116 protein-coding genes, 1 pseudogene and 1 CRISPR repeat array (2 of these 118 only partly in view) are annotated in these 110,907 nt (G+C 67.9%); of the genes and pseudogenes, 35 read left to right on the top strand and 82 right to left on the bottom strand.

What is annotated here, in order from left to right; genetic code table 11:
- Positions 1-346: the 3' portion of a tRNA (cytidine(34)-2'-O)-methyltransferase gene (locus tag CJEDD_RS02495; protein ID WP_042407167.1), read on the top strand. It extends 125 nt beyond the left edge of the window; only the last 346 of its 471 coding nucleotides appear in the window; its start codon lies off the left edge, out of view; its stop codon occupies positions 344-346.
- On the opposite strand, the gene CJEDD_RS02490 is transcribed toward CJEDD_RS02495, so the two are convergent.
- Positions 293-1,666, bottom strand: coding sequence for a PH domain-containing protein (locus tag CJEDD_RS02490; protein WP_042407169.1), 1,374 nt, complete (start codon positions 1,664-1,666; stop codon positions 293-295). The genes CJEDD_RS02495 and CJEDD_RS02490 overlap by 54 nt on opposite strands.
- Positions 1,666-2,166 (bottom strand): PH domain-containing protein, encoded by a 501-nt coding sequence (locus tag CJEDD_RS02485; protein WP_232297709.1) that lies wholly within the window; start codon positions 2,164-2,166, stop codon positions 1,666-1,668. The genes CJEDD_RS02490 and CJEDD_RS02485 overlap by 1 nt, the downstream gene beginning before the upstream one ends.
- A 595-nt stretch (positions 2,167-2,761) precedes the next feature.
- Here CJEDD_RS02485 and CJEDD_RS02480 point away from each other — a divergent pair.
- Positions 2,762-3,094, top strand: a complete 333-nt coding sequence (locus CJEDD_RS02480) for an NYN domain-containing protein (RefSeq protein ID WP_042410098.1) — start codon at positions 2,762-2,764, stop codon at positions 3,092-3,094.
- A 6-nt stretch (positions 3,095-3,100) separates the two neighbouring features.
- Here the strand turns inward: CJEDD_RS02480 and CJEDD_RS02475 are convergent, their stop codons facing one another.
- Entirely contained in the window at positions 3,101-6,352 is a 3,252-nt protein-coding gene (locus CJEDD_RS02475) for an error-prone DNA polymerase (protein ID WP_042410099.1), read from the bottom strand.
- A 638-nt stretch (positions 6,353-6,990) separates the two neighbouring features.
- On the opposite strand from CJEDD_RS02475, the gene CJEDD_RS02470 reads away from it, so the two are divergent.
- From CJEDD_RS02470 to CJEDD_RS02450, 5 genes are read left to right on the top strand one after another with little or no spacing between them, the layout of a single operon-like run.
- The gene (locus CJEDD_RS02470; protein ID WP_042409546.1) at positions 6,991-7,884 is read left to right on the top strand and encodes a MetQ/NlpA family ABC transporter substrate-binding protein; all 894 of its coding nucleotides are present in this window, start codon (positions 6,991-6,993) and stop codon (positions 7,882-7,884) included.
- A 21-nt stretch (positions 7,885-7,905) separates the two neighbouring features.
- Positions 7,906-8,799, top strand: coding sequence for a MetQ/NlpA family ABC transporter substrate-binding protein (locus CJEDD_RS02465; RefSeq protein ID WP_042409549.1), 894 nt, complete (start codon positions 7,906-7,908; stop codon positions 8,797-8,799).
- Positions 8,800-9,828, top strand: a complete 1,029-nt coding sequence (locus CJEDD_RS02460; protein WP_042409552.1) for a methionine ABC transporter ATP-binding protein — start codon at positions 8,800-8,802, stop codon at positions 9,826-9,828.
- Positions 9,829-9,836: 8 nt separating this feature from the next.
- A complete protein-coding gene (locus CJEDD_RS02455) occupies positions 9,837-10,517 on the top strand; it encodes a methionine ABC transporter permease (protein WP_042409566.1) in 681 nt (226 codons plus the stop codon).
- 11 nt (positions 10,518-10,528) lie between these two features.
- Positions 10,529-11,299 (top strand): HAD hydrolase family protein, encoded by a 771-nt coding sequence (locus CJEDD_RS02450; protein ID WP_052333859.1) that lies wholly within the window; start codon positions 10,529-10,531, stop codon positions 11,297-11,299.
- Positions 11,300-11,315: 16 nt separating this feature from the next.
- On the opposite strand, the gene CJEDD_RS02445 is transcribed toward CJEDD_RS02450, so the two are convergent.
- A complete protein-coding gene (locus tag CJEDD_RS02445; RefSeq protein ID WP_042409558.1) occupies positions 11,316-12,197 on the bottom strand; it encodes a sucrase ferredoxin in 882 nt (293 codons plus the stop codon).
- Between the two features lie 138 nt (positions 12,198-12,335).
- On the opposite strand from CJEDD_RS02445, the gene CJEDD_RS02440 reads away from it, so the two are divergent.
- On the top strand, positions 12,336-12,914 hold the full coding sequence (locus CJEDD_RS02440; RefSeq protein WP_232297766.1) for an AMIN-like domain-containing (lipo)protein: 579 nt from the start codon (positions 12,336-12,338) through the stop codon (positions 12,912-12,914).
- A 15-nt stretch (positions 12,915-12,929) separates the two neighbouring features.
- Here the strand turns inward: CJEDD_RS02440 and CJEDD_RS02435 are convergent, their stop codons facing one another.
- Positions 12,930-14,513, bottom strand: a complete 1,584-nt coding sequence (locus tag CJEDD_RS02435; protein ID WP_273657596.1) for a Y-family DNA polymerase — start codon at positions 14,511-14,513, stop codon at positions 12,930-12,932.
- The gene (locus CJEDD_RS02430) at positions 14,510-15,244 is read right to left on the bottom strand and encodes a hypothetical protein (protein ID WP_232297769.1); all 735 of its coding nucleotides are present in this window, start codon (positions 15,242-15,244) and stop codon (positions 14,510-14,512) included. Before CJEDD_RS02430 ends, CJEDD_RS02435 begins: the two co-directional genes overlap by 4 nt.
- A 122-nt stretch (positions 15,245-15,366) precedes the next feature.
- On the opposite strand from CJEDD_RS02430, the gene CJEDD_RS02425 reads away from it, so the two are divergent.
- Positions 15,367-15,783: a hypothetical protein gene (locus CJEDD_RS02425; protein WP_042409688.1), complete on the top strand. Its 417-nt coding sequence runs from the start codon at positions 15,367-15,369 to the stop codon at positions 15,781-15,783.
- Positions 15,784-15,894: 111 nt separating this feature from the next.
- Here CJEDD_RS02425 and CJEDD_RS02420 read toward each other — a convergent pair whose 3' ends face one another.
- The gene (locus CJEDD_RS02420) at positions 15,895-17,286 is read right to left on the bottom strand and encodes an RNA-binding domain-containing protein (RefSeq protein ID WP_042409683.1); all 1,392 of its coding nucleotides are present in this window, start codon (positions 17,284-17,286) and stop codon (positions 15,895-15,897) included.
- Positions 17,287-17,465: 179 nt separating this feature from the next.
- Here CJEDD_RS02420 and CJEDD_RS02415 point away from each other — a divergent pair, with 179 nt between their 5' ends.
- Positions 17,466-17,954, top strand: a complete 489-nt coding sequence (locus CJEDD_RS02415; RefSeq protein WP_198133022.1) for a PspC domain-containing protein — start codon at positions 17,466-17,468, stop codon at positions 17,952-17,954.
- 30 nt (positions 17,955-17,984) lie between these two features.
- Here CJEDD_RS02415 and CJEDD_RS02410 read toward each other — a convergent pair.
- Positions 17,985-18,371, bottom strand: a pseudogene (locus CJEDD_RS02410) (peroxidase-related enzyme); the annotation flags it as partial.
- A 155-nt stretch (positions 18,372-18,526) separates the two neighbouring features.
- Here CJEDD_RS02410 and CJEDD_RS12310 point away from each other — a divergent pair.
- Positions 18,527-18,679, top strand: coding sequence for a hypothetical protein (locus CJEDD_RS12310; protein WP_198133021.1), 153 nt, complete (start codon positions 18,527-18,529; stop codon positions 18,677-18,679).
- Positions 18,680-18,727: 48 nt separating this feature from the next.
- Here the strand turns inward: CJEDD_RS12310 and CJEDD_RS02405 are convergent, their stop codons facing one another.
- Together CJEDD_RS02405 and CJEDD_RS02400 are read right to left on the bottom strand one after the other, a co-directional pair.
- On the bottom strand, positions 18,728-19,363 hold the full coding sequence (locus CJEDD_RS02405; protein ID WP_042409680.1) for a LuxR C-terminal-related transcriptional regulator: 636 nt from the start codon (positions 19,361-19,363) through the stop codon (positions 18,728-18,730).
- The gene (locus CJEDD_RS02400) at positions 19,360-20,496 is read right to left on the bottom strand and encodes an ATP-binding protein (protein ID WP_273657595.1); all 1,137 of its coding nucleotides are present in this window, start codon (positions 20,494-20,496) and stop codon (positions 19,360-19,362) included. Before CJEDD_RS02400 ends, CJEDD_RS02405 begins: the two co-directional genes overlap by 4 nt.
- A gap of 112 nt (positions 20,497-20,608) precedes the next feature.
- Between CJEDD_RS02400 and CJEDD_RS02395 the strand changes: the two genes are divergently transcribed.
- Positions 20,609-21,694: a PspC domain-containing protein gene (locus CJEDD_RS02395; protein WP_042410250.1), complete on the top strand. Its 1,086-nt coding sequence runs from the start codon at positions 20,609-20,611 to the stop codon at positions 21,692-21,694.
- Between the two features lie 66 nt (positions 21,695-21,760).
- Here CJEDD_RS02395 and guaA read toward each other — a convergent pair whose 3' ends face one another.
- Positions 21,761-23,314: a glutamine-hydrolyzing GMP synthase gene (gene guaA, locus CJEDD_RS02390; RefSeq protein WP_042410248.1), complete on the bottom strand. Its 1,554-nt coding sequence runs from the start codon at positions 23,312-23,314 to the stop codon at positions 21,761-21,763.
- A gap of 77 nt (positions 23,315-23,391) precedes the next feature.
- On the opposite strand from guaA, the gene CJEDD_RS02385 reads away from it, so the two are divergent.
- Positions 23,392-24,291: an EamA family transporter gene (locus CJEDD_RS02385; protein WP_273657594.1), complete on the top strand. Its 900-nt coding sequence runs from the start codon at positions 23,392-23,394 to the stop codon at positions 24,289-24,291.
- 22 nt (positions 24,292-24,313) lie between these two features.
- Here the strand turns inward: CJEDD_RS02385 and CJEDD_RS02380 are convergent, their stop codons facing one another.
- Genes CJEDD_RS02380 through guaB form a run of 3 tightly spaced genes read right to left on the bottom strand, consistent with a single transcriptional unit; the run spans position 24,314 to position 28,324 of the window.
- Entirely contained in the window at positions 24,314-25,618 is a 1,305-nt protein-coding gene (locus tag CJEDD_RS02380) for a PAS domain S-box protein (RefSeq protein WP_081764505.1), read from the bottom strand.
- Between the two features lie 20 nt (positions 25,619-25,638).
- Positions 25,639-26,790, bottom strand: coding sequence for a GuaB3 family IMP dehydrogenase-related protein (locus CJEDD_RS02375; RefSeq protein WP_042406352.1), 1,152 nt, complete (start codon positions 26,788-26,790; stop codon positions 25,639-25,641).
- Positions 26,791-26,800: 10 nt separating this feature from the next.
- Positions 26,801-28,324, bottom strand: coding sequence for an IMP dehydrogenase (gene guaB, locus CJEDD_RS02370; protein WP_042406349.1), 1,524 nt, complete (start codon positions 28,322-28,324; stop codon positions 26,801-26,803).
- Positions 28,325-28,447: 123 nt separating this feature from the next.
- Between guaB and CJEDD_RS02365 the strand changes: the two genes are divergently transcribed.
- Positions 28,448-28,819 carry a DUF5319 domain-containing protein gene (locus CJEDD_RS02365; protein ID WP_042406346.1) on the top strand — a complete coding sequence of 124 codons (372 nt, stop codon included), beginning with the start codon at positions 28,448-28,450 and terminating at the stop codon, positions 28,817-28,819.
- Here the strand turns inward: CJEDD_RS02365 and CJEDD_RS02360 are convergent.
- Together CJEDD_RS02360 and CJEDD_RS02355 are read right to left on the bottom strand one after the other, a co-directional pair.
- Positions 28,816-29,790, bottom strand: coding sequence for a hypothetical protein (locus CJEDD_RS02360; RefSeq protein WP_157034442.1), 975 nt, complete (start codon positions 29,788-29,790; stop codon positions 28,816-28,818). The genes CJEDD_RS02365 and CJEDD_RS02360 overlap by 4 nt on opposite strands.
- Positions 29,787-30,362 (bottom strand): sigma-70 family RNA polymerase sigma factor, encoded by a 576-nt coding sequence (locus CJEDD_RS02355; RefSeq protein ID WP_232297692.1) that lies wholly within the window; start codon positions 30,360-30,362, stop codon positions 29,787-29,789. The genes CJEDD_RS02360 and CJEDD_RS02355 overlap by 4 nt, the downstream gene beginning before the upstream one ends.
- A 252-nt stretch (positions 30,363-30,614) precedes the next feature.
- On the opposite strand from CJEDD_RS02355, the gene CJEDD_RS02350 reads away from it, so the two are divergent.
- Positions 30,615-30,926: a WhiB family transcriptional regulator gene (locus CJEDD_RS02350; protein ID WP_042406339.1), complete on the top strand. Its 312-nt coding sequence runs from the start codon at positions 30,615-30,617 to the stop codon at positions 30,924-30,926.
- A 71-nt stretch (positions 30,927-30,997) separates the two neighbouring features.
- On the opposite strand, the gene groL is transcribed toward CJEDD_RS02350, so the two are convergent.
- From groL to CJEDD_RS02305, 9 genes are all read right to left on the bottom strand, one after another.
- Positions 30,998-32,605 carry a chaperonin GroEL gene (gene groL / locus CJEDD_RS02345; protein ID WP_042406336.1) on the bottom strand — a complete coding sequence of 536 codons (1,608 nt, stop codon included), beginning with the start codon at positions 32,603-32,605 and terminating at the stop codon, positions 30,998-31,000.
- An 8-nt stretch (positions 32,606-32,613) separates the two neighbouring features.
- On the bottom strand, positions 32,614-32,913 hold the full coding sequence (gene groES / locus CJEDD_RS02340) for a co-chaperone GroES (RefSeq protein ID WP_042406332.1): 300 nt from the start codon (positions 32,911-32,913) through the stop codon (positions 32,614-32,616).
- A gap of 355 nt (positions 32,914-33,268) precedes the next feature.
- The gene (gene tsaD, locus CJEDD_RS02335) at positions 33,269-34,318 is read right to left on the bottom strand and encodes a tRNA (adenosine(37)-N6)-threonylcarbamoyltransferase complex transferase subunit TsaD (protein ID WP_042406330.1); all 1,050 of its coding nucleotides are present in this window, start codon (positions 34,316-34,318) and stop codon (positions 33,269-33,271) included.
- Complete coding sequence (gene rimI, locus CJEDD_RS02330; RefSeq protein WP_042406327.1) at positions 34,315-34,803, bottom strand: ribosomal protein S18-alanine N-acetyltransferase; 489 nt, start codon at positions 34,801-34,803, stop codon at positions 34,315-34,317. Before rimI ends, tsaD begins: the two co-directional genes overlap by 4 nt.
- Complete coding sequence (tsaB, locus tag CJEDD_RS02325; protein ID WP_042406325.1) at positions 34,800-35,444, bottom strand: tRNA (adenosine(37)-N6)-threonylcarbamoyltransferase complex dimerization subunit type 1 TsaB; 645 nt, start codon at positions 35,442-35,444, stop codon at positions 34,800-34,802. The genes rimI and tsaB overlap by 4 nt, the downstream gene beginning before the upstream one ends.
- On the bottom strand, positions 35,444-35,947 hold the full coding sequence (locus tag CJEDD_RS02320; protein ID WP_042406310.1) for a hypothetical protein: 504 nt from the start codon (positions 35,945-35,947) through the stop codon (positions 35,444-35,446). Before CJEDD_RS02320 ends, tsaB begins: the two co-directional genes overlap by 1 nt.
- A 10-nt stretch (positions 35,948-35,957) precedes the next feature.
- The gene (gene tsaE / locus CJEDD_RS02315; protein ID WP_042406307.1) at positions 35,958-36,425 is read right to left on the bottom strand and encodes a tRNA (adenosine(37)-N6)-threonylcarbamoyltransferase complex ATPase subunit type 1 TsaE; all 468 of its coding nucleotides are present in this window, start codon (positions 36,423-36,425) and stop codon (positions 35,958-35,960) included.
- Positions 36,422-37,498, bottom strand: a complete 1,077-nt coding sequence (gene alr, locus CJEDD_RS02310) for an alanine racemase (protein WP_042406305.1) — start codon at positions 37,496-37,498, stop codon at positions 36,422-36,424. Before alr ends, tsaE begins: the two co-directional genes overlap by 4 nt.
- A complete protein-coding gene (locus tag CJEDD_RS02305) occupies positions 37,498-38,148 on the bottom strand; it encodes a GAP family protein (protein WP_042406303.1) in 651 nt (216 codons plus the stop codon). Before CJEDD_RS02305 ends, alr begins: the two co-directional genes overlap by 1 nt.
- Positions 38,149-38,223: 75 nt before the next feature.
- On the opposite strand from CJEDD_RS02305, the gene CJEDD_RS02300 reads away from it, so the two are divergent.
- The gene (locus CJEDD_RS02300) at positions 38,224-39,078 is read left to right on the top strand and encodes a poly(ethylene terephthalate) hydrolase family protein (protein ID WP_042406300.1); all 855 of its coding nucleotides are present in this window, start codon (positions 38,224-38,226) and stop codon (positions 39,076-39,078) included.
- On the opposite strand, the gene CJEDD_RS02295 is transcribed toward CJEDD_RS02300, so the two are convergent.
- From CJEDD_RS02295 to glmM, 4 genes are all read right to left on the bottom strand, one after another.
- The gene (locus tag CJEDD_RS02295; RefSeq protein WP_042406298.1) at positions 39,075-39,380 is read right to left on the bottom strand and encodes a hypothetical protein; all 306 of its coding nucleotides are present in this window, start codon (positions 39,378-39,380) and stop codon (positions 39,075-39,077) included. The genes CJEDD_RS02300 and CJEDD_RS02295 overlap by 4 nt on opposite strands.
- A 3-nt stretch (positions 39,381-39,383) precedes the next feature.
- Positions 39,384-40,436 carry a hypothetical protein gene (locus CJEDD_RS02290; RefSeq protein ID WP_042406295.1) on the bottom strand — a complete coding sequence of 351 codons (1,053 nt, stop codon included), beginning with the start codon at positions 40,434-40,436 and terminating at the stop codon, positions 39,384-39,386.
- On the bottom strand, positions 40,433-40,762 hold the full coding sequence (locus tag CJEDD_RS02285) for a hypothetical protein (RefSeq protein WP_042406292.1): 330 nt from the start codon (positions 40,760-40,762) through the stop codon (positions 40,433-40,435). The genes CJEDD_RS02290 and CJEDD_RS02285 overlap by 4 nt, the downstream gene beginning before the upstream one ends.
- A gap of 107 nt (positions 40,763-40,869) precedes the next feature.
- A complete protein-coding gene (glmM, locus tag CJEDD_RS02280) occupies positions 40,870-42,213 on the bottom strand; it encodes a phosphoglucosamine mutase (protein ID WP_042406290.1) in 1,344 nt (447 codons plus the stop codon).
- 136 nt (positions 42,214-42,349) lie between these two features.
- On the opposite strand from glmM, the gene CJEDD_RS02275 reads away from it, so the two are divergent.
- Positions 42,350-43,411 (top strand): HNH endonuclease signature motif containing protein, encoded by a 1,062-nt coding sequence (locus CJEDD_RS02275; RefSeq protein ID WP_273657593.1) that lies wholly within the window; start codon positions 42,350-42,352, stop codon positions 43,409-43,411.
- A 55-nt stretch (positions 43,412-43,466) separates the two neighbouring features.
- Here CJEDD_RS02275 and rpsI read toward each other — a convergent pair whose 3' ends face one another.
- The 6 genes from rpsI to eccCb all read right to left on the bottom strand — a co-directional run bounded on the left by rpsI (position 43,467) and on the right by eccCb (position 49,799).
- Positions 43,467-44,015, bottom strand: a complete 549-nt coding sequence (gene rpsI, locus CJEDD_RS02270; protein ID WP_042405236.1) for a 30S ribosomal protein S9 — start codon at positions 44,013-44,015, stop codon at positions 43,467-43,469.
- Positions 44,015-44,458 (bottom strand): 50S ribosomal protein L13, encoded by a 444-nt coding sequence (gene rplM / locus CJEDD_RS02265; RefSeq protein ID WP_042405237.1) that lies wholly within the window; start codon positions 44,456-44,458, stop codon positions 44,015-44,017. Before rplM ends, rpsI begins: the two co-directional genes overlap by 1 nt.
- A gap of 285 nt (positions 44,459-44,743) precedes the next feature.
- On the bottom strand, positions 44,744-45,028 hold the full coding sequence (locus tag CJEDD_RS02260; protein ID WP_042405239.1) for a WXG100 family type VII secretion target: 285 nt from the start codon (positions 45,026-45,028) through the stop codon (positions 44,744-44,746).
- 17 nt (positions 45,029-45,045) lie between these two features.
- Positions 45,046-45,357, bottom strand: a complete 312-nt coding sequence (locus CJEDD_RS02255; protein WP_042405241.1) for a WXG100 family type VII secretion target — start codon at positions 45,355-45,357, stop codon at positions 45,046-45,048.
- Between the two features lie 105 nt (positions 45,358-45,462).
- Positions 45,463-46,389: a type VII secretion-associated protein gene (locus CJEDD_RS02250; RefSeq protein ID WP_042405243.1), complete on the bottom strand. Its 927-nt coding sequence runs from the start codon at positions 46,387-46,389 to the stop codon at positions 45,463-45,465.
- The gene (gene eccCb, locus CJEDD_RS02245; protein WP_042405246.1) at positions 46,386-49,799 is read right to left on the bottom strand and encodes a type VII secretion protein EccCb; all 3,414 of its coding nucleotides are present in this window, start codon (positions 49,797-49,799) and stop codon (positions 46,386-46,388) included. The genes CJEDD_RS02250 and eccCb overlap by 4 nt, the downstream gene beginning before the upstream one ends.
- 130 nt (positions 49,800-49,929) lie before the next feature.
- Here eccCb and eccD point away from each other — a divergent pair, with 130 nt between their 5' ends.
- Together eccD and CJEDD_RS02235 are read left to right on the top strand one after the other, a co-directional pair.
- Complete coding sequence (eccD, locus tag CJEDD_RS02240; protein ID WP_042405248.1) at positions 49,930-51,216, top strand: type VII secretion integral membrane protein EccD; 1,287 nt, start codon at positions 49,930-49,932, stop codon at positions 51,214-51,216.
- A complete protein-coding gene (locus tag CJEDD_RS02235) occupies positions 51,216-52,358 on the top strand; it encodes a S8 family serine peptidase (protein WP_052333711.1) in 1,143 nt (380 codons plus the stop codon). The genes eccD and CJEDD_RS02235 overlap by 1 nt, the downstream gene beginning before the upstream one ends.
- On the opposite strand, the gene eccB is transcribed toward CJEDD_RS02235, so the two are convergent.
- From eccB to secY, 13 genes are all read right to left on the bottom strand, one after another.
- On the bottom strand, positions 52,324-53,538 hold the full coding sequence (gene eccB / locus CJEDD_RS02230) for a type VII secretion protein EccB (RefSeq protein ID WP_042405250.1): 1,215 nt from the start codon (positions 53,536-53,538) through the stop codon (positions 52,324-52,326). The two genes, CJEDD_RS02235 and eccB, sit on opposite strands and share 35 nt — an antisense overlap.
- Positions 53,539-53,573: 35 nt before the next feature.
- On the bottom strand, positions 53,574-55,691 hold the full coding sequence (locus tag CJEDD_RS02225; RefSeq protein ID WP_042405252.1) for a DUF6541 family protein: 2,118 nt from the start codon (positions 55,689-55,691) through the stop codon (positions 53,574-53,576).
- A 33-nt stretch (positions 55,692-55,724) separates the two neighbouring features.
- On the bottom strand, positions 55,725-56,555 hold the full coding sequence (truA, locus tag CJEDD_RS02220; RefSeq protein ID WP_042405254.1) for a tRNA pseudouridine(38-40) synthase TruA: 831 nt from the start codon (positions 56,553-56,555) through the stop codon (positions 55,725-55,727).
- A 109-nt stretch (positions 56,556-56,664) separates the two neighbouring features.
- Positions 56,665-57,219 carry a 50S ribosomal protein L17 gene (gene rplQ, locus CJEDD_RS02215; protein WP_042405256.1) on the bottom strand — a complete coding sequence of 185 codons (555 nt, stop codon included), beginning with the start codon at positions 57,217-57,219 and terminating at the stop codon, positions 56,665-56,667.
- A gap of 46 nt (positions 57,220-57,265) precedes the next feature.
- A complete protein-coding gene (locus CJEDD_RS02210; protein WP_042405258.1) occupies positions 57,266-58,279 on the bottom strand; it encodes a DNA-directed RNA polymerase subunit alpha in 1,014 nt (337 codons plus the stop codon).
- 112 nt (positions 58,280-58,391) lie between these two features.
- Positions 58,392-58,997 carry a 30S ribosomal protein S4 gene (gene rpsD, locus CJEDD_RS02205; protein ID WP_042405260.1) on the bottom strand — a complete coding sequence of 202 codons (606 nt, stop codon included), beginning with the start codon at positions 58,995-58,997 and terminating at the stop codon, positions 58,392-58,394.
- 27 nt (positions 58,998-59,024) lie between these two features.
- Positions 59,025-59,426, bottom strand: a complete 402-nt coding sequence (rpsK, locus tag CJEDD_RS02200) for a 30S ribosomal protein S11 (RefSeq protein ID WP_038609718.1) — start codon at positions 59,424-59,426, stop codon at positions 59,025-59,027.
- A gap of 3 nt (positions 59,427-59,429) precedes the next feature.
- A complete protein-coding gene (rpsM, locus tag CJEDD_RS02195; RefSeq protein WP_042405300.1) occupies positions 59,430-59,798 on the bottom strand; it encodes a 30S ribosomal protein S13 in 369 nt (122 codons plus the stop codon).
- A gap of 175 nt (positions 59,799-59,973) precedes the next feature.
- On the bottom strand, positions 59,974-60,192 hold the full coding sequence (infA, locus tag CJEDD_RS02190; RefSeq protein ID WP_042405263.1) for a translation initiation factor IF-1: 219 nt from the start codon (positions 60,190-60,192) through the stop codon (positions 59,974-59,976).
- Between the two features lie 172 nt (positions 60,193-60,364).
- Positions 60,365-61,135, bottom strand: a complete 771-nt coding sequence (locus CJEDD_RS02185; RefSeq protein ID WP_042405265.1) for a L,D-transpeptidase — start codon at positions 61,133-61,135, stop codon at positions 60,365-60,367.
- A gap of 51 nt (positions 61,136-61,186) precedes the next feature.
- The gene (map, locus tag CJEDD_RS02180; protein ID WP_042405268.1) at positions 61,187-61,978 is read right to left on the bottom strand and encodes a type I methionyl aminopeptidase; all 792 of its coding nucleotides are present in this window, start codon (positions 61,976-61,978) and stop codon (positions 61,187-61,189) included.
- Positions 61,979-62,055: 77 nt separating this feature from the next.
- Entirely contained in the window at positions 62,056-62,601 is a 546-nt protein-coding gene (locus tag CJEDD_RS02175) for an adenylate kinase (RefSeq protein WP_042405269.1), read from the bottom strand.
- Entirely contained in the window at positions 62,601-63,929 is a 1,329-nt protein-coding gene (gene secY, locus CJEDD_RS02170; protein ID WP_042405272.1) for a preprotein translocase subunit SecY, read from the bottom strand. Before secY ends, CJEDD_RS02175 begins: the two co-directional genes overlap by 1 nt.
- Before the next feature lie 666 nt (positions 63,930-64,595).
- On the opposite strand from secY, the gene CJEDD_RS02165 reads away from it, so the two are divergent.
- Positions 64,596-64,766, top strand: coding sequence for a hypothetical protein (locus tag CJEDD_RS02165; protein ID WP_273657591.1), 171 nt, complete (start codon positions 64,596-64,598; stop codon positions 64,764-64,766).
- Positions 64,767-65,249: 483 nt separating this feature from the next.
- Here CJEDD_RS02165 and CJEDD_RS02160 read toward each other — a convergent pair whose 3' ends face one another.
- From CJEDD_RS02160 to CJEDD_RS02145, 4 genes are all read right to left on the bottom strand, one after another.
- Positions 65,250-65,720: a hypothetical protein gene (locus CJEDD_RS02160; protein ID WP_157034388.1), complete on the bottom strand. Its 471-nt coding sequence runs from the start codon at positions 65,718-65,720 to the stop codon at positions 65,250-65,252.
- Between the two features lie 9 nt (positions 65,721-65,729).
- On the bottom strand, positions 65,730-66,818 hold the full coding sequence (locus CJEDD_RS02155; RefSeq protein WP_157034389.1) for a trypsin-like serine peptidase: 1,089 nt from the start codon (positions 66,816-66,818) through the stop codon (positions 65,730-65,732).
- A 75-nt stretch (positions 66,819-66,893) separates the two neighbouring features.
- A complete protein-coding gene (locus CJEDD_RS02150; RefSeq protein WP_157034390.1) occupies positions 66,894-67,886 on the bottom strand; it encodes an ATP-binding cassette domain-containing protein in 993 nt (330 codons plus the stop codon).
- A 332-nt stretch (positions 67,887-68,218) separates the two neighbouring features.
- Complete coding sequence (locus tag CJEDD_RS02145; RefSeq protein ID WP_157034391.1) at positions 68,219-68,431, bottom strand: hypothetical protein; 213 nt, start codon at positions 68,429-68,431, stop codon at positions 68,219-68,221.
- A 20-nt stretch (positions 68,432-68,451) separates the two neighbouring features.
- Between CJEDD_RS02145 and CJEDD_RS02140 the strand changes: the two genes are divergently transcribed.
- Positions 68,452-69,126 (top strand): hypothetical protein, encoded by a 675-nt coding sequence (locus CJEDD_RS02140; RefSeq protein WP_052333713.1) that lies wholly within the window; start codon positions 68,452-68,454, stop codon positions 69,124-69,126.
- Here CJEDD_RS02140 and rplO read toward each other — a convergent pair.
- From rplO to rpsH, 6 genes are read right to left on the bottom strand one after another with little or no spacing between them, the layout of a single operon-like run.
- Entirely contained in the window at positions 69,123-69,587 is a 465-nt protein-coding gene (gene rplO, locus CJEDD_RS02135; RefSeq protein WP_042405277.1) for a 50S ribosomal protein L15, read from the bottom strand. The two genes, CJEDD_RS02140 and rplO, sit on opposite strands and share 4 nt — an antisense overlap.
- Before the next feature lie 7 nt (positions 69,588-69,594).
- Positions 69,595-69,780 carry a 50S ribosomal protein L30 gene (gene rpmD, locus CJEDD_RS02130; protein WP_042405280.1) on the bottom strand — a complete coding sequence of 62 codons (186 nt, stop codon included), beginning with the start codon at positions 69,778-69,780 and terminating at the stop codon, positions 69,595-69,597.
- A 5-nt stretch (positions 69,781-69,785) separates the two neighbouring features.
- Complete coding sequence (gene rpsE / locus CJEDD_RS02125) at positions 69,786-70,463, bottom strand: 30S ribosomal protein S5 (RefSeq protein ID WP_042405282.1); 678 nt, start codon at positions 70,461-70,463, stop codon at positions 69,786-69,788.
- A gap of 40 nt (positions 70,464-70,503) precedes the next feature.
- On the bottom strand, positions 70,504-70,908 hold the full coding sequence (gene rplR, locus CJEDD_RS02120) for a 50S ribosomal protein L18 (RefSeq protein WP_042405284.1): 405 nt from the start codon (positions 70,906-70,908) through the stop codon (positions 70,504-70,506).
- Positions 70,909-70,910: 2 nt separating this feature from the next.
- A complete protein-coding gene (gene rplF, locus CJEDD_RS02115; protein WP_042405286.1) occupies positions 70,911-71,447 on the bottom strand; it encodes a 50S ribosomal protein L6 in 537 nt (178 codons plus the stop codon).
- Positions 71,448-71,464: 17 nt separating this feature from the next.
- On the bottom strand, positions 71,465-71,863 hold the full coding sequence (gene rpsH, locus CJEDD_RS02110; protein ID WP_042405288.1) for a 30S ribosomal protein S8: 399 nt from the start codon (positions 71,861-71,863) through the stop codon (positions 71,465-71,467).
- Between the two features lie 331 nt (positions 71,864-72,194).
- Here rpsH and CJEDD_RS02105 point away from each other — a divergent pair, with 331 nt between their 5' ends.
- Positions 72,195-73,430 (top strand): amidohydrolase, encoded by a 1,236-nt coding sequence (locus CJEDD_RS02105; RefSeq protein ID WP_042405289.1) that lies wholly within the window; start codon positions 72,195-72,197, stop codon positions 73,428-73,430.
- Here the strand turns inward: CJEDD_RS02105 and CJEDD_RS02100 are convergent.
- Positions 73,427-74,140, bottom strand: a complete 714-nt coding sequence (locus CJEDD_RS02100) for a DUF2786 domain-containing protein (RefSeq protein ID WP_042405292.1) — start codon at positions 74,138-74,140, stop codon at positions 73,427-73,429. The two genes, CJEDD_RS02105 and CJEDD_RS02100, sit on opposite strands and share 4 nt — an antisense overlap.
- Positions 74,141-74,395: 255 nt before the next feature.
- On the opposite strand from CJEDD_RS02100, the gene CJEDD_RS02095 reads away from it, so the two are divergent.
- Positions 74,396-75,151, top strand: a complete 756-nt coding sequence (locus CJEDD_RS02095) for a formate dehydrogenase accessory sulfurtransferase FdhD (RefSeq protein ID WP_042405294.1) — start codon at positions 74,396-74,398, stop codon at positions 75,149-75,151.
- Here CJEDD_RS02095 and CJEDD_RS12245 read toward each other — a convergent pair.
- The 5 genes from CJEDD_RS12245 to rplN all read right to left on the bottom strand — a co-directional run bounded on the left by CJEDD_RS12245 (position 75,148) and on the right by rplN (position 78,095).
- A complete protein-coding gene (locus CJEDD_RS12245; protein ID WP_332307880.1) occupies positions 75,148-75,957 on the bottom strand; it encodes an MFS transporter in 810 nt (269 codons plus the stop codon). The two genes, CJEDD_RS02095 and CJEDD_RS12245, sit on opposite strands and share 4 nt — an antisense overlap.
- Before the next feature lie 62 nt (positions 75,958-76,019).
- Positions 76,020-76,661: an MFS transporter gene (locus tag CJEDD_RS12240; RefSeq protein WP_332307881.1), complete on the bottom strand. Its 642-nt coding sequence runs from the start codon at positions 76,659-76,661 to the stop codon at positions 76,020-76,022.
- A 160-nt stretch (positions 76,662-76,821) separates the two neighbouring features.
- On the bottom strand, positions 76,822-77,409 hold the full coding sequence (gene rplE, locus CJEDD_RS02085) for a 50S ribosomal protein L5 (RefSeq protein WP_042405295.1): 588 nt from the start codon (positions 77,407-77,409) through the stop codon (positions 76,822-76,824).
- Positions 77,409-77,723, bottom strand: a complete 315-nt coding sequence (gene rplX, locus CJEDD_RS02080) for a 50S ribosomal protein L24 (protein ID WP_042405297.1) — start codon at positions 77,721-77,723, stop codon at positions 77,409-77,411. The genes rplE and rplX overlap by 1 nt, the downstream gene beginning before the upstream one ends.
- Before the next feature lie 3 nt (positions 77,724-77,726).
- A complete protein-coding gene (rplN, locus tag CJEDD_RS02075) occupies positions 77,727-78,095 on the bottom strand; it encodes a 50S ribosomal protein L14 (RefSeq protein WP_042405298.1) in 369 nt (122 codons plus the stop codon).
- A gap of 297 nt (positions 78,096-78,392) precedes the next feature.
- Here rplN and CJEDD_RS02070 point away from each other — a divergent pair, with 297 nt between their 5' ends.
- Genes CJEDD_RS02070 through thiD form a run of 4 tightly spaced genes read left to right on the top strand, consistent with a single transcriptional unit; the run spans position 78,393 to position 83,478 of the window.
- A complete protein-coding gene (locus CJEDD_RS02070) occupies positions 78,393-79,184 on the top strand; it encodes a formate/nitrite transporter family protein (protein WP_042410090.1) in 792 nt (263 codons plus the stop codon).
- 28 nt (positions 79,185-79,212) lie between these two features.
- On the top strand, positions 79,213-81,054 hold the full coding sequence (locus CJEDD_RS02065; protein WP_232297778.1) for a GTPase family protein: 1,842 nt from the start codon (positions 79,213-79,215) through the stop codon (positions 81,052-81,054).
- The gene (locus CJEDD_RS02060) at positions 81,041-82,639 is read left to right on the top strand and encodes a GTPase (RefSeq protein ID WP_332307895.1); all 1,599 of its coding nucleotides are present in this window, start codon (positions 81,041-81,043) and stop codon (positions 82,637-82,639) included. The genes CJEDD_RS02065 and CJEDD_RS02060 overlap by 14 nt, the downstream gene beginning before the upstream one ends.
- A 17-nt stretch (positions 82,640-82,656) precedes the next feature.
- Positions 82,657-83,478: a bifunctional hydroxymethylpyrimidine kinase/phosphomethylpyrimidine kinase gene (gene thiD, locus CJEDD_RS02055; protein WP_337956175.1), complete on the top strand. Its 822-nt coding sequence runs from the start codon at positions 82,657-82,659 to the stop codon at positions 83,476-83,478.
- Here thiD and CJEDD_RS02050 read toward each other — a convergent pair whose 3' ends face one another.
- Complete coding sequence (locus tag CJEDD_RS02050; protein ID WP_042408247.1) at positions 83,479-83,727, bottom strand: PTS glucose transporter subunit IIA; 249 nt, start codon at positions 83,725-83,727, stop codon at positions 83,479-83,481.
- A gap of 12 nt (positions 83,728-83,739) precedes the next feature.
- Here CJEDD_RS02050 and CJEDD_RS02045 point away from each other — a divergent pair, with 12 nt between their 5' ends.
- On the top strand, positions 83,740-83,904 hold the full coding sequence (locus CJEDD_RS02045) for a hypothetical protein (RefSeq protein ID WP_232297735.1): 165 nt from the start codon (positions 83,740-83,742) through the stop codon (positions 83,902-83,904).
- A gap of 189 nt (positions 83,905-84,093) precedes the next feature.
- Here CJEDD_RS02045 and glmS read toward each other — a convergent pair whose 3' ends face one another.
- The 12 genes from glmS to rpsJ form a co-directional block, all read right to left on the bottom strand.
- Positions 84,094-85,959 carry a glutamine--fructose-6-phosphate transaminase (isomerizing) gene (gene glmS / locus CJEDD_RS02040; RefSeq protein WP_042408250.1) on the bottom strand — a complete coding sequence of 622 codons (1,866 nt, stop codon included), beginning with the start codon at positions 85,957-85,959 and terminating at the stop codon, positions 84,094-84,096.
- 105 nt (positions 85,960-86,064) lie between these two features.
- On the bottom strand, positions 86,065-86,382 hold the full coding sequence (gene rpsQ, locus CJEDD_RS02035) for a 30S ribosomal protein S17 (RefSeq protein ID WP_042408253.1): 318 nt from the start codon (positions 86,380-86,382) through the stop codon (positions 86,065-86,067).
- 2 nt (positions 86,383-86,384) lie between these two features.
- A complete protein-coding gene (gene rpmC, locus CJEDD_RS02030) occupies positions 86,385-86,624 on the bottom strand; it encodes a 50S ribosomal protein L29 (protein ID WP_042408261.1) in 240 nt (79 codons plus the stop codon).
- Positions 86,624-87,040, bottom strand: coding sequence for a 50S ribosomal protein L16 (rplP, locus tag CJEDD_RS02025; protein WP_042408264.1), 417 nt, complete (start codon positions 87,038-87,040; stop codon positions 86,624-86,626). Before rplP ends, rpmC begins: the two co-directional genes overlap by 1 nt.
- 3 nt (positions 87,041-87,043) lie before the next feature.
- Positions 87,044-87,793 carry a 30S ribosomal protein S3 gene (gene rpsC / locus CJEDD_RS02020; protein ID WP_042408267.1) on the bottom strand — a complete coding sequence of 250 codons (750 nt, stop codon included), beginning with the start codon at positions 87,791-87,793 and terminating at the stop codon, positions 87,044-87,046.
- Positions 87,793-88,152 carry a 50S ribosomal protein L22 gene (gene rplV / locus CJEDD_RS02015; RefSeq protein ID WP_042408271.1) on the bottom strand — a complete coding sequence of 120 codons (360 nt, stop codon included), beginning with the start codon at positions 88,150-88,152 and terminating at the stop codon, positions 87,793-87,795. Before rplV ends, rpsC begins: the two co-directional genes overlap by 1 nt.
- Positions 88,153-88,155: 3 nt before the next feature.
- Positions 88,156-88,431, bottom strand: coding sequence for a 30S ribosomal protein S19 (rpsS, locus tag CJEDD_RS02010; protein WP_042408274.1), 276 nt, complete (start codon positions 88,429-88,431; stop codon positions 88,156-88,158).
- A gap of 16 nt (positions 88,432-88,447) precedes the next feature.
- A complete protein-coding gene (gene rplB / locus CJEDD_RS02005; protein ID WP_042408277.1) occupies positions 88,448-89,281 on the bottom strand; it encodes a 50S ribosomal protein L2 in 834 nt (277 codons plus the stop codon).
- 26 nt (positions 89,282-89,307) lie between these two features.
- Positions 89,308-89,613, bottom strand: a complete 306-nt coding sequence (gene rplW, locus CJEDD_RS02000) for a 50S ribosomal protein L23 (protein WP_042408280.1) — start codon at positions 89,611-89,613, stop codon at positions 89,308-89,310.
- Positions 89,614-90,279, bottom strand: coding sequence for a 50S ribosomal protein L4 (rplD, locus tag CJEDD_RS01995; RefSeq protein ID WP_042408282.1), 666 nt, complete (start codon positions 90,277-90,279; stop codon positions 89,614-89,616).
- On the bottom strand, positions 90,276-90,932 hold the full coding sequence (gene rplC / locus CJEDD_RS01990) for a 50S ribosomal protein L3 (protein ID WP_042408284.1): 657 nt from the start codon (positions 90,930-90,932) through the stop codon (positions 90,276-90,278). Before rplC ends, rplD begins: the two co-directional genes overlap by 4 nt.
- A gap of 34 nt (positions 90,933-90,966) precedes the next feature.
- A complete protein-coding gene (rpsJ, locus tag CJEDD_RS01985; protein ID WP_034997227.1) occupies positions 90,967-91,272 on the bottom strand; it encodes a 30S ribosomal protein S10 in 306 nt (101 codons plus the stop codon).
- Positions 91,273-91,857: 585 nt separating this feature from the next.
- On the opposite strand from rpsJ, the gene CJEDD_RS01980 reads away from it, so the two are divergent.
- The 6 genes from CJEDD_RS01980 to CJEDD_RS01955 all read left to right on the top strand — a co-directional run bounded on the left by CJEDD_RS01980 (position 91,858) and on the right by CJEDD_RS01955 (position 95,173).
- Positions 91,858-92,370: an Asp23/Gls24 family envelope stress response protein gene (locus CJEDD_RS01980; protein ID WP_042408286.1), complete on the top strand. Its 513-nt coding sequence runs from the start codon at positions 91,858-91,860 to the stop codon at positions 92,368-92,370.
- A gap of 2 nt (positions 92,371-92,372) precedes the next feature.
- Positions 92,373-92,675, top strand: coding sequence for a hypothetical protein (locus CJEDD_RS01975; protein ID WP_042408289.1), 303 nt, complete (start codon positions 92,373-92,375; stop codon positions 92,673-92,675).
- A gap of 66 nt (positions 92,676-92,741) precedes the next feature.
- Positions 92,742-92,939 carry a hypothetical protein gene (locus tag CJEDD_RS01970; RefSeq protein WP_042408292.1) on the top strand — a complete coding sequence of 66 codons (198 nt, stop codon included), beginning with the start codon at positions 92,742-92,744 and terminating at the stop codon, positions 92,937-92,939.
- Positions 92,939-93,967, top strand: a complete 1,029-nt coding sequence (locus CJEDD_RS01965) for an Asp23/Gls24 family envelope stress response protein (RefSeq protein ID WP_042408296.1) — start codon at positions 92,939-92,941, stop codon at positions 93,965-93,967. The genes CJEDD_RS01970 and CJEDD_RS01965 overlap by 1 nt, the downstream gene beginning before the upstream one ends.
- On the top strand, positions 93,957-94,616 hold the full coding sequence (locus CJEDD_RS01960) for a hypothetical protein (RefSeq protein ID WP_052333833.1): 660 nt from the start codon (positions 93,957-93,959) through the stop codon (positions 94,614-94,616). The genes CJEDD_RS01965 and CJEDD_RS01960 overlap by 11 nt, the downstream gene beginning before the upstream one ends.
- Positions 94,613-95,173 carry a hypothetical protein gene (locus CJEDD_RS01955; RefSeq protein ID WP_042408300.1) on the top strand — a complete coding sequence of 187 codons (561 nt, stop codon included), beginning with the start codon at positions 94,613-94,615 and terminating at the stop codon, positions 95,171-95,173. Before CJEDD_RS01960 ends, CJEDD_RS01955 begins: the two co-directional genes overlap by 4 nt.
- On the opposite strand, the gene CJEDD_RS01950 is transcribed toward CJEDD_RS01955, so the two are convergent.
- The 5 genes from CJEDD_RS01950 to rpsL form a co-directional block, all read right to left on the bottom strand.
- Positions 95,170-95,853, bottom strand: a complete 684-nt coding sequence (locus tag CJEDD_RS01950) for a hypothetical protein (RefSeq protein WP_273657590.1) — start codon at positions 95,851-95,853, stop codon at positions 95,170-95,172. The two genes, CJEDD_RS01955 and CJEDD_RS01950, sit on opposite strands and share 4 nt — an antisense overlap.
- Before the next feature lie 75 nt (positions 95,854-95,928).
- Complete coding sequence (gene tuf, locus CJEDD_RS01945; RefSeq protein WP_042406241.1) at positions 95,929-97,119, bottom strand: elongation factor Tu; 1,191 nt, start codon at positions 97,117-97,119, stop codon at positions 95,929-95,931.
- Positions 97,120-97,430: 311 nt separating this feature from the next.
- Positions 97,431-99,551, bottom strand: a complete 2,121-nt coding sequence (fusA, locus tag CJEDD_RS01940) for an elongation factor G (RefSeq protein ID WP_042406239.1) — start codon at positions 99,549-99,551, stop codon at positions 97,431-97,433.
- A 199-nt stretch (positions 99,552-99,750) separates the two neighbouring features.
- Positions 99,751-100,218: a 30S ribosomal protein S7 gene (gene rpsG / locus CJEDD_RS01935; protein WP_042406236.1), complete on the bottom strand. Its 468-nt coding sequence runs from the start codon at positions 100,216-100,218 to the stop codon at positions 99,751-99,753.
- Between the two features lie 3 nt (positions 100,219-100,221).
- Positions 100,222-100,593, bottom strand: a complete 372-nt coding sequence (gene rpsL, locus CJEDD_RS01930; protein ID WP_042406235.1) for a 30S ribosomal protein S12 — start codon at positions 100,591-100,593, stop codon at positions 100,222-100,224.
- A 694-nt stretch (positions 100,594-101,287) separates the two neighbouring features.
- A CRISPR array of direct repeats spans positions 101,288-109,743; the repeat unit is 28 nt; unit sequence GGCTCATCCCCGCTCACGCGGGGAGCAC.
- Positions 109,744-110,117: 374 nt separating this feature from the next.
- Here rpsL and CJEDD_RS01925 point away from each other — a divergent pair.
- A protein-coding gene (locus CJEDD_RS01925; RefSeq protein ID WP_042406228.1) for a CRISPR-associated helicase/endonuclease Cas3 crosses the window boundary here: on the top strand, positions 110,118-110,907 show its 5' end (the start). 1,928 nt of this gene lie beyond the right edge of the window; 790 of the gene's 2,718 nt are visible here — the first part of the coding sequence; it begins with the start codon at positions 110,118-110,120; its stop codon lies beyond the right edge, outside the window.

The raw sequence follows: 110,907 nt of genomic DNA, 5'->3' as shown, positions 1-110,907 counted from the left end.
CGACAAGCACCTCAAGCGCGCCGGCCTGGACTACCACGACCTCGCCGACGTGCTCGTCCACCCCAATATCGACGCCTGCCTCGACTCGCTCCCGGGCTCGCGCGTCTTCGCCTTCACGGCGCACACCGAGCACCACTACCACGAGGTGTCCTACCAGGACGGGGACGCGCTCATGTTCGGCAACGAGGCGAACGGCATCCCGCCGGAGCACCTCGCCCACCCGCGGGTCACCCAGCGCGTGCGCATCCCAATGCTGCCCGCCCGGCGCAGCATGAACCTCACGAACTCCGCGTCAGTCGCCGTCTACGAGGCGTGGCGCCAGCTCGGCTTCGTCGGCGGGGTCTGACAGCGGATCGACCGGCTGCAGCGGGGGCAGTTCGCGGGCTCGCAGCGTATCGACGAGCTCTCGCGCCTGCCCCGCATCCAAATCCCTGCACGAGACCTTGAACGCGCCCGGCACGATATCCAGGTCCACCGTGGCGAGGTCGAGCGGCCGCTGCGTCGGCCCCGTGGTGTAGCTGAGCTCCTGGATGTGCGGGATTTCCACCATCTGGTACCAGCGGCCGACGCGGCCCACCGTGGAGTGCACCACGCCCGCGTCCTTGCGCACCGTCACCGTCTGGCGCGACCAGTCGATCGGCGAGACCCAGCGGGCGCGCCGTGGCGAGCGGTACGTCGCGTGCTCGAGGTCCGTGAGCTCCTCGAGCGACAGGGGGCCGACGGCGCGCACCACCGCCTGCGCCTGCTCCCACGTCCCCACCGGCAGCAGCTTCGACGTGCCGGTCGCCCGGTTGCGCTCCGAGCCGTAGCCCGCGACGGTGACGGACACCGTCCACCACCCGAACATGCGCCAGAACATCGGCTGGCGCACCTGCAGCGCATGGATGCGCCCGCGCGGCACCGCCTGGCGCCGCCGGTTGGCCAGGCCGTAGGTGAGGTGGAACACGTCCCCGTCCTTCGTGCACGAGAAGCGCCAGGACTGGTCGATCGTGCGCCAGATGCGGGGGAAGAAGCCCACCACCACCGGGATAATCGCGGCGGCGGACAGGTCCGTCCAGAGCGGGACGAACGCCCAGAGCAGGGTGAAGACCGTGGACATCTGGAACGTCGTGGCCGCGAGGGACCGGTTGATGGGGATCGGGGGGACGAGTGGGCCGGCCGGAGGGGCGTCGTCAAGCAATGGCCCCTGCGGTCGCTCCTCGGCGATCTTGCGGAGGATCTCCTCGCGGACCTCGTCCGCCTCCGCGCGGGGCAGGTACGTGATCTCGAGGCTGGCGTTCGTGTTGCCGGCGACCTCGATGCGCACCGCCGCGAGGCCGAAGAGGCGCGGTGCGAACGGTTCGATGACGTCGACGGCCTGGATGCGGTCGTAGCGCGCCGAGCGGACCTGCTTCGTGAGCACGCCGCGCCGCGTCTCAATCTCCTCTTCGCCAATGCGGAACCCGGAGCTGCGCCACCACATCCGCGACAGCGCAAACAGGACGAGCAGCGCGGCGGCGAAACCCGCGACGGCCCAGCCGACCTGGACCACGCCCACGCCCTCGCGCTGCAGCCAGTGGTAGATGGGCATGGTGAAGTTGAACACGGCCAACGTGGCCAGCGCGAGGAGGAACGCCCAGACGCGCAGCACCGGGCTGAGCCGATGGACCTGGCGGTAGCCCTCCATCACAGCCCGCTCATCTGCTCGCGCGCCTTCGCGGCGAGCCGGTCGCGCAGCGCGTCGGCCTCGTCCGCCTCGAGGCCCGGCAGCTCCGTGTTCGACGTGTTGGACGCCGTGTGCACCTCAATCTCCTTGAGCCCCATCGCGCGGGCGACCGGGCCCGACTTCACGTCCACGAACTGGATGCGGCCGTACGGGATCACCGTGACCGTGTGGAACATCTTGCCGGTACTCAAGATCAGCTCGTTGTCCGTTTCCAGCCAGCCCATGTTGCGCACCTGGAACGGGATGAGGAACATCTGCCAGATGAAGTAGACGGCGAAGATCCCGAGCGGGATCAGCCAACCCCACCCCCACTGCCGGTAGCAGAGCCAGCAGATCGTCAGCAAAATGATTGCCCAGAACACATTGGCCACATACCGCGGCAGCATCAGCTTCGACGAAACCCTATTCATCGACTCGACGGATGTCGGAAGCGGGGTGACGGGCTCGAGCGCTTCAGTCATGGCGGTTACGGTACCAGCCAGCCGTTTTGAGGCAGCGTTGGTGGGGTTTGGTGGTTTGTTTCGGGTCGCGGCTTGTTTCGGGTCGCGGCTGACAGATTTCACAAAGCGCGCGGGTGTCGAATCTTTCAGTTTCCCCAGGCCGCAGAAAAGGTGCGTGCGAAATCTGTCCCAAAAGGTGGACTGGGCGCCACAGGCGCGGAGATCTTCAGGACCGGCAGTGGTTTGACAAAGCGGCAGTCTTCGATATTATCGCCCGTATTACTCCCGCCTTCCCCTAACGGGGATTGGCGGTTTTTTTGAAAGGGGGGTCATGGAACCAGAATCAGAGAAAACCGAACGGGTTCATGTACTCGTTGATTATGAGAACGTACGGTGAATCGCGCGGAGCCAATTTCTTCCGCTATCGGCGCCATTCCACGCCGGGATGGTTCAACCCGTTGAACTTGCAGAACTCCTTGTCAGCCGTCAGATCAGACCATCATCCCTCGAGGCCGTTTCCGTTTTCCGGGGTCGCCCGGTTCCTCAACACCAACCCACTGCGTCCCAGTTTTTCGACAGGTATACAGCAGACTGGGTTGCAGATAGCAGATGCACTGTGGTGCACCGGCCGTTGAAGTATCACTTCCCTAACCGCCATGACCCGGCGTATTTCGAGGCATCGGAAAAGGGAATCGATGTGGCCCTGGCGATGAAGGTGGTGGAGACGACGCTCGCCGGCGAAGTCGATGCGATTATAATTTTCTCGAACGATACCGATCTGTTCCCTGCGGTGGAGTTCGCATACGACAACGGGATGCATGTGGAAGTCGCCGCGTGGGACGGTTCGACTGGGCTTCGATTCCCGGCAGACTCCGGTAAACGCCTCTGGTGCCACTTCTTGAAGGAACGAGATTTTCTATCGGTGCGGCAAGACGATTTCTTTCAGTAGACCCACCTAACGAAAATCCCGCGACCCGCGGGAGAGCAACTCCCCCATCGCCAAAGGCTCCAGCTTGTCGGCGACGACGGACACCGCCCCCGAGGCATTCTGCACGATTCCGCGCACGACCAGGGCCTTCGCGGTGCGGGCCAACACCCGCTGCTTGTTCCACAGCCCGACGGAGATGACCACATTGACCAGCCCGGTCTCATCCTCCATGCCAAGGAACGTTACGCCGCCGGCAGTGGCCGGGTGTTGGCGGTGCGTGATCACGCCGGCGACGCGCACGCGGGTGCCGTCCTCCACGCCGCGCAAAAGCTCGGACGCCGGCACGACCCCCTGCGCCGTCAGCGCCGAACGCACCATCGCCACCGGCATCACCCCCGGCGTCACACCGGTGACGGCGACGTCGGCGGCCATGAGCTCGAAGGCGTTCATGCCGGGCAACGCCGGCGCCACCACCGACGACAGCCCCGGCAGCATCCCCTCGCGCTCGGTGGCGGCCACGCCCGCCTGCCACAGTGCCTGCCTGCGCGTGACGCCGAAGCAGTCCAGCGCCCCAGCCCGGGCGAGCGCCTCGACGTGGTCCACCGACAGATCCGCCCGGCGCGAAAGGTCGGCGATGTCCGAAAACGGGGCGGCCGCCTCGATCCTGTCGGCAGCCGCGTCGCCGAGGCCGCGCACGAGCCCGAGCCCCATCCGGATCGTCGAGGAATCCACGCACAGCGCCTCCCGCCCGGAGTTGTTCACACACACCGGCAGCACCTCCACCCCGTGGCGCCGCGCGTCCTGGATGAGCGACTGCGGCGAGTAGAACCCCATCGGCTGCGCGCGCAAGAGCCCCACGCAGAACTCGGCCGGGTAGTGGTACTTGAACCACGCGGAGAAGTACACCAGCGACGCAAACGACTGGGAGTGCGACTCCGGGAAGCCGTACGCGGCGAACGCCACGATCTTCTGCCAGAGCCGCTCCGCCACGTCCTCACCGATCTCGTTGGTGCGCCAGCAGCCTTCGAAGAAGCGAGCCCGCAACGCGGCCATCTTGGCGGGGGAGCGTTTGGAGCCCATGGCTCGTCGTAACGCATCTGCCTCGCGGCCGGAGAACCCGGCGGCGTCGATGCAGATCTGCATGAGCTGCTCCTGGAACAGGGGGATGCCCAGCGTCTTGCCCAAAGAGCGCTCGAGCACGGGGTGGTCGTAGGTCACCGGTTCGAGGCCGTCGCGGCGCCGCAGGTAAGGGTGCACGGAGCCACCCTGGATCGGGCCGGGGCGGATGAGCGCGACCTCCACGACGAGGTCGAAGAAGCAGCGCGGCTTCAACCGGGGCAGGGTGCCCATCTGCGCGCGGGACTCGACCTGGAAGACGCCGACGGAATCGGCGCGGCAGAGCATGTCGTACACGTGGGCGTCGTCAAGCGAAAGCTCCCAGAGGTGCACCGTGCGCCCCGTCGTCTCCTCCACGAGGTCCACCATGTGGTGCAGCGCCTCGAGCATGCCGAGGCCGAGCAGGTCGAACTTGACCAGGCCGGCGGAGGCGCAGTCGTCCTTGTCCCACTGCACCACCGAGCGGTTTTCCATGCGCGCCCACTCGACGGGCACGACGTCGGCGATCGGGCGGTCGCAGATGACCATGCCGCCGGAGTGGATGCCCAGGTGGCGCGGCTGCCCCTTGAACTGGGCCGCCAGCTTCTCGACGCCCTCCGGCACCTCCGTCATCCCCTTCGCCCAACTGTCCGCCGCGCCCTGCGGGAACCCGAGCGCGCGGGCGGCGTCGCGCACCGCCCCCTTCGTGCGGTACGTGATCACGTTGGCCACCTGCGCCGCGTTGTCGCGCCCGTACGTTTCGTAGACGTACTGGATGACCTCCTCGCGCCGGCCCGACTCGATGTCGAGGTCGATGTCCGGCGGGCCGTCGCGGTCGGGCGAAAGGAAGCGCTCGAACAGCAGCCCCGCCTCGATCGGCTCGACGTTGGTGATCCCGAGCGCGAAGCACACCGCCGAGTTCGCCGCGCTCCCGCGCCCCTGGCACATGATGTTCTGCCTGACGCAAAACTGCACGAGGTCGTAGACGATGAGGAAGTAGCCGGGGAAGTTCAGCTCGTCGATCACGCCCAGCTCGTAGCGGATCTGGGCCATTGCTTGACGACGCACCTCCGGCCCCCGCACCGCATACCTCACCTCCGCGCTCGCCATGGTGAGGTTGCGCAGGTGGTCCATCTCACTGCGCCCGTCCGGCGTGGAGTATTTCGGCAGCTCCGGGGCGACGAGGTCGAGCGTGAACGCGCAGCTCTTTGCCAGCTCCACGGTATAGGCGAGCTTCTCCTCGCAGCCGGGCAGCATCCGCGCGAGCTGCTCGCCAGAGCGCAGCCAGTTCGCCCCCATCGGGTGCAGATCCCCGTGCGCCTGGGCGAGCGACTCTCGTCTGGCCAGCGCCCGCTTCGCGGCGGCGAGCCGGGCCTGGTCGCGCGTCGCCGCGGCGGGCATCGCCGTCACGATGGCGGGGAGTTTTTCCGCGTGCTTTCCCGCGCGTGCGTCTCGCGCTGTGTCTCGTGCCCGGTCCAGCGCCGCGTGCCGGTCCGCGTCCTCCGGCGTCATGGACACCTCGTACTCGAGGACGACGTTGGGGGTGCCGAAGGCGTCGATAAGCTGATCGATTTCGCCCGCCCACCGCCACCCGGCGAGCGCGACGCAGGTGCCATTCAATTGGTCCCCGATGAGCTCGAGCGGCGGGTAGGCGACCTTGTCCTTTTCGCGCGTGGCCATGTGCGCGTCCGCCATGAGGTGGCTTAAGCGCTTGTACCCCTCGGGCCCGCGCGCGATGACGGGCAGGATCCGGTCGAGGAGCGTCAGCTCGGCCCCGAACACGGTGTCCAGGCCCGCCGCCGCGGCCGCCTCGGCGAACTTCACCGCGCCGTAGAACCCGTCTCGGTCGAGCACACCGAGCGCGGTTATACCCAGCTCAGCCGCCCTGGCGACGAGGTCCTCCGGCTCACTCGCCCCGCCGAGGAAGCTGTACGAACTTACCGCGTGCAGCTCCGCGAACGGGGCCGTCGGATGCTGTTGGCCGTGGGGCGTTGGCGGCGCAGCGCCCGGTTTCGTGCCCGGCTTCGCGGTCGGTGCGCCGGCGTGGGCGCCGGTGTGGGCGCCGGTGTGGGCGCCGGTGTGGGCGCCGGTGTGGGCGACCGGCACCGGCTCCGGACCGGGGCGACCGGAGAGGATGCGCTCGAGCCGCGACCACGACAGCGGCGCTCCCCCGTTGAACCTCATGGCGGGAACGCTACCATCGTTCGAAACTGTGTGCTACTTGTTCGGGGCGCCGCGGCCCTGGCCTGCCGGCTCGCGGCCCTGCCCCACCGACCTCTCGGCCCCTCCAGCCTGCCCCACCGGCCCCGCGAGCCTGTTTCCAGCTGGAAAGACCCAGCTTTTCGCCCTCCAGAGCCGAAAAGCTGGGCCTTTGTAGCCGGATTTAGCCGGTTGGGGGCGTCAGGCGGCGCGGGATGGCGGGCGAGGCGGGCGAGGCGGCGCGGCACCGGGGGCCAAGCCAGACACGGGCGCCGTAACCCTACCCCGCCGGCCCCTTGGGCCTGTTTCCAGCTGGAAAGACCCAGCTTTTCGCCCCCCAGGGCCGAAAAGCTGGACCTTTGTAGCTGGATTTAGCCGATTGGGGGCGCCGAGCAGGCGTGCGGCGGGCGCGGGGCGGGACGAGCGGGCGTGGGGCGGGACGAGGCGGCCCCGGCGGGCAGGCGGGCCACAGGCGGGGCGAACCGACACAGCCCCCAGGCGAGGGCGCGAGCAGACAGCTCAGTAGGCAATCGGCAACCAAGTCGGAGCGAAAATAGACTAAGCGGTACATAGGGTGCTAGATTCTCACCCGTCATACATTCCCCCTGAATAAGGAGACCCCCATGCGTATGAAGCGCACCCTTGCCACCGTCGCCGCGGCCGCCATCGCCGCCACCGGCCTGGTCGCCTGCTCCGACGACTCCAACGACAACAAGGACAACAACGCGAAGGACGGCGGCAACGTCACCGTCAAGATCGGCACGACCGAGTCCGACCAGGAAGCCTGGCGCGTGTTCAAGGACCTGGCCAAGGACAACGGCATCAACCTGGACATCGTCCAGTTCTCGGACTACTCGCCGGTCAACGAGGCGCTCGCCCAGGGCGAAATCGACGTGAACAAGTTCCAGCACATCAAGTACCTCGCCGCCTACAACCAGTCCTCCGGCAACGACCTGCGCATCGTCGGCTCCACCGAGATCGTGCCGCTCGCGCTGTTCTGGAAGGACCACACCTCCCTCGACGGCATTGAGGGCAAGGAGATCGCGATCCCGAACGACCCGTCCAACCAGGGCCGCGCGATCAACGTGCTCGTCCAGGCCGGGCTGCTCAAGCTCAAGGGCAACATTGCCGACGAGCTCGCGCCGACACCGACCGACATCGACAAGGACGCCTCCAAGGTCTCCGTGGTCCCGGTGGACGCGTCGCAGACCCCGTCCGCCTACAACGAGGGCCGCCCCGCGATCATCAACAACACCTGGCTGGACCGCGCCGGCATCGAGCCGAGCACCTCCATCTTCCAGGACGACCCGAACTCCAAGGAGGCCGAGCCGTACATCAACGTCTTCGCCGCCCGCAAGGACGACATTGACGACGAGACGCTGAACAAGCTCGTCGAGCTGTGGCAGACCCCCGAGGTCGAGGAAGCGGTGGCGAAGGACTCGAAGGGCACCTCCGTGCCGGTCTACCGCGACAAGCAGGAGCTCAACGACATCCTCGACCGCCTGCAGAACAAGTAGTAGAAGTAAGGGACCACCACTATGCGTACCAAGCGCTTTCTCGCCGCGGCGGCAGCGGCGCTCATCGCCTCCACGGGGCTTGTGGCCTGCTCGTCGGAGACGGAATCGTCGTCGTCAAGCAAGGGCGACGGCGACAACGTGACGGTGAAGATCGGCACGACCGACGCCGACCTCAAGGCCTGGAGCGTCTTCGCCGACGAAGCGGAGAAGAACGGCATCCACCTGGACATCGTGCGGTTCTCCGAGTACCCGCAGGTCAACCCGGCGCAGTCCGAGGGCCAGATCGAGATCTCGAAGTTCCAGACCATCAACTACCAGGCGCAGTACAACGCCACGTCCGGCAAGGACCTGCGCATCATCGGCTCCGGCGAGATCAACGTCCTCGGCCTGTTCTGGAAGGATCACACGTCGCTCGACGGCATCGACGGCCAAGAGGTCGCGATCCCGAACGACCCGTCCAACCAGGGCCGCGCGATCAACGTGCTCGTCCAGGCGGGCTTGCTCAAGCTCCGCGACGGCGCACCGAAGCTCACGCCGACGCCGGCGGACGTGGACAAGAACGCCTCGAAGGTGAAGGTCGTCGCCGTCGACGCCTCGCAGACGCCAAACGCGTACAACGAGGGCCGTCCCGCCATCATCAACAACAACTGGCTGCAGCGCGCGGGCATCGACCCGGCATCCTCCGTCGCGGCGGACGATCCGAACTCGGAGCTCGCGGAGCCGTACATCAACGTCTTCACTGTCTCGGGCGACGACCTGGACAACCCGACGTACGAGAAGCTCGTGGACATCTGGCAGTCGCCTGAGGTGACGGAGGCGCTCAACGAGGACTCCAACGGCACGGCCGTGCAGGTCCAGCGCTCGAAGGAGGACCTGAACAAGATCCTCGACAACCTCGTGGAGGAGTACAAGTAAATGGCTGCAACCGGCACCCGGATTGAGTTCCGGAACGTTTCCAAGGTCTTCAAAACCAAGGATCGCGAGGTCACCGCCGTCGACGACGTCACCCTGACCGTCGAACCCGGCGAGATCCTCGGCGTGATCGGCTACTCGGGTGCCGGCAAGTCCACGCTTGTCCGCCTCATCAACGGCCTCGACATGCCCACGAGCGGGCAGTTGCTTCTCGACGGCACCGACGTGGTCGGCATGCCCGAGCGCGAGCTGCGCGAGATCCGCCGCAACGTGGGCATGATCTTCCAGCAGTTCAACCTGTTTTCCTCTCGCACGGCCGCGGGCAATATCGAGTACCCGCTCAAGCTGGCCGGCGTGGGCAAGGAGGAGCGCAAGCGCCGCGTCGCCGAGCTGCTCGACTTCGTGGGCCTGTCCGAGCGCGGCGAGAACTACCCGGAGCAGCTCTCCGGCGGCCAGAAGCAGCGCGTCGGCATCGCCCGCGCGCTGGCGACCAACCCGTCGCTGCTCCTCGCCGACGAGGCCACCTCAGCCCTCGACCCGGAAACCACCCTGGAAGTGCTCGGCGTGCTGCGCCGCGTCAACGAGGAGCTCGGCATCACCATCGTGGTGATCACGCACGAGATGGACGTCATCCGCTCCATCGCCGACAAGGTCGCCGTGATGGAGAACGGCCGCGTGGTGGAGTACGGCAGCGTATACGACGTCTTCGCCAACCCGCAGACGGCCGTGGCGCAGCGCTTCGCCGCCACCAGCCTGCGCAACACGCCGGACGAGGTGGAGCGGCGCGAGCTGCTGGCCACGCCCGGGCGCCTGTTCACCGTGGACCTCACAGCGGACTCCGGCTTCTTCGGCGCCGCCGAGGCCGCCCGCGCGCGCGGCGTGGTCGTCGAGCCGGTGCACGCCGGCATCACCACCCTCCAGGAGCGTTCGTTCGGCAAGATGACGGTCCGCCTCAACGGCGACGACGCCGCCATCAACGACTTCCTGTCCACCCTGCAGCGCACGACCGAGATTGAGGAGATCACCCGATGAGCTCTGGCATCACCGAGTACGTACTGGCGGCCCCGAACTGGGACTCGCTGTGGCCCACGTTTGTCGACGCCGTCGGCGACACCCTCTGGATGGTCGCCATCACCATGGTGGTCGGCGGCTTCTTCGGCCTCGTGTTGGGCCTGCTGCTCTACACCACCCGCCCCGGCGGCATCCTGCAGAATAAGGTCGTCTACACGCTGATCAACGTGGCGGTGAACTTCTTCCGCCCCATCCCGTTCATCATCATGATCGCGATGCTCTACCCGGTGACGCACTTCGTCGTGGGCACAACCATCGGCCGCGGCGCGGCGACGTTCGTCATGTGCTTCTGCGCCACGTTCACCGTCGCCCGCATCGTGGAGCAGAACCTCGTGGCCATCGACCCGGGCGTCATCGAGGCGGCGCGCTCGATGGGCGCGAGCCCATGGAAGATCATCACCTCCGTCATCCTCCCCGAGGCGCTCGGCCCGCTCATCCTCGGCTACACCTTCATCTTCATCGCCGTGATCGACATGTCCGCCATGGCCGGCTACATCGGCGGCGGCGGCCTGGGCGACTTCGCCATCGTCTACGGCTACCGCGCCTTCGAACCCCAGGTCACCTGGGCTGCCGTGCTGGTCATCGTGGTCATCGTCCAGCTCGCCCAGTTCCTGGGCAACTGGCTGTCCAAGAAGGTCATGCGCCGATAGGTTTGGGTGCCATGAAGGTTGCGGCGTTCGACTTCGACGGCACTCTCCACCACCCCGGCCTCGGGTTCCGCCCCGAGGACATCGCCGCGATCGATGCCTGGCGCGCTGCCGGGCATCTTGCCATTTCCGCCACCGGCCGCTCCCGCTCGGCGCTCGCCCACGGCATGCGCGGCAGCGGGCTCACCTTCGACTACTGCGTGCTCTCCAACGGCGGGTCCGCCACCGACGGCGCGAACCGCGAGCTCCTCTTCGGCTACGAGGTCGACGGCGCCGTCGTGCGCCAGACTATCGACGCCTACGGCACCCACCCCGGCCTCGCCATCTTCGGCACCACGCTCGGCCACGTCGACGGCGTCTTCGCCAACAACACCGGCGCGGACCACGACTTCACCGCCCACTTCTCGCCGATGACCGTCGCCGACATCCCCCTCCACCGCTTCGCCGTCGTGCCCATCTGGGTGCCGGGCCGGGCGCGCCTGCGCGCGGAGATCGTCGACTGGGCCCGGGCCCTGGGCACCGTCGAGGTCGCCCAGAACCAGGACTACATCGACCTCATGGCCCCGGGCCGCTCGAAGGGCGCGGGCATCCTCCAGCTTCTCGACGTCCTCCGGCTCCCCCGCGACACCGTCGAGCTCTACACGTTCGGCGACTCCTGGAACGACCTGACCATGCACGCGCTCGCCGACTCCTCCCACAGCTTCCCCCACTCCCCCGCCGAGGTGCGGGCCGCCACGGACCGCGTCATCGGGTCGGTGTCCGAGGTGCTCCCGGAGTACATGTAGCGGGCTAGCGCGGGGGCTACTGCCGCGCGACGCCCACGGCCACCCAGGCGCGGCTGTCTTTCGGATCCTTCCCGCACGAGTCGACAACACCGGAAACCGGGCGCTGCTCCAGCTCGACGGCGTAGGTATCCCCGCTGGCGGTGTGGGTGACGGTGGTGGAGGCGGAGCTGCCGTCGATACGCGTGGGCTCGACCGCGAACTCGCCGTAGCGCGCGCCCGGGACCTCCGCTGCGACCGCGAGCTCCGCGACCTGCTCGACCGGGCCGAGCGTGCCGCGCCCGCGGTTGCCGGGCACGAAGTATGCGCCGTCGGCGGCCGCGGCGAGCATCGCGTCGGTGGCCTCGACGTTCATGCGCCCGAAGCTGTACGCCCACGGCATGAGCAGCATTGTCGGCGCGAAGCGGTGGCCCTTGATGTGGGAGGTCTCCCAGACCATGTCGTTGCCCGGGCCGAAGGGGTGACGCTCGTTGAGCTCGTTGACCAGCGGGCGGCCCTTCATGGCGCAGCAGCGGTCGCGCTTCGCGTGCGTGCAGATGAGCAGCAGGGGGCGGTCGCGTTCGCGCGCACCGTTCTTGCCCGGGCCGGAGAGGTCGAGGTCGAGTAGCGCCTCGGGCCCGTCGACGTGCATCACCTCGGTGACGGCCTGGTCGGCGAAGACGAGGTAAAGGTGGTGGTCCGCGATGTCGCGGCCCTCGCGCGTGGGGTGGCGGATGAGCAGCAGGGTCGCGTCGTGCTCGGCGAGCAGCGGTTTCAGCTGGGCGGTGAGCTCCTCGCCCAGCGCCGCGTCGCCCATCACGTCGCGCGGCCACGGGCCCGGCCACTCGAACAGCACGTACGTGGCGCCCGGCTTCGCGGTGCCGGGCAGCGGTTCGACCTCTACATCGGAGCACAACTGCATGCCGTCAGCTTAGCCTCGCCTTCCCCGCACAAGTCGCGGCAACTTGTACAACGATCCAAGTTATGACGTTTGCGTAACCATTTCCGTTTTCGCCCGAAATCTTTTTGCGCTCCACGGCGCAGTAGATACGGTGGCGGGGTGCTGAAAAAGATCCGACCCCGCGCCGTCCTCGCCGGCGTGTGCAGCGTGGCGCTGGCCACCTGCACCGCCTGCGGTGGCATGGTCGAGTCGGAGACCCTGGCGGGCAGCCTCGCCGCGCCCACCCAGCAGGCGGGTCCGCTCGGCTCCGCCAACCCCGCCCCGAAGACGCAGCGGCCGTCCGCGCCGTCCCAGCTCGCCGTCACGGGGGTGCGCGTCGGGGCGCACGACGGGTTCGACCGCGTGGTAGTAGACCTCGAGGGCGAGGGCGAGCCCGGCTGGTTCGTGGATTACACCTCCACGCCGATGCAGGAGACCGTCGGGCACCCGCTGGAGGTGGCGGGCAACGCCTTCCTCAACATCAACATCGACGGCACCGTCTACCCCTTCGAGCTGGGCCACGACAACGACGTCCCGGTGCAGATGGCGGGCGACACCGGCAACGTCATCGACGCGGTGAGCGCCGGCACCTACGAGGGGCGCAGCCAGGTCGTTGTGGGCCTGCGCTCCGAGCTGCCGTACTCCGTGCAGGTGCTGCACGATCCGACGCGCGTGGTCGTCGACATCGTGCAGAAGTAGCCAGCGCAGAAGTAGCTAGTACACCGCCTCGACCCGCCAGCTGCGCCTGCTCCACACCAGCAGCCACCCAGTCGTGGCGCCCTCGGGCCCGCCCTCGCGGCCCACGACCTGCATGCGCGCCACCCGGCCCGCGGGCGCCTCGGCCTGGGTCCACCACCCCTCGTCCACCGGCCACGGCCCCGCCCACCCGGTGACGAGGTAGCGCTTTTCGCCCCAGGCCAGCCCGTACGGCTCGGCGGACAGGAGCGCCTCGGCGGTGACGATGACGGGGGTACCGGAGGCGTCGATAAGCATGATGCGCGAGGCGGGGTGGTCGATGCCGCCTCCAAGGCGCGCGGGCAGCGGCGCGGGGATCGCCCCGGGCCACGCATGCTTCTCGACGCCTCCCGGTTCCTCCCCGAACGGCACCATCGCCACGCGCTCGGCCACCCCGCGCCCGCCGACGAGACGCGGCTGGAGCACGGCGTCGATGCCGAGCTGGGACTGCACGCGCTCCACCACCCGGCGCGCGGTGTCCGTGGACGCGCCGCCGGCCCACAGCTTCCCCACCGGCTCCGGGGCGGCGAGCTCGAGCGGCTCGAGCAGGAGCGAGGTGATGCCGCCGCCCTCCCCCTCCCCCTCGCCCCCGCCGAGCGCGCGGGAGGAGGTCAGCCATCCGTCGAGCTGCCAGCGCACTCGGTCCGCCGTCGCCGATTCGGTGAGGGCGTCGCGGGTGCGCCACACGCGCTCGAGCCGGGTGCCGTCGCCGAGCTCCGCGACCACCTTGAGGCGCAGGCAGTTGCGACCGGTCGCCGCGAGCCGCTCGTGCAGGCTGGCGGCCAGCGCGCGGGCGGCGAACGCCGCAGCGTCGACGCGCTCGATGGGGTCCTCGGGCGTGACCGCGACGGCGAGGTCCTCGACTGCGATCTCTGGGGCGACGCGGCGGTCCGGCGCGGCCGCGGCGATGCGGTGGACGCGCATCCCGTTCGCGCCGAAGCGCGTGGTCACCGCGGACGGGGGCAGCGCCGCCAGCTCCCCGAGCGTGGCGATGCCGAGCTGCCCGAGCGCCCGCACCGTGCCCGCGTCGGCGCCGAGGGCCTCCTCCGCCACGAGCACGCCGATGGGCTGGGCGGCGAGGAAGTCTTTCGACGCGCCGGGGGCCACCACCTCCGACGCGCGGGCGGCGATGACGGCGGTGGCGATCTCGTCGGCGGCGCCCACGAAGGCGTCGATGCCGCGGCGCGAGGCGGCGTCGAGAAGCATCTCCAGCGCCGTGTCCTCCCCGCCGTGGAACGCGCCGGCCGCGGCGAGGTCCGCGACGACGAGCCCGGGGCGCAGCACCTCGACGCTCGCGGCGACGTCGTCGAAACTCGCCGCGAGCGAGGCGAACATCCGCCCGTCGCGGTCCGGGTTGTCCTCCACCACCGTCAACTCCGGCGCGACGGCCTGCGCGTTGCGCACCTTCATCCCGCGCCGGATGCCCACCTTGCGCGCCGCGTGGGAGCACGCCTTCACCCGGTGGTGCGCCGCGACGGCGATCGGCTCGGCGAGCGCGTCGCCCGCATCCAGCCGCGCCGCCTGCACCGGCCAGTCCGGAAACCACAGCGCCACCGTCCTCATGTGACGAGCCGGAGCCTTTGCTTCTCGACGCCACCGGTGGCCCCCTCCGCGGCCCCCAACGTCACCCGCGCGCTCGCCGGGCGGGTGCCCTTCGCCTCCGCGCGGACGTCGAAATCGATGCCGGTGATGCGCCCGGTGCCGCGCCCGATGCCGTGGAACTGCGCGAGCGTGCCGGTGAGCGTGAGCGCCGGCGACGGCACCGCGACGTTGACGCACACGAGCGCCGCCTGCCCCTTGCGGATCCGGGCCAGCAGGGGCCGGGCCCGCACCGGGCTGAGTGCGAGCGGGCTGCGGGTGCGCAGGACGACCAGGTCGAGGCCCTCGGCGAGGACACCGGCGACCGAGAGGTCGTCGATACCCGGCTCCGGCACCGCGACGACGCGCTCGAGGGCATCCTCCTCGATGCCGGCGTACGAGAGCTCCGGCCACCCCACCATGCCCGCGCGCCCGCCGGCCTGCACCACCTGGCCGATGAGCTCCACGATGAGCGCCGGGGTGTCACTGACGTGCGCGACCGCCCGGCGCGGCAGTCCGCCGTTCGGCAGCACGAGCGAAAGGCCGCCCGCCACGGCAAGCGTCTCCGCGTCCTCGACAACCTGTTCCGGCACCTCCCCGCCGATGGCGGCCATGCGGGCGCGCAGCTCGGCGATCTGGTCGGCGCGCGAGGGCTGAGCTGGCGGTTCCTCCGCGACCGCCAGGTTCGATACCGCTCGAATAGGTGTTCCACTCACGCCAGATAGTATGCACCCCGGGGCCGACACAGGCAACGCTCCTGGTCGAACATGTTTGCGCATACATTGTCCCGGGCAAGCATGTCGCCGCGCCGCGAAGCTGACCGGATAAGCTGCCCGGCATGATCCCGATCAGCGCAGCAGAGGCCCGTAACCGCGTCACCCCGATCCCCACCCCGACCGTTGTGCGGTCGGTTGGTTCGCTCGGCGTGGGCGGGTCCATCGGCGTGATGGTCTCGCAGGCCCCGCTGGGCGTTAAGGTGGTTGTGGCGATCCTGTGCGTGGTCGCCGCCGTCGCCGTCACACTGCTGCACCCCTACCGCAAACAGCTCCGCGCGTTTGCGGAGGACAAGAACGTGGCCAGGGTGCCGTCGATAGGCATGGTGCTCCCCCTGATGTTGTGGTGGCTGGCGCTGATGCTCGCGCCGCTCGCCCACTGGTCGACGGTGGGCGCGTGGGTTGCGGGCGCGCTGGCGGCCGCGGCGGCGTGGGTGCTGTACCCGCACGTGGATGGGTCGCGGCGCCTCGCGTACGCGTAGAGCTAGTAGAGCTACTCGAAAGAATCTACTCGAAAGCCTTTCAAGTAGACGTGTTTTCGCAGCTCAACCTAGAAACATTCACTTTCGAGTAGCTTTCTAGTAGCTTTCGAGCTACCGCAACGGCCCCTCCAGCAGCCACACTGCCCGAGGGTCCCGCGGACCTTTACCGCGCCATTGAATAAGCCCCTCCTCCCGCAGCGCCTTCAACGCGCGGCGGGCAGGCGGGGTCGAAATCCCCAAGGCATCTGCAACCTCACCCGTAGACATTGGCCTGCCTTTCGCTTGCATGACTGCCAGGACGCTACCGGCGTGGGGCGGGAGGGAGTCCGCGGTCTTCGGATCAAGCCGCTGAACCGCCTTCAACGTAAGCAGAACACTTCCGCTCGTCTGCTGGTAAATCGGGTCCGCAAAACCCACTCGCCGCATGCCAGCGAACATACGGCGAATGCCCTCGCCGAGTTCTTGGCCAATCCGAAGCTCCGCCGTCACGCGGGCAATGAGGGGATTGCGTGCAAAACGGGCAATAGATTCGGGCCGTGTGGGGTTCACCAACCCGGGAAAGCGCCCCGGACTCGAAACTTCGATGCGAGACGGGTAAATCTCAAACCGCACATGGTCGCCAGCCATGCTGTACGACCGGTGAATGACAGCATTCACCAACCCCTCAAGCCAAACGTCGTGCGGGATAAGGTTTTCATCCTCGAACAAACCCGAAGCCCCCAGTCTCCGAACTTGAGGCAGCATCCCCTCAATCACCTGCTGAGCTGCCCGAATTTGCTGCGGCAACGGCCCCCCGAACCGTTCATCGGCCAAAAGCTGCTGCTGGTGACCCGCGAGCCGTTCATCCTCACCAAACCGAAGAACTCGGACGTGTGCGTTTGGGAAAAACTCTTGCGGATCTTTGCCGAAGAGCAAAATTGCCGCTGTGCGAGGCCTGCCTTCACGGTCGATGAGATTTCTTGCCCTGAGAGCGTCTTCAGCGGATGTGGAACCAATAGCGTTGGCATATTCACCAACTGCCTTCATATCGATATCCCCCATATCGACACGGGGCGGTACCGTCGCATCGAACTGCTGCTCGCCCTTGGTGTAACGCAGTTCGAGAATGCCGTCTGCATTCAGCAACCGAGATTCGTCGCCGACACGCAGGAAACAGTCCCCCGACCGCAAATAATGCACACGCTCACTCGGGTCCACATGAAACAGGTAAACCTGCGCACCGTCGCCGACATCAAACGGCTCGATCCGAACACGCACGGTTGGATCCGTGTGATCGAGCGATGTTTGTCTCAAATCATTGTCCTGTTTAGGCGTCGGCACCCCATCGAACTCCCGGTCAGTAATTCCGACAGCAATAATGCCGCCCTCCGCATTAGCCATACCGACGATGGTTTTGGCGAGATCCTTCGGCTTGATACGGAAAGACTTTCGCTCGAACCATTGATCTTCCGGTAGACGCAGGAGGAGGCTCGGGTCATCTCGATAGTTTCTTTCGGGGTTCACGCGAGGAATTCTACTCGAAAGGCTTTCTAGTAGACGAGTTTTCGCAGCTCAACCTAGAAACATTCCCTTTCGAGTAGCTTTCCAGTAGCTTTCGAGCTCCGCGGGAGCTGGTCACAGGCAGACACCGGCGCACTCCCACCCGGCTGCACCATCTGTCCGCAACGCGGATAATGGCGCGCATGGCTCAAAACTCTTCGACGTCACTGAAGCACATGTGGGACACCCGCCCGCGCCGCATCCCGAAGGACGCGGGCGGACGCGCCGTCATCGCCGGGGTGTGCGCCGGCTTCGGCCAGCGCTACAAAGTGGATCCGGTGGCCGTGCGCGTCGCGTTTGTCATCCTGGGTCTCGCATTCGGCGGGGGAATCTTCGCCTACCTGCTGTGCTGGATGTTCATGCCGCGCGTGGGTATGGACATCACGCCGGCGAAGGCGATTGTCACGCCGAAAGAGCAGCTCAGCCCGCGCGAGATTGAGGAGCGCAAGCCCGGATGGTGGCTGCTCATCGGCCTGATCGTGTTCCTGCCCGCGCTGAGCCAGGCATCGGACGTGCGCGGCGCGCTGATCAGCTTCGCCGCGTTCTTCCTCGTCTGGTTCTTCACCTACGCGCGCCAGCCGGAGCCGCCGGCGGGCCCGGGCGGTAACGACGACCTGGTCTGGCGCGGCTAGCGGTAGGCCCGAACCGGCCGCAGCGCCCGGCTAGCGGTAGCGCTTCGGCACGTCCGGCTCGCCGAGGGTGAGCATGAGCCGGTTCGCCCAGTTGAAAAACGCGGACGAGTTCACCACGTCCAGCACCGCAAGATCGTCCAGGCCCGCGGCCCGCAGCGCCTCCACGTGTGGCGTGCCAAACGCAAACGGGGTGCGGGTCAGCGCCACCGCGGCGTCCCGGATGGCGTTCCACAGCTTGGAGGCGAGGTCGGCGGTGACGCCTTCGTCGAGAAGCGAGTCAATGGCCTCCGCGTCGCCTCCCTCATCCTTGGAGCGGCCCTGGTGCACAGACGCGCAGTACTCGCAGCCGTTCAGGCGCGAGGCCACGGTGGCGGCGAGCTCGCGCTCGGCACGGCCCAGGCCGCTTTCGGTGTTGTAGCAGTACCGGCGCCTCCACGGGCGACCGGCGAACAACCTGGTGGCGGAGGTGCTTGAGGTCCGCGGGAGCGACGTCGAGGCGTGCGTGCCCGCAGCACCACCGACCATGCACCGCTCCGCCCAGCAGCAGTTGGACGCCATGGTGGGCCTCCAAGGTGTCAAGGACCAACTTGCCCGAGTTCGGCAACGCCCGCTGGGTGCGCAACCTCTTCGAGGCTGCGGTGCAGCGGCAAGCGGTCAGACTCGCGTCATCTCCGGGCGATTTAAGCGAGCTACGTATCGACGACCTGACGGCCCCCTCACCCTAACGCCCACGCCGCCCCCACCCGGTGAGCTGGAACCGGATGTCAGGGCCACTAACCTAAATCCCGCGCCACCGCCCAGCGCGTGAGTTGATTCCGGTTTGAGGTCTGGGTCTTGCGCAGGATGTTGGAGGCGTGCGTTTCCACCGTCTTCACCGAGATGAAGAGCCTTTCCCCGATTTCCTTGTACGTGTAGCCGCGAGCAAGCAGGCGCAGCACCTCCAACTCGCGGCGGGTGAGCGAGTCCACCGTCGGGTCGGTCTCTTCCACAACCGGGCCTGAGGCGAACGCGTCGAGCACAAAACCGGCAAGGCGCGGCGAAAAATACGCGTCCCCGCCGCGCACACGCTCAACCGCCTCAGCGAGCTCCTCCCCCGAGATGTTCTTAGTCACGTACCCGCGCGCCCCCGCCCGGATCAGCGCGATGACATCTTCCGCAGCGTCGGACACCGAAAGCGCCAGGTACTGCGGCTCCGGCGCGCGCTTGATCACCGCGAGTCCCCCGCCGTCGGGCATATGCACATCCAGCAGCACGACATCGGGTTGCGTGTCTTCGATCCCACGCACCGCCTCGGCGACGGTGCCAGCTTCCCCAACGACGTCTAATTCGGCACCGCTCGCAGCAGCGAGTTCTGCGCGCACGCCAGCGCGGAACACGGAGTGGTCATCCACCAAAAACACGCGGGTCATAGCGTCAACGCTAATTCGATCTCGGAGCCATTGCTTGGCGACGATTCCACGCCCACGCGACCGCCAGCCTTTTCAACCCGGCCAATAATGGAATCCCGCACCCCGTGCCGATCCTCCGGGATCGCGCCCACGTCGAAGCCGGTGCCGCGATCCCGGACGAACACAGTGAGTTCGCCGGCTAGGTGCTCCGCGTACACGTCGATAGTGTCCACTCCGGCGTGCTTCGCCGCGTTGACCATCGCCTCCCTCGCGGCAAGTACGACGGCCTCGGTGCGCTCGTCGAAGGCCACATCCTCACCCACCGTCACCGGCTGGATCACCACCCCGAACATGTCCTCCACTTCCCCGGCTGCTTTCTGCAATGCGGCGAAGGTGGTGGTGTGGTTGGGCGTGGCGTCGTCGAAAAGCCAGGCTCTGAGCTCGCGTTCCTGGCTGTGCGCGAGGCGCGTCACCGCGGCTTCATCGCCCGCTTCCTTCTGTATGAGCGCCAGCGTCTGCAACACCGAATCGTGCAGACGCGAGGCGATCTCGGCGCGCTGGTCCGCCACCGCCTTCGCCTCGCGCTCGGCAACGAGCGAGTTTGCCAGCTTCACAATGAGCGGGACAACGAGCACCGCTACACCGACCACAGTGACCAGCACGGAAACCACGACGCCGGCCACTCCGGCGCTCTCCCCGAGCACCGCCACTGCCAGCGCCCCGGCGATGATGAGCACCGCGCCGAGCGTGAGCGCCGCAACGTTGGCCGCGGTTCCCGTGCCGCGGTCGTACGCCTGCAGCGCGATCACCGCACCGACGATAAGCACGCCGAGCACGAACACCACGGTCGCGCCCGCCCCCGACGACACTTGGAGCGCGATCAGCGCACCTGCAAAGCCCAACGCCACAAGCCCCACGTTGACTGGACTGAGGCGCTGCCGCGTGACAGGCTCGTCAGTCCTGCTCAACGGCACGAACATCCACAACGCCGCGTAAAGCAGCGCGCCAAAGCCACCGGCGAAGCTAGCCGCCACGAAAAACAGCCGTACCCACTTCACATCCAGCCCAAGATGCCGCGCCGCACCGGCCGCCACACCGGCGACGACCCGCTCAGAGCGTTCTCGCGTCATCTTCGGATACAAGGATGCAGGCATGCACACTATGGTTCCACGACACCACCCACCGGCACATCAGGGATCACCCTGACGCGAAAAATCAGGGGCGATCCCGATACCGCTTTCCACCGGCGCAACGCAGGATGGAGGCATGGAAACACGAAGCACCCTCACCCAGATGTGGGACACCCGCCCGCCCCGCATCCCGGAGGACCAGGGCGGCAAAGCTGTTGTCGGCGGCGTCTGCGAAGGCATCGGCGCCCGTTACCAGATCGACCCAGTATTCGTTCGTGTCGTCTTCGCAGTACTCTCGCTCGCCTTCGGCGGCGGCATCTTCCTGTACCTTCTGTGCTGGATCAACATGCCGCGCTTCGGCATGACCCGCAGCCCCTGGAGCGCCGTTGTCACCTCCGGCGAGGAGCTCACGACGCAAGAGAAGAAGGAGCGTGACACCGGCTGGTGGCTGCTTCTCGGCATGCTCATCTTCTTCCCCTCGATATCGGTGGCAGGCGACGCACGCGCTGTGCTAGTCACCTTCATCCTGTTCGCCGCCGGCTGGTACTTCGCGCATCAGCGTCAGCCCGAACCCCCCATGGGCCTGCTCGCTGGACCGCCGGAGCCTTCGCTTCACGACGCCACCCCAACCCTCGACACCTCCCACCTCACCCCACCGGAGGGCTACCCTCACCCGGGTAAGGGCCTCAAACCCCCAGCGTGGGACCCGCTCGGGGCCGCCCCTGATCTCTGGCACTTGCCTGATCCGGTGGAGCCGACGCACGCGCAAAAACCCACCAGGAACCGCGGATGGATCTGGGTTCCCGTAGCCGGGCTGGTGGTAGGCATTCTTGCCGCGGCAACCATGAAGACCGGCGGGCACTTCGAGGTGCGGTTGGGTCCCGAGAGCGAACAGCAGAATGACGTCGAGGTCACCGACTTCGACCTGACGTTTGAGGACGCCGAATCCATCCCGGACATCGATGGATTTGTTGGCAGCCAGCGAATCGACCTGTCGCGCCTTGAGCCGCTCAAAGAGCCCAAGACGGTCAACGTGTCCATCCTCGTTGGACAGCTTGATGTTGTGCTGCCGAGCAACGCTCCCGTCGAGGTTCACTGCACGACGAGTATCGGCGACACCGACTGCCCGCTTGGGAAACAGAACGAAGACAAGGACGGTGAGCTGCTCACCCTCAATCTCACGCAGCGCGTCGGAGCGATCACCGCCACGTTGCCGGAGTAGCCCCCCATTGTCCACTCGAAGCACAACGCCCGAGGAGCATTGCGCTCCTCGGGCGTTGTCATCGGCCTACTCCCACTCGATGGTGGCCGGCGGCTTCGAGGTCACGTCGAGCACCACGCGGTTGACGTCGGCCACCTCGTTCGTGATGCGGGTGGAGATGACCTCGAGCGTCTCGTAGGGCACGCGGACCCAGTCGGCCGTCATCGCGTCCTCGGACGCCACCGGGCGCAGAACGATCGGGTGGCCGTACGTGCGGCCGTCGCCCTGCACGCCCACGGAGCGCACGTCCGCGAGCAGCACGACCGGGCACTGCCAGATCTGCTCGTCGAGCCCCGCCTTCGTCAGCTCCTCGCGGGCGATAGCGTCGGCGGCGCGCAGGGTCTCCAGGCGCTCCGCGGTCACCTCGCCGATGATGCGGATGCCCAGGCCCGGGCCCGGGAACGGCTGCCGGTTGACAATCACCTCGGGCAGGCCGAGCTCGCGGCCGACCGCGCGGACCTCGTCCTTGAACAGCAGGCGCAGCGGCTCGACGAGGGTGAACTCCACGTCGTCCGGCAGGCCGCCGACGTTGTGGTGGCTCTTGATGTTCGCCGTGCCCGTGCCGCCGCCGGACTCCACCACGTCCGGGTAGAGCGTGCCCTGGACGAGGAACTGCACGTCCTCGCCGTCGAGCACCCCGGCGACCGCGCGCTCGAAGGAGCGGATGAACTCCGCGCCGATGGCCTTGCGCTTCGCCTCCGGCTCGGTCACCCCGGCGAGCTTGTTCAGAAACGCCTCGCGCTCGTCGACGGTGACCAGCTTCGCGCCCGTCGCCGCGACGAAGTCCTGCTCCACCTGCTCGCGCTCGCCTTGGCGCAGCAGGCCGTGATCGACGAACACGCAGGTGAGCCGGTCCCCGATCGCGCGCTGCACGAGAGCCGCCGCCACGGCCGAATCGACGCCGCCGGACAGGCCGCAGATAGCGCGGCCGTCGCCGACCTGCTCGCGGACGCCCTCGATGAGCTGCTCCGCGATGTTCGACGCGGTCCAGTTCTGCTCCAGGCCCGCGATGTCGGTGAGGAAGCGGGTGAGCACCTCCTGGCCGTGCGGGGAGTGCAGCACCTCCGGGTGGTACTGCACGCCGGCGAACTTTCGCTCCGGGCACTCGAAGGCGGCCACGGGCGCGCCCGGCGTCGAGGCGGTGACGGTGAACCCCTCGGGGGCGCGGGTGACGGAATCGCCGTGGGACATCCACACCGGGTGCTCCTCGGTCAGCCCCGCGTGGAGCCTTCCGCCGTCGATACGCATCTGCGTCCTGCCGTACTCGCGCGCCCCGGTCTGGGCGACCTCGCCGCCGAGCGTGCGCGTCATGAGCTGGAAGCCGTAGCAGATGCCGAAGATCGGCAGCCCGAGCTCGAAGATCTCGGGGTCGAGCTGCGGGGCACCCTCCTCGTACACCGACGACGGGCCACCGGAGAGGATGAGGGCCTGCGGGTCTTTCGCGCGGACCTCGTCGGCGGTGATGGTCGACGGCACGACCTCGGAAAACACGTTCGCCTCGCGCACGCGGCGGGCGATGAGCTGCGCGTACTGCGCGCCGAAGTCTACAACAAGGACGGGGCGTGTTTGCGGAGTAGTCACACCGCCAGATAGTAGCCGATCCGGTTTCCGGCCCCGCAGCTTGTGCACCGCTCACCGGCACCCGCACAATGATCCCCATGACACTGCGCGCCCCTGCCCCCGTCGAGCCCGCCCCCGACCGGGTCGCCGTGCTGTGCATCCTCGGCTCCTGTTTGTTCCTCCAGCTCGGCGCCGCGCTGGCCACGCAGCTGTTCCCGCACGCCGGGACGTGGGCGACGAGTTCGCTGCGCGTGCTCATCGCCGGCGTCATCCTCCTCGCCGTCTCCCGGCCCGCGATGTGGCGCTGGACGCCGGAGCAGTGGGGCTGCGCGCTCGTGCTCGGCGTCTCGCTCGGCGCGATGAACGGCTTCTTCTACGCGGGCATCTCGCGCATCCCGCTCGGCGCCGCCGTGACCATCGAGTTCCTCGGCCCGCTCTTGCTCGCGGCGGCGCTGTCGCGCTCCGTGCGCGACGGCATCTCCGTCCTCCTCGCGCTCACCGGCATGGTGCTGCTCGGCGTGGACTCCTACTCCGGCGAGCTCCTCGACCGCGTCGGCGTCGCGCTCACGCTCGTGGCCGGCGCGTTCTGGGCACTCTACATCCTGGCCAACAAGCGCACTGGCGCGCTCATCCCGGGCCAGGGCGGGCTCGCCGTCGCGCTCACCGTCGGCGGCCTGGCCACGCTGCCGTTCGGGTTCCGGGGCGTGCTCGTAATCGCCACGGACCCGCACCTCATGCTCGTCGCGGTGGGCACGAGCGTCATGGCGTCGCTCATCCCGGCCACGCTCGAGCTCATTGCTATGCGACGCCTCCGGCCCCAGGTCTTTTCCATCCTCATCTCGTTCGAGCCGGCGTTCGCCGCGCTCATCGGATGGATCGTGCTGCACCAAGATCCGAGCGCGCTCAAGCTCGCCGCGATCGCACTGGTGATCAGCGCGTCGGTGAACCAGACGCTCGCCGGCCGCCGGCTGCGCAAGACGATGCCGCCGGCCGTGTAGGGGCCGGCTCGGCGCTGGGCGGTTAGCGGACGGTCTCAGCGAGGCGGTCGAGCGCCGCGCGGACGTCGTCGGTCGACGGCGCCTGCGCGAGCTTCTCCGCAGAGTGCTGCAGCTGCGAAATCGAGGCGTCGGCGGCCTCCATCGCCTTGTTCACCTGCTCCACCAGCGGCAGCACCTCGGGGCCCATCGTGGCGTCGTTCGTGTTCTGGGACCAGCGGCGGATCATCTCGAGCGGGATCTTCGTCAGCTCGGAGATGGAGTTGACCTTCAGTTCCACGCGGCGGCGGAAGGACGAGTGCAGGAACACCGCGTCGTCCATCTCCCGGACGTCGGCCTCGAGCGCGTCGACAAGCAACTGCATCGAGACCGCGGTGTCCGCGCCGGAGTTCTGCTCGGTGGCAAACTGGGTGGTCTGCGCGGTGTGCAGGCGGGCAAGCGCGATCGCCATGCGTGCGTTCGCGGTCTTCGCGTACAGCTCCTCCGCCACCTCGGCAAGGGACTGCGCGTTTTCGTCGATAATCCCGCGCATCGTAGCCCACACCTGCAGCGGCGCGAGGAGGAGGGTGCGCGACGCGCCCTCCGTGACCACGTTTTCCATCTCCGCCTTGACGTTGTTCGTCACCGCGTTCTCCTCGACGAGGGTGGCGCTGGCCTTGCGCAGCTCGTCCGCGGCCTCCTTGATCTCGGTCTGCACGGACATGAAGGAGTCGAGGTCGCGGTAGAGCGCCACCGCGGCGTCGTAGATCGGGCCGGAGCCCTCCGGCAGGGTGAACCCGGCGTCCTCGAGTGCCTGCACCTCGGCCGGCAGGCTGTCGCGAATGAACGCCTCGTAGTCCGGGAGCAGCTCCGCCATCTTCTCAGCACCGGCGATGGCGCGCTCGCGGCGGCCGACGCCGTTCGCCTGCGCCTCGTGCTCGACGAGGTTCGCTTCCTGGTACACCGCGCCCGCGGCCTCGAAGCGGTCCGTCATCGGGCGGGTGCGCACGGAGAGGTAGCCGCCGTTCGGCAGCGGGGTCACGGTCGCCAGCACGTCGTACGCCGAGCCGCTCTTCGCCTTGTTGCGCACGTACCCGGCGAACGGGCGACCCGCCTCGATCGTGTCCCACATGAGCTTGAACACGCCGCCCGGCATCTCTTCGTTGCGGATGAGGTTGTGCGGCTTGCCGATCATCTCGTCGGCCCCGTACTGCGCGTAGCGGATGAACACGTCGTTGACGTGCGTCATCACACCCTTCTCGTCGGTGACCGAGAAGAAGATGTCGTTCACCTCGACCTCGTGGGAGGGACCTTCAGGCGCGTCGCGGAGGATTGTCACACGGCTAGACATGGGTAGCTACATCCAATTTCTTACGTCCGGATTGCCAAATCGGCTTTCTGAAATGCTTTGACATCAGTATAGCCACACTTTCCCATGATTCTGCGCAGACCTCCGACGAGGTTGAGCTTGCCCCACGGGTCGCTCGACGGACCGAAGAGCACCTCCTCAAGCGGCACCTGCGCGCCACTGAGCTCGTTGCGAACCCCGCCGCGCGGGAACCGCGGGTGCGCGGACTGCGCCTCCCAGTACACGCCGCGGCCGGCCGCCTCCGACGCCTGCGCGAGCGGCTGGCCGAGCATGACGGCGTCGGCCCCGCACGCGAGCGCGGCGGCGATCTCGCCCGAGCCGGTCATGTCCGCATCCGCGAGGACGTGGACGTAGCGCCCGCCCGTCTCGTCGAGGTAGTCGCGCCGCGCCGCCGCGACGTCTGCGATGGCCGTGGCCATCGGCACGCGCGTGACCGTTTCGCTCTCGCCCGAGCCGACGATCACGCCGGCCACGCCGGAGCGCATGAGGTGCGTCGCGGTGGAGTAGTCGAACACCCCGCCGGCCACGACCGGCACGTCGAGGGAGCCGACGAACTCCTTGAGGTTGAGCGGCTCGCCGCCCTGCTGCACGTGCTCGGCGGAGATGACCGCGCCCTGGATGAACAGGATCTCCGCCCCGGCGGCGATGACCACCGGCGCGAGTTCTCGCGCGTTTTGCGGGCTCACCCGCACCGCGACCGTCACGCCGGCGTCGCGCACCTGGGCGATGCGCTCAGTGAGCAGATCCCGGTCCAGCTCCGCCGCGTGCAGCTCCTGCAGCGCGCGGACGGCCCGCTGGCCGGCGTCGATGTACTCGCGGTACTGATCCTCCGAGACGATGCCGAACGGCTGCTTGGCGGAGGAAACGACCCTGCCCACCGCGTCGTCCAAGGACGCGTGGCGGCCCCACAGCCCCTCCGCGTCGATGACGCCGAGTCCGCCCTGCTTGCCCAACTCGATGACGAACTCGGGGCTCGCCAGCGCGTCGGTCGGGTGGGAGACGAGGGGGATGCCGAAGGTGTAGGCGTCGATATGCCAGCTCGTGTCCACGTCCTGGGAGGAACGCGTGCGGCGGCGCGGCACGATCGAAAGATCCCGCAGCTCGTACGCCCGGCGGGCCTCGCGCCCGATGCCAATTTCCACGTAGTCGCGCATTGGCACTCCCCTACCGGCGGTAGTTCGGCGCTTCGACGGTCTGCGTGATGTCGTGCGGGTGGGACTCGCGCAGGCCGGCAGCGGTGATCTGGACGAACTGCTTCGTCTGCAGCTCCTCGATGGACGCGGCGCCCGTGTAGCCCATCGCCGCGCGCAGGCCGCCGACGATCTGGTGGGTGATGGAGTCCAGCTCGCCGCGGAACGGCACGCGCCCCTCGATGCCCTCCGGCACGAGCTTGTCCTCGCTGGTCACGTCCGCCTGGAAGTAGCGGTCCTTGGAGAAGGAGCGCTTCTCGCCCGTCAACCCGCGACCCTGCATCGCGCCCATGGAGCCCATGCCGCGGTAGCGCTTGTACTGCTTGCCGCCCACGACGACGATCTCGCCGGGCGCCTCCGCGGTGCCGGCGAGCATGGAGCCGAGCATGACGGTCGACGCGCCGGCGGCGAGCGCCTTAGCCACGTCGCCCGAGAACTGCATGCCGCCGTCCGCGATGATGGGCACGCCGGCCGCCTTCGCGGGCACCGCCGCCTCGAGGATCGCGGTGATCTGCGGCGCGCCGACGCCGGCGACCACGCGCGTGGTGCAGATGGAGCCCGGGCCGATGCCGACCTTGATGGCGTCGGCGCCCGCGTCGATCATCGCCTGCGCGGCGGAGCGGGTGGCCAGGTTGCCGCCGACGACCTCGACGCGGTCGCCGAACTCCTGCTTCACGCGCGAGACCATCTCGAGGACACGGTTGTTGTGCGCGTGCGCCGAATCGACCACGAGCGCGTCCACGCCCGCCTCGACGAGCAGCCCGGCGCGCTCGAACGAGTCCTCGCCGGTGCCCACGCCCGCCGCGACGAGCAGGCGCCCGTCGGCGTCCTTCGACGCGTTCGGGTACTGCTCGCTCTTCACAAAGTCCTTCACCGTGATCAGGCCGGCGAGCGTGCCGTCCGGCGCCACGATCGGCAGCTTCTCCACCTTGTTCGCGGAGAGCAGCGCGAGGGCCTCCTGCTTATCGACGCCCTCCGGCGCCACCACGAGCGGCATCGGGGTCATGACCTCTTTGACCTGGCGCCCGAAGTCGGGCTCGAAGCGCATGTCGCGGTTCGTGATGATGCCGGCGAGACGGCCCGCCTCGTCGACGACCGGCAGGCCGGAGATGCGGAACCGGGCGCACAGCGCGTCGACCTCCTCGAGCGTCATGTCCGGCGTCGCGGTGACCGGGTCGGTGACCATGCCGGATTCGGAGCGCTTCACGATGTCCACCTGCTCGGCCTGGTCCTGCGCGCTGAGGTTGCGGTGAAGCACGCCGATGCCGCCCTGGCGCGCCATCGCGATCGCCATGCGGGACTCAGTGACGGTGTCCATTGCAGCCGAGGCGATCGGCATGCCGAGGCGGATGTTGCGGGTGAACTGCGAGGCGGTGCTCACCTCGGACGGCACGATGTGGGATTCCGCCGGCAGCAGCAGCACGTCGTCGAACGTGAGGCCGCGCAGCGCCACCTTGTTCGGATCGTCCCCACCAGTCCACACTCGATCGTTTGCCATCGCCGTTGTCTCCTCTCCCACGCACGTCGCGCTCCGGTCAGTGCCCGCCATGATATAACGACGCCCGGGTGCCGGTTCAACGCGGATTGGCCTACTCCGCCGGGGGTTAATAGGCTGGCACACGTGAACTACGACGACATGATGCCGCTGGACCCGTTCGCGAACGACCCGAACGATCCGGCATCCTTCATCGACGACGATGAGGCAGTGGAGCCACTCTCCCCCGAGGAGCGGGTGGCGGTCATCCAGGACCTCTCACACGTGCGCGACGCCCAGCGCATGTTGAAGCCGCGCGGCATCCTCGGCGTGTCCTTCCTCTGCGAGGACTGCGACCAGATGCACTACTACGACTGGGAGATCATGGAGCAGAACATGATCGCCTCGCTGAACAACGAGCTGCCCCCAGTGCACGAGCCGAGCGCGAACCCGAACGTCGAGGCGTACGTGCCATGGGATTACGCGATGGGCTACCTCGACGGCCTCGAGGGGCGCTAGTTTATCGACGACCCGGCCGGCGGCACGGCGCGCGGGCTGTGCACGACCTGCGCGTCATTGCCCAGCTGCCCGCCCGAGACCACGACGGGCGCCTCGACGGCGGCTTCCTCCGTTCGCACGGTGTCATCGCCGCGCTCCGGCTGCGGCTGCGGCTGGGCCGGCTGCGACGGCGAGGACACGGCCGGGGAGGTGCGGCGCGCCGACTCCGAGCCGGACGCGGTACCGGATCCAGCGCCAGTGCCGGCGGTCTTCGTCCCCGCCGCCGACGACGGCTGGGCGCTCGGCTGCGCATCGCCCGTCGCGGCGCTCGCTGGCGCGGCCGGGGTGGCGGGCGATGCGGCGGCCGAGGACGCCCCCGCCTCCGAGGTGCGCTCCCGCTCCGTGACGTCCGACTTCACGTGGGAGGTCTCCGGCACCTCGGTGACGGTCAGCGTCGACGTCACGGTCTTCGGCTGCTTGTCCTCCTGGCCGCCGAGGATGCGCGACGGGCGCTCCTTCAGCGACGCGACGAGTCCGCGCGCCTGCTCGAGCAGGTTGCGGGTGGATTCCTCGTCGCCGCTCTGGCTCGCCACCTCGAGCTCGTCGAGCGTCGTCGCCAACTCCACCATCGTCGTGTCGCGGTGGCTCTGCGCGTTGCCGTAGAGCACGGCGCCGGTGCCCACGCAGGCCACGGTCGCGGCCGCCGCGCCGATGAGGCCGGCGACCCAGGGGTTGGCCGTGCGGCGCTTCGCGCGGGCGGCGTCGAGCGAGGCGACCTCGCCGTTGCCCCCGTCGCGCCGCACCGTAGTGTCGGCGCCAGCGTCAAGCACCGGCGCCGGCGGCATCGGGCGGTCGATGTCCGCCTTGAGGCCAAGCAGCGCGGCGGCAAGCGGGTCCGTGCCGCCGGAGACGTCGTCGCCGCGGGACAGGGCGTCGAGGAACGCGTCGCTTTCCGCAAACTCCTCCATGCGCGGATCATATTGCCGTGTCATAGCTCCGGCTGCCCTCCTTCAAGTTGATCCCGCAGCTTCGCCAACGCTCGATGCTGGGCCACACACACCGCCCCGGGCGTGCTGCCGAGCACTTCGGCCGTCTCTTCTGCGGAAAGCCCAACGAACACGCGCAGGATGATGATGTCGCGGGCCTTGTCATTTAAAGAATCGAGTAATGCCCGCACAGCGTTACTGCCGTCGGCAACGAGCGCCGCGTCCTCCGGTGTGAAAGCCGCAACCTCGGTGTCGGGCACCTCGTCGGTCGGGTTGGTCTTGTCGCGCGCCATCGTGCGGTGCGCGTCCGCGACCTTGTTAAACGCGATGCCGTACACGAACGCCATGAACGGACGGCCCGTGTCGGTGTAGCGCTCGATGGACGTCGCAACCGCGAGGCAGATCTCCTGCGCCACGTCTTCGGGGGTAGGCATCCGGCCACCCCCGATGCGGGCTCTCGCGTAGCGCAGCACGCGCGGGTGGATGATCGCGATGATGCGCTGCAGCGCCCGCCGGTCCCCGCCCGCTGCAGCGGGGACCAGCGACGCGAGTTCCGCGTCCTCGTCGCCTGTGGCCACGCACATCTCCTTCCGGTGGTCTGAACCCGTACATCATATGCGCCACCCCCGGCTTCCTCGCGCTACCGACCTTTCGCCAGGAATTCATTTGCGCGTAACCCCCAGCCTTTGAGCAGGTCACGGGAATTGTTTTCACATCTTTTGCCGTGCCGACAATCACTAGTAACCGCGGCGTCACCCACCGTTAACCGGCGGGGTTCACACTGCTTTTCGGTTACCCGTCAGAGATCAGCTCGAAGGAGTTCTTCCCCTATGTCTTTGCCGCATTCACTTCCCGGACCGAACGCTGACTTTTGGGATTGGCAGCTGCACAGCGCGTGCCGGGGGGAGGCCTCCGAGATCTTCTACCACCCGGACGGGGAGCGCGGCCGGGCGCGCACCCAGCGCGAGAACCGCGCGAAGGCGATCTGCTTCAGCTGCCCGGTGCTCACCCAGTGCCGCGAGCACGCGCTGCGCGTCGCCGAGCCGTACGGCATCTGGGGCGGCATGAGCGAGTCCGAGCGTTCCGCGGTGCTGCGCGGCGCGGCCGGCGGCATGAAGGTCGCCGCGGCCTCGGCGAAGTAAGCCCCCCAACAGGAAATGCCCCGTCAAGTGACGGGGCATTTTGCGTATCGACGACGCTTCGCGCCAGCCCTCTAGTGGGCGTGACCCGCCTCGTCGTCCTCTTCCGCCGGCTTCGTCACCACGGACGCCTCCGTGGTCAGCACCATGCGCGCCACGGACGCGGCGTTCACCACGGCGGAGTGGGTCACCTTCACCGGGTCGATGATGCCCTGCTCGATGAGGTTGCCGTACTCGAGCGTGGCGGCGTTGAAGCCCTCGCCGTTGCCCATCTCGGCGACCTTGGACACGACCACGGCGCCGTCGAGGCCCGCGTTGTCGGCGATCCAGTAGGCCGGCTTGGACAGGGCGCGGGCCACGGCCAGCACGCCGGTCTTCTGCTCGTCCTCGAAGCCCTCGGCGAACTGCTCGAGCTCGGAGGCGATCTGCACGAGCACCGAGCCGCCGCCGGCGATGATGCCCTCTTCCGCCGCCGCGCGGGCGGCGTTGATGGCGTCCTCGACGCGCAGCTTGCGCTCGTTCTGCTCCGTCTCCGTGGCCGCGCCGACGCGCAGCACGGCGACGCCACCGGAGAGCTTGGCCAGGCGCTCCTCGGCCTTCTCCTTGTCCCAGGTGGAGTCGGTGTTCTCGATCTCGCGGCGGATCTGGCCACGGCGCTCCTCGACGGCCTCGGCCGTGCCGGCGCCGTCGACGATGACGGTGTCGTCCTTCGTCACCGTCACGCGGCGTGCGGAGCCGAGCTGATCCAGGGTCGCGTCCTTGAGGTTGACGCCGACCTCCGGGTCGATGACGGTCGCGGCGGTGACCACCGCGAGGTCGTCCATAAACGCCTTGCGACGCTCGCCGAAGTACGGCGACTTCACGGCGACGACCTTGATCACCTTGCGGATCGAGTTGACCACCAGCGCCTGCAGCGCCTCGCCCTCGATGTCCTCGGCGACGACGAACAGCGGCACCGAGTCGGTGGCCACCTGCTCGAGCAGCGGGAGGAAATCGGGCAGCGAAGAGATCTTGTTGCGAACGAGCAGCACGCGGGCGTTGTCCAGCACGGCCTGGCCGGCGTCCGGGTCGGTCATGAAGTACGGGGAGAGGAAACCCTTGTCGAAGGAGATGCCCTCGGTGAGGTCCACGTAGGACTCGATGGACTGGGACTCCTCGACGGTGAGCACACCATCCTTGCCCACCTTGTCCATCGCGCCGGCGACCATCTCGCCGACCTCCGGGTCGCGCGAGGACACGGTGGCCACGTTGGCGATCTCAGCGGAGGATTGCACGTCGGTGGCGCGCTTCTTCAGCTCCTCGACGACCTTCTCAGACGCGGCGGCGATGCCCTTGTTCAGCTCGATCGGGTTCGCGCCGGCCGCGACGTTGCGCAGGCCCTCGGCGACGAGCGCCTGGGCGAGCAGCGTCGCGGTGGTCGTGCCGTCGCCGGCGATGTCGTTCGTCTTCACGGCGACGGACTTCACGAGCTGCGCACCGAGGTTCTCAAACGGGTCCTCGAGGTCGATGTCGCGGGCGATGGTCACGCCGTCGTTGGTGACGGTCGGGCCGCCCCAGGACTTCGAGAGCACGACGTTGCGGCCGCGCGGGCCGAGCGTGACCTTCACCGCGTCGGCGAGCGTGTCCACGCCGCGCTGGATGCCCTCGCGGGCCTCCTGGTCAAATGCGATGAGTTTTGCCATGGGTGCGCTTACTTCTCGACGACTGCAAGCAGGTCACGCGCAGAGAGGAGCAGGTACTCCTCGCCGTTGTACTTCAGCTCGGTGCCGCCGTACTTGGAGAAGATGACGGTGTCGCCCTCCTTGACGTCGACGGCGACGCGGTTGCCGTTGTCGTCGAGGCGGCCCGGGCCCACGGCGATGACGACGGCTTCCTGCGGCTTCTCAGCAGCAGAATCGGGGATAACCAGGCCGGAGGCGGTGGTGGTCTCGGCCTCGGCGATCTGGACGAGGACCTTGTCCTCCAGCGGCTTGATGTTGACGTTTGCCATGATCAAAAACCTTTCATCGGTGATGTTTCAACTGTTCAGGTCTGAACGAGGCGCAGCCGTCGTCGCGGGTGAACAACTGTGCTTCACACAACCTGCTTTGGCACTCTACCCTCGCGAGTGCCAGGCAACAACCAACGCGCGACCTAGCGGTTACGCACCGCGTTGCTCCAGAGTTCGAACTCCTCAGCGTTGTCGTTGCGGTAGTGCTCGACGGCGCGGATGGCCTGGATGACCTTCTCCACCGTCGCCTCGTCGACGCTGCCGCCGTTGCAAGAGGCGAAGATGACCGGGCCGGAGACGGCGCGCGTCGGGTCGGTGAGGAATTCCGGGTTGTCCGTCTCCGCGGCGTCGCGCGCTAGGCACGCACGAGCGGCACCTCGACCTCGAGCGACGTGTCGGTGCCCACCCCCAGGCCCGACGGCTGCGCGCCCTCGTGGATGAGCTGGGCCGCAAGCGCCGCGATCATCACACCGTTGTCCGTGCACAGGTTGAACCGTGGCACGCGCAGTTCGATGCCGGAGGCGTCGCAACGCTCACGCGCGAGCTCGCGCAGCCTCCGATTCGCCGCGACTCCCCCGCCGAGCAGCATGGTGCGCGCGCCGGTGTCCTCGCAGGCCATGACGGCCTTCGCCGTGAGCACGTCGCATACCGCCTCTTGGAACGAGGCGCACACGTCCTCGAGCGAGACCATGCGGCCCTCGCGCTCGGCGGCCTCGACGTGGCGCGCCACCGCCGTCTTCAGGCCGGAGAAGGAGAAGTTGTAGCGGTGCTCGCCGCGCAGGTCCTCCGCGCGCGACAGCGCCCGCGGGAAGGCGACGGCGTGCGGGTCGCCGGAGGCGGCAAGCTTGTCGACGACGGGCCCGCCCGGGTATCCCAACCCGAGCAGCCGGGCGACTTTGTCGTAGGCCTCGCCGGCGGCGTCGTCAAGCGTGGTGCCCAGCTCCTTCATCGGTTTGCCCACGGCCTCGACCTCGAGGATCTGCGTGTGCCCGCCCGAGACGAGCAGCGCGACGGCGTGCGGCAGCGGCTCGCCGTCCAGGTTTGCCACCGCGACGTGGCCGCCGAGGTGGTTCACGCCGTAGAACGGCACGCCCCACGCGGCCGCGTACGCCTTCGCCGCGGACGCGCCGACGAGCAGCGCGCCGGCGAGCCCGGGCCCGACCGTCGCGGCGACGGCGTCGGGCTTGGCGATTCCGGCGTCCGCGAGCGCCTGCTCCATCACCTGCGGCATCGCCTCGAGGTGGGCGCGCGAGGCGATCTCCGGGACGACGCCGCCGAAGCGCGCGTGCTGCTCCATCGAGGACGCGACCACGTCGGCGAGGATGTCCATCGTGCCGTCGGCGTGCAGCTCGACGATGCCCACGCCCGTCTCGTCGCACGACGACTCGATACCCAGCACGATCATGTGTTTCGCCCTTTCGTGTCCCGCTCGCTCTTGCGCCGCCGCATCATCGAATACGCGTCCGCGCCGGAGGCCTGATAGTAGTTCTTCCGCGTGGCCAGGGTGAAAAACCCGAAGCTCTCGTACAGCCCGATCGCGGGCGCGTTGTCCGTGCGCACCTCGAGGAACATCGGGCCGTCGAGCAGGTCGGCGGTGTGCGCCATCTGGTCCACGAGCGCCCGGCCGATGCCGCGGCCCCGGTGCTCGGGCGCGACGCCGATGGTGTGGATCTCGAACTCCGGGTCGTCGCGCGGGCCGAGCATGGCGAGACCGGCGTAGCCGAGCATCGCTTCGTCCTCCCCATCGAAGGCCCCGAGATAGAACGTGTGCGGCTGGGCGATCTCGGCGAGGAACACGTCGCGCGACCACGGGTTGTCGCCGGCGAAGCACACCGCCTCGAGCGCGGCGACTGCGCCGGCGTCGCCAAGCGTCAGCTCGCGGAACCTCATGGCAGCGCCGTCGATTTAGGCGCCTGCTTCGGCGGCACCGCGTCCGGGCGGCGCAGATAAAGCGGCACGAGCGGGCCGGGGGCCGCAGAGAAGTCCGCCGCCGCGACAAGCCCGGCCGGCGTCGGCGCGGCGTAGGTCACCTCGCGGGCCTCCACCGCCACCTGCTCCGCCAATCCCGGGGGCACGCTGAGCACGTCGACGGGCGGGCTCGCGAGGTCGGCGGGCTTGCACACGTCCGGGCCGTCGACGCGGGCGCCGCCGGCATAGCGCGCCCAGTACACCTCGCGCCGGCGCGCGTCGGTGACCACCAGCGCGTCGCCGCCGAGCCCGGCGGCCACCGCGTCGTGGGTGCACACGCCGTGCACCGGCACGCCGAGCGCCTGGCCGAGCGCGGACGCCGTGGCCATCCCGACCCGCAGGCCGGTAAACGGGCCGGGCCCGCAGCCGACAACGACCGCCTCGAGGTCGGCGAACCCTATCCCCGCCTCCCCCAGCAGGCGGGTGATCTCCGGCACGAGCGTCTCGTTGTGCGCGCGCGTGGGCACGCACGCCCCAGCGAGCGTCCGGGCGCCGGCGCCGGTGCCCTCGACGACGCCGGCCACGAGGTCGGTGGTGGCGGTGTCGATGGCGAGGATCAGCATTACTGCTTCATCCCGAGGGCCCAGTGGCCTTGGTCCATGTGGAACGGCATGGCGGTGTTCAGCGGGAACGACTCCGACTGCGGCACGGTGCAAATGTCCACCTTGTCCAGCTCGACGGCGTCCGTCATCGGGTCAGCGCCCTCCCCAGACGGGATGAGCAGGACGTAGCCCAGGTCGCCGCCCAGGTCGAGGTCGTCCTTGTTCAGGCCGAACGCCTGCACCTTCGCGTCCACGAGCTGCTCCGGCTCGCCCGGGCACAGTGTGGTGTAGCCGGCGAACCGGTCGGCGTCGTAAATCCGCGACGGATCCACGAGCTGCGCGGCGACGGCGTCGCCGCCCGGACGGGTGGCCAACAGCGAGCGGGTCAGCGAGTTGGTCGGCTTCACTTCCGCGACCTCGCTCGAGCGGGACTTCGGGATGAAGATGAGGCCTGCGAGAATCACGAGCCACAACACTGCGGCGAGCACGATCCAGCGGCGGGCCTGGCTTGTCGTCTTGAGCATGCAGCTAAGCCTACATCCCCTCCACGACGCGCCAGGAGATGATGCGCGCCTCCGTCGCCGCGTGCGTCTCACGGTCGAGCGTCACGGCAAGGTGGCGCGGCGCGAGCTGTTCCACCAGCCCGCCGCCCCACTCCGCCACCACGACGGCGTCCTCGAGGTCGGTGTCCAAGTCGAGCGCGTCGAGCTCGCCGAGCGGGTCCCCGCCGAGGCGGTACGCGTCGACGTGGATGAGCGCGGGCCCGCCGCCGAGCGGCGCGTGCTGCCGGGCGATGACGAACGTCGGGCTGGTCACGCGCCCCTTCACGCCCATCCCCTGCGCGATGCCCTGGGTGAACGTCGTCTTCCCGGCGCCGAGCGGCCCGTCGAGGACGACGAGGTCGCCCGCCTCGAGCGCCGCGCCGAGTTCCGCCCCGAGCGCCTGCGTATCGACGGCCCCACGGCACAGCCTGCTGCCCTCCGCCGGGAAACTGCCCTTCATCGCTCGCCCCCGCGGTAGGCGCGCTGCGTACGCCCGCGCGGCGCGCACACCACCTCGTAGTTGATCGTGCCGGCGCGCTCGGCCAGCGCCGTCGCGTCGCCGAAGATGACGGCGGTGTCGCCCGGCGCGACCTGGGCCTCGTTGTCTCCGAGCCAGACCACGATCTGGTCCATAGACACGCGCCCCACCTGCGGGTACGTGCGCCCGCCAATCTCGATCTCGAGGGCGTCCTGCCACGTGCGCTGGACGCCGTCGGCGTAGCCCGCCGGTACGACCGCGGAAAACCCGTCCGCGGGCGCGGCCCAGGTCCGGGCGTAGCTCGTGGCCTCGCCGCGGCGCATTCGCTTCACCGCCACGACGGGCGCGGACCACTCCATCGCCGGTGTCAGGCCGTGGTCGAGGCCGGGGACGGGTTCCAGCCCGTAGAGGCTCACGCCCGGGCGGATCATCTCGAAGTGCAGATCCGGCCGCGTCCACGTCGCCGGGGAGTTGGCCAGGTGGTTGCACGCCACCTCGAGCCCGTACCGGCGGGCGAGCGCGATCGCGCGGCGGAACGCCTTCGCCTGCACGTCGGTGTACGGGTCCGCCGGGTCGTCGGCGCAGGCGAGGTGGCTCATGAGGCCCTTGACGCGCAGCCGGCCCGCATCCTCGGCCTCCTTCGCAGTGCGAAACGCCTCGTCCCAGTCCTCTTCGTCGAGGCCGGAGCGGTGCATGCCCGTGTCCACCATGAGGTAGACGGTGTGGGCCGAAGGGGCGTCGATAAGCAACTGCATGTGCGCGCGGGTGGGGACTCCGACCTCGATGCCCTCCGGGACGTCCTCGCCCAGCGACCAGAGCCACGCGAGCACCGGCTTGTCCGTGAGCGCGCGGACGCGGCGCGCCTCGGCGAAGGTGGCCACGCCGAACGCGTCGGCGCCGTGCGCGTCCATCACCGGCACGCAGCGCTCCACGCCGTGGTTGTAGGCGTCCGCCTTGACCACGCACATGAGCTTCGCGCTCGTGTGGCGCTTGATCGCGGCGGTGTTGTGGGCGATAGCGTCGAGGTCGATGGTTGTCTGCAGCACGTGAGCCATTACACCACGTGCGCCACGCCGAGCACGACGAGGAGCACGGCCACCGCCCACGTCGCCGCGCGGGTGACGCGCTCGGGGTGCGTGCGCGCCCACTCGAACGCCCGGCCCGCGGCGCTGTCCGGCCTCCTGCGCACCCAGCCGACGGCGAGCGCCGTGAGCGTGGGCAGGGAGAGCGCGACCGAGGCGTACAGGGCGATGGAGCCGTAGCGTATCGACGGCTCAATGCCCGCCGCCGACAGCAAGGCCAGCCCGCCGTAGAACGGCACCGACGTCGCCGACTGGACCACGCCCAGCACGACGCCGGTGAGGACGGTGAGCGGGCCGGGGGTGCGCAGCGGGCGCATGATCTTTTCCGTGAGCGCGCCGTTGTCGCCCCCGCGCACCGCGAGCACGGCCGTGACGAGGCCGGTGGCGATGAGCAGGATGCCGAAGACGGGCCCGTCGACGAAGTCCTTCACCGCGGGGCCGAGCCCGTCGAAGATGGCGAGCATGACGAGCGCGAGCCCCGCCACCCCGCACCAGTCGCCCGCGATGAGCAGCGCGGTTGTCGCCGCGTAGTCCCGGCGGGCGGCGATGCCGACGGCGACGATCACGCCGATGAGGAGCAGATTCACCGAGTCGACGAACGCTAGCTGGAGTGCTGGAAGCATCCGTCCTCCTTGTCGCGCCCGCCGGTTCCGTCCGACTCACCCTAGCCCACCGGCCGATGCAGTAGGATTGCCCGCGTGTCTGCGAAGCTGAAGAAACTCTCCGACCTGTCCAAGCGCGGCCCGCACCGTGTTTTGGAGGGCGACCTGGGCTACACCGGCCTGCCCGGCAAGGTGTACGCGCCCGCCGACGGCAAGGACATCCCCGGCGTGGCGTTCGGCCACGACTGGATGAAGTCCGTCGAGGACTACCACGCCACCTTGCGCCACCTGGCCAGCTGGGGCATCGCCGTCGCCGCGCCCGACACGGAGACCGGCTTCAAAACCGACCATAGCGGCTTCGCCGCCGACCTGGAGACCTCCCTGCAGATCGTCGCGGGCGTGCGCCTCGGCAACGGCAACATCTCGGTCTCCCCGGACAAGCTCGGCATCGTCGGCCACGGCATGGGCGGCGGCGTGGCGGTGCTCGCGGCGGTGGACAACCCGAAGGTGAAGGCCGTCGCGTCGATCTACCCGGCCAACGTCGCCCCCTCCGCCGTGGAGGCCGCACGCAACCTCTTCGTCCCCGGCATGGTAATCGGCCCGGGCAAGGACGGCGACACGCTGTTCGATCCGGGCAACCCCGCCAAGCTGGCCTACAACTGGGCCGGCGACGTGGTCTACCGCGCGCCGAAGAAGGGCGACCAGCAGAGCTTCTCCGAGGACGGCGTGATCAAGCGCATCCTCGGCGTGGGCAAGTCCGACCGCGGCCTGCAGGAGACGGTGCGCGGGCTGCTCGTGGGCTACCTCCTCCACGAGCTCGCCGGGGAGAAGAAGTACGCCTCCTACGCCGACCCGGAGGCCGAGGGCTCCGGCGTCGAGTCCTTCACCGGCGAGAAGCTCGCCAACGCCGCGGGGCTGACCCGCGACGACGCCGGGTTCTCCCTCTTCTAGGAGCCGGCCGCGTTCGGGCCGATGCTGCGCAGCACGGCCTTGATCTGCGCCTGCTGGGTGCGCTGCACGTTGTCGCGCACCGCGGGCTGCCCGTTCTGCGCGGCGCTGCGGCGCGGCCGCGGCATGCTGTAGTCGCCCCGCGGCACCGTCACCGGCTGGCGTGGCATCGTCTCGCGCGCGAGCGCGTGGTGCTTGGCGGTGAGCTCCATCTTCTGCTGCGTCTCCTTCATAAGCGCCTCAAAATCCGCCATGCGCTTGGCAGTGCGGCGCTGGTACTGCAGCACGAACGTCTCAAAATCCATCGTTTACCACTGACCTGTCTTCTTCATCGCCCACGGCTCCGGGGCGGGTTGGCTGGCCGGCGCACCGCCGTCGGCCTGGGCGGGGAGAGTGCCGAGCTCGTCGAGGTGGTCGAGCTTGCCCGACGGCGGGGCGGGCTCGTCCACCTGCGCAAGCTCCGGCGGCGGCGCGATGACCCCGTCGGTCGTGCGCGCCGGCTCGGGTGCGGGTGCGGGTGCGGGCGTCGGCTCGGGTGCTGGCGTCGGTTCCGGCTGCGGCGCCGGTGCGGTCTCGCAGCCCGCGGCGGTGATGCAGCCGAGCGCGCCGATCGCCGCCGCCGCGCCGACCACCCCGAGCGCGCCCAGGCACACCTTCGGGTTGATGTCCACGTTGACCGACACGCAGCGTCGGTCGGTGGTGCTGGCGGCGGGGGCGGAGACGACGTCGATACGCTTGTGCCACTCGGTGAAGTCCGCGGGCGGCGCGGGCTGCTCGGCCGACGCCTCCCCCGCCCGGCAGGCGACCTCCTCGAGGCACTGCTTGATCACGCAGTTGCGGTCGCTCGCCGTCTCGCGCGCGCAGCGCAGCGCCTCGATGACCACCTCGACGGCGGGCTGCACGAGCTGCGCGATCCCGCAGTTGAGCACCGCGTCGAGCATCCGACGCGCCGGCGCGAGCAGCGCGCGCACCGCCGACTCCGCGGACGCGACGACCTGGCCGATGGCGCTCGAGCACTCGCCGATGCTGCTGCCCACCTGGGCGACGCGCTCGAAATGGTCGGTCTCGCGCGCCTCGGTGCGGCGCTCGTGCTCGCGGATGCCTGTCTCGTCGAGCCACGCGCCGCAGTCGCAGCCGCACGAGCAGTGGCGCGCGGGCGTCTCCGGGCGCGCGAGCCCCGCCTGCAACCTGAGCCCGGCGGCGGCGAAGGCCGCGAGGTCGAGGCCGTCGGTCTGCGCGAACTGCTCGAGGATTTCGCTGGCGAGGCAGCGCACGGCCTGGCGCTGCTCGGGCGGCACCTGCGGGGCGTCATCGACAGTGTCGACGATGTCGCGGACGTCCGTTTCCACCGCTGTCATCATGCGCCCATCACCCCGCCCAGCGTCTCCGCCGCGGCAGCGTCGGCCTCCGCCACGGCGTCCGCGAACGCGACGACCTGCTCCCAGCCCTCGCTGCGCGCCTCGAGGAAGCGCCGCGAGGTGCGGTGCATCTCCTCGAGCGCGTCCGAGACCAGGCGCGCCTCCGCTGCAAACCCGGCGCCGAACGCGGCCGCCGGCAGCTCGGGCCGCGCCGCCTCGAGCTCGCGGATCGCGTCCTGATACGCGCCGATGCCCTCGCCGTAATGCGCCCGGACCGCCTCGACGTCGATGTCGAACGCGGTGCCCGCGCGCGCGTCAGTGTGTGTCATGTCCCCACCCCCGAAAGGTTGTTAGTCCAACGTGTGTCTTCCCCTAGTTAGACTCCCCCAGCGCCCCGGCGGTTCCCTGCCGGGGCGAAAAACTTCACGTGCTCAACCTACACTGCCGCGACGGCGGCCGCGAGCTGGCCGGCAACCTTGCGCGCATGCTCCTCGTCGGCGGCCTCCACCATGACGCGGAACAGCTCCTCGGTGCCGGACGGGCGCAGCAGCACGCGCCCGGATTCGCCCAGCTCGTCCTCGGCGGCGCGGATGGCGTCCTTCACGGAATCGTCGTCGAGAATGAGCGCCTTGTTGGACACCGGGACGTTGATGAGGGTCTGCGGCAGGACCGTCATCACGCTGGCGAGCTCGGCGAGCGTCTTGCCGGTCTCCGCCATCCGCGCCATGAGCGTGAGCCCGGACAGGACGCCGTCGCCGGTCGTCGCGTGCGCGGGCAGGACGATGTGGCCGGACTGCTCGCCGCCGAGCGAGAAGTCGCCGCGGCCGAGCTCCTCGAGCACGTAGCGGTCACCCACCTTCGTCTCGCGCACCTCGATGCCCTCGCGCTGCATCGCCTGCTTGAGGCCCAGGTTGCTCATCACCGTGGCCACGAGGGTGTTCTCCTTGAGCGTGTTACTCTCCTTCATCCCGAGCGCGAGGATGGCCATGATCTGGTCGCCGTCGACGACGTTGCCCTGCGCGTCCACCGCGAGGCAGCGGTCGGCGTCGCCGTCGTGCGCGAGGCCGAGGTCGGCGCCGTGTTCGACGACGGCCGCCTGGATCTGGTCGATGTGCGTGGAGCCGGAGCCGTCGTTGATGTTGTACGCGTTCGGGGTGTTGTGGATCGCGGTGACCTCCGCGCCGGCCGCGGCGTAGGCCTTCGGCGCGACCTCGGACGCCGCGCCGTTCGCGCAGTCCACGACGACCTTGATGCCGGCGAGGTTCGCACTCACGGCCTCGGCGAGGTGGGCGAGGTAGCGCTCCTGCGCGTCGGAGGCCTCCTCGATGACGCGACCGATGCTCGTGCCGGTCGGGCCGGTCTCCTCGAGCTGTGCCATCGCTCGCTCGATCTCGTCCTCGATCTCGTCGGGCAGCTTCTTGCCGCCGGCGGAGAAGAACTTGATGCCGTTGTCGGGCATGGGGTTGTGCGACGCCGAGATCATCACCCCGATGTCCGCGCCGTAGTCGTCGGTGAGAAACGCGAGGCCGGGCGTGGGGATGACACCGACGCGCAGCACGTCCACGCCTTTCGACGCCATGCCGGCGGCCATCGCGGCGGCGAGCATCTCGCCGGAGACGCGCGGGTCGCGCCCGATGAGCGCGAGCGGCCGGCGCTTTTCCGCCTTTCTATCCTTCGTGAGCACGGTCGCCGCGGCGGCGCCGAGCTTGAGTGCGAGCGATGCGGTGAGGGTCTCGTTCGCGAGGCCGCGGACACCGTCAGTTCCGAACAATCGAGTCATGGGGCCAATTATTGCGTATCGACGCACCTCCGGACCGCCCACCCTCTGTGGATAACTGCGCGTTGGTTGCGGGAGTTATCCACAGGTTTCGGTGGGTGGTCTTGACATCGCCCCGGTTCCCCTTAGTGTGTCGGGCATGAACCCATTCGAAGCACTCGCACTCGCGGTTGGGGCCGGCGCCATCGACGCCCTCGCCCACTACGACCGCGACGCGCTCACCACCGCCGGCGTCAAACCCGACACGCTGCGCGAATGGGCACGCATCCACACCGTCTACTACGGGCCAACCCGCTACCGCACCCAGCAACGCCGCGCGCTCACCCTCGCCCGCGACAACGGCACAAGCCTGGACAAACTCGTCTTCATCGAAAAACACCTCACCCGCTTCACCGGCACCGAACAATGGAAATTGCGCCACGCCCTGCTTTCCGTACGCGGCACCTACGAAACCCTGCGCCGCCGCGCCAACGACATCCTCCCCACCGCCGAACCTCAACCGGCGAAAAAACAAATGACTTTCTCCGCCCCCAAACACGGCCGCACCCGCATCACCATCACCGCCGACGACCGCCGCGCCGCCGACCTCGAACACGCCCTCCGCCACCACATCGACCCCACCCAACCCGCAGCACCCCAAATGGAAGCCGCGTTCTGGAACCTCATCGACGCCGGCGAAACCGTCCCCGCCGCCGCACCCCGCCCCATGATCCTCGTGCCCCTACCCGAATACACCCGCATCACCGCAGGTTTAGGCGACGACGTCATCCTCACGCTCACCGACGGCACCACCATGACCGGGGCCGAATTCCTCTCGTTAGAGTTCGGCGAGGCGCTCGACGTCGCCGCGTTCCACCCCGAAGCAGGTGCCGTCAACCTCTACCGCACCCAACGCCTCGCCAACACGAAACAACGCGACCTCGCCCGGCTCGTCATGCCGGTATGCGCGTTCCCCGGCTGCCGCCACGGGGCGCAAGCCTGCGAGATCCACCACGTCACCGCCTGGAAACACGGCGGGGAAACCAACCTGGACAACCTCGCCCCGTTGTGTCGCTACCACAACCGCGTCAACGACGACGACCCATCGCGCAACAAACGCGGCCACATCGCCATGATCCGCGGCGCACCCTGGTGGATCAGCCCCCACGGAACCCCAGTGAAAAACTCCAACCGCGGGGCCATAGACCAACTCTTCGGATAAACAGCAACGCCGCCGCCCGAAGCGGGCGGCGGCGAAGCGTGCGCAAAACCAGCGATTAACGCTTGGAGTACTGCGGCGCGCGGCGGGCCTTGTGCAGGCCGGCCTTCTTGCGCTCCACGGCGCGGGCGTCGCGGGTGAGCAGGCCGGCCTTCTTCAGGGTCGGGCGCTCAGCCGGGTTGTACACGTTGAGTGCGCGGGCGATCGCGAGGCGCAGCGCACCGGCCTGGCCGGTCGGGCCGCCGCCGGAGATGTTGGCCTTGATGTCGAACTGGCCCTCGCGCTCGAGCAGCGTCAGCGGCGTGAGGATGTCCTGCTGGTGCAGCTTGTTCGGGAAGTAGTCCTCGAACGAGCGGCCGTTGACCGTGATCTTGCCCTCGCCCTCGACGACGGTGACGCGGGCGATGGCGCGCTTGCGGCGGCCGACGGTCTGGATCGGGCCCTCGTGCAGCGGGGCGACCTCGACGGTCTCCTCGGTCGCGTCGACCTCGGGTGCGATCGCGTCGCCGATGGTGTAGTTGAACTCCTCGGTCGCGGCGGTCGCGGCGTCGACGTCGGTGCCCAGCTCTTCCGCGGCGGTGTTTTCGAAGTTGTTCGGCTCGGTCATTACTGTGCCACCTGCTTAAACTCGTAGGTTTCCGGCTGCTGGCCCGCGTACGGGTGCTCATCGCCGACGAAGACGTGCAGCTTCTTGATGGACTGACGGGACAGCTTGTTGTGCGGCATCATGCCCTTCACAGCTTCCTCGATCACGCGGTCCGGGCGCTCGTCCAGCGCGCGGCCCAGGGTCATGGACTTCAGACCACCCGGGTAGCCGGAGTGGCGGTAGCGCATCTCGCGCTCGCGCTTGTTGGACGAGATGTGGACCTTGTCGGCGTTGATCACGATGACGTGGTCGCCGGTGTCGACGTTCGGCGCAAACTGGGGCTTGTGCTTGCCGCGCAGGATGTCTGCGACGGTGGAAGCGAGCTTGCCCAGCACCACGTCGGTCGCGTCGATGACGTACCACTTACGGGTGATGTCACCGCTCTTCGGGTGGTAAGTAGACATGCATGACTCCTTTAAAGTCTGTCTAGATGGCTGCCGGCCAATGCTTCGTATGCACCTTCGCGGTTCCGGCGGCCGGTGGAGACCCGAAACGCGCGTCAGGCGGGACACACAGGCGCCTAACACTACGGCATCCGCCCCGCAAAACAAAAACGCCGCCGCAGGTGATCCCCTCGTCACCTGCGGCGGCGTCGTTTCCCCCGTCCCCCCAATGTTCAGTGAGCGCGCCGACGCGCGCGCCACGCCCATCCCCCGAAAGGTCGGCGCGCGCACCGGCGCATGTGGCGGTTAGCCCCAGCTGTTCGCCGCGGCGTTGTTCACCGCGAGCATCGTGGAATTGCCGTCGTCGACGGTCTGGGCGATCTGCGTGAGAATCTGGTTGAGATCCTCCGCAGCCTGGTCCCACTTGGCCTGGTGCGCCTGGTAGGCGGCGGCGGCGCTACCTTCCCAGGTCTGCGCCATCGGCTGGAGCATCTGCTTGAGCTCAGCCAGGTCGCCGTTGATGCGCGACGCGGACGCGCGCATGTCTTCGGCGGCGCCGGCGATCTGGGCGAAGTCGTACTTAATCTGCATGGTCTGGTTTCCTTTACTTAGAGTGCGAGCCCGCCAGTGAGCTGGCGCAGGCTGTCGGTGTTGGTGGCGTCGGTGGTCTCGTAGTGCTTGGCGTTGTCGCGGATGTTCACGGCGATGGCGCTCAGTGCTTCGGAGAGCCTGCGCTGGGCGTCGTCGTAACGCGTCATGAGCTCGTCGAAGCTGCGCTGCGCGTTGCCGGACCAGTAGCCGCGGGTGGCCTCGGCCACCTGCTGGATGCGGTCGATCTCGCGGTTGACGTCCGCGTTGGTGTCGTCGGTGCGGTCGGCAGCGGCGCGCATGACCTCGGCTTCGGTTGCGAACTGCTCCATAGGAATTTCCCCCTCGTGTCGTGTGCAAGGACGGGCAGCGGTGTGCTGCCCAAGTATCTGACTGTCAAATGGGCCCGTCGGTTCCCTCGGAAACGGAAAAAATTTTTACGGACCCACGCCAGCCCCCTTGAACTGGGCGGATTCCATCGCCATGCGGCACGTCGCGCGCTGCACGGTGGTCGGTTCGCGGCGGCTGTGGCACCCGACGAAGAGCTGGTTCGCGCCCTCCGGCCATGTCCGCCACAGCGATTGCGAGCCGTCGCCGGCGCGCTCGAGGTACGTCACGGCCACCCCGTCGGTGTCCACGAGCTCAACCTCGGGATCGGCCTCGATGTCGGCGAGCAGCTGCTCCGCCATCGTCCGCGCGGGCAGCGCGTAGAGCCGCTCCACGGCGATGTGCAGGCGGAAGTCGGGGTCCTCGCCGGTGGCGCGCCACGTGCCGTCGTCGGCCTCGAGCGCGAAGCCGGCCGGCAGCTCGACGCTCAGCCCGTCGCGCTCGAGCCGCACGGTCGCGGGGGGCTGTTCGCGTATCGACGTCACCTCCGGCGCACCCGACGTCGACACCGACGTCGACACCGGCACCGACTCCGACACCGACTCCGGCGCGCTCGGCGCGGCAACCGGCGCGTCCGGCTCCCCGCCGCCCCGCCCGCCGACGAGCCGCACGATCACCACCGCACACACCACGGCCACCACCGCCACGACCGCGACGAGCACCCACGTGCCCCGCCGCGGCTCGCGCGCGGCCGCCGACACCGCCGGGAAGCTGTCGGTGGGCGGGACTGGATCGGGCTCGGGGCCGAGAGTCTCTGTCGTGAGCGCGATGTCGTAGCCGGCGAGGAGGTCGGCGAGCTCGCGGAGACGGCGCTCGTCCGCGGCGATGTGTACCTCGGCGCCGGCCGGGTCCGGCCCGAGCGCGGCGCGCACGGTGCCGGCGATCTCCCGGCTCGACGGCGCGTCGAAGCGGTGGACGTTCGCCGCGCCCGTGATCACGGTGGACGCGTCGGTGGCGGTGATGCGCAGGGCGGTCATCGGTCCTCCGGCAGCTGGATCGTGCCGCGGGGCTCGCCGCGCACGAGCGTGGCGCGGCCGGGCCGCTGGGGGCTCGGGCGCACGCCGAAGATTGCGCCCTCGTCGCGGGTGCCGTCCATGACCAGCACGTCGGGGTTGAGGTCCTTGAGTCCGGTGAGGAACGGCCCAAACAGCGCGCGCGAGACACCGCCGAACTTGCGCGCCGCCACGACGGTGAGCCCGACGTCGCGGGCGTGCGGCAGCAGCTCGACGAGCGGGCGCAGCGGCTCCTCACCGACGAGCTCGAGGTCGTCGACGACGAGGTAGAGCTCCGGGCCGTCCCACCACGAGCGGTCGCGCAGCTGCTCCGGCGTGACGTCCGCCCCGGGCAGGCGCCCGGTGAGCGTCGCGGCCATCGCCCGGACGGCGTCCGTGATCGCGCTCGTCGACGCGGCGTACGCGGCCACCATGTCCGCGTTCGCCCGCCCGAGGTGAGCGCGCCGCGGGTCGAGGATGACGAGCCGCGCCCGCTCGCGCCCCATCGACTCCACCGCCGCGATCGCGCTCGCGATGAAGGTGGACTTGCCGCAGCCGCCCGCGCCGATGACGAGGACGTGCCCCGCCGCGTACACCGGCTCGAGCGCGGGGCCGCCGATGCCGAGGGGGATCCGTTGGCCGTCGAGAAGCGATTGCGTATCGACGCCCTCCGGCAGCACCCGCAGCCGCGGCACCGGCACGACGTCGGTGTGCGCGGCGAGATGGGCGATGTCCTCGCCGCTCGTGTGCGCGAGCTGCATCACCCGCCCGTCCGGCGTGAGGCCGCGGCCCGGGACGGCGGGCAGCTTTTCCTGCAGCTTGCGGTCGATGAGCGAGTCCATCGGCTCGGTGAGCCGCAGCTCGATGCGGGTGCCGATGAGGTCGCGCACGTTCGGGCGGATCGCGCTCCAGCGCTGCGTCGTGGCCACGAGGTGGATGCCCGCGGCCGGGCCGTCCGCGGCGATGCGGGCGAGTGTGTCGCGCATGTCGTCCTCGAGGGCGTGCCACCCGTCGACGACGAGCATGGCGGGGCGCGGGTCGTCGATGAGTCCGGCGACCTCGTCGACGACGCGGCGGGCGCGCTCGGCGTCCTTGAGGCTCGCCGTGCCGGCGACGTGCGGCAGCGCCTCGAGCTCCGGGAAGTCGCCGAGGACGTACACCGCAAGCCCGGCGCGCAGCTGCGCGGCCACGATCGTGCGCACCGCCTCCGACTTGCCTGTCTGCGGCCCGCCCGCGATGGCGACGTGCCCTCCGGCGGTGGCGAGGTCGAGGTGGAACGGGGTCTGGCGCTGCTTGTACGGCTCGTCGATGAGGCCGATCGCCCCGCCGGTCTGCGCGAGCGGGATGCGCTGCGGCAGCGGTGGCAGCCACACCTGGTGGGCGCGCATGCCGCGGGCGTCGGCGACGTCGCGGGCCTTGGCCACGACGGCGTCGAGCAGCGTTGTCGAGTGGTCTTCCTCGACGTACGTGGCGGGTTCGTGCTCGACCTCGTCGCCGGTGAACGGGCGCACCCGCACGTCGGCGCGGTGCGTGAGCACGGTGCGGGTGAGCGGGCCGGAGACGTAGGCGGCGCGGAACCGGACGAGGTCCATGCCCGCCTTGAGGTAGCCGGAGCCAGGCTCGCCGGGCAACTCGTAGGCGTCGGGTACGCCGAGGACCTGGCGGGACTCGCCGGCGGAGAACGTCTTCAGGCCGATGCGGTACGACAGGTGCGAGTCGAGGCCGCGCAGCTTGCCCTCCTCGAGGCGCTGCGAGGCGAGCAGCAGGTGCACGCCGAGGGAGCGCCCGAGGCGGCCGACCGCGACGAAGAGGTCGGCGAAGTGCGGGTGCTGGGTGAGCAGCTCCGTGAACTCGTCGACGATGATGACCAGCGAGGGCAGCGTGTGCCCGGCCTTGGTGTAGTCCGTGATGTTGGCGAAGTTGCCGGCCGCGCGCAGCAGCTCCTGGCGGCGATTGAGCTCGCCCGAGATCGCGTCGTACATGCGCTCGACGAGCACCGCCTCGTCCTCGAGGTTCGTGATCACGGCGGCGGTGTGCGGCAGCGACTCGCAGCCGAGGAACGTCGCGCCGCCCTTGAAGTCCACGAGCACGAAGTTGAGCTCGCCCGGCGAGTGGGTTGCGGCGAGCGCCACGACGAGCGTGCGCAGCAGCTCGCTCTTACCGGAGCCCGTCGCGCCGATGCACAGCCCGTGCGGGCCCATGCCGCCGAGCGCCGCCTCCTTGAGGTCGAGGTAGACGGGCTGGCCGTCGGGCGTGGCGCCGATGGGCACGGTGAGCTTGTTGCGCACCCCGGGCCACATCGTGTGCTCGTCGAGCGCATCGACGTCCGCCACGCCGAGCATCGACATGAGGTCCCCGCCGCGCTCCTGCGCGGTCTCCGGGCGGCGGTAGAAGCCGAGGTGGCGCGCGACGAACGCCGCCTCGGCGTTCGAGAATGTATCCGGCGCGCCGAGCGTTTCCACCCCCTGCGCCGTCACCGCCTGCAGCGTGTCGCCGCAGATGAGGTGGAACGCGTCCGGGTCGACGAACGCGTCCGGGTTCTCGTCGACGACCACGACGCAGTCCGCGTCCGGGGCGGGCTGGGGCGACCTGTGGGCGTCGAGAAGCACGATGCGAAACGCGCCCTCGCTGCGGGCATGCGGGAGCCACTTCGCCCAGGCGAACGGCGCGTCGACGGACACGAGCTCCGGACCGTAGAAGAACGCGAGCTGGCAGACGATGGAGCGCGCCACCTCCGCCGCGCGCGGGCCGGCGAGCGTGATGGCGGGGAACGCGTCGAGCTGCACGAGCATCGGCATGCCGGGCACGGAGCTCACCGCCGCGACGGTGCGGCGCAGGCTCACCGCGCACACCGGGTCGAGGTCCTCCGGGCTGCCCGGGTCGTCCACCTCGACCGGCGTGCACAGTGCGCCGCTGCCCGTGCCGAGGCGCACCGTCGGCGCGCCGAAGCGCTCCCAGACGCGCTCCACCGGCGTCGCCGCGACGAGCTCGCGCGGGGCGGGGTAGAGCGCGGCGACGTGCGCGCGCTGCTTTGCGGCGTTGCCGCGCGCGGTCTGCGCGAGCGCGTCGAGGTGGCGCAGGTACACCCGGCGCGTCTCGTCGATGTCGCCCTGGCGCTCCTGCGGGTTGATCATCCCGACGAGCCCGAAGAGCATCATGAGCGGGAAAATCAACATCATGGGGCTCACGGCGCGCCCCGACATGGCCATGAGCGCCATCACCGCACCCACCGTGACCAGCATGATCACCGGCAGCAGGATCTTCATCACCGGCTGCGGCTGCGGCTTTTGCGCCGCCGGCACCGGCTCCACGCGCAGGCTGCCCGTCGGCAGCGGCGGCACGTCGGGTGCGGCGGCGACCGGCACGAGTACCGGGTTGTGATCGAGCCCAAGCAAGGTCCATTCCCCCCTTTGTTGAACCACAGTTCCCCCGAACTGTGGACGCGCTGGGGATTGTAGGCCATACTGAACCGCGTCGCGCGGCGAATGGGGGCCGCGCACGGAAACACTCTCGGGGGAAGACACCTTGGTTGCCACGTCTGCGCACCACATCGTGCGCGTCACCGTCCGCGTGTCCGTTGTCGCGTTCCACCGCGACATCGACGTCACGCTGCCCACCTCGTCCACGCTCGCGGAGGTGCTGCCGGAGCTCGCCCGCCTCGTCGAGCTGCCGGAGGTGCACCGCCCCTGGGAGGCGACCACCGCCGCCGGGGCGCCGCTGGACATGCACACGCCGCTCTATGGGCTCAAGCTTTACGACGGCGCCATCGTCGTCCTCCGCCCCGAAGAGCCCGTGCCACCGCCGGTCGTGCGCGACGCCGCGGACGCGCTCGTGCACGCCGCCCAGTCCGCGCGCGAGGTGCGCGGCCTCGACGCCGCGGCGACCTGGGCGGGCGTGGCGGCGCTCGCGGCCGTCGCGTGGAAGTTCCTCCACCCCGCGGCCGCCCTGGCGCTCGCCGCCGGCTGCGCGCTCGCGGCTGCGGCGGCGGCGCGCTCCCGCCCGGTGTTCGCGCCCGTGCCGCTCATCGCCGGCGCCGCGGCCGGGGTGTGGGTCTCCGGCGGGGAGGATCCCGCCCTCGGCGCGGTCGCCGCGGCGCTCACGGCGGTGGTCGTCGCCGGGCTCGGGGCCGCCCTGGGCCTCGCCGGCGCCGTCACGGTCGCGTTCGTCGGCACCGTCAGCGCGCTCGGCGCGTGCGGCGCGGCGGGCGCGTGGCTGCCCGGCCCGCTCGCCCCGGCCGCGCTCGTGGCGCTCGGCGGCGTGCTCGCCGTCATGGCGACGCCGGGCGCGGCCACCCGCCTCGCCGGGCTGACCGTGCCGCGCGTGCCCACCGCCGGGGAGGAGTTCGACCGTTCCGACACGTACCAGGCCGACGTCGACGCGCGCAGCGCCGCGGCCGCGTCGATCGCCGCCGCCATCTCGCTCGCCGCCGCGGCGTGCACCATCCCCGCGCTCGGCTGTCTCGCGCGCTCCGGCGGCGGGTGGGTCGCCGCGTTCTGCCTGGCCATGGCGGGCGCGCTCGTGGTCTACGCCTCGCGCCACCACTGGGCGGTGCCCCGGACGAGCCTCACGGCGGCGGGGCTCGCGGCGGTGGTCGCGGCCGCCGTCGCGGCGCCCGCGGACCCGGTGTGGGTGTGCGCGGTCGGCCTCGTCGCGCTCGCGGCCGCCTCCGCGGTGGCGTGGGCGCCGCGGGTGCCGGACCTCGAGCCGACAACGGTGGTGTGGTTCGAGCGCGCCGAGGTCGCCGCGATCATCGCCGTCATCCCGCTCGCCGTCCAGCTCACCGGGCTGTTCGACCTCATCAGGGGGCTGTGATGCGCCGCCGCGCCGCCGCCGGGTGCGCCCTCGCCCTCGCGCTCGCCGCGCCGCCGGCGGGCGCGCAGGAGGCGGGTCCAGGAGCAGCACCAGACGCAGCCCCCGACGTCGCCTGCGTGGTCCCGGCGCAGACGGCCGCCCCCGGCACGCCCGCCAACCTGCGCGAGCTGCGCCGCTTCGCCACCGGCGCGGGCGTGCGCGTGGCCGTCATCGACACCGGCGTCGCGCCGCACCCGGAGCTCGCCCGCCTCACGCCCGGCGCGCACTTCGTCGGCGCGGACTCGCTCACCGACTGCGACGGGCACGGCACCGTCGTCGCCGGCATCATCGCCGGGCGCACCCTCGGCATCGCGCCCGGCGCGGAGATCATCTCGGTGCGCCAGACCTCGAGCCACTACCGAGGCGCCGACGCCGGCAACCTGCAGACCCTCGCCGACGCCATCAACGCCGCCCTCGACGCCGGCGCGCGCGTGCTCAACCTCTCCGTCGTCTCGTGCGTAGACCCGCGCATCGCCCCGCGTATCGACGCCTCCGGCCTCACCACCGCCCTCCGCCGCGCCGAGGCGGAAGGCGCCGTCGTCGTCGCCGCGGCCGGCAACGCGGGCCCGGACTGCGCGCCCGATTCCGCCGTCTTCCCCGCCCAGTTCCCCACCGTGCTCGCCGTCGCCGCGCGCGACGGGGACCACGCGCTCGCGCCGTACTCGCTGCCGGCGGACCTGTCCGCCCCGGGCGCGGTGCCCGCCGCGCTCTCGCCAAGCGGGGCGGGCTGGTCGAGCGGGACGCTCACCGCGCAGGGCGGCGTGGCCCCGTACGCCGGGACGAGCTTCGCCGCCCCCGTGGTCAGCGGGTCGGTCGCCCTCCTCATGTCCCGCTACCCGGGGATCTCGCCGGCGCACGTGCGCGCGCTCGTCGCCGCGGCCGCCGCACCCGGTGGCGGGGCGGTCGACCCCCTCGCCGTGCTCACGCAGCTCGCGCCGGACCCGGTGGCGGCGGGTGCGACCCTCACCGTCACCCCGGCGGACGAGGTGGTATCCCGAGCACCCGCGCGGCTTGGAGCCGCGGCCGCAGCACTCGCCGCGGCCGCCCTCGCCTGCACCGTCGCGGCGGCTAGTACGTCGCGGTCAGCGCGGCCTCGCGGGTGAGTTCGCTGCCCTCGGGCAGCAGGGCGAGGATTTCCCACGGCACGCGCTCGACGTGCACGGCCCCAACGGTGCGCAGCGTTGCCTCGTCCGGCGCGCTGTGGCGCAGCCCGTCCGCGGCGACGACGTGGTAGCCGTGGCCCGAATCCACCCCCACCGAGCCGTCGGCCAGCCCTGCGAAGCGCGACGCGACCGACTGGCCCGACAGCTCGATGCCCTCCGGCACCTCCCCCGCCACCGCGCCGCCGCGCCGCTCGTCCACGCACATCCTCTCCGGGTCGACCCAGCGCGGACGAACCGCCGGCAAGCGCAGGTCGAGGTCGCCGTCGGGGTACGCCGCGAGCGCCTCCCGCGTCGTCGCGGAAGCGGCGGCGCCGGCGTCGAGGAGCATGGCGCGCTGCGCCTCGCTCACCGGCTGGACGCGCCCGCCCTGCACGAGCCAGCTACCGCCGTCCGCGTCGAGCACGCCGGGCAGCGGATCCGGGAACGCCACCGGCGGCAGCTCGCGCAGCGCGGTGATGACCTGCGCGGGCGGGGTCCAGCGCGGCGTGTCCGCCGTGATCCCGAGGGCGCGGCGCACGACGCGGCCCTCCTTCGATTCCGCGCCGGGCAGCAGCCGGCGCCCCTTCGAGGTGACGAGCCACTCGCGGGTGGCGTCGGCGGCGAGCGAAGCTTCGTCGTCACGCAGGGGCTCCGGGGCCGCACCCGCGACGACCGTGATCTCCCCCGCGCCGCACGCGGACCACGAGCTCGCCGCGGCGCGCTCCGGCGCGAACATGGCGGGGGCGGCGACGATGCCAAGCGGCACGCCGCGCGGCATGGCGGCGAGGTGACTGTCCCCGACGCGGGCCGGGTCCTGCGCGGACCCCGCGATCAGCCGCGCGGAGGCGAGGTTGGTCACCGGGTGCACGGCGCCGTCGACGCGCACGTAGAGCGTGCCGTCCGCGGCGCGCACGATCGGCGCGTCCCCCGGGTCCGCGTCCGGGCGCATCCACGCGAACAGGCCCATCACGCCCGCGATCATCGCCACCGCGGCGCACCCGAACACCGCCGCGCGGCGGCGCGCCGCGAGCGGGTCGTGGATCATGCGGATGTCGCCGAAGACGAGTCCGTGCTCCATGCGCCGGCGCATGAACTGGTGGCCCGATACCTGGGCGCGCGTGGTTGGCAACAGTTTTGCCATCGGTTCCCCCTCCCCCGAGTTGGTCGAGAGGAAGCCTACTGCGTATCGACGGGCTCCGCCAGGCCAAAGAGTGTGTCCGAGCCGTGCGCCTTGGCGTCGTCACGCATCTGCTCGAGCTCCGCCTTCGTGAACGCGCTGTTCACGGCGAAGATCGCGGTGGAGCCCTTGCGGTAGACCGGCGTGACGCCCTTCGACGCCCAGAAGGCGCGCAGCATCTCGTACTGCGGGTTCTGGTAGGCCCAGAACGAGCCGGGGCTGAGGATGAAAAAGCGCACGTCGAGGTCCTTGATCGCCTGCTCCACAGGCGCGTTGTGGCCCTCGCCGATGAAGTCCGCGTGCCAGTAGAGCGTGTCGTTCGCCGAGCCGCGCCCGCCGGTGGGCCAGAGGTAGTGGCGGGCGACGGTGGGCACGCCGTTGTACGCGTAGATCCAGGAGTAGCCGTCCGCCGGGTCGCCCATGGTCAGCCCCTCCCACGCGGCGGGCTGCGTGGCCAGCCAGTCGTACGCGGCGAGGTCGTCCGCGCTCACCATGCGGTCCGGCGTGCGCGCCGAGGAGAACGCGGCCTGCGCCCCCTCCTCGGCGTGCGCGCGCACCTGCGGGATCGCGGCCGCGCCGAGCGCCGCGCCCGCGACGAGCGAGGCGACCGTGGACACCGCCACGCCCTTGCCGTAGCGCTGCGCCACCGGCGCGAGGCAGAGCAGCCGGACCCCGGCGGCCACCGCGACGGCGGCCGCGGCGATGACGGACATCACCACCGGCATGATGAGGCGGTGGCCCGTGCTGTAGTGCAGGTTGCCCACGGTGCCGAGGATGTCGCCCCACACGTTGTCGAACGGGCTCAGCGCGTTGGCCGTCACCGCGAGCGAGGCCGCGTAGAACAGCGCCGGCCACACCTGCCCGCGCCAGACAACGAGCACGAGCGCGCCCGCGCCCGCGAGCCAGAGGGCCACCGTTGGGTCGAAGTCGGGGAAGAACTGGGCGACGTGCCGCGTGTCCATGCGCAAGGCGGCGCCCCAGGCGCCCCCGGCGCCGAGCTCCTCCTCCGGCTGCCAGGACGCGACCTCCCCCGCCTGCGCGGATCCGGCGAGCACCTGTGGCAAGAACGCCACCGTGCCGGCGAGCGCCGGCGCGGCGAGCCACAGGGTGTCGGAGAGGCGGGAGCGCTCCGGGCGCACGAGCGTCGACGTGAGCCAGCTCAGCGCCACGGCGAGGACGACGACCGTCACCGCGGAGGGGTGCACGCTGAGCAGCCCGACGAACCCGGCCGCGGCCGGCAGCGCCCCCGCCCGCCTGCCGGGCACGAGGAGGAACTGCCAGATGACCACGCCGGTGAGGCCGATGGCGAAAAGATACGGCCACATGCCCACGTAGTCCGGCACCCACAGCAGCTGCGGCGCGGCGTAGGCGCACACGGCAGCGAGCGCCGCGGCGATCTGGGCGGTCACGCCGGTCGAGCGCATGAACGCGAAGACGAGGCACGCGAGCGAGGCCGGGAACGCCAGGGCGGGCAGGACCGACTCGGCGATGTTGAGCGCGGGGATGGGCTCGAGCCCGGCGGCCTCGCCGAACAGGGCGATCCCGGCGTGGTAGGCGGACGGGTAGAGCAGCTTCGCGTGGGTCTCCACGTTCTGCAGCTCGCCCATGCGCGTGGCGGAGGCGACGCCGGTGTCCATGATGAACCGCACGGCGTTGGCGTGCCACTGCACGTCCCAGCCCTGCACGATGTTGCTCACCCCGTTGGGCAGGTGGACCAGCCACCGCAGCCTGTCCGAGGCCGCGACGTACGCCCCGGCGCCGACGCCGAGCGCGGGGAGCACCCAGTACGGGTCCGCGATGCTGCGCGAGCGCACGTCGCCGGGAAACAGCGCGCGCCGCCACGGCACGGCCCCGCCGCGGCGGGCCTTGCGCGCGAACGCGTAGCGCCACGCGGCCGCCGCGAGCAGGGCGACGGCGACGCTGATCCCGAACGTCCAGAGGTTGAACGGGGCGCTCGTCAGCCCCCAGAACCACGCGCCGACGCCGATGATGCCGAACGTCACGGGCAGCGCCGTGAGCGCCGCCGCCGGCGCCTTGAGCCCGGAGACCCAGGAGACCGCGAAACCAGGGAGGGTGAAAAACACGACGGCGAACCACGCTGCTGCGGCTGTGGTCATGGCACCTCCCGGTTCTGCTGTAACGCAAGCATGCTACCCCGCACGCATCGCGCGGGTTTCTTCGGCGCGCGCCGCGAGGGCGTCGTCACGCGGGTACGCCACCTCCACCAGCGTGAGCCCGCGCGCGGGGGCGAGGGGCACCTCGGGCGCGCGGGCGTCGCGACGCAACAGCTCCCGCGGCCACTCCGGCGCGCGGCGGCCCTCCCCCACCGCGAGGCACGTCGCGGTGAGCGCGCGGACCATGTTCCAGCAGAACGCGTCGGCGGTGATGCGCGCCTCGAAGAGCTGTGGTTCGACCTCGCTCCACGCGAAGCTGTGCACGTCGCGGATCGTGGTCGCGTGCTCCTTCGGCCGGCAAAACGCGGCGAAGTTGTTCAGCCCCACGAGCGCGTCCGCGCACGCCTGCACCGCCTGCAGGTCCACCGGCTTCGGCCACACGGCCGTGTCCCGCGCGCGGGTGGGCAGCGCGCCGGCGGGGTGAGTGGTCACGCGGTAGACGTAGCTGCGGGTGAGCGCCGAGAAACGCGCGTCGAACGCCGGGGGCGCCTCGGCGACGGCGAAGACGCGCACGTCCTCCGGGAGCAGCTTCGCGAGCCGCCGAACGAGTCGCCCCGGATCCCCCTCGATCGAGCGCTGGTCCAGCGCAACCGCCGGGACGTCCACGTGGGCGACCTGGCCGCTCGCGTGCACGCCGGCGTCGGTGCGGCCCGCGACGGTGAGGTGCGCCTCGGTGCGCAGCACCAGCGTGAGCGCGTCCTCGATGGTCTGCTGCACCGTGCGCAGGCCGCCCTGCTGGCGCGCCCAGCCGTGGAAATCGGTGCCGTCGTAGGCGATGTCCAGGCGCAGGCGCAGCGTGTCGTGCATGAGGTTCGATTGTATGGGTCGCGCGGCCCGAGGGCTTGTGCGCCCCCGAGACGCGCGAAAGCGCCCAACCGGTGCACGGTTGGGCGCTTCGCGGGCGAGTAGCGGCGGGCTACTTCTCCTCGGCCTCGACCTCGACGGCCTCGGCGTCAGCCGGGGCGGCCTCGATGGTCTCCTCGGCAGGGGTCGCGGGAACCTCGGTCTCCTCGACAGCGGCCTCGGCCGGAGCCGCAGCCGGCTCAGCCTCAGCTGCCTCGGCCTGGCGGGACGCGGCGGCGCGGGCCGCGCGGGTCGCCTCGGACGAGACGGTCTCCTCGAGTACCAGGGAAACCTGGGTCATCGGGGCGTTGTCGCCGGAGCGGTTCTCCAGCTTGATCAGGCGGGTGTAGCCGCCGTCACGGTTGGCGAAATTCGGCGCGAGCTCGTTGAACAGGTAGGTGACAACCTCCTTGTTCGGCAGCTCGGCGAGCACGGCGCGGCGGTCGGCCACGGTGCCCTTCTTCGCCTTGGTGATCAGCTTCTCGGCGTACGGGCGCAGCGCGCGTGCTTTCGCGTCCGTCGTCTTGATTGCGCCGTGCTCGAACAGGGACTGGGCCAGGTTGGACAGAATGTGCTTCTGGTGGCTGGCCGAGCCGCCGAGACGGGCGCCCTTCTTCGGGGTAGGCATGTTCGTACTCCTCGTGTGCGGTTAAGTGAGCGCGTGCTCTGTGGTCTTACTCGGTTTCGTCCGCGCTGGTGTCGACGTAGTCCCCAGTCTCGGCGTCGTAGCCCTCGATCTGGGTCGGGTCGAAATCTTCCGGAGCATCCTTGAGGGTCAGGCCCAGGCTGGCGAGCTTGATCTTGACCTCGTTGATCGACTTCTGGCCGAAGTTGCGGATATCCAGCAGGTCGCTCTCGGTGCACTCAGCGAGCTCACCGACGGTGTGGATGTCCTGGCGCTTCAGGCAGTTGTAGGAGCGCACGGAGAAGTTCAGGTCCTCGATCGGCGTGGAGTACGCAGCGATGTACTCGTTCTCCTGCGCCGACGGGCCGATCTCGATGCCTTCGGCCGCCGTGTTCAGCTCGCGCGCGAGGCCGAAGAGCTCCACGAGGGTGGAGCCGGCCGACGCGAGGGCGTCGCGGGCGGTCATGGAGTTCTTCGTCTCCACATCGATAATCAGCTTGTCAAAGTCGGTGCGCTGCTCAACACGGGTCGCCTCAACCTTGTAGGCGACGCGGGTGACCGGCGAGTAGATCTGGTCGACCGGGATACGGCCGGCCTCCCCGCCGGAGTTGGGCATGGCCGGGACGTAGCCGCGGCCGCGCTCGACGACAAGCTCCATCTCCAGGCGAGCCTGCTCGTTCAGCGACGCGATGTGCAGGTCCGGGTTGTGGATCTCCACACCGGCCGGCGGCTCGATGTCGCCTGCGGTGACGTCGCCGGGGCCCTCGACGGCAAGGTGCATGACAACCGGCTCGTCGGAGTCGGAGGACAGCACGATGTCCTTGATGTTGAGGATGATCTCGGAGACGTTCTCCTTGACGCCGTTGATCGTGGTGAACTCGTGGAGCACACCGTCGATCTTGATGGAGGTCACGGCCGCGCCCGGGATGGACGACAGCAGCGTGCGGCGCAGGGAGTTGCCGAGGGTGTAGCCGAAACCAGGCTCGAGCGGCTCGATCACGAACTTCGAGCGGTTGGTGTCGATGTACTCCTCGGTCAATTCAGGACGCTGGGAGATGAGCATGAACTTCTCCTTTTTCGGCTCCCGCTATTTGAAGCCGGTAGGAACGGATGATGAAAGATTCCGAGCGTTTGCGTGTCGACGAAAACGCGCGGTGGTGAAGCAAACGCGAAGTTTACTTCGAGTAAAGCTCGACGATGAGCTGCTCCTGCAGCGGCACCTCGATCTGAGCGCGCTCCGGCAGCTGGTGCACGAGAATGCGCAGGGTGTCCGGGACGACCTGCAGCCACGCCGGAACGACGGCGTCCAGGAGATTGTCCTGGGCCTCTTCGAACCACAGCATGTTGCGGGACTTGTCGCGGACGTCAATGATGTCGTACTGCGTCACCGCGAACGACGGCACGTCGATCTTCTTGCCGTTGACGGTGAAGTGGCCGTGGGAGACCAGCTGACGCGCCTGGCGGCGGGTCTTTGCCAGGCCCGCGCGGTAGACGACGTTATCCAGACGCGACTCCAGCAGGATCAGCAGGTTGTCGCCGGTCTTGCCCGGGCGGCGGTTCGCCTCCTCGTAGTAGCGGCGGAACTGCTTCTCCATGACGCCGTAGGTGAAGCGAGCCTTCTGCTTCTCCTGCAGCTGGAGCAGGTACTCGGACTCCTTGATGCGGGCGCGGCCAGCCTGCCCCGGGGGGTAGGGGCGGCGCTCGAAGGACATGTCGCCGCCGACGAGGTCGACGCGGAGGCGACGGGACTTACGGGTAGCAGGGCCGGTGTAACGAGCCATGTTTCTTTACCTCTTTTCCTTTCAGCCTTAAACGCGACGACGCTTCGGCGGACGGCAGCCGTTGAACGGCTGCGGCGTCACGTCGGAGATCGAGGACACCTCTAGGCCGGCAGCCTGGAGCGAACGGATTGCGGTCTCGCGGCCAGAGCCCGGACCCTTGACAAAGACGTCGACCTTCTTCATGCCGTGATCCATCGCCTTGCGGGCGGCGTTCTCGGCGGCCATCTGCGCGGCGAACGGCGTGGACTTACGGGAGCCCTTGAAGCCGACGTGGCCGGAGGACGCCCAGGAGATCACGTTGCCCTGCGGGTCCGTGATGGACACGATGGTGTTGTTGAAGGTGGACTTGATGTAGGCGTGGCCGGCGGCCACGTTCTTCTTGACGGTGCGGCGTCCGCGACGCGCACCGGAACGAGTCTGAGGAGCCATAGGTTACTTCTTCTTTCCTGCGATGGTCTTCTTCGGGCCCTTGCGGGTGCGCGCGTTGGTCTTCGTGCGCTGGCCGCGGACGGGCAGGCCACGGCGGTGACGCATGCCCTGGTAGGAGCCGATTTCAATCTTGCGGCGGATGTCTGCCTGCACCTCGCGGCGCAGATCGCCCTCCACGGTGTAGGAGGACTCGATCGCGTCGCGCAGTGCTGCGAGCTGATCGTCGGTGAGATCGTCCGTGCGCAGGTCCGGAGAAATGCCCGTCTTCTCGAGCAGTTCCTTGGATCGGGTTGCACCGATGCCGTAAATGTAGGTAAGCGCGATCTCCATACGCTTGTTGCGCGGGAGATCCACACCAGCTAGACGTGCCATGAGGTACGTGCCTTTCGGGTTGTTACGGTGGTTTTCTCCCCACCCGTCCACGCCAATCAACGCTTTGTCCGGGCCGTGCCGGAGAGTGGGTTGAGGTTACGCGCGGCTCCGGCCACCGTGGCCAGAGGTGCACGACCCGCATCTGAGGCGGGTCTGGGTGAGAAGGCTGAAATGCTTACTTGTAGCGGTAGGTGATGCGCCCGCGGTCCAGATCGTAGGGGGAAAGCTCCACCACGACGCGGTCCTCCGGGAGGATGCGGATGTAGTGCTGGCGCATCTTGCCACTGATGTGGGCGAGAACCTCGTGCCCGTTGTCCAGCTCGACACGGAACATCGCGTTCTTCAAGGGCTCGATAATCCGGCCCTCAACCTCGATTGCGCCTTCTTTTGCCATACACTCCACTTCCTACGCCACCTGGAAAGTCGCAGGCAGCAGACGTATTTTTACCGTTACTTGCGGTGCGCTTGCGCACACCGTCTGAAAACTATAGGCGTTTACCTGCGAAAACACAAACCCCGCCACATCGCTGTGGCGGGGGCGGTTGCGTATCGACGCACCTTACGGCCTAGAACACGTAAACCTTGTCACCGATCTGCAGGTCGTTGAAGTACTTCTGCGCGTCCTGGCGGTAGAGGTGGATGCAGCCCGCGGACGGCACGTACGGGTCGTCCTGGTGGAACGCGATGCCGTTGTCGGTGAAGTACACGGAGTACGGCATCGGGGCGTTGTTGAACTCGTAGGAGATCTCGTCCTTGACCTTGCGGTTGACGTAGAACGTGCCCTTCGGCGTCTCCTGGCCCACGCGGCCGGAGCTGATCTGCACCGGGCCGTAGTAGATCTGGCCGTTGTTCTGCAGCCAGGACTTCTGGTTGGTCAGGTCGACGCAGGCGTGCGCGTCGGCCGGGCACGGGTTCGCCGGGCGCGGCGCCGGAGCGGGGGCAGGCGCCGGAGCGGGAGCCGGGGCCGGTGTGGGCTTCGGCTTCGGGGTCTTCTCGGCGATGAGGCCCGGGAAGAACTGCTCGACGATTTGGTCGATGCGCTGCTTCGCCTGCGCCGGGAGGTCCGGGTTGATCGCGGCGAGGCCGTCAGCCTGCGCGCGCAGGTTGTTGCGCACGTCCCACGCGGTGTCGCGCGCGGACTTGTCCAGGTTGGCCATGGCGTCGTTCACGCGGGCGGAGAACGAGTCCAGGCTCGAGGTCGCGACCGGGTTCGGGGCGGTCTGCGCCTGCGCAGTGGCCGGGGCGGCGAGGGTGGCGACGACGCCGAGGCCGGCGGCAAACGTGGTGGCGCGCCGCTTCATCGGCGACTGCTTTGCGTGGCGGGGACGGTAAGACATGCCGGAAGTATAACCCCGGTGCCATGAAATACACGACACCGCGCCAGGAATTCACAGGCGAGGCGTCAGAATCCTGGGTCCGTCAGCGGTCGCTGCGACCGTGTGCTCCCAGTGCGCGGCGGGCGCGCCGTCGAGGGTTTTCACGGTCCATTCGTCGTCAAGCACCCTCGTGTCGTAGCCCCCTCCGAGGATGAGCATCGGCTCGATGGCCAGCACGGACCCCTCCTGGATCACCGGGCCCCGGTGCGGCTTGCCCTCGTTGGCCAGGTACGGCTCCTCATGCATCGTGTGCCCAATGCCGTGCCCGCCGTAGCCGTCGACGATCCCGAGTTCGACGCCGAAGCGCTCCTCCGCCGCGTACGTCGCCTGTTCGAGCGCGTGGGAGACATCGGTGAGCTTGTTGCCCGGCACCATCGCCTTGAGCCCCTCGGCGAGCACCCACTCCGTGGCGCGGTTGAGGGCGTCGACGTCCGGGGCGAGCTCGCCGATACCGAAGCTCCACGCGCTGTCGCCCACCCAGCCGTCGAGCGTCGCGCCACAGTCGATGGAGACGAGGTCGCCCTCCGCGAGCACGATGCTTTTCGACGGGATCCCGTGCACGACCACATCGTTCACCGACGCGCAGATGGAACCCGGGAACCCGTTGTAGCCGAGGAACGTCGGGGTGGCGCCGTGGTCGCGGATCACGGCCTCGGCGACCTTGTCGAGGTCGAGGGTGGACACGCCGGGTTTCGCCGCAGCGCGGACCTCCTGCAGCGCGGTGCCGACGATTCGCCCGGCGGCCTCCATCGCGTCGAGTTCTGCGGGCGTCTTGGCCGCGATCTTGCGTTTGCGAAATGCCATTGGCGGGGCTCTCCTTCGGGTCGTCGATAAGCAAATGCGAAAGGCCGGTGCGAACACCGGCCCTGATGCGTGTGAGGCTACTTGCCCAGCGCCGCCATCGCGCGCTGGTTGATCTCGTCGACGTCGCCCACGGCGTCGATGGAGATGATCTGGTCGCCGTAGTGGTCGATGAGCGGTGCCGTCTCGTCGCGGTAGACGCCGAGCCGGGTGCGGATGGTCTCCTCGTTGTCGTCGGCGCGGCCGCGGGCGAGCATGCGCTCGACGACTACGTCCTCGTCGACGACGAAGTTGAGCACGCCGTCGAGCTTCTCGCCGCGCTTGCTCAGCAGCTCCTCGAGGATCTCGGCCTGCTCCACCGTGCGCGGGAAGCCGTCGAGGAGGAAGCCGTCCTTCGCGTCGTCTTGGTTGAGGCGATCCTCCACCATGCGGGCGGTGACGTCGGTGGGCACGAGCTTGCCGGCGTCGATGTAGCTCTTCGCCTCAACACCGAGCGGGGTGCCCTCGCCGATGTTGGCGCGGAACAGGTCGCCCGTGGAGATGTGGGGCACGCCGAGCTTCTCGGAGAGGATCGCGGCTTGGGTGCCCTTGCCGGCACCGGGAGGGCCAAGGAGAACGAGACGCATTATCGCAGAAGTCCTTCGTAGTTGGATTGCAGGAGCTGGGATTCAATTTGCTTGACCGTGGTCAGCGCCACGGAGACCATAATGAGGATGGCCGTACCGCCGAACGCGCTCATGCCCATGCGGCCGGAGCCGGTGATGCCGGCGTCAAGCGCGAGGTTCGGCAGAACCGCGATCGCGGCGAGGTAGATGGAGCCCACGAACAGCAGGCGGTTCATCACAAACGCGAGGTACTCGGCGGTCGGGCGGCCCGGGCGGATGCCGGGGATGAAGCCGCCGTACTTCTTCATGTTGTCGGCCTGCTCGATCGGGTCGTACTGCACGGAGACGTAGAAGTACGCGAAGAAGATGATCAGGATGACGTAGGTGAGGATGTACTGCCAGGAACCCGGGTTCTGCAGCCACGCCATGACGTGGCTCATCCACCAGTTGTCCGGCGGCGTCTGGTTGTTCATGGTGACGATCTGGGTGATGAGCACCGGCACGTACATGAGCGAGGACGCGAAGATGACCGGGATAACGCCCGCCTGATTCACCTTCAGCGGCAGGTAGGTCGAGGACCCGCCGTACTGGCGGCGGCCCACCATGCGCTTCGCGTACTGCACCGGGATGCGGCGCTGCCCCTGCTCGATGAAGACGATGCCGATGACGAGCGCAATGAGCGCGAGGATGACGAGGGTGAGCGTGACACCGCCGGAGTTCTGCAGGATGAACGCACCCTCGGACGGGATCTGGGTGGCAATGCCGGCGAAGATGAGCAGGGACATGCCGTTGCCCACGCCCTTTTCAGTGATGATCTCGCCGAGCCACATGATGAGCATCGCGCCCGAGGACATGACCACGATCATCATGATGAGCGTCCACACGTTGCGGTCCTCCACTAGGACCGGCATGCCCTGGCCGAGCAACTGTTCGCGGTCCGCGAGCGCGACGATGCCGGAGGACTGCAGCAGCGCCAGCGCGAGCGTGAGGTAGCGCGTGTACTGCGTCATCTTCGCCTGGCCGGACTGGCCTTCCTTCTTCAGCTCCTCGAAGCGCGGGATGACCACCGTGAGCAGCTGCACGATGATGGACGCCGTAATGTACGGCATGATGCCGATGGCGAAGATGGACAGCTGCAGCAGCGCACCGCCGGAGAACAGGCCGATGATGGAGAACATCGTCGCCTTGTCGCCGTGCGCGATGTCCTCGAGGCGCTGATTGATCAACGCGTAATCCACGCCCGGGGTCGGGATCTGGCACCCGACGCGGTACAGAAACATCAGCGCAAGGGTGATCAGGATCTTCTTGCGAAGATCCGGGTCTTTGAACGCTTGAGCAATAGCGGACACAAAGCCTCCTGGCTCCCACGCCGCGCCACGGGCGGGAGATAGCGGACATTCGACACCTCGCGGATGGCTCTCGGGCATGCGAAAACCGGCGGGGCCGTCTTTTGACCTTACTACCCTAACAGTCGGAGGGGGAAAGTTGATATTTCAGGTTCGGTTCGGGCGCGCCTCCCAGTCTCCTCCCAGGCGTCCCCGCTGACGTATCGCGGCCGAATCCCTTAGTGTCAGGCGGGCCCTATCGGCCCAGATCGGCGCAAATGGCCGCCGTAATGTGTCAGGAATCTGCCGGGCTCGGCTCCCCCCACCCAAATTGATTCACCCGCCGGTGAACGGATCCCTTCGCCGATTTCTCTGACCTGGGCAAAATGAACACATTTCCCCCCCCAGCGTATCGACGCCGGCCAACTCGCCTTCCGCATCCCCGCCGGCCACGGCGGCACCCTCACGTTCTCCTTCGCAGGCGAGCGCCCCTACCGCCTCAGCCTGTTCGGCGGGGCGACGCTCAGCCTGGTCAGCGCGCTGGTGTTGCTGTGGTTTGCGTGTCGACGCCGGGGCGTCGACGCCCCGACCCGCCCCATCCCTAGCGGGATAGTGGCGGCGTTGCCGCTGGCAGCCGCGCTGTGCATCAGCCCGGCACTCGGGATCGTCAGCGCCATCGGTGTCTGGGCGGTGCGCCGCTTTACCCTCCTGGCCAGCCGATACATTGCCGCCGACGCCATCACCGCCATGGGATTGGGGCTGGCCCGCGCGCCCTGGCCTTCCGCCGGGTACGCCGGCGACGCCGCCCTCATGCTCGTGGCCGGGTGCGTCGCGGTGGCTTGCCTCGCCTGGCCGGACTAGGTTTGGCTACCCCCGCCCGGGAACCATTTTGGGGCTTCGGCCGGTTCCGGTCGACCGACATGGCGTTTCCCCAGGTCGCGACCGCTGTCTACGAAGAAAGTTCCCAAGACCACCGCCTCTTCGCACCAGATTCCAGGTTTTCGGCGAGCGGGATTGCAAAACCCCCAGGTCGCGCAAACCTCATGCAGGAATTTGGTGTGCGCCCGGCCTACCATCACGCCTCAAAACCGTTTAAAGCGTGCGCTTGGAAGCGAGCGATGCAGGTCGCGCATTTTCAACCGACCCCGCCGATTTCCTGCGACCAGCATCGCACGCTTTAAACACCTCGACCGGAACAAAACCGCCCGACCACACAGGTCAATGACGGCGTGGGGTACGCAAGGTGAATCTGAAATTCATTGGGCTCCACACGTAATTTGACCCGTGCCCATGAGGGCACTGATCAAATTACGCTGGAAAACTCTCACGCAAGAAGCGTGTGATCTACCAGTTCTGGAGCAAGCGGGCTCCTAGTGGCGACTGCAACGTCACCTTCATGGAGGAAGTGGAACTGATCAGGATGCACTCGTCAGGCGATCCTGGAATATTCCCTTCGTACACCCGAACTTTTACTGATGTTGCGGTTTCCGATGTCTCTGCGCGGTATCCGTAGCAAGTTTCGGTTCCGGCGGGGAAGAACACGCGTATTTGTGTGGGGCTGATTACTTGGTAGCCCGACCATTTGACTTGACGCTCATTTTTGAGATCGTTGCGCGCCTCCACGTCGGAGGGTTGTTGCCGCGTTTTGTGGACGATCCCCATTGCGCTGCTGAGTTCGTCGCCGACAGGGGTGGGTGAGACTATTCCTACCACACTACCCACCACCGCCAACACCGCTAAAATAGCGCCGATCAAATGTACATTTTGTGCGTTCAGCCCCACGTTTATGCCGAATTTAGACAGTATGCCAGCCATATTCGCTCCTTACTTCACTGGCCGACTTGCCGTTGAATCAAACATGTCCCAAATCTTGGAGGTTATAATCGGCGAGCCGAGATACGCCGCACCGTTTGCCGGACCAAACGAACTCACGGAGCGGATATGTCCCAGAGTTCCGTTGAAGTCTTCTAGCCATGCACCGCCGGATGCACCACCTCCAAAGTTGCACCCATATGACATGTAGAAGTTATAGGACGACCTATTTTCGTTTTTCACCGGTACCGTGCACCGAAACATAGAGGAACCCAGGAAACGGTTGGCGGGATATCCAATTATGTCAGCTTTGAACGAGCCTGCATTTCCGGAGCGCAGTCCATGGCCACCAACCGCATCGACGAGACGTTTCCCTCTTTCTGAGTTGACAGTGACAAACCCGAAGTCAGCAGCAAACCCACGAGGTGTAGTTCCATAGTTTGCCCAGTCAGTAGTTGTGGTCATAAAATTGGCCTTGAATCTCCCATGGGGTGCAACACCGATCGTATATTCTGGGACGAATACCCAGTTTTTATGAAACTCACCTCCGCTCCCGCTATGAACGCAGTGACCGGCAGTAATTACGGTACTTTTGTTGTCTGAGTTTACGGCAGATGCGGAGCAGACGTAATCTTTATATCTGCCATTGACTTTCTTTGAGAAAAATACTTTTCCATTCGCAGCACCGGAATTACCGATTCGAGAGTGCGCCTCACTGGCGGTTTGAGATGATGAGGAGAACGGTTCAATAGGTTCTGATGCTTCTTGTTCACGTTCTGGCACTTCAGGGGAAACGACAACCTCTTTGCTGTTTGACGTTGCTTGGTCCGCTGCAAATGGCAAGTCGAGGGTTGCATCAACAGGAGTGGCTCTCGACATGCGATCCAGTGTCCAATACTCATCCAGCGTCATCTCCGAGGAAACTGATCTAGTCGACTGACCATTCGGGTTAATTACTCCGACAGTGGTTTCAGCTTCTTCTCCGATGAATGATTCCTGAGCATGGACTGCCACTGGCGCCACAGCCATGGCCAGACAAGCCGATGATGCCAGAACTGTAGCCCGGCTGAAGATCTTTCTGATATGGGAGTTGAGATACATGACAGCTCCTTGAGGTAGGGATGAAGGCGGCGTTCGTATGAGATAAACACATTAGTACTGACACTATCACGCGCGTTACTCATTTTCAATATTGTGATATGTGACATAGTTTACCTTTGAGCCGACATCGAAAATACATATGCACCCCACCTGCGGTGACTCTCGTTGAATGCCTCCCCAGACCAGTTCCACGCCAAGACGGATCAAACCACTACCTTCCCTACGCCGGGCAGATGACGGGCGCGCCTGAGACTGGGTCGTAAAGGACGCGGGCTTCGATGCTTCGATGCCGTAGACGTCTTGGAGGAGTTCGGGGGTGAGCACGTCGAGGAGTTCGCCGTGCGTGATTACGCGGCCAGCTTTCATGACCAGGAGTTCGTCGCAGTAGCGGGCGGCGAGGTTGAGGTCGTGGATTGCGACGACGGCTTGGCGTTCCGATTCGGCGACGATGTTGCGGATGATGGTGAGCACGCTTACTTGATGGTGGAGGTCGAGGGCGGAGGTGGGTTCGTCGAGAAGGAGGAGTTGGGGTTCGCGTACCAGCATCTGGGCGACGGCTTTGACGTCCTCGCGGCCGTTGACGGTCAGCGGCCCGAAGAGGGCGCGGTGGACCGGACCATCCATTGCTTCTTTCAGGGCGGAGGCACCGATGCGCGGCGCTGTTGGTTGCGGCTCAACGGTGACGCCGTCGGGGTTGAGCCAGTGGGCGGTCAGTTGGGTGCGCAGCGCGTCGGCGGGGACGTCTTGGCCGTCTTCGGAGGTGCGCTCGCGGGCGGTACCTCCCTCGAGGGTGATGGCGGCGTCGATTGGGTCGCGGTGCAGTTCTTTCTGCAGGCGGGTGATTTCGGGGGGGAGTTTCGCGTCGTCGACTAAGGGGACGACGGCCACTTCGTGCTCGCGGATCAGGCCGCTGAGGCGCTCAATCGGGCTTGCGGACTGCAGCCCGGCCGCCTCCACCGTCGCCGAGTAGTCGATGCCGAGCCCGGCGCGCTGCGGCACCACTTCGGCGCGCTCGGGGCCGGAGGTGACGGTGATGGGGCGCGAGGGGGCGTCGTCGTGGTGCGGCACGACTTGGAGGAGGAGGTGGCGTCGACGAGCGTGCCCGATCTTGGCGAGGCGACCGTGCGCTTCGGGGACGTCGATATCTATGCGCTGGAGCCCGCGCGCGACATGATGCTGACCAGCGCCACCCCCATGCGCATCGACGCCGGCGGCGAAGCCCTGCCCCTCCTATGGCGCGAATTCGGCTACTTCCCCGCGACGCTCACCAGCGGCGATGCGGACATCGTGACGGATACCCCGGCGCTGGCAGTGCGCAACTACGGCGCCGCGCAACGCGCACAGTCCGCGCACCTCGCTACCGCCGCTGAAGGCAAGGACGTGCGCAACCTGGTGCCGGACTACCCCTCCGCGGGCACACCGGTGGGCGTTGCGATGGAAGGTAATGCCTCCGCATCCTCCTCCGCCGCCGACGCCACCGCCTTCGGCGGCGCCCGCGCATCCCGGTCGCTGACCGCCGCCTTCGACGGCCTCGACGACACCGCCTGGTGGCCCGCCGCCCAAGACCCCCACCCGTGGCTGCGCTTCACCCCCAACGCCAACACCGCCACCATCAACGCCACCGCCAACGAAAGTGCAGCTCACCGGCTCATCAGGCGAGCGCACGCTCAGCCTCGTCGCAGAGCAACCCCGCACCATCAGCGTGCGCGGCGAAACCACGCTCGCCCTCACCGAACCCGTCGGCATCACAGAAATCGACGCCGGCATCCACCGCATCGTCGACGTGCCCGGCACCGCCGACACTTACTTCTTCCAACGCCTCATGCCCGAAACCACCACGCTGCATCGCGCCTTCACCACCGCCGAAGCCGCCGAATGGGAACTCTCCTCCCCCGCCCTTATCGACGGCTCCTCCGCCACCAACACCGTCTTCCTTCCCGCCGGGCGCCACGAACTAGTCACCGACGCCGAAACGATCACGCTGCGGCGCGGGCCCAAGCCTGCGGCTTCATTGTCGGCGTGGGAGCCGGTAACCGGCGACGCAATCGCGCCCGCCGACCAGGACCGCCTGCTCATCACCACCCACGCGTTTAACCCAGGCCTGCAGGCCAGCCTCGACAACGAACCGCTCACCCCCCAACTAGGGATTAGTTCACCCAGACCGACCGCGCGAGTGAACAAATCCCCCACGCTCCCCAGACACTTCGAGGCAGAATCCGGCGGGACGCCCTCCCCACCAACGGCGAAACCCCCGCCCTGGACGGGGATGTCCGGGGCGGGGGTTCGTCGTAAAGCTAAGTGCTCTTAGCCGCGCTTGGAGAACTCGACCACGTTGGCGGAACCGCCAGCGGCCTTGATCTTCTCCTCAGCGGACTTGGAGAACTTGTTCGCGGTGACGTTGAGCGCGACGTTGATGTCACCCTCGCCGAGCACCTTCACCGGCTGCTTCGGGCGCACGAGGCCCTTCGCGGCGATGTCGGCGACGGTGACGTCGCCGCCCTGCGGGAAGGCCTTCGCCAGATCCGCGACGTTGACCACCTGGTACTCGACGCGGTTCGGGTTCTTGAAGCCCTTCAGCTTCGGCAGACGCATGTGCAGCGGCATCTGGCCACCCTCGAAAGCAGCGGAAACCTGCTTGCGAGCCTTGGTGCCCTTCGTACCGCGACCAGCGGTCTTACCCTTGGACGCCTCACCGCGGCCGACGCGGGTCTTGGCCTTGTTCGCGCCCTCTGCCGGGCGCAGATCATGGAGCTTGATGATGTCAGCCATGTGGTATCTACTCCCCTGCAACTTCTTCGACGGTGACGAGGTGGCGCACCTTGAGGATCTGGCCGCGCGTCGCGGCGTTGTCCGGCTTGACCACGGACTGGCCGATCTTGCGCAGGCCGAGGGCCTCGAGGTTCTTGCGGGTCATCGGCTTCTCGCCGACCTTGCCGTGGTGCAACGTAATCTTCAGAGCCATTGTGCTTAGGCCTCCTGTCCTGCGCGTGCGCGCAGCATACGTGCCGGGGCAACGTCCTCGAGGGACTTGCCGCGCTTCGCGGCGATCTCCTCCGGGCGCACGAGCTGCTTCAGGGCAGCCACGGTCGCCTGGACCACGTTGAGCGCGTTGTCGGAGCCGAGGGACTTCGCCAGGATGTCCTGCACGCCAGCGCACTCGAGCACCGGGCGGACGGCGCCGCCGGCGATGACACCGGTACCGGGCGCAGCCGGGCGGAGCATCACGATGCCGGCAGCCTCTTCGGCCTGCACCGGGTGCGGGATGGTGCCGCCGATCATCGGGACGCGGAAAAAGTTCTTGCGAGCCTCTTCTGCACCCTTCTGAATCGCGGCGGGAACTTCCTTGGCCTTGCCGTAGCCGACGCCGACCATGCCCTCACCGTCGCCGACGACGACGAGTGCGGTGAAGGACATGTTGCGGCCGCCCTTGACGGTCTTTGCCACGCGGTTGATGGTGATGACGCGCTCGATGTACTTATCGCGCTCGTCGTTCTGGTTGTTGTTGCGACGATCGTCGCGGCGGCCGCCTCGGCCCCCGCGCTCGCCACGGTCACCGCGGTTGCCGCGATCGTTGCGGTCATTGCGGTCGTTGTTGTTCTGGTCGCCGGCGGAGCGCCCGCCGTCACGCCGTTCACGTTCGGCCATTACGCGATCCTTCCGTTGATGGTGATGGTTGCGGTGATCATTAGAACTTCAGACCACCTTCACGAGCTGCCTCTGCCAGGGCCGCGACGCGGCCGTGGTACTTGTAGCCGCCGCGGTCGAAGACGATTGCCTCGATGCCGGCAGCCTTGGCGCGCTCTGCGACGAGCTGGCCAACCTTGGCGGCCTTGTCCTTCTTATCGCCCTCGATGTTGCGCACCTCCGGCTCGATGGACGACGCGGAGACCAGCGTGTGGCCCGCGAGGTCGTCGATGACCTGGACGTGGATGTGGCGCGAGGAGCGGTGGACGACGAGACGCGGGGTCTCCGGGGTGCCGCGCAGCTCCTTGCGGATGCGGTTGTGGCGACGTGCGCGGGCCTCGCGGCGGCGGGTCGAGATGTCCTTGCCAACCGGAGTGCGCTTGGTGTTCTCTGCAGTATTGCTCATGATTACTTACCCGTCTTTCCGACCTTGCGACGGATCTGCTCGCCGGCGTAGCGGATGCCCTTACCCTTGTACGGGTCATCCTTACGCAGACGGCGGATGTTCGCCGCGATCTGGCCAACCTGCTGCTTGTCAGTGCCCTCGATGGCGAATTTGGTGTTGCCGTCGACGGAGAAGGTGACGCCTTCGGGCGCCTCGATCAGGATCGGGTGCGAGTAGCCGAGGGCGAACTCGAGGTCCTTGCCCTTCTGCTGCACGCGGTAGCCGACGCCGAAGATCTCCATATTGATCTTGTAGCCCTCGGTCACGCCGACAACGAGGTTGTTGATCAGCGAGCGGGTCAGGCCGTGCAGCGAGCGGTTCTGGCGGTGGTCGTCCGGACGGGACACCACGATCTGGTTGTCCTCGACGGCAGCGGTGATCGGCTCCGGCATATCCAGGTCCATGGTGCCCTTCGGGCCCTTGACCTCGACGTGCTGGCCGTCGACCTTGACGTCGACGCCGTTCGGGATTGCGATGGGTGCGTTACCTACACGCGACATATCTGTTCAACCTCCCCTTACCAGACGTAAGCGAGGACTTCCCCGCCTACACCCTTCTCGTGAGCCTGGCGGTCAGTCAGCAGGCCGTGGGACGTGGAGATGATCGCCACGCCCAGACCGCCGAGCACCTGAGGCAGGTCGTTGGACTTCGCGTACACGCGCAGGCCCGGCTTGGACACACGGCGCAGGCCCGCGATGGAAGCCTCGCGGGTCGGGCCGTACTTGAGGTTGAGCGTCAGCGTCTTGCCGACCTTCTCGTCCTCAACTTTGTAGTCTTCGATGTAGCCCTCCTGCTTCAAGATCTCGGCGATGTTCACCTTGATCTTGGAGGACGGCATAGACACGGTCTCGTGCTGCGCATTTGTTGCATTGCGCACGCGCGACAACATGTCCGCGATCGGATCAGTCATGGTCATTGCGGTGACCGTTCCCTTTCTCGTTGCGGTTCCCAAACCCACCTGACCCTTCTCAAGGTCGCGTTTTCCGTGTGGTCTGTCGGGGGCTACTCAACGCTCCCCACACTCAGTAGCGTGGGGCGCTCGCCGCCTCCCTTGCACGCGGTCCGCATCATGGCGGGGGGCCTGCAACAAAGTTGGATGTTCAAATGTACTTCTCGGCTTGCGCACGCCGAAGCGTCGGCGCACAAGTCCGAGGGGTAACTTACCGCTTTCCTTGGGCAATGGGCAAATCGCTTATCGACGCCAACCTTCGGCCCCACGCCGACGGCGACCTCTTAGACTGCCTTGCATGGAATCCGCTCTTGCTCAGCTTGTTGGAACGCTGGACGCCACGCGCCAAGCGCGCGAGGCACTCTACGTGTGGTTCCACCAGCATCCCGAGCTGTCGTTGCAGGAGCTTCAGACCGCATCGAAGATCCGTTCCCGCCTGGATGCGCTGCAGTTGTCCCACCTGCAGGTCGGAGAGACCGGCACCGTGTGCGTGCTGGACAACGGCCCCGGGCCTGTGGTGGCTATCCGCGCGGACATCGACGGCCTACCCGTCCAGGAGCGCTCCGCGAAGCCGTACGCCTCTACTGCCACGCAGATCGATGCGGTCAGCGGACACGAAGAGCACGTGGCGCACGCCTGCGGGCACGACTTCCACATCATGGGCGTGCTCGGAGCGCTGGAAGCTTTCGCCGCCAACCGCGACTGCTGGCGCGGCACCCTGGTCGCCGTGTTCCAGCCCGCGGAGGAGGCGTATGCCGGCTCGCGCGTGATGCTGGCGAACGGCGTGCGGGAGGCGATGCCGAAACCGGACGTCTACTTGGGCCAGCACGTGCTGCCCATGCTGCCCGCGGGCTTCGTGGGCACCCGCCCTGGGCCGTTTATGTCCCAGGCCTTCTCTGCACACATTGAAGTCTGGGGCAAGGGCACCCACGGCTCCATGCCGGAAAAGGGGGTGGATCCGATCCTACTCGCCTCCAATATCGTCACCCGTCTGCACACCGTGGTCGCCCGCGAGATCGAGGCGAAAGACACCGCTGTGCTCACCGTCGGTGCGCTCCACGCCGGCGTGAAGGCCAACGTGATCCCGGAGACCGCCGAGCTGCGTGTAAACACCCGCGCGTACACCCGCGAGGTCAGCGACAAGCTGCGCAGCGCGATCATCCGCATCGTGCGCGGCGAGTGCATCGCCGCCGGAAGCCCCCGGGAGCCGGAGATCACCTTCTACGACGAGTACCCGCTCACGGACAACAACCCGGTGATCACCTCACGGGTGCGCGACGCCTTCGACGCCTACTTCGACGACGAGGCCATGGACCTGGGCCGGATCCCCGCCTCGGAGGATTTCTCCATCATCCCGGACGCCCTCGGCGTGCCGTACACGTACTGGGGTGTGGGCGGTTTCGCCGACTGGGAAAACGCCCCCGGGAACCACTCCCCCACGTTCGCGCCGGACCTCCAGCCCACGCTCGACCGGGCGGCCGAGGCGATGATCGTGGCTGCGGCCGCGTGGCTGGTGGACGAGGACGGGGGCTAGAACGGCAGGGCGGGCCGGGCTCGCACTCGGCTCTGCCCGATGTCGGAGCGCTGTCCTGCCGCGTGGCCCTGGCTGAACGCGTCCGCGTCGAACGACCGCTTCGACGCGTAGTTGCCCAGGAGAAAGCCCTGCTCCGCGGCGAAGTTGTCGCGGGCTTCGGTGGCTTTCTGAAAGTCGTCGACAAGCACGAGCCCGTATTCACCGTCGGATTCCTCCACGGTGCGCTCGGCTTGCGAAAGCCGCGCACCGATGCTGGCCGCGAACCCGGACATGAAGGAGCGCCGCCGAACCACCGCCGACTCACCCCAACTGTTGGCGTGCAGCTTCTGGGCGTCCGCGAGCATCGCCGGTAGCAGCAGCGGGTAGAGCATGTCCACGCGTTCGAGGTGGCGCACGCACCCGAAGATGACGGCGTCCTTCATCCGCGTGGAGTTGTACACGCGCTGCGAAAACCCGGTGCAATGCAGCGCAGCCGCGATGGTGAGCAGGAGGTTCGCCTGCATCTCCGTGTACGAGCCCGTGAATTCGTAGGCGCGCTGGCCCACCTCGGACGGTTCCGGGCCGTCGATGTACCGCTGCTCGTAGCCGTATTGCGCCATGAGCTCGAACGCGCGGGCGTAAAACACGTCCCCCTCGGGCGTGCCCTCCCTGTCGCGCGCCTGGTTCAGCAGTTTTTGCACTCGTTGTTTGATCTTGTCCTCGGTACGCATCGGACGCACCCACCCCTTCCCTGGTTTCGGATGTGTGGGTGTAGTTATAGCCAACGTGGCCGACACGACGGGCCGCCCCTGTGAAATTCGTGCCTGCCGCCCTGTGGATAACCCGCGTTCTCGCAGGTACATTGGCCGCATGGTCGAACCCCGGACACAAATGCGCGGTGAGGCGATGCGCTCGTGCACAATTGCTTCCACGGCGCGCAGCATACACTCGCCACAACCGTCATCCCCGGCGCTAGCATCGGTGCAATGAGCAGGAGTAAACGCAGCTTCGCTGTAACAAAGATTGGCGCCGACGGCACCCGGGACACCCGCGCGGGCCAGGTCGCGGTTGAAGAGCCGTTGGAGGTTCGGGCCGGAGGCAAATCCGTCGCCACGCTCATGCGCACCCCCGGCAACGACATCGAGCTCGCGCACGGGCTGTTGTTGGCGCAGGGCTTTATCAGCCGGGTCGATGACGTCGTCACCGCCCGCTACTGCGAGGGGGCCATCGGCGGGGAGAATACCTACAACCTCTTAGACATCAACCTCGCGCGCCCCGCCGCCCCGCACTTCATCGATCCGATCCCCGGCGACGCATGCGGCATTTCCGCCGAACAGCGGGTACGCGAGCTCGCCGCGCACCTCGATGTCCGCGCCGAGTTCATGCAGCTCGATCCGGTCGCCCTTTTTGCCCTCCCGTCCGCACTGGCCGCACATCGCGTGCGCGACCTCCCCACCGCCGTCGCGGGCGACGCGAGCCGCCAAGACCTCGACCCGCTGAACGCGGTGCACAAGGTCATCGGGCACATGCTTCTCGACGGCGTCCCGTCCACCGACCTCACCCTCGCGCTCGACGCCCGGGTTGGCTTTGAGACGGTGCGTGCAGCCGCGGCGGCCGGCTTTGGCGCCGTCGTCACGACTGCGGGCGTGACGTCGATGGCAGTGGAACTCGCCCGGCAAACCAACACCGTCTTGGTCGGCGAGGTCTCCGCCGAGCGCTTCAGCGTCTACGCCGGGGCTTAGCCCACGAACATGCCGGAGGCTTTCACCGCGGTCTCCCACAGGCCGTAGACCAGCAGCGCCGCGATGACCGCCGCCAGCACCAGCGCTACAGCGGTGTGCGCACCGCTAGCTTTCGCACCGGCACCCGCATCTGCCCCGGCCGCAGCGGCACGGTCCGCCTCAACCTTGGCCTGAACAGTCTGCGGGTCTTCGAACCACTTGCGGTCAACCGGCTTGACTAGGAAGTTGGCCAGGAGACCCACGGCGAGCAGCACGCACATGATGTAGAGCGACAGCTGGTAGAGCTCGGGGCCCTCGTTACCGCGGCTGGCCTGGCGCTCGACCACCATGTTGATGATCAGCGGCCCTGCAACGCCGGCTGCGGACCAGGCGGTGAGCAACCGGCCGTGGATCGCACCGACCTGGTACACGCCGAACAAGTCGCGCAGGTACGCGGGGATGGTGGAGAACCCGCCGCCGTAGAAAGTGAGCAGGACCAGGGCGCAGGCCACAAACAGCCCCAAGCTGGTGTGGCCGGCAGAAGCCAGAACGAAGTAGAAGATCAGCCCGACGCCCAGGTACACCATGTAGATGTTCTTGCGCCCGATCACGTCAGAAGCCGACGACCAGATGAAGCGGCCGCCCATGTTGGCCAGCGAGAGCAGTCCGACGAAGCCCGCGGCCGCCGCGGCCGTCAGCGCCGGGAAGTAGTCCTGCACCATCGGCGCGGCGTTTTCCAGGATGCCGATGCCGGCGGTGATGTTGCAGAACAGAATCACCCACAGGCACCAGAATTGCGGCGTGCGGATGGCGTTCGATGCGCTCACGTTCGCACCAACGATGGCGACCTCGGACGGCTTCGCGTTCCGCTTCGGTGCGCCCGACGGCGTCAGTCCGGGTGCGGCAGCCGGATGCAGTACGCGCCCATGGCGATGACCACGAGGTACACCAGCGCGAGGGTGATAAACGTCGGCTGCAGCCCCGCGGCCCGGTCCGCGATCTCGGTGCCGCCGCCGAACGCCTCCATGAGGCGATTCGACGCGGGCGAGGCAATGAGCGCGCCGCCACCAAAGCCCATGATGGCAAGGCCGGTGGCAAGACCCGGCCGATCCGGGAACCACTTCATCAACGTGGACACCGGCGAGATGTAGCCGATGCCCAGGCCAATCCCGCCGATGAAGCCGTAGCCGAAGTAGACCAGCCACAGATTGCCGGTGCTAATGCCCAGCGTGGCTACGAAGAAGCCCAGCACCCACAACGCGCCGGAGACGACCATCGAGGCCCGCGGTCCGACGCTTTCCACCCACGAGCCGAAGAGCGCCGAGGATGTGCCCAACATGCCGATGGCCAGAGAGAAGATCCACCCCACCGCCACTTCGCCGACACCGAAGTGCTCCATCATGGGCTTTTTGAACACGGAGAAGCCGTACACCTGGCCGATGGAGAGGTGGATGGCCAGCGCCGCCGGGACGACCAGCCAGCGGTTGAATTCCTTGGGCGCGATGATTGCGCTGCGGGAGAAGAAGGACATGGGACGATACCTAGCGTCGGCGTGCATAAATTACGAGCGGAATCATAACCCGCACGTATGACTCAGCGAAAAGCTTCCATTCACGCCACCCCGAGGACGCGAAAACGCCCCCGGCTCGGTGGGAACCGGAGGCGTCATCAAGCAATCAGGCGAGCGCGAGCTAGACGCGCTGCATCTTGCCGTCCTTGTCAACGAACGGGAAGCCGAGGTGGCGCAGGAGCGCGCGGCCTTCCTCGTCGTTGGTGGCGGTGGTCACGAGCGTGATGTCCATGCCGCGGACGCGATCGATCTTGTCAATGTCGATCTCGTAGAACATGGTCTGCTCGGACAGGCCGAAGGTGTAGTTACCCGCACCGTCGAACTGCTTGTCGGACAGGCCACGGAAGTCGCGGATACGCGGGAGGGCGACCGTCAGGAGGCGGTCGAGGAACTCCCACATGCGGTCGCCGCGGAGGGTGACCTTCGCGCCGATCGGCATGCCCTCGCGGAGCTTGAAGTTCGCGATGGACTTCTTCGCGCGGCGCAGCTGCGGCTTCTGGCCGGTGATGGCGGTGAGGTCCTCGAGCGCGCCGTTGATCACCTTGGAGTCGCGGGCGGCGTCGCCGACACCCATGTTCACCACGATCTTGGTCAGGCCCGGGATCTGCATGACGTTGTCGTAGTGGAACTCGTCGTTGAGCTTGCCGCGGATCTCGTCCTGGTAACGGGTCTTCAGGCGCGGGGTGTAGTTCTGAATGCTCTCAGTCATTAGATGTCCTTCCCGTTCGACTTGGCGACGCGGACCTTCTTGCCGTCCTCGTCGAAGCGGTAGCCGACGCGGGTCGGCTTGCCCTCGGAATCCAGGATCATCACGTTGGAGACGTGGATCGGGGCCTCCTGGGTGACAATGCCGCCGGACTCTGCGCCGCGCTCCGTGTAGGAGTTGGCGACGTGCTTCTTGATGCGGTTCACGCCCTCGACGAGGACCTTGTCGCGCTGCGGGTACGCCTCGATGACGCGGCCCTGGGCTCCCTTGTCCTTACCGGCGATGACCTGGACCATATCGCCCTTCTTGATCTTCATAAGTTAGATCACCTCCGGTGCGAGAGACACGATCTTCATGAAGCGCTTGTCGCGCAGCTCACGGGCCACCGGGCCGAAGATGCGGGTACCGCGCGGCTCGGTGTCGTTCTTGATGATGACGGCAGCGTTCTCGTCGAACGCGATGTAGGAGCCGTCCGGGCGACGGGTCTCCTTCTTCGCGCGGACGACGACGGCCTTCACAACCTCACCCTCCTTGACGTTGCCGCCCGGGGCAGCTTCCTTCACGGTGGCGACGATCGTGTCGCCGATGCCGGCGAAGCGTCGGGTCGAGCCGCCGAGGACGCGGATGCACAGCAGTTCGCGCGCACCCGTGTTGTCGGCGACCTTCAGACGCGATTCTTGCTGAATCACAGTTGGTCTCCTGACCTGGGTCAATGTGCGCCAGATTTCCGTCCTGCACGCACGTGGTCAATGCTTTTCGGTGCCCATTGCTTATCGACGAACCTCGCGGGCCCGTTCCTCGCACACGAGGAGGAGCGCAGCGTGGTCGAAGGGTCTCGGATACTCCACTCGGAAACGCGCGTCGCACCCGACCAGCAGTAGACAACTGGGTTATTCAACCACGAGCTGGGCCGATTCCCCAAATCGCCCGCGGGCGCGGGCGTCCTCGTCCCGCCGTTAAGTATCACCTCTTGTACGGTGGTCGCCGTGAGTTTCTACGAAGCCGCCCCGCACGCCATTAAGAACAAGGTCGACCTGTTCACCCAGGAGCCCGCCCGTTTCGCCACCCGTGCCGTCCTCGCCGGCGTGTACCTCGGCATCATGACGGCGTTCGCCGCGTCCACCGCCCAGCTTCTCGACGTCTACGCCCCCGGCTGGGGAAAGTACGCCTTCGGCGGCATCTTCGCGTCGACGCTCTACATCATCATCGTGTTGCAAGGCGAGCTCGCCACCGGCGACATGATGTTCATGACGTACGGCGCCGTCCACAAGAAGAACGACCCGTGGCGGGGCTTCCTCCTCGTCGTATTTGTCACCTTCTTCAACCTCCTCGGCGCGGTGGCGATCTCCTGGCTGATCTCCAAGACGACGATGGGCCAGCACGTGGAGCCGGACGGGTTCCTCCACGATCTGCTCATGTCCAAGCTGCAGAAGGGCAGCGGCACCCTGTTCGTCGAGGCGATCCTGGCCAACATCGTGGTCAACATCGCGTTCATGCTGGCCACCCAGGCGGGCAAGGACTACAGCGCGAAGCTGTGGGGCGTCATCCTCATCATCCCGTCCTTCGCCACAATGAGCTACGAGCACTCTATCGCGAACTTCATCCTCACCTGCCTCGGCGGCTTCACCCTGGGCGCGGACGCGATCGAAGGGTTCACCGCCTGGAACGTCATGCGCAACTGGGTCATCGTGTGGCTGGGCAACTTCGTCGGCGGCGGCTTCATCATGGGCGGCATCTACGGCTGGCTCAACCTCACCAAGACGGACTACAAGGACTAGTGTCGCCCCGTCTGCCAGAATGGGACGGGTGAATACCCAGACCCCCGACGTCCTCGAGGCCGTGCGCGGCGTACGCGAGGCCGTCGCCGACACGTCGCTGCCTGTCGACGTCGCACCAGAGGCCCGCGCCATCGTCAACCAATTCGACGACTACGTCCTGCCCCGCCTGGCCAACCTCGACGCGCCGCTCCTCGCCGTCATCGGCGGCTCGACCGGCTCCGGCAAGTCCACGCTCGTCAACGGCCTGCTGCGCGAGCGCGTGTCCAACCCGGGCGTGATCCGCCCGACGACGCGCCAGCCGGTGCTCGTGGCCAACCCAGGCGACGCCGAGTGGTTCAACTCGCCACAGGTCCTGCCCGGGCTCACCCGCTCGCACGGGGCCGGCAACGAGCAGTCGACAACGCTTCGCGTCGTCGAGACGCAGCGCGTCCCCGAAGGCCTCGCCCTCCTCGACGCGCCCGACTTCGACTCCATCGACGACCAGAACCGCGCGCTTGCCTCCCAGCTCCTCGCGGCGGCGGACCTGTGGATCTTCGTCACCACCCCCGCGCGCTACGCCGACCAGCTGGTGTGGAACTTCCTCAACGACGCCGCCTCGCGCGGCATCGAGGTCGTCGTCGTGCTCAACCGCCTCGACGAGAAGGCCGCCCAGACCGTGCCGGACGACCTGCGGCGGATGATGAACGAGGCCGGCCTCGGCCAGGCCACCGTGTTCACGGTGCCGTTCGTCACGGACCTCGGCGAGGAAGCGCGCGGCGAGTTCCTCGGCGAGGAGCTCGTGGCCCCGCTGCGCGACTACCTCACCAGCCTCGCCGAAGACACCGTCGCGCGCCGGGATGTCGCCGGCAAGACCGTCGCCGGCGCGGTCGAGGCGGCGCTCGAGCGTGTCGACGCCCTCGTGGCCCGCCGCGAGCGCCAAGAGAACTTTGCCAACCAGCTCGACGCGGCGATCCACGAGTTCTACACCGCCGCCACGCGCCACGTCATCGACGCCACCTCCGACGGCCAGCTGCTGCGCAGCGAGGTGATGGACCGGTGGCAGGACGTCATCGGCACCTCCGACGTCGTCCGCGGGTTCGAGCGCTGGTTCTCGAACGCCGTGGACAAGGTGGGCAGCTTCTTCACCGGCGAGCCCGCGCCGCTGCGGGAAGTGGAGACGGAGATCGAGTCCGGCCTGCACGCGGTCATCGTGGACGCCGCGGAGACTGCAGCCGCGCGCGCCTGGTCCCACACCGGCGCGGTCGCCCCGGAGCTGCGCGCCGACGCCGACCCGGCGCTCGCCCGCGCCAGCGCGGACATTTCGGAGCAGGCGGCGCAGCTCGTGCGGGACTGGCAGCGCGCGCTTATCGAGCGTATCCAGGACACCGCCGGCGACAAGCGCCAGCGCGCCCGCATCATGTCCTTCGGCCTCAACGTGGTCACTGTCGCGCTCATGCTCGCCGTCTTCGCCTCCACCGCGGGCATCACGGGCGGCGAGGTGGCCATCGCGGGCGGCTCCGCCGTCGTGGGCCAGAAGCTGTTGGAAACCATCTTCGGCGAGGACACTGTGCGCCGCATGGTCACCGACGCGCGCAGCGACCTGAACGAGCGCCTCGGCGAGCTCTTCGCCGCCGAGCGCGACCGCTACCACGCACTCACCGACCCGCTCCTCGAGGGCGCGACCGCGGACCAGATCCGCGACGCGTCCGCGCAGGCGCGCCGCGCGGTGGACGTGAAGCTGCTCGGCGTCGCCCCGAAGCAGGAGCTCACGCGTATCGACGACCCTGCGGCCGAGTCCGTCGAGGAAAGCTTCCAAAACGGCACCCTGCGCGGCCTGTTCGACCAGCTACGCGGCACGTTCGGCAAGGGGGGCGACGGTGGCGCTGTTTAAGAAGCAGGCGGGGCTGGGCGAGCGCCTCGCCGCACTCGAGGAGGCGGCCCAGATCGGTGCGCCGTACCTCGCCCCGGAGCGCCGGGAGCGCCTTGAGCAGGTGGCGCACGCCGGCGCGCAACGCCGCGCGCTGAGCGCGGAGCACACCGTCGTCGGGTTCTTCGGCGCCACCGGATCCGGCAAGACGAGCCTGTTCAACGCCGTCGTCGGCGAGGACCTCGGCAAGGCCGCCGCGCGGCGCCCCACCACATCCTCCCCGCTCGCCGCCATCTGGCAGCCGGCGGGCTCCGAGGAGCTGCTCGACTGGCTCGGCGTCGAGGACCGCCGCGAACGCCCCGGCGAGTTCGCCCCCGGCGCGGGCCCCATCATCCTGCTCGACCTGCCCGACTTCGACTCCTTCGAACTGTCCAACCGCGCGATCGCGGAGCGCCTCGCCGGCCAGGTGGACGTGCTCGTGTGGGTCTCCGACCCCGAGAAGTACGCCGACAGCGTCATCCACAACGAGTTCATCCGGCCCCACGCGAACCACTCCGCGGTCACGCTCGCGGTGCTGAACAAGTCGGATCTGCTCGCCGCGCGCGACGTCGACACGGTTGTGGCCTCCTACGCGGGGCTGCTGCGTGACGACGGCCTCACCAACGTCCAGGTCGTCCCCACCTCCACGCTCACCGGCGCGGGTATCGACGACCTCCGCCGCGCCATCACCCGTGTAGCCAAGGCGCGCACGGCCCAGACCGCACGCATCGAGGCGGACATCGTCTCCGCCACGCAGGACTACGCGGGGGCGAGGGGCACCGGAGGCGTCGCTAAGCATGCGAAGCGCGACATGGACGAAGTACTCGCCCAGGCCGCGGGCGCGGACCGCATCGCGGAGACCACCGCCGCCGCGTACCGCAAGCGCCTGCACGAGCGCACGGGCTGGTTGCTTACCTCCTGGGTGACCAAGTTCAAGCCGGACCCGCTGCGTCGGCTGGGCCTGCGCGAGGCGCCCGACGAGCTCGGCGTGCACCGCACCTCGATGCCCGAGCTCGACGCGGCCTCGAAGGCGGTGGCGAACCGCGGCGTGCGCGACTACGCGGCCGCCGTCGCCGACGGGCTGCCGCACGAGTGGTCCGCCGCCGTCGCGGACCGCTCCGAGGAAATCTCGCGGTCCCTGCCCGCCGAGCTTGACCGCGCCGTCGCGCGCGCGGAGCTGCCCGCGGAGCCGTCGAAGGGGTGGAACGCGCTCAAGGTCGTGCAGTGGCTCGCGCTGCTCGCCGCGCTCGTGGGGGTGCTGTGGTATCTCCTCGTCGCGTTCGTGCCGGGCGCGCTCACTCCCCTGCTCGGTGACACGCTCGTCCCCGGCGTGGAGGGCTGGCCGATCCCGACGCTGCTCATCATGGCGGGCCTGCTCACCGGGCTGGTCATCGGCCTGGTCACCGCGGTGTTCGGCGGGATGCTCGGCTCCGGGGTGAAGCGCCGCACCCGGGCCGCGGTGCGCGAGCAGGTGGCGGCGGTCTCGCAGACTGCGGTCGCTGACCCGCTCTTGGCCATCCGCGCGGACTACGACCGCTTCGCCGAGCGCATCGCCGTCGCGGCGGGGTAGCCGGTACGGTCGGGGGCATGGCACGCATCCCGAGAGTCCTGTCCATCGCCGGCACCGACCCCACCGGCGGCGCCGGCGTTCAAGCCGACCTGAAGTCCATCGCGGCCGCCGGCGGCTACGGCATGAGCGTGGTCACTGCCCTGGTGGCCCAGAACACCCAGGGGGTGCGGGAGATTCACACGCCCCCGCAGGCCTTCTTGCGCGCGCAGCTCGACGCCGTCTTCGACGACGTCGACGTTGACGCGGTGAAGATCGGCATGCTCGGCGACGCGGAGACTACCGCCACCGTCGCTAACTACCTGGCCGCGCACCCTGTGCCGGTCGTGGTGGTGGACCCGGTGATGGTGGCCACCTCCGGCGACCGGCTGCTCACCGCCGACGCCGAGGACGCCCTGCGCGAGCTCGTCCGGGATCACGCCACCGTGACCACCCCGAACATCCCCGAGCTCGCGGTGCTGACTGGGCAGCCTGAGCCGGAATCCTTCGACGCTGCGGTTGCGCTGGGGCGCGAATACGCCCGCGAGGCGGGCGTGAGCGTGCTGGTCAAGGGTGGCCACCTGGACGGCAGCCTCGCCTCAAACGCGTTGGTCTCCCCCGACGGCGCCACCCACACCGCCGAGGTGCCGCGCGTTGACACCGAAAACACGCACGGCACCGGGTGCTCGCTGTCGTCCGCGCTGGCGACGCGGATGGTGCTGGACAGCGCCGAGGACGCCGTCACCTGGGCGTCGTCCTGGCTTCACGAGGCCATCGCCCACGCCGACGAGCTCCGCGTCGGCCGGGGCCACGGGCCGGTGCACCACTTCCACCGTCTCTACCGGCTCGCGGGCGGGGTGTAGCTACTCGGCGCCGACCACGGTAGAACCCGCGGCGGCAGCATCGCCCTCGGGGCGCTTCGGCTCCACGGCGAACAACGCGTCGCCCGCGGCGACATCCCCCGGCAGCAGCAGGCTCGGCAGCACGTCGCCGACCTTCTTGGTGTTGGACACCACCACCGGCGTGGTCGCCTCGTAGCCGGCGGCTTCAATGCCGGCAATGTCGAACGCGGCCAGCAGATCCCCTGCGCGAACCTGGTCGCCCTTTTTCACCTGCGGGGAGAAGTGCTCGCCCTTGAGGTTGACGACGCGCGCGGCTTGGACCGCTCTGCGCTGTTGGCGCTGGGGGCGGACGAGTGGCGCGAGATCCTCGATTTCGCCGCGCGCGCCGCCGCCATCACCGTCTCGCGCACAGGCGCCGATACGCCCTACCTGCACGAGCTGGGGTAGAGCGGCCCGCCCCAGACCTGTTCTGCGCGCCGCTCACGAATTTGCCGGATGGTATAGCGGCGCGCCCCCGCTGCTATACCATCAGGCTTTTACTGGAAATCATGTTCAACTTCACCTGGGTAAACACAAGGTTGAACGCGTGATCGTATAGTGCCGCTCGAGGCGCTGCTATACCATCACGCGGCCCGGCTACTCCACAGTGACGGACTTCGCCAGGTTGCGCGGCTGGTCCACGTTGAGGCCGCGCGCCTCGGCGACCGCGCAGGCGAAGATCTGCAGCGGGATCGTGGACAGCAGCGGCTGCATGAGGCCGGCGGTCTCCGGGATGCGGATGACGTGGTCGGCGTAGGCCACCACATCCTCGTCGCCCTCCTCCGCGATGACGACGGTCACGGCGCCGCGGGCGCGGACCTCCTGAATGTTGGAGACGACCTTGGCGTGCAGGTTGTTCCGCGAGCGCTTGGACGGCACGATGATGAACACCGGCTGCCCCTCCTCCACGAGCGCGATTGGGCCGTGCTTGAGCTCGCCGGCCGCGAAGCCCTCGGAGTGCAGGTACGCGACCTCCTTGAGCTTCAGCGCGCCCTCGAGCGCGACCGGGAAGCCGACGTGGCGGCCGAGGAAGAGCACGGACTTCGCGTCCTTCATGTCCTCGCCGAGCTGCTTGACTTGGTCCTCGTTGTCCAGCACGCGCTGGATCTTCTCCGGCATGTCTTGGAGCTCGGCGATGATCTGGCGGATCTCGTCGGCGTACTTGTCGCCGCGCACCTGCGCGAGGTACAGCGCGAGCAGGTAGGCGGCAACGATCTGGGAGATGAACGCCTTCGTCGACGCGACGGCGATCTCCGGGCCGGCGTAGGTGTACAGCGACGCGTCCGCCTCGCGCGGGATAGAGGAGCCGACGGTGTTGCAGATGGCAACGACCTTCGCGCCCTGCTCGCGCGCGTGGCGCACGGCCATCAGGGTGTCCATGGTCTCGCCGGACTGGGACACGGCCACCACGAGCGTGCGGTCGTTGACAATCGGGTCGCGGTACCGGAACTCGTGGGCGAGCTCCACCTCCGTCGGGATGCGGCACCAGTGCTCGATGGCGTAGCGCGCCACCTGCCCCGCGTAGGAGGCGGTGCCGCAGGCGACAATGATGATCTTGTTGATGGAGCGCAGCGTCGATTCGTCGATGCGCAACTCGTCAAGGGTGAGCTTGCCCTCCTCGTCAAAGCGGCCGTAGAGCGTGTCGCGCACGGCGGTTGGCTGGTCGTGGATCTCCTTTTCCATGAAGGAGTTGTAGCCGCCCTTCTCCGCGGCGGTGACGTCCCACTCGACGGTGAACGGCTTTGCCTCCGCCGGGTTGCCCTCGAAGTCGGTGACCTCGTAGCTGTCGGCGGTGATGGTGACAATCTGGCCGTTGTCCATCTCCACCGCGTTGCGGGTGAACTCGATGAAGCCGGCGACGTCCGAGCTGAGGAAGTTCTCCCCCTCGCCCACGCCGATGACCAGCGGCGAGTTCCAGCGCGCGGCCACGATGCGGTCCTGCTGGTCCGCGTGGATCGCGAGGAGCGTGAACGCACCCTCGAGGCGCTGGGCCGTGAGCTGCATCGCGCGGGTGAGGTCGCCACCCGCCTCGTTGTCGTAGATGTCCAGCAGCAGCGCGCCGGCGACCTCGGTGTCGGTCTCGGACTTGAAGCTATAGCCCTTATCGACGAGCTCCGCCTTGAGGTGCGCGAAGTTCTCAATAATGCCGTTGTGAACCACCGCGAGGCGGCCGTCGCCCACGACGTGGGGGTGCGCGTTCGCGTCGGTCGGGCCGCCGTGCGTCGCCCAGCGGGTGTGCCCGATACCGAGGTTGGATGCCGGGATCGGGTTGTCCGCGATCTCCGCCTCGAGGTCGGCGACCTTGCCGGCCTTCTTGCGGCACTCGATCGTGCCGTCGTTGACCACGGCGACGCCGGCCGAGTCGTACCCGCGGTACTCCAGGCGGCGCAACCCCTCGATAATCACATTCTTCGCGTCGCGCTCAGTCGTGCCCGAGCCCACGTATCCAACGATTCCACACATAATTCGGCATGGTACCTTGGCGCGCCGCCCCAGTTGCACCCGGCCAGCAAAAACCCCGCCCTGGTTTGCACCGGGGCGGGGTGATCGTCGAGAAGCAACTGCTCCTTAGCGGGCCTTCTCGATGATGTCGACGAGACGGAAGTGCTTGTCCTTGGACAGCGGGCGGGTCTCCTCGATGTGGACGAGATCGCCGATGCCGGCCTCGTTGTTCTCGTCGTGGGCCTTCACGCGGGTGGTGGTACGCACGATCTTGCCGTAGAGGGCGTGGGACTTGCGGTCCTCGACCTCGACGACGATCGTCTTGTCCATCTTGTCGGACACGACGTAGCCACGGCGGCGCTTCTGCAGGCCCTTCTCCTTGGGCTGCGCAGGGGTGTGCTTGTCGCCCTTGGTGGTGTTCTCGGTCACGTTTGCCTCACTCATTGTTATGCCTCAGCTCCCGTGGACTCGGGGACGACGGACAGGCCGAGCTCGCGCTCGCGCAGCACCGTGTAGATGCGAGCGATGTCGCGCTTCACGGTGGAGATGCGGCGGTTGTTGGTCAGCTGGCCCGTCGCGAGCTGGAAGCGCAGGTTGAACAGCTCTTCCTTCGCCTCGTTGAGGCGGGCCTTCAGCTCGTCGTCGGTGAGCTCGCGGAACTCAGATGCAGGGGTACCGGTTGCCATTAGAACTGGTCCTCCTTCTTGATCACGCGGACCTTGCACGGCAGCTTCGCGCCGGCGCGGCGCAGAGCCTCGAGTGCAACTTCCTCGTTCGGGTAGGACATTTCGAACAGGATGCGGCCAGGCTTGACGTTGGCCACCCACTTCTCCACCGGGCCCTTACCGGAACCCATACGCACGCCGAGCGGCTTCTGGGTCAGCGGGCGATCCGGGAAGATGTTGATCCACACCTTGCCACCGCGCTTGACGTGGCGGTTGATGGCGATACGTGCGGACTCGATCTGGCGGTTGGTGATGTACGCCGGCTCGAGCGCCTGCAGACCGTAGTCGCCGAAGGTGATCTTGTTGCCACCCTTGGACACGCCAGAACGGGTCGGGCGGTGCTGGCGGCGGTACTTCACGCGCTTAGGGATGAGCATGAATTAGCCCTCCTTCTTCTGCTCTGCACGCTGGCGGCGCTGGCCGCCGCGGCGCGGGCGACGGTCGCGGTCGCCACGGCCACCGCGATCGTTCTTCGGAGCGTTGAGCTCGGACTCGCGGACACCGCCCACGACGTCGCCCTTGTAGATCCACACCTTGACGCCGATGACGCCGAAGGTGGTGTGTGCTTCAGCCGTGCCGTAGTCGATCTCCGCGCGGAGGGTGTGCAGCGGCACGCGGCCCTCGTGGTAGCGCTCGACACGGGACATTTCCGCACCGCCGAGGCGGCCGGACGTCATAACCTTGATGCCCTTGACCTGCGGGTTGCGCATCGCGGACTGGATGGCCTTACGCATGGCGCGACGGAACGCGACACGGTTGACCAGCTGCTCGGCGATGGACTGCGCAACGAGAGTCGCGTCGGCATCGATGTTCTTGACCTCGATGATGTTGAGGGCGACCATCTTGCCGGTGAGCTTCTCCAGCTCGCGGCGGATGCGGTCGGCCTCGGCGCCGCGGCGGCCGATCACGATGCCCGGGCGCGCGGTGTGGATGTCCACACGCACGCGGTCGCGGGTGCGCTCGATGACGATGTCAGAGATGCCGGCGCGCTCGAGGTTCTTCTCGAGGTACTCGCGGATCTTGATGTCCTCGGCGACGTAATCGGCATAGTTCTTGTCGGCGTACCAGTGGGACTTCCAGTCGGAAGTGATACCCAGGCGCAGGCCGTGCGGGTGAATCTTCTGGCCCATTACTTGGCCCCTTCCTTGGACTCGACAACAACGGTGATGTGGGAGGTGCGCTTCCGGATCTGGAAGGCGCGGCCCTGGGCGCGCGGCTGGTAGCGGCGCATCGTCGGGCCCTCGTTGGCGTAGCACTCGGAGATAACGAGCGTGCGCGGGTCGAGACCGAAGTTGTTCTCGGCGTTGGCGGCCGCGGAGGCAACCACCTTCGCCACGTCCTTGGCGGCGTCCTGCGGCGCGTACTTCAGGATCGCGAGGGCCTCGGCGACGTCCTTGCCACGGACGAGGGCCAGCACGCGGCGGGCCTTCATCGGGGAGACGCGGACAAACTTGGCCGTCGCGGATGCAGTGGTGATCGTGTCAGCCATTGCTTATCGACGTCCCTTCTCTTGCTTGACGTGACCCTTGAAGGTCTTGGTCGGTGCAAACTCGCCGAGCTTGTGGCCGACCATGGACTCGTCGACGAACACCGGCACGTGCTTGCGACCGTCGTGGACGGCGAAGGTGTGGCCGATGAAATCGGGGAGAATGGTCGAACGGCGCGACCAGGTCTTGATGACCTGCTTGGTGCCAGCCTCGTTCTGAGCGTCCACCTTGTTGAGGAGGTGCTCGTCGACGAACGGGCCTTTCTTCAGGCTACGTGGCATGTCTGTTTACCTCCTCTTAGCGCTTCTTCGAGCGGCGGCGCCGCACGATCATGTTGTTGGAATAGCGGTTCGGGTTGCGGGTGCGGCCTTCCTTCTGGCCCCACGGCGACACCGGGTGGCGGCCACCCGAGGTCTTGCCCTCGCCACCGCCGTGCGGGTGGTCGACCGGGTTCATCACCACACCACGCACGGTCGGGCGCCAGCCCTTCCAGCGCATGCGGCCGGCCTTACCCCAGCGGATGTTGATCTGGTCGGCGTTGCCGACCTCGCCCACGGTCGCGCGGCAGCGGATGTCCACGCGGCGGATCTCGGAGGACGGCATACGCAGCACGGCGTACTTGCCCTCCTTACCCAGCAGCTGGATGGACGTACCGGCGGAACGTGCGAGCTTCGCGCCCGCGCCCGGCTTGAGCTCCACGGCGTGGATCGTCGTACCGGTCGGGATGTTGCGCAGCGGCAGGTTGTTGCCCACCTTGATGTCGGCATTCGGGCCGGACTCGACGACGGTGCCCTGGGTGAGGCCCTTCGGCGCGATGATGTAGCGCTTCTCACCGTCGTAGTAGTGCAGCAGCGCGATGTTCGCGGTGCGGTTCGGGTCGTACTCGATGTGCGCGACCTTGGCCAGCACGCCGTCCTTGTCGGAGCGGCGGAAGTCGATCACGCGGTAGCGACGCTTGTGGCCGCCGCCGCGGTGACGGGTGGTGATGTGGCCGTGGGTGTTACGGCCGCCCTTCTTCGGGAGCGGGCGCAGCAGCGACTTTTCCGGGGTCGTGCGAGTGATCTCGTCGAACGCGGAAACGGAGCTGGCACGGCGACCCGGAGTTGTCGGCTTGTACTTGCGAATAGCCATAGTTGTTCCTTTTCTATCGAGTCGTCTTAAGCGGTTGCGCCGCCGAAGATGTCGATGGAGTCGCTGCCCTCGCGGAGCGTGACGTAGGCGCGCTTCGTGTCCTTGCGCTGGCCGAAGCCGGTGCGGGAGCGCTTGCGCTTGCCCTCGCGGTTCGCGGTGTTCACGGAAGCGACGTCGACGCCGAAGATCTGCTCCACGGCAATCTTGATCTGGGTCTTGTTGGCCGACGGATCCACAAAGAACGTGTAGGTGTTCTGCTCCATCAGGCCGTAGCTCTTCTCGGAGAGCACGGGCGCGATGATGATGTCGCGCGGGTTCGCGATCTTAGCCATTTACTTCTCCTCCTCCGCAGCGGCGTTTGCGAGCGCCTTGTCGCGGTTGATGAAGGTGTGCAGCGCCTCGACCGAGAACACGACATCGTCAGCGTTGAGGACGTCGTAGGCGTTCAGCTGAGCCGGCTCAATGACGTGGACGCCCGGCAGGTTCCTTGCGGAGAGGCGGGAGTTCTGGTCATCACGGCCGATCACGAGCAGAACCGCCTTGCGGTCCGTGAGGCGCTCGATGAATGCGCGGGCGGACTTCGTCGACGGGGTCTGGCCCGGGACGAGATCCTCCACGACGTGGATGCGCTCGTTCTGTGCGCGGTTGGTCAAAGCACCCGCGAGGGCGGCCTTGATCATCTTCTTCGGCGTGCGCTGCGCGTAGGAACGCGGCTGCGGGCCGTGCACGGTGCCGCCGCCGGTGAAGTGCGGCGCACGGGTCGAACCCTGGCGAGCGCGGCCGGTGCCCTTCTGGCGGAACGGCTTCTTGCCACCGCCGGAGACCATGCCACGGGTCTTCGTCTTGTGGGTGCCCTGGCGCTTGGCAGCAAGCTGTGCGTTCACAACCTGGTGCATCAGCGCCACGGATGCCTCGCGGTCGAAGTACTCGGCCGGGAGCTCGACGGTGCCGTTGGTGGCCCCGTCAGCGGTGTGGACTTCAAGCGTCAGGTTCGTCATGCGTGAGCACCGCCCTTCACTGCGGTCTTGACGGTAACAACGGAACCCTTCGCGCCCGGGATGGCGCCCTTGATCAGGATGAGGTTGTTGTCGCCGTCGATGCGTTGGATCTTCAGGTTCTGGGTGGTAACGCGGTTGCCACCCATGCGGCCTGCCATGCGCGTGCCCTTGAACACGCGGCCCGGGGTCGCGCAGGCGCCGATGGAGCCGACGCGGCGGTGCGACGCCTGGTTACCGTGCGCGGCACCCTGGCCGGCGAAGCCGTGGCGCTTCATCGCGCCGGCGTAGCCGTGGCCCTTGGTGGTGCCGGCAACGTCGACGAAGGTGTCGCCCTCGAAGATGGTTGCGTTGAACTCCTGGCCGAGCTCGTACGCCGAGGTGTCGTCCATGCGGATCTCGGCGACGTAGCGGCGCGGGTTCACGCCAGCCTTCTTGAAGTGGCCGGCCTGCGGCTTCTTTGCCTTACGGGGATCGATGTCGCCGTAGGCGATCTGGATGGCGGAGTAGCCATCGGTTTCAGGGGTGCGGATCTGGGTGACCACGCACGGCCCAGCCTCGACGACGGTCACCGGGATAACTCGGTTGTCCTCGTCGAAGATCTGGGTCATGCCGAGCTTCTTGCCCAGAATGCCCTTGATCTGGTTGTCAGACATGTGTTAGTTCTCCACTACTTACGTCGGGATTGCTCTACTGGATGTTCACGTCGACGCTGGCCGGAAGGTCGATGCGCATGAGCGCGTCCACCGTCTTCGGCGTCGGGTCGAGAATGTCGATGAGGCGCTTGTGAGTGCGCATCTCGAAGTGCTCGCGAGAATCCTTGTACTTGTGGGGAGAACGAATCACGGCGTACACGTTCTTCTGGGTGGGCAACGGCACCGGGCCGACGACGCGGGCACCCGTGCGGGTGACCGTCTCGACGATCTTCTTCGCGGATGCGTCGATCGCCTCGTGGTCGTAGGCCTTGAGCCTGATGCGGATCTTCTGTCCCGCCACGCTTACCTCTTCCTCGCATCCCCACGTTCACCTCTCGCCTCGCTCGAAGTGAACGAAGTGAGACGAGATCGAAGCGGTGGGGTTTGTAGCTTCTAGTTTCTCTATAACGTTGTCCGGGCTGGGCCCTTGGCTCAACGCCAGTGTCGTTTTGACTGCCATGACACAACCGGAAGATGACCGCGCAAATAACTGCTGCTCAGTGCTTCCGCCGACCGGTGCTCGTCGATAAGCAACCGCTCAGGTGTCAGACTCGGAAGGGTGCGTGACCCTCGCGTACTGCCGCTGTTTATTTGCCATGGCCCTTCACCGGCCCGCCTTGCGGCGGATCCTCCGTCTTACGAAGGTGTCATGCTTGCCTAGCCACCGGCCGGTTTGACCCGGCCCATGTCAAGGCAACCTGGGTATTAAAACACAAGGTGGCCATCGACGCAAGCCTGCGTATCGACGACCTTTCGGCCCCCGCCAATTTCCCAAAGAACTGTGTACAGTTTGTATCCGAACCGTTCGTGTCCCGCGTCACCCCATAGGCGCGCGACGCCCTGGGACACGGCCGGCCCATTTGAAACACCTTTGAAAGGACCCGTCATGGCCGACAAGAACACCAACGAGAACACCCCGGCAACCTCCTCCACCGTCGTGGAGCCGGAGCAGACCCGCCCGCGCAACGAGAACCTCGAGACCGAGCACGGCAACACCGTCATCGACGACAACGTCGTGGGCAAGATCGCCGGCATCGCCGCCCGCGAGGTTTCTGGCGTGCACAACCTCGGCGGCGGCGCTGCCCGTATGTGGGGTGCTGTGCGCGAGTCCCTCACCTCCTCCACCAACGTCCAGCAGGGCGTGAACGTGGCGGTTGAGGACGGCCACGCTTCCGTCGCCGTTGCCATCATCGCCGAGTACGGCGTTGCCATCCACGAGCTGGCCAACGCGATCCGCGAGAACATCACCGTCGCCATCACCCGCATGACCGGACTCATCGTCGACCGCGTCGACGTCACCGTCCACGACGTGCACCTGCCGGAGCAGGAGACCACCGTCCAGGACGACGCCAACTACCAGGCCGTTAACCAGCCGGTGAACCAGCAGATCAACCAGTAGCCATGCCGTCCACCCCCGTTACCCGAGAGGTTGCGGAGGGCGTGCGCGACGCCGCGCTGGCCGTCGACGGGGTCAAGGCCCTGCACGGCGGCCGCCTCGGCGAGATTGCGACGTACCTGCCGAACGCGCGCGTCGAGGGCCTGCGGGCCATCTCGCGCGACGGCAGAGACGGCTTCGACGTGCACTTCGTCTACGACGTCGCCTGCGGCCGGACGGTCCAGGACGTCGCCGAGGACGTGCGCAACGCCGTGCTCGACGCCTCCGATGCCGCCTTCGTCGACGTCGTCGCCGGGGACGCGCAGTAAGCCGAACGCGCGACCGCGCTGGCGCCCGCTTCGCCCCACCTCACTGAACCGAAACGTGGTTTTCTCATGAATCTCTTTGCTAACAAGGCGCTCACCGGTGTGATCATTGGCATCGTCGTCGCCTTCTTTGTCACCTTCGGCGGATGGCCCGGCCTGCTCTGGCTGCTGCTGTTCACCATCATCGGCGGGGTTGTCGGTGCCCAGCTCGACGGCCGGCTCGACCTCACTGCCGCCATCAGCAACGGCAGCAGAGGCCGAAGCTAATGGATACGACCTTCTACCACATCAGCGAGCGCACCGTCGAGCGCGTGGCTGAGGTGGCGGCATCGACTGTGCCGGGTTGCCGCACGCTCGACGCCAAGCTCGCCGGCCTCGCCGGAAAGAGCTTCCCGCGGGTGAACGTGCGTCTCGACCAGACCTCGGGCACGGCCGCCATCGACGCCGAGATCGCGACGTTGTATCCCGCCCCCGTCGCCGCCATTTCCGATGCGGTGCGCGCGACGATCATCGCGCACGTTCGCACGCTCACCGGCTTGGACGTCTCGCGCGTCAGCATCGACGTCGCCAACGTCGAGTCCCTGGGCACGCGAGTGACGTGGGACGAGGTCGCCGAGCACGAGGCCTTTGTCATCCCGACGCCGATCCAGGTCTCCCCGACCCACGTGGTCCACCCCGTCACCTCGGAGCGCCGCGAACTCGACCCCGTCGTGGCTCGTTCGCTCGTCGATGACATGCGCAACGTCGTCGTGCCCGCGCCGCCCGCGGTCGAGCACCCCGAGACGCCCGCGCCTGTCACGCCCGAGTCCGTCGACGTGCCCGTGCCGGTGGAGCCCGTTGCTCCCGACGTGCCGGCGCCCGCTCGCCTCGTGCCGGTGACGACGCACCCGACGGAGGCGCGCGTGCCGTTCCCGCCGGAGCCCGTACGCCCGTGGATGCCGCAGGCCCGCGAGCCACAGCCGCGCCACCCGCGCGTGCCGGCGCCGAAGCCGCTCGACCGCATCAGCATCCAGCGCTTCGCCCGGCCGATCGACGTCTCGGCGCCTTCCATCAAGCCGCTTGAGCAGATCACCGTGCGCAGCGACCAGCCGAAGCCGATCACGGTAGAGCGCCACCAGCTCCAGCCGATCACGGTAGAGCGTCACCCGCTCACCCCGATCGAGATCGTGCCGGTGCAGCGCTCGGTGCCCGCCTCCCGGCCCGCGCCGGCGGCCGTGATCGTGCCCGTGCCGCCCGCTCCGAAGCCGCTCAAGGAAATCAAGATTGAACCGGTGGTGAAATACCATGACCGCTAACGCAACGCCCACCGCGGCCCCGGCGCCGCTCGGGCCGCACCCCGGCGACGAGCCGAGGGGTAACCCCGCCGCCCGCGGGCTCGCGGTTCTGACCAGCCTGCTGCTGCTCGCGCTCACGGGCGTGGCTCTGCGCGACCTCTGGTGCCACTACTACCGCAACGAGGCACCGTCCGACTCCTGGCTCGGCCAGACGTGGGACTACCTCGGCTCGTTTGTCACGGACGTCGCCCAGGTGACCCTCGGCATCGTCCTCATCATCGTCGGGCTCGTGCTCGTGTTCTACACCTTCAAGCCGCGCCCCCACGGCTACGTCCGCGTGAACTCCCCGGTTTCGCTGTGGACCCGCCCGGTGGACGTGGCGCGCAAGGCCACGAACACCGTGCGCAACGACCTCGGCGGCGAGCAGGTGCGCTCGAAGGCAGGCCGCAACCGCCTCAAGGTGGAGGTCGGCGACGACGGCACCGGCGCCGCGCTGCAGGAGCGCGTCACCCGCTCGCTGAACAACGAGTTCAAGAGCCTGGCCACCCCGCCCGCGGTCTCCGTGAAGCTGCTGCCGAACGCAACCGCGACGAACACGGCCGCGAACGCTGCGACGAACACAGCGGCCAACCCGGCCCCCGCCCCAGTCGCACCGGAGGTGCAGCGATGACCAAGACCCTCGGATTCTTCGACCGGCTGATCACGTTTTTGCTCGGCCTGCTGCTCATCTGCGTCGGCCTCGTGCCCATCGCGGAGTACTGGGACATCCCATACCTCTCCGACTGGGTCGAGGATCTCAACCGCCCGTGGCTTACCGAGTTCGCGTACGAGGACTGGTACATCAACGCGCTCATCGCCGCGTCGATCGTGCTGGGCATCCTCGGGCTGTGGATCCTGCTTGCAAACCTCCGCTCCCGCGCGTTCTCCAACCGCGGGATCTTACCGGCGGATCCGGAGCACGGCGAGACCATCGTGAACGTGCAGCGCGTCTCGGACGCCGCCTGCGACGCGCTCGAGCGCCTCGACGAGGTCGCGCAGGCCAAGTGCCGCGTCGCCATGGTCGGCCAGCGCCCGACGGCGACGTTCACGGTCACCGCGAACCCGAACTACCCCCTCGAGGACGCCATCCGCGTCGTCGAGGCGGCGGATCAGGACTTCCGCGTGGCTAACCACACCATGGAGATCGACACCGTGTGGAAGCTCAACCTCGACCGAGTCCCGGCCTAGGCCTCGAGCAGCAGCACGCGCTCCACACGCCCCAGCGACAGCGGCTCCCCGCCGCCCGCTGGGGCGATTTGCATGTCTTCCCCCGGCTCGCACCCAAGGATCGTCTCCCAGGCAACCCACCGCGAGCGCACTTCGCGTCCCACGGTCTCCCACACGCGGATGCGCTGCCCCACCACCGCGCGGCGCCCGTCCGCGAACTGCACGAGCCATCGCGCGTTGCCGATATCGCGCCTGCGCATCCCGCGTATCGACGGTGCACCTTCGGCCCCCACCCGCGCCACCAGCGACACTACGCCGAGGTGGTGTTCGACCCCGCCCTCGTCCGTGAGCACGAGCGGCAGGCCGGGCCCGGTCCTGCGCATCTGCGCGAACCGCCACACCGCGGGCATCCGGGCGCCGTCGACGGCGCTGCGCACGACCACGTAGGGTGGCGCAACGGTAACGAGCTGATCCGGGCCGATGGTGGTGATGGAGAGGGGGCCGGAGGTGGCGTCGATAAGCGACGGGTGCTCGCTCGAAAGCTCCCCGAGCATCTCCAGCAGCTCGGTGTCGCTCGTCCCCCACCGTAAGCCCCGGTTCTCGAGCACGCCGACGAGCTGCGCGAAGCTCAAGTCGGGCTGCCCCTCCCAAGCCTCCTGGAGCGCGGCGATGAGCTGGGGGATGCGGGTGGGGTCGTGCACACGGACAGCCTAGGGCATGCGAAAAGCCGCCGCCCAAACGGGCAGCGGCTTCAGGCTGTGCAGATCAGACGGGAATTAGTCGATGATCTTGGTCACGCGGCCAGCGCCGACGGTGCGGGAGCCCTCGCGGATAGCGAAGCGCAGGCCCTCGTCCATAGCGACCGGCTGGATGAGCTCGACGGTCATCTCAACGTTGTCGCCCGGCATGACCATCTCGGTGCCCTCCGGCAGCTTCACAACACCGGTCACGTCGGTGGTGCGGAAGTAGAACTGCGGACGGTAGTTGTCGAAGAACGGGGTGTGGCGGCCGCCCTCGTCCTTGGACAGGACGTAGACGGAACCCTCGAACTTGGTGTGCGGGGTGTAAGCGCCCGGCTTGATGACAACCTGGCCGCGCTCGACGTCCTCGCGCTTCAGGCCGCGGAGCAGCAGAGCGGCGTTGTCGCCAGCCTCAGCGGTGTCGAGGAGCTTGTTGAACATCTCGATGGAGGTGACGGTGGTCTTCTGCGACTTCTCGCGGATACCGATGATCTCGACCTCGTCGTTGAGGTTGAGCACGCCGCGCTCCACACGACCGGTGACCACGGTGCCGCGGCCGGAGATGGTGAAGATGTCCTCGATCGGCATGAGGAACGGCTTGTCGGTCTCGCGCTCCGGATCCGGGATGGAGTCGTCGCAGGCCTGCATGAGGTCGAGCACGGACTGAACCCACTTCTCGTCGCCCTCGAGCGCCTTGAGCGCGGAGATGTGGACGATCGGGGCGTCTTCGTCGTACTCCTGCTCGGCGAGCAGCTCGCGGACCTCCATCTCGACGAGCTCGATGATCTCCTCATCGTCAACCATGTCGCACTTGTTCAGCGCAACGAGGATGTACGGAACGCCCACCTGGCGGGCGAGGAGCACGTGCTCACGGGTCTGCGGCATCGGGCCGTCGGTCGCGGCGACCACGAGGATCGCGCCGTCCATCTGAGCAGCGCCGGTGATCATGTTCTTGATGTAGTCGGCGTGGCCCGGGGCGTCGACGTGAGCGTAGTGGCGCTTCGGGGTGTTGTACTCCACGTGGGAGATGTTGATGGTAATGCCGCGCTCGCGCTCCTCCGGAGCCTTGTCGATCGCGTCGAAGGCGAACGCCTTGTTCTCATCCGGGTAAGCGTCAGCCAGCACCTTGGTGATAGCGGCCGTGGTGGTGGTCTTGCCGTGGTCGACGTGACCGATGGTGCCGATGTTCACGTGCGGCTTAGTGCGCTCGAACTTTTCCTTTGCCACTGTATGTCCTCCTGGACTTCATGGTGGCTACGACCTTCGCAGCCACGTGGTTTTGCATTCGCCCCGCGTGCACGGGAGCCATTTCACAATGTGCCAGTTACAAGATCCTAGGTATCCAGAGGCCGTTTTTCAAACCGGCCGATCCGTTATCCCCGGACCAACCTAGAGGGTAACGGCCGACTCAGACACCGCCTTCGCCGCGGCTCGATGCCGCAATTGTCTCGGTGCCTCAGCCCGGCCGCTACCCCGCTAGGGCGAGCCCGTCGCCCCGGCCGGCCGCTGGCACGCGGCTCACCGGGCGGGCGTTCGGCTTAGTTGCCGTTGCGCTCGTCGATGATCTCCTGCGCGACGGACTGCGGAACCTCAGCGTAGGAGTCGAACACCATGGTGAAGTTCGCGCGGCCGGCGGTCGAGGAACGCAGGTCGCCGATGTAGCCGAACATCTCGGACAGCGGCACCTTCGCCTTGACCACCTTGGCGCCGGAGCGATCCTCCATGGCGTACACCTGGCCACGGCGGGAGCTGATGTCGCCGTTGACGGTGCCCATGTACTCCTCCGGGGTGACAACCTCGACGGCCATGAGCGGCTCGAGCAGGACCGGCTTCGCCTTCGCGACGGCCTCCTTGAGCGCCTGGGAACCGGCGACCTTGAACGCCATTTCAGAGGAGTCGACCTCGTGGTAGGCGCCGTCCTCGAGGGTGGCCTTGATGTTCACCAGCGGGAAGCCGGCGAGGTAGCCGTACTGCATCGCGTCCTGCACGCCGGCGTCGACGGACGGGATGTACTCCTTCGGCACGCGGCCGCCGGTGACGGCGTTCTCGAACGCGTACGTTGCGGACTGGCCCTCTTCCAGCTCCTCCGGATCCGGGTTGTACGGCTCGATGGTCATGATGACCTTCGCGAACTGGCCGGAACCACCCGTCTGCTTCTTGTGGGTGTAGTCGAGGTGCTCGACCTTCTTGCGGATGGTCTCGCGGTAGGCCACCTGCGGGGAGCCGATGTTCGCCTCGACTTTGAACTCGCGCTTCATGCGGTCGACCAGCACGTCGAGGTGCAGCTCGCCCATGCCGCCGATGACGGTCTGGCCGGTCTCCTCGTCGAGCTTGACAGTGAAGGTCGGGTCCTCCTCGGCGAGCTTCTGGATAGCGGTGCCGAGCTTCTCCTGGTCCGCCTTCGTCTTCGGCTCGATGGCCACCTGGATCACCGGGTCCGGGAAGTCCATGGACTCGAGGATGATCGGGTGATCCGGGTTGCACAGCGTGTCGCCCGTGGTGGTTTCCTTCAGGCCGATGAACGCGTAGATGTTGCCGGCGTCGGCGTGCTCGACCGGGTTCTCCTTGTTCGCGTGCATCTGGAAGAGCTTGCCCACGCGCTCCTTCTTGCCCTTCGTGGAGTTGAGCATCTGCTCCCCCGGGATTGCCTGGCCGGAGTAGACGCGTACGTAGGTGAGCTTGCCGAAGAACGGGTGCACGGCGATCTTGAACGCCAGCGCGGAGAACGGCTCATCGACGGACGGCTTGCGGGTGAGCTCCTCGGAGCCGTCCGCGGAGGTGCCGTGAACCTCGCCGATGTCCAGCGGGCTCGGCAGGTAGTCGACGACGGCGTCGAGGATCGGCTCGATGCCCTTGTTGCGGTACGCGGAGCCACAGAAGACCGGGTAGACCTCGGAGTTGACGGTGAGCTTGCGGATCGCGCCCTTGATCTCCTCCATGGTGAGCTCTTCGCCGCCGAAGTACTTCTCCATGAGCTCTTCGTCGGACTCGGCGACGGTCTCGAGCAGCTTCTCGCGGTACTCTTCGGCCTTGGCCTTGAGGTCGTCCGGGATCTCGGTGATCTGCGGCGGGGTGCCGGTCTCGACCTTGCCCGGCCACATGAGGGCCTTCATCTCGAGCAGGTCGATGACGCCGTCGAAGTCGTCCTCGGCACCGACCGGGATCTGCATAACCAGCGGCTTCGCGCCGAGGCGGTCGACGATGGTGCTCACGGTGAAGAAGAAGTCAGCGCCGAGCTTGTCCATCTTGTTGACGAAGCAGATGCGCGGCACGTCGTACTTCGCGGCCTGGCGCCACACCTGCTCCGACTGCGGCTCGACGCCCTCCTTGCCGTCGAACACGGCGACCGCGCCGTCGAGGACGCGCAGGGAGCGCTCGACCTCGACGGTGAAGTCCACGTGGCCCGGGGTGTCGATGATGTTGATCTGGTTGTTGTTCCAGAAGCAGGTCACCGCGGCGGAGGTAATGGTGATGCCGCGCTCCTTCTCCTGCTCCATCCAGTCGGTCGTCGCGCCACCGTCGTGCGTCTCGCCGACCTTGCGGTTGATGCCCGTGTAGAACAGGATGCGCTCGGTCGTGGTGGTCTTACCGGCGTCGATGTGGGCCATGATGCCGATGTTGCGGACCTTGGCAAGGTCCTTAAGCACTTCTTGTGCCACGTTGTTTACCCCAACTTTGAAGTCGTCGACGCCGTGCGGCGCCTGTGTCGGTCAGTTGTCCTTTGTCGATTCTGCCACTTGATCGCTCACGCGGCAGCATGAGGCCCGGTTGAGCGAAGAAAAACCCGGCAACGCTCTCGCCCCTTGCGGGGGCGGGTATGCAGTTTCCGGGTTTCCATCGTGCGGACCGCGCGGGCGATTACCAGCGGTAGTGGGCGAAGGCGCGGTTGGCCTCGGCCATCTTGTGCGTGTCCTCGCGGCGTTTCACGGATGCGCCGAGACCGTTGGACGCGTCCAGGATCTCGTTGGCGAGGCGCTCCGTCATGGAGTTCTCGCGGCGCTGGCGGGTGAAGGTGACCAGCCAACGCAGGGCGAGGGTGGTGGAGCGGGCCGGCTTCACGTCGACCGGGACCTGGTAGGTCGCGCCACCGACGCGGCGGGAGCGGACCTCGAGGTCCGGACGGATGTTGCCGATGGCCTTCTCGAGGGTGCCCACCGGGTCGGTACCGGTCTTCTCGCGGCACATCTCGAGCGCGCCGTAGACGATGCGCTCTGCCGTGGACTTCTTGCCGTCCTGCAGGATCTTGTTCACGAGCATGGTGACCAGCTCGGAATCGTAAACCGGATCCTTAACGACGGGACGCTTCGGTGCTTGCTGCTTACGCATTGATTACTGTCCCTTCTTCGCGCCGTAACGGGAGCGAGCCTGCTTGCGGTCCTTCACACCCTGGGTATCCAGCGCGCCGCGGACGATCTTGTAGCGGACACCCGGCAGATCCCTCACACGGCCGCCGCGCACGAGCACCATGGAGTGCTCCTGCAGGTTGTGGCCCTCGCCCGGGATGTAGGCGGAAACCTCGATGCCGGAGGTGAGGCGCACACGGGCGACCTTACGCAGCGCAGAGTTCGGCTTCTTCGGGGTGGTGGTGTACACGCGGGTGCACACGCCGCGGCGCTGCGGGGAGCCTTTCAGGGCGGCCGTTGCAACCTTGGCCTTCTTGTCGTGGCGGCCCTTGCGGACCAGCTGCTGAATAGTAGGCATTCACGCTCTTTCTAGTAGCGCGCCCCGCACACACTAGGCCGTACATGAAAAAATGGGGGCTCTTTTCCGGGGCCCTGCCGTTTTACATGAACTACCGTGTGAGCGAGTCGCTTGGAGTTCGTCGTACTTCGCACCGCCAGTCGCGGGCGAAACCTCGATGAATGTACACCGAAGGCTCGTCGTAAAGCAAACCGCGTATCGACGAACCTCCGATTACACTTCTGCGATGAATGGCGCTGCGCTGCGGGAGGTGGCTAGGGAGTCCGTGATTATCCCGGCACGGGCCGTGCGCTCGATGTTTCAGCATCTCCCCCAGCTGGGGACGGTCATCTGCCTGGGGCTCGCCGGCCGGCAAGCCGTGATCTGGCTAGCGTTTTGGATCTCTGGCTTCAACACACTCGCCGCGAACCTGATCATGCCGCTGGCGCCGCTTTCGGTAATGATGTCGCTCATTATCGCGCTGTGGCTGCTTAGGCCGTCGCTGCCGTTTCTTGCGGCGACGTTTCCGGACCGCAAGGAGACCTCCACTCGTACGCGGGTGGTTTCGGCGGGCAGCATGCTCATCTGTTCCTCGCCGTCTACTCCACGCACGGCATGCTCAAAGAGGACCTCGCCGCGTTCCGCCGCGCCGCCACCTACCCCCCGCTCACGCTGGGAGCACCTACCCAAGTTTGACCTCTTCTATACCGTCCAGGGCTCATCCCCGCTCACGCGGGGAGAACCATCTCAAGCGACGCTTGCCACGCCACGCATTCGGCTCATCCCTGCTCACGCGGGGAGCACGAGGTGTGGGACGGGGCGATGTGCCAAGAGCCCGGCTCATCCCCGCTCACGCGGGGAGCACCTGCGAATAGGGGGATTTGGCCGACCAAGTCCCGGCTCATCCCCGCTCACGCGGGGAGCACCTTTCCCACGTTCCATGCGTCACTTCACTTTTCGGCTCATCCCCGCTCACGCGGGGAGCACACCGCCTTCGGCGGTCGGGTTTTGAGTTTGCAGGGCTCATCCCCGCTCACGCGGGGAGCACCTCCGGGCCGCCTGGCCCGGTCGATGCTTCGACGGCTCATCCCCGCTCACGCGGGGAGCACACCTACGGCACGAACATCCGTGACCACTTCGAGGGCTCATCCCCGCTCACGCGGGGAGCACGTCGTCACGCCGCAACGCGGCCGCGCGCACCGAGGCTCATCCCCGCTCACGCGGGGAGCACCTTTCCCACGTTCCATGCGTCACTTCACTTTTCGGCTCATCCCCGCTCACGCGGGGAGCACGCCGGTATCGCCGCGCAACAAGGCGCGGACGGGCGCTCATCCCCGCTCACGCGGGGAGAACGTGGTCGGTGCGTGGTGCCGTGCAGGGCGAGAGGGCTCATCCCCGCTCACGCGGGGAGCACCCGAGCTTGACCTGCACAACGGCCGCGGGAGGGGGCTCATCCCCGCTCACGCGGGGAGCACTCCACGCTGCCGGTGACCTCGCCGGCGGTGTAGGGCTCATCCCCGCTCACGCGGGGAGCACTCCACGCTGCCGGTGACCTCGCCGGCGGTGTAGGGCTCATCCCCGCTCACGCGGGGAGCACCTTTCGCGTGTCGGCGATGTTGACGGGCTGGAGGGCTCATCCCCGCTCACGCGGGGAGCACGTGCTGGGTGATCCGCGCCGTGCCGCCGACGCGGGCTCATCCCCGCTCACGCGGGGAGCACCGTCGCGCTGCGGGTTGTCCGGTTGATGGGTTGGGCTCATCCCCGCTCACGCGGGGAGCACGGAGCAAGTGGCGCACGCCCACCCCGTCGAAGGGGCTCATCCCCGCTCACGCGGGGAGCACTTCCGCGAGTGCTTTCTCGGCGGGTACGCGGGGGGCTCATCCCCGCTCACGCGGGGAGCACTTGTGGGCTGCGGTGGTGATTGCCTGGCCGGCGGGCTCATCCCCGCTCACGCGGGGAGCACTTGTGGGCTGCGGTGGTGATTGCCTGGCCGGCGGGCTCATCCCCGCTCACGCGGGGAGCACGGACATGTCGTGCCCGTACGCCTTGACGCGGGCGGCTCATCCCCGCTCACGCGGGGAGCCCGGACATGTCGTGCCGGTACGCCTTGACGCGGGCGGCTCATCCCCGCTCACGCGGGGAGCACTCCGAAAACACGTCGTGAAGTAATTCTGCTGGGGGCTCATCCCCGCTCACGCGGGGAGCACCCCAGGCCGATACAGCTGATGTAGTCGCCGTCAGGCTCATCCCCGCTCACGCGGGGAGCACTCGCAGAACATGCACGGGTCGCCACCCTCGCCCGGCTCATCCCCGCTCACGCGGGGAGCACCGGACGGGTTCAGGCCAATGGGCTACGTCGAGGGGCTCATCCCCGCTCACGCGGGGAGCACAATCCCGACCCGCGCCCATGATCTGGACGCGGGGGCTCATCCCCGCTCACGCGGGGAGCACACTCTGGGGAATGCGGTGCAGCAGGCGCTGACGGGCTCATCCCCGCTCACGCGGGGAGCACACTAGGTGCGGGTCGGCCCAGCCTTGAGTTTGGGCTCATCCCCGCTCACGCGGGGAGCACCGGTTCGTCTGGCATAGCCCGGGCACGTGCAGGGGCTCATCCCCGCTCACGCGGGGAGCACTGCACAACGTCTTGGGTGCGCAGCAGGCTGGTGGGCTCATCCCCGCTCACGCGGGGAGCACCGGGTCAGCCACACCCAGGTACGCCAGCGTTGGGGCTCATCCCCGCTCACGCGGGGAGCACGCCGGCCGAATTCAGCGCGGAGAACTCGCCCCGGGCTCATCCCCGCTCACGCGGGGAGCACTGTATAAGCAGTTCCCGGACTCGCCGGACAAGAGGCTCATCCCCGCTCACGCGGGGAGCACGTCGGCTCGGTGTTCTATGCCGAGACTCAAGGGGGCTCATCCCCGCTCACGCGGGGAGCACCTTGGGTCTGTGTCGGGCAACGTGGCGTTGTCAGGCTCATCCCCGCTCACGCCGGGAGCACTCGCCATTCCTTCGCCCCGGTGCTGGGGCGCGTGGGCTCATCCCCGCTCACGCGGGGAGCACATGCCCGAATTCACCGACCCGCCGTTCCCGTCGGGCTCATCCCCGCTCACGCGGGGAGCACGACCCCGCGAGCGTTGAAGAAGCGGTTCGCCGCGGCTCATCCCCGCTCACGCGGGGAGCACCACTCATTGGTCGTCTCCTTTTCGGCTGGGAGGGGCTCATCCCCGCTCACGCGGGGAGCACGGCGTACGCCTCTGTCTTTGACACCGTCGATAGGGCTCATCCCCGCTCACGCGGGGAGCACCATGCCAACCGTCCCTGTGAACCGTGGGTCGTCGGCTCATCCCCGCTCACGCGGGGAGCACGGCCTTGAACTGCTGCCGAACGGGGAGTTCCGGGGCTCATCCCCGCTCACGCGGGGAGCACTTCACGATCAGCACGTGGGCCATCGCGGTCTTGGGCTCATCCCCGCTCACGCGGGGAGCACTTCTTGTAGGTGCCCGTATCCCCACCGTACGAGGGCTCATCCCCGCTCACGCGGGGAGCACGTGCACAACCGTGGCCGGTGCGGGCTGGTGGCGGGCTCATCCCCGCTCACGCGGGGAGCACTCACGACGGCGATCCGCGGTTGACGCAGCACATGGGCTCATCCCCGCTCACGCGGGGAGCACGACGGCCTGCGTGAACGTGTCTACTCGAAACGGGGCTCATCCCCGCTCACGCGGGGAGCACCAGGCCGTCGTGTGCGCCGGCGTTTCGAGTAGGGGCTCATCCCCGCTCACGCGGGGAGCACTCGTCAGACCGCGGCACCGCCCAACCCGCCACCGGCTCATCCCCGCTCACGCGGGGAGCACCTGCCGAAGGACTCCATCCGTCGTCGCGCGTCGGGCTCATCCCCGCTCACGCGGGGAGCACACACGGGCCGCTTCGAGCTTGTCGGCGGCCATGGGCTCATCCCCGCTCACGCGGGGAGCACGTGAAGGGCACTGGTGCGGCCGCGTTGACCGGGGGCTCATCCCCGCTCACGCGGGGAGCACGGAAGCGCTTGACCTGGAACCGGCTGTGATTACGGCTCATCCCCGCTCACGCGGGGAGCACCCGGGGAGGGGGCGCTCAAGGTCGGCCAATGCGGGCTCATCCCCGCTCACGCGGGGAGCACGTGATCAACGCTGTCGACCAGAAGCTAGTGCAGGGCTCATCCCCGCTCACGCGGGGAGCACACAGACACCCGAAAGAGAGAGACCACCACCATGGGCTCATCCCCGCTCACGCGGGGAGCACAGAATCATGGTGACGGGTTCTTGGGGCCGCTGGGGCTCATCCCCGCTCACGCGGGGAGCACCTGACGGCGAAGATGTCTGGGTCGCTGCAGGGGGGGCTCATCCCCGCTCACGCGGGGAGCACCTCTAGTCCTGCGGCGTATTCAGGCCTTGTCTAGGCTCATCCCCGCTCACGCGGGGAGCACCTCTAGTCCTGCGGCGTATTCAGGCCTTGTCTAGGCTCATCCCCGCTCACGCGGGGAGCACGTGGATCTGCTGGTGGACGAGGGCCTGGGTGTGGGCTCATCCCCGCTCACGCGGGGAGCACCACGACATGATCATCTGCCACCGCAGGGTGCTGGGCTCATCCCCGCTCACGCGGGGAGCACACGCCCGCACGAATCACGGGCCGGAGATGTGGAGGCTCATCCCCGCTCACGCGGGGAGCACGACCTGGCGGTTGATGATGGAGACGTCGATGAGGGCTCATCCCCGCTCACGCGGGGAGCACTCGTTCCTTTGGTTCTTGTTTAAATGGTTCTTGGGCTCATCCCCGCTCACGCGGGGAGCACTGAGTGGGAGATAGGAGTGGCGGAACCGTAATGGGCTCATCCCCGCTCACGCGGGGAGCACCCCGGGTTCACCCCGGCCTTCTTCTTCACCCTGGGCTCATCCCCGCTCACGCGGGGAGCACGAGCATTGTTCGTGCCGTCCGCGAAGGCGATTGGGCTCATCCCCGCTCACGCGGGGAGCACGCGTTCGCGGCGGCGCGGGTGAGGACACCGTCCGGCTCATCCCCGCTCACGCGGGGAGCACTCCGGTTTCGATTACATAGATGGTGTCGCCGGGGGCTCATCCCCGCTCACGCGGGGAGCACCAACCTAGGAGGTTTGAGCAATGTCCAACCCCGGGCTCATCCCCGCTCACGCGGGGAGCACGTCCCGGCTTCCGGTTACAGACCGGCCTGGTCGGGCTCATCCCCGCTCACGCGGGGAGCACTTCATGGGCGATCTCCTCCCGCGTCAGGGTTGGGGCTCATCCCCGCTCACGCGGGGAGCACGTCGGGTTTGACAGGTTGTTCAACGCGCAAAAGGGCTCATCCCCGCTCACGCGGGGAGCACTTGGGTTCCGGGCCGCGTATCGCGTTCGGCTGGGGCTCATCCCCGCTCACGCGGGGAGCACTTATGCCCAAAAGGAGGCGAATTGTGACGACTGGGCTCATCCCCGCTCACGCGGGGAGCACGAAACCTTCACGCCAGAATCCAGCAGGGCTTTGGGCTCATCCCCGCTCACGCGGGGAGCACCCGCCCGCCCCGTCACCCTGCCGGTCTACACCGGGCTCATCCCCGCTCACGCGGGGAGCACGCGCTGCTTGCCACCAGGTGTGGTGCGCGGGGTCGGCTCATCCCCGCTCACGCGGGGAGCACCTCATGGGCGATCTCCTCCCGCGTCAGAGTGGGGGCTCATCCCCGCTCACGCGGGGAGCACGGTCGATGGTGGCCTGGTCGAGCTGGTCAGGGGGGCTCATCCCCGCTCACGCGGGGAGCACCAATGAAGTCAGACTTCACGGTCTTGTTGCGCTGGCTCATCCCCGCTCACGCGGGGAGCACCGGATGGTGCCGGTGCCGTAGCCCTGCGCAGTCGGCTCATCCCCGCTCACGCGGGGAGCACGTTGTCCCAGGTGTAGACGTTTTCCAGGGTGGCGGCTCATCCCCGCTCACGCGGGGAGCACGGAAGGCCGGAAGTTCGCCACGGGGAATGAGGGGGCTCATCCCCGCTCACGCGGGGAGCACTGCATTCGGTTGTCCGCCGCGTCACGGGCGGCGGGCTCATCCCCGCTCACGCGGGGAGCACCTTGGTTTGCTCGGGGTACGCCCTCGAGGGAACGGCTCATCCCCGCTCACGCGGGGAGCACGCGGTGATCAGACCACGGGTGTAGGCCATGATGGGCTCATCCCCGCTCACGCGGGGAGCACAAACTCCACGATCTTCTTCACCTCGGCCACAACGGCTCATCCCCGCTCACGCGGGGAGCACTGGGCTGTGGGTTTGGCTGCGGCTGGTACTGCGAGGCTCATCCCCGCTCACGCGGGGAGCACTGCATCCGTCGCATCTTTCGACGCGTCCTGAGACGGCTCATCCCCGCTCACGCGGGGAGCACGCGAGGGCTAATCCGTTGTTGGTGGCACGCCAGGGCTCATCCCCGCTCACGCGGGGAGCACGCGCTGTTTCTTCTCGCAGATTTCAATAGCGCGGGCTCATCCCCGCTCACGCGGGGAGCACTTTGTCTGTCCGCTAGTCCGGGCAGCTAGTGTGGGCTCATCCCCGCTCACGCGGGGAGCACGTGAACGTGAACTCTCTCACTGTCAAACCTCTCGGCTCATCCCCGCTCACGCGGGGAGCACGCCGTCTACTTCGTCCGGGTCGTCGAAGTTCAGGGCTCATCCCCGCTCACGCGGGGAGCACGCATCCATGGCCGCCAGCGCCTGCTCGTTGTACGGCTCATCCCCGCTCACGCGGGGAGCACCCCGACAATGTAGCCACCCGCGACCCGCTCGGGGGGCTCATCCCCGCTCACGCGGGGAGCACGCCGAGGGTGTCCACGAGCAGCGTGTCGAGGCGGGCTCATCCCCGCTCACGCGGGGAGCACAGTTGTTGTCGGCGGGGCAGCAGCTACTGCCGGGGCTCATCCCCGCTCACGCGGGGAGCACGAGAAGGCCGAAGCGTCGTCGCGGGAGTCGTCGGGCTCATCCCCGCTGACGCGGGGAGCACATCGCCATGCTGGCCTGCGACGCCGACATAGCGGGCTCATCCCCGCTCACGCGGGGAGCACAGGGGTATGTCCGTGAGTCGCGTGAGGAGACGGGGCTCATCCCCGCTCACGCGGGGAGCACTGGCAGGCCCGCAAGGTTGGCGGGGTGGTGGAGGGCTCATCCCCGCTCACACGGGGAGCACCTGGCGGGGCGGTCACTTTGCCGTCCGGTGCGCGGGCTCATCCCCGCTCACGCGGGGAGCACGACTTCGACCAGGCTGAAACGTTCCAGGCCAAGGGCTCATCCCCGCTCACGCGGGGAGCACTTTTTGGTTTCGAGGTCGAGCAGCCAGTCCTTGGGCTCATCCCCGCTCACGCGGGGAGCACTGCAGCGGTCGGGTCGCGCTTGGCGACCATGCGGGCTCATCCCCGCTCACGCGGGGAGCACGCCCCCAGCAGCAGTTGGGCAGGTGGGCATGTTGGGCTCATCCCCGCTCACGCGGGGAGCACGCCTCCTCCTTCACCGGGGCGACAGACTGCGCGGGCTCATCCCCGCTCACGCGGGGAGCACTTTGGCGTCGCCCATGCGCTGCATCACCTGGATGGCTCATCCCCGCTCACGCGGGGAGCACCCGAGCACGGCTTCAACCATGTCGATGATTCGCGGCTCATCCCCGCTCACGCGGGGAGCACCACAAGGGTTTCTGCAGAAAGTCGACGATGGCGGGCTCATCCCCGCTCACGCGGGGAGCACGGCCGGTGTTGAACTTTGCAAGCACTGCGGACAGGCTCATCCCCGCTCACGCGGGGAGCACCATAATCAATGCTCATGGTGAGCCTCTCGGTAGGGCTCATCCCCGCTCACGCGGGGAGCACTCGGTATTCGATGTGCTGGTTGATCTGGTGGAGGGCTCATCCCCGCTCACGCGGGGAGCACCTTTGGCGATTTCTTGGGGTGTCGCGCCGCCGGGGCTCATCCCCGCTCACGCGGGGAGCACGCGAGGTCTTTCGTCATCCAAGCCATTTACGGGGGCTCATCCCCGCTCACGCGGGGAGCACGTCGGGCACGCTGGCCCACTCCGGGTTGACGACGGCTCATCCCCGCTCACGCGGGGAGCACGTGGGTGGTGCCGCGCTCGAGGCAGGTAACACGGGCTCATCCCCGCTCACGCGGGGAGCACTTTTTGGTTTCGAGGTCGAGCAGCCAGTCCTTGGGCTCATCCCCGCTCACGCGGGGAGCACTCAAGCTCATGCTCCTGCCGCTCAAACCGACGAGGCTCATCCCCGCTCACGCGGGGAGCACGCGATCATCTCCCGCGAAACCCTCGACGACGGCGGCTCATCCCCGCTCACGCGGGGAGCACAGCCTGACCGATGACGGCCCCAGCCGAATGGACGGCTCATCCCCGCTCACGCGGGGAGCACCCGTTTGGTGAACCAGAGATCCACGACCTCGAGGGCTCATCCCCGCTCACGCGGGGAGCACCCGAAGTCCACCACAAGACCGCCGACTACCAGGGGCTCATCCCCGCTCACGCGGGGAGCACGGGGCACATTTTCGTAACACCCCGTCACCTCGGGGCTCATCCCCGCTCACGCGGGGAGCACGACCCCGCCGCCGACGGACACTCCCACAGCGCGGGCTCATCCCCGCTCACGCGGGGAGCACGGCTGCGCTCGGCTCGACGCTGATTGTCGCCGCGGGCTCATCCCCGCTCACGCGGGGAGCACGGATGTGGAGCAGGTGGACATTCTCACCGGCGGGGCTCATCCCCGCTCACGCGGGGAGCACGTCGGGGATAAGGAGAAGCGCAAACTCAAAGTGGGCTCATCCCCGCTCACGCGGGGAGCACAGCCCGTCCATCGAGGGTTCGCCGCCGGGCATGGGCTCATCCCCGCTCACGCGGGGAGCACGAGATCCACGACCTCACTTTTGACCAGGTGGAGGGCTCATCCCCGCTCACGCGGGGAGCACTATCGCGCTAAGGGGTTGCGCGTCTAGCTCAAAGGGCTCATCCCCGCTCACGCGGGGAGCACGCGACCTGCCCGGACAGCTGTTTGCGCGCCACCGGCTCATCCCCGCTCACGCGGGGAGCACGCCGGTGTGCGGTCAGGGGCGTGTTTGGTGGGGGGCTCATCCCCGCTCACGCGGGGAGCACCCTTCCCGAGCTGGGGGAAGAGAGGCCACACATACCTTTTTCGGACAACTTTTGAGCGTCACCGATGCTACCCCGCTGACGCGGGGATGTGAGCCGATCGCACAAGAACGAGGGCTCATCCCCGACTAGCGGGGATCAACTAAACATATTGCAGCACGGCAACTTACCCCAGTCCACGAAAAATAAACTCGTTATTGTGGGATTTAGGGTTGCCCCATCCCGCAAGGGACGCTATCCTTTTCAGCAGAACCACTATCAGCCCAGCCACCTACCGATAGGAGCAGAGCATGGAGGGTCGACACGAAACCCCCCAGTTCGAACATTCTGTTCGAACGCCCACCAACTTCCCGCCATTCAGTAAGCAAACTCGCGCCATGTGGGCGAAATCAGGGGACGAATCCGGTAACCTCAGCCTTCCCCAGCACCTCATGGACACGGCCGGGGTGGCGGCGGTGGTTTATGACACGTGGGTCGCAGAACCAATTAAGCGTCGACTAACCGAGGGGCTAAGCCTCAGCGACGACCAAGTTCGAGACCTCTACATATGGCTCGCAGGCGTGCACGATTGCGGCAAGGCCTGCTTAAAGTTCCAAACCCAACTCGAGCAAAAGGGTGGTTTTGAGCATCTGGTATTCAACCTGACCGATGCGGGTCTCCCACTTCGCGTAGGGGGTCTGGAGAAGACCCTGACGAAGATGCCGCACGGAATCTGCTCCGGAGTTCTCATCCTGAATTGGCTCATGGAACAGGGGTTTGATTACCCAACTGCAGAGCTGCTTTCATCGGTCGCCGATGCTCACCACGGCGTACCTTCACCAGTTGAGGATCGGGACCGCATCGAAACCATTTTGTCGGCCTACCCAAACGAGTGGCAGGAGGTTCACCGCGAGCTACTGAACACTATGGCCGAAGCCATAGACGTCCAGAGCACCCTTGAAACTCTGAAAACGAATAGCCTGAACGATGCAGCGGCGATACAACTGCTTACCGGTCTCGTCGTCATCGCCGACTGGATCGCGTCCAACCCAGAAGCATTTCCTATGGTGGTCACGGGCACCCAGGAAGAACGCGTCCAGCTGGGAATGCAAGCGACAGACCTGACGGCGCCTTGGAGCGGGAGGGCGATCGACGGAGACGTCGATAAGCTGTATCAAAGCTCCTTCG

The sequence above is a fragment of the Corynebacterium jeddahense genome (genome assembly GCF_028609865.1).
GTDB classification, from domain to species: domain Bacteria; phylum Actinomycetota; class Actinomycetes; order Mycobacteriales; family Mycobacteriaceae; genus Corynebacterium; species Corynebacterium jeddahense.
The sequence above is the reverse complement of the archived record's forward strand: the minus strand, read 5'-3'. Positions and strand labels throughout refer to the sequence as shown.

Excerpts from the sequence above, each read along its gene's own strand:
- CJEDD_RS02490 (WP_042407169.1), bottom strand. The coding sequence starts at position 1,666 with ATGGAGGGCTACCGCCAGGTCCATCGGCTCAGCCCGGTGCTGCGCGTC.
- CJEDD_RS02485 (WP_232297709.1), bottom strand. The coding sequence starts at position 2,166 with ATGACTGAAGCGCTCGAGCCCGTCACCCCGCTTCCGACATCCGTCGAG.
- CJEDD_RS02475 (WP_042410099.1), bottom strand. The coding sequence starts at position 6,352 with ATGAGGTTCAACGGGGGAGCGCCGCTGTCGTGGTCGCGGCTCGAGCGC.
- CJEDD_RS02470 (WP_042409546.1), top strand. The coding sequence starts at position 6,991 with ATGCGTATGAAGCGCACCCTTGCCACCGTCGCCGCGGCCGCCATCGCC.
- CJEDD_RS02465 (WP_042409549.1), top strand. The coding sequence starts at position 7,906 with ATGCGTACCAAGCGCTTTCTCGCCGCGGCGGCAGCGGCGCTCATCGCC.
- CJEDD_RS02460 (WP_042409552.1), top strand. The coding sequence starts at position 8,800 with ATGGCTGCAACCGGCACCCGGATTGAGTTCCGGAACGTTTCCAAGGTC.
- CJEDD_RS02450 (WP_052333859.1), top strand. The coding sequence starts at position 10,529 with ATGAAGGTTGCGGCGTTCGACTTCGACGGCACTCTCCACCACCCCGGC.
- CJEDD_RS02445 (WP_042409558.1), bottom strand. The coding sequence starts at position 12,197 with ATGCAGTTGTGCTCCGATGTAGAGGTCGAACCGCTGCCCGGCACCGCG.
- CJEDD_RS02435 (WP_273657596.1), bottom strand. The coding sequence starts at position 14,513 with ATGAGGACGGTGGCGCTGTGGTTTCCGGACTGGCCGGTGCAGGCGGCG.
- CJEDD_RS02425 (WP_042409688.1), top strand. The coding sequence starts at position 15,367 with ATGATCCCGATCAGCGCAGCAGAGGCCCGTAACCGCGTCACCCCGATC.
- CJEDD_RS02415 (WP_198133022.1), top strand. The coding sequence starts at position 17,466 with ATGGCTCAAAACTCTTCGACGTCACTGAAGCACATGTGGGACACCCGC.
- CJEDD_RS02405 (WP_042409680.1), bottom strand. The coding sequence starts at position 19,363 with ATGACCCGCGTGTTTTTGGTGGATGACCACTCCGTGTTCCGCGCTGGC.
- CJEDD_RS02400 (WP_273657595.1), bottom strand. The coding sequence starts at position 20,496 with ATGCCTGCATCCTTGTATCCGAAGATGACGCGAGAACGCTCTGAGCGG.
- CJEDD_RS02395 (WP_042410250.1), top strand. The coding sequence starts at position 20,609 with ATGGAAACACGAAGCACCCTCACCCAGATGTGGGACACCCGCCCGCCC.
- CJEDD_RS02385 (WP_273657594.1), top strand. The coding sequence starts at position 23,392 with ATGACACTGCGCGCCCCTGCCCCCGTCGAGCCCGCCCCCGACCGGGTC.
- CJEDD_RS02380 (WP_081764505.1), bottom strand. The coding sequence starts at position 25,618 with ATGTCTAGCCGTGTGACAATCCTCCGCGACGCGCCTGAAGGTCCCTCC.
- CJEDD_RS02375 (WP_042406352.1), bottom strand. The coding sequence starts at position 26,790 with ATGCGCGACTACGTGGAAATTGGCATCGGGCGCGAGGCCCGCCGGGCG.
- guaB (WP_042406349.1), bottom strand. The coding sequence starts at position 28,324 with ATGGCAAACGATCGAGTGTGGACTGGTGGGGACGATCCGAACAAGGTG.
- CJEDD_RS02360 (WP_157034442.1), bottom strand. The coding sequence starts at position 29,790 with ATGACACGGCAATATGATCCGCGCATGGAGGAGTTTGCGGAAAGCGAC.
- CJEDD_RS02350 (WP_042406339.1), top strand. The coding sequence starts at position 30,615 with ATGTCTTTGCCGCATTCACTTCCCGGACCGAACGCTGACTTTTGGGAT.
- groL (WP_042406336.1), bottom strand. The coding sequence starts at position 32,605 with ATGGCAAAACTCATCGCATTTGACCAGGAGGCCCGCGAGGGCATCCAG.
- groES (WP_042406332.1), bottom strand. The coding sequence starts at position 32,913 with ATGGCAAACGTCAACATCAAGCCGCTGGAGGACAAGGTCCTCGTCCAG.
- tsaD (WP_042406330.1), bottom strand. The coding sequence starts at position 34,318 with ATGATCGTGCTGGGTATCGAGTCGTCGTGCGACGAGACGGGCGTGGGC.
- rimI (WP_042406327.1), bottom strand. The coding sequence starts at position 34,803 with ATGAGGTTCCGCGAGCTGACGCTTGGCGACGCCGGCGCAGTCGCCGCG.
- tsaB (WP_042406325.1), bottom strand. The coding sequence starts at position 35,444 with ATGCTGATCCTCGCCATCGACACCGCCACCACCGACCTCGTGGCCGGC.
- CJEDD_RS02320 (WP_042406310.1), bottom strand. The coding sequence starts at position 35,947 with ATGCTCAAGACGACAAGCCAGGCCCGCCGCTGGATCGTGCTCGCCGCA.
- tsaE (WP_042406307.1), bottom strand. The coding sequence starts at position 36,425 with ATGAAGGGCAGTTTCCCGGCGGAGGGCAGCAGGCTGTGCCGTGGGGCC.
- alr (WP_042406305.1), bottom strand. The coding sequence starts at position 37,498 with ATGGCTCACGTGCTGCAGACAACCATCGACCTCGACGCTATCGCCCAC.
- CJEDD_RS02305 (WP_042406303.1), bottom strand. The coding sequence starts at position 38,148 with ATGCTTCCAGCACTCCAGCTAGCGTTCGTCGACTCGGTGAATCTGCTC.
- CJEDD_RS02295 (WP_042406298.1), bottom strand. The coding sequence starts at position 39,380 with ATGGATTTTGAGACGTTCGTGCTGCAGTACCAGCGCCGCACTGCCAAG.
- CJEDD_RS02290 (WP_042406295.1), bottom strand. The coding sequence starts at position 40,436 with ATGATGACAGCGGTGGAAACGGACGTCCGCGACATCGTCGACACTGTC.
- CJEDD_RS02285 (WP_042406292.1), bottom strand. The coding sequence starts at position 40,762 with ATGACACACACTGACGCGCGCGCGGGCACCGCGTTCGACATCGACGTC.
- glmM (WP_042406290.1), bottom strand. The coding sequence starts at position 42,213 with ATGACTCGATTGTTCGGAACTGACGGTGTCCGCGGCCTCGCGAACGAG.
- CJEDD_RS02275 (WP_273657593.1), top strand. The coding sequence starts at position 42,350 with ATGAACCCATTCGAAGCACTCGCACTCGCGGTTGGGGCCGGCGCCATC.
- rpsI (WP_042405236.1), bottom strand. The coding sequence starts at position 44,015 with ATGACCGAGCCGAACAACTTCGAAAACACCGCCGCGGAAGAGCTGGGC.
- rplM (WP_042405237.1), bottom strand. The coding sequence starts at position 44,458 with ATGTCTACTTACCACCCGAAGAGCGGTGACATCACCCGTAAGTGGTAC.
- CJEDD_RS02260 (WP_042405239.1), bottom strand. The coding sequence starts at position 45,028 with ATGCAGATTAAGTACGACTTCGCCCAGATCGCCGGCGCCGCCGAAGAC.
- CJEDD_RS02255 (WP_042405241.1), bottom strand. The coding sequence starts at position 45,357 with ATGGAGCAGTTCGCAACCGAAGCCGAGGTCATGCGCGCCGCTGCCGAC.
- CJEDD_RS02250 (WP_042405243.1), bottom strand. The coding sequence starts at position 46,389 with ATGACCGCCCTGCGCATCACCGCCACCGACGCGTCCACCGTGATCACG.
- CJEDD_RS02235 (WP_052333711.1), top strand. The coding sequence starts at position 51,216 with ATGCGCCGCCGCGCCGCCGCCGGGTGCGCCCTCGCCCTCGCGCTCGCC.
- eccB (WP_042405250.1), bottom strand. The coding sequence starts at position 53,538 with ATGGCAAAACTGTTGCCAACCACGCGCGCCCAGGTATCGGGCCACCAG.
- CJEDD_RS02225 (WP_042405252.1), bottom strand. The coding sequence starts at position 55,691 with ATGACCACAGCCGCAGCAGCGTGGTTCGCCGTCGTGTTTTTCACCCTC.
- truA (WP_042405254.1), bottom strand. The coding sequence starts at position 56,555 with ATGCACGACACGCTGCGCCTGCGCCTGGACATCGCCTACGACGGCACC.
- rplQ (WP_042405256.1), bottom strand. The coding sequence starts at position 57,219 with ATGCCTACCCCGAAGAAGGGCGCCCGTCTCGGCGGCTCGGCCAGCCAC.
- CJEDD_RS02210 (WP_042405258.1), bottom strand. The coding sequence starts at position 58,279 with ATGCTCATCTCCCAGCGTCCTGAATTGACCGAGGAGTACATCGACACC.
- rpsD (WP_042405260.1), bottom strand. The coding sequence starts at position 58,997 with ATGGCTCGTTACACCGGCCCTGCTACCCGTAAGTCCCGTCGCCTCCGC.
- rpsK (WP_038609718.1), bottom strand. The coding sequence starts at position 59,426 with ATGGCTCCTCAGACTCGTTCCGGTGCGCGTCGCGGACGCCGCACCGTC.
- rpsM (WP_042405300.1), bottom strand. The coding sequence starts at position 59,798 with ATGGCACGTCTAGCTGGTGTGGATCTCCCGCGCAACAAGCGTATGGAG.
- infA (WP_042405263.1), bottom strand. The coding sequence starts at position 60,192 with ATGGCAAAAGAAGGCGCAATCGAGGTTGAGGGCCGGATTATCGAGCCC.
- CJEDD_RS02185 (WP_042405265.1), bottom strand. The coding sequence starts at position 61,135 with ATGTCTTACCGTCCCCGCCACGCAAAGCAGTCGCCGATGAAGCGGCGC.
- map (WP_042405268.1), bottom strand. The coding sequence starts at position 61,978 with ATGGCATTTCGCAAACGCAAGATCGCGGCCAAGACGCCCGCAGAACTC.
- CJEDD_RS02175 (WP_042405269.1), bottom strand. The coding sequence starts at position 62,601 with ATGCGTCTCGTTCTCCTTGGCCCTCCCGGTGCCGGCAAGGGCACCCAA.
- CJEDD_RS02160 (WP_157034388.1), bottom strand. The coding sequence starts at position 65,720 with ATGGCTGGCATACTGTCTAAATTCGGCATAAACGTGGGGCTGAACGCA.
- CJEDD_RS02155 (WP_157034389.1), bottom strand. The coding sequence starts at position 66,818 with ATGTATCTCAACTCCCATATCAGAAAGATCTTCAGCCGGGCTACAGTT.
- CJEDD_RS02145 (WP_157034391.1), bottom strand. The coding sequence starts at position 68,431 with ATGGTGGCGGTGTTGGCGTTGGGGGTGAAGCGCAGCCACGGGTGGGGG.
- rplO (WP_042405277.1), bottom strand. The coding sequence starts at position 69,587 with ATGGCTGACATCATCAAGCTCCATGATCTGCGCCCGGCAGAGGGCGCG.
- rpmD (WP_042405280.1), bottom strand. The coding sequence starts at position 69,780 with ATGGCTCTGAAGATTACGTTGCACCACGGCAAGGTCGGCGAGAAGCCG.
- rpsE (WP_042405282.1), bottom strand. The coding sequence starts at position 70,463 with ATGGCCGAACGTGAACGGCGTGACGGCGGGCGCTCCGCCGGCGACCAG.
- rplR (WP_042405284.1), bottom strand. The coding sequence starts at position 70,908 with ATGAGCAATACTGCAGAGAACACCAAGCGCACTCCGGTTGGCAAGGAC.
- rplF (WP_042405286.1), bottom strand. The coding sequence starts at position 71,447 with ATGTCGCGTGTAGGTAACGCACCCATCGCAATCCCGAACGGCGTCGAC.
- rpsH (WP_042405288.1), bottom strand. The coding sequence starts at position 71,863 with ATGACCATGACTGATCCGATCGCGGACATGTTGTCGCGCGTGCGCAAT.
- CJEDD_RS02105 (WP_042405289.1), top strand. The coding sequence starts at position 72,195 with ATGGAATCCGCTCTTGCTCAGCTTGTTGGAACGCTGGACGCCACGCGC.
- CJEDD_RS02100 (WP_042405292.1), bottom strand. The coding sequence starts at position 74,140 with ATGCGTACCGAGGACAAGATCAAACAACGAGTGCAAAAACTGCTGAAC.
- CJEDD_RS02095 (WP_042405294.1), top strand. The coding sequence starts at position 74,396 with ATGAGCAGGAGTAAACGCAGCTTCGCTGTAACAAAGATTGGCGCCGAC.
- CJEDD_RS12240 (WP_332307881.1), bottom strand. The coding sequence starts at position 76,661 with ATGTCCTTCTTCTCCCGCAGCGCAATCATCGCGCCCAAGGAATTCAAC.
- rplE (WP_042405295.1), bottom strand. The coding sequence starts at position 77,409 with ATGACTGAGAGCATTCAGAACTACACCCCGCGCCTGAAGACCCGTTAC.
- rplX (WP_042405297.1), bottom strand. The coding sequence starts at position 77,723 with ATGAAGATCAAGAAGGGCGATATGGTCCAGGTCATCGCCGGTAAGGAC.
- thiD (WP_337956175.1), top strand. The coding sequence starts at position 82,657 with ATGGCACGCATCCCGAGAGTCCTGTCCATCGCCGGCACCGACCCCACC.
- glmS (WP_042408250.1), bottom strand. The coding sequence starts at position 85,959 with ATGTGTGGAATCGTTGGATACGTGGGCTCGGGCACGACTGAGCGCGAC.
- rpsQ (WP_042408253.1), bottom strand. The coding sequence starts at position 86,382 with ATGAGTGAGGCAAACGTGACCGAGAACACCACCAAGGGCGACAAGCAC.
- rpmC (WP_042408261.1), bottom strand. The coding sequence starts at position 86,624 with ATGGCAACCGGTACCCCTGCATCTGAGTTCCGCGAGCTCACCGACGAC.
- rplP (WP_042408264.1), bottom strand. The coding sequence starts at position 87,040 with ATGCTCATCCCTAAGCGCGTGAAGTACCGCCGCCAGCACCGCCCGACC.
- rpsC (WP_042408267.1), bottom strand. The coding sequence starts at position 87,793 with ATGGGCCAGAAGATTCACCCGCACGGCCTGCGCCTGGGTATCACTTCC.
- rplV (WP_042408271.1), bottom strand. The coding sequence starts at position 88,152 with ATGGCTGACACGATCACCACTGCATCCGCGACGGCCAAGTTTGTCCGC.
- rpsS (WP_042408274.1), bottom strand. The coding sequence starts at position 88,431 with ATGCCACGTAGCCTGAAGAAAGGCCCGTTCGTCGACGAGCACCTCCTC.
- rplB (WP_042408277.1), bottom strand. The coding sequence starts at position 89,281 with ATGGCTATTCGCAAGTACAAGCCGACAACTCCGGGTCGCCGTGCCAGC.
- rplW (WP_042408280.1), bottom strand. The coding sequence starts at position 89,613 with ATGGCTAAGATCGCGAACCCGCGCGACATCATCATCGCGCCCGTGCTC.
- rplD (WP_042408282.1), bottom strand. The coding sequence starts at position 90,279 with ATGACGAACCTGACGCTTGAAGTCCACACCGCTGACGGGGCCACCAAC.
- rplC (WP_042408284.1), bottom strand. The coding sequence starts at position 90,932 with ATGTCTGACAACCAGATCAAGGGCATTCTGGGCAAGAAGCTCGGCATG.
- CJEDD_RS01980 (WP_042408286.1), top strand. The coding sequence starts at position 91,858 with ATGGCCGACAAGAACACCAACGAGAACACCCCGGCAACCTCCTCCACC.
- CJEDD_RS01975 (WP_042408289.1), top strand. The coding sequence starts at position 92,373 with ATGCCGTCCACCCCCGTTACCCGAGAGGTTGCGGAGGGCGTGCGCGAC.
- CJEDD_RS01970 (WP_042408292.1), top strand. The coding sequence starts at position 92,742 with ATGAATCTCTTTGCTAACAAGGCGCTCACCGGTGTGATCATTGGCATC.
- CJEDD_RS01965 (WP_042408296.1), top strand. The coding sequence starts at position 92,939 with ATGGATACGACCTTCTACCACATCAGCGAGCGCACCGTCGAGCGCGTG.
- CJEDD_RS01960 (WP_052333833.1), top strand. The coding sequence starts at position 93,957 with ATGACCGCTAACGCAACGCCCACCGCGGCCCCGGCGCCGCTCGGGCCG.
- CJEDD_RS01955 (WP_042408300.1), top strand. The coding sequence starts at position 94,613 with ATGACCAAGACCCTCGGATTCTTCGACCGGCTGATCACGTTTTTGCTC.
- rpsG (WP_042406236.1), bottom strand. The coding sequence starts at position 100,218 with ATGCGTAAGCAGCAAGCACCGAAGCGTCCCGTCGTTAAGGATCCGGTT.
- rpsL (WP_042406235.1), bottom strand. The coding sequence starts at position 100,593 with ATGCCTACTATTCAGCAGCTGGTCCGCAAGGGCCGCCACGACAAGAAG.